Below are 90,409 nucleotides of genomic sequence, written 5' to 3' on the forward strand. Positions count from 1 at the left end.
GAGATATGTGGAAATAAGACATAAAAAACTAGAAAACAGATTTACCGATGATTTTTAGGATTTAAAAATCATCGGTTTTTCAGTGCCCTCGTTCAAGCACTATGGGTCTGTCCCTCCTACAAATATTTCCGGTGCATTGCTTTGCCATCATAGGTATAAAGAAGTTTTTTATCTTCTACTATTGTTTCGATATGAACGCCTCTTCCCCATAATTGATGAATATATGGAAGCACCTTTTCTAAGTATTTTAAGTCTAGTTCAATCCCTTCATAACCATGCTTTAAGTATAACTCCCCATTTTTGTTATAATCTCCATCATTGACTGTAATATATGGGAAGCCTCCATTTACCCGCATGCTTACCAATTGATCCCGCACCTGTTCCCAAGCTTTATCAACAATTTTATAATCTCTGCCCTGTTTTTGGAAAAGATACATATCTTCTCTCATCACAAGATCCTTTGTTAAATAGTTTCTTAAAAAGGAAATATCTGATTCTATTTCACGTACTTCAAACATTTTTTCCCGCCCTGATCCTGGTTTAACTCCCCGTTTCTTCATTTCTTCTGTTGGATTATTATAACGATCCTCAATATCTTCAAATATCTTTAATCCTAGATAATAGGGGTTAATGCCTGTTTTAGACGGCTGTACTACTCCTGCATTTAGCTTGGCAAATTCAATTGCTTCTGCACTTGTTAAATCTAATTCCCTTACAATTCGCTGATGCCAATAAGATGCCCAGCCTTCGTTCATAATCTTTGTTTCTAACTGTGGCCAGAAATAGAGCATTTCTTCTCGCATCATCGTTAAAATATCCCTTTGCCAATCAGAGAGCTCTCTACTAAAGTTTTCTATAAATAGCAGTAAATCCTTTTCTGGCTGTGGCGGAAATTTCTTTGCGACCTTTTTCTTTTGCTTTTTTGGCTTGTTTCGATCATCTAATCCCCATAGTTCATCATAAGGAGTACTGGTTATTTCCTCTTCCTCCACAAATTCCACATCATCCATCGACCATGCTAATTTTGGCCGCATCAAGCTTGGATCAATATGTTCATCAATCGCTAATACCGCATCCAAAAAGGTTTCTACTTCATGCTTTCCATATTTGATTTCGTACTGGCGAATCCGATCAGCCGTTGCCGCCATGCTTTCGACCATTTCACGCTTCGTATTTTGAAAACGAACATTATTTTTAAAGAAATCACAATGCGCCAAAACGTGGGCAACGATTAGTTTATTATTGATTAACGAGTTACTATCAAGCAAAAAGGCATAGCACGGATTTGAGTTAATGACTAATTCATATATCTTTGATAAACCTAAATCATAATGTAGCTTCATCTTATGAAATTGTTTTCCAAAACTCCAATGGGAAAATCGAGTAGGCATTCCGTACGCACCGAATGTATAAATGATATCCGCAGGACAAATTTCATATCTCATTGGATAAAAGTCTAGTCCAAATCCAGAAGCAATCTCAGTAATTTCGTCAATGGCATATTCTAATTCCTTTTGTTCTACCTCATTCATTCCGCTCTCTCCTTTCACCGTTTAAACTAATGTATGAAAGGAAGAAGTGAATCATGAGTAAATTAGATAGAAATTGCGCTAGAGGTTGGTTTTTATTAATCGGATAGACGGAGATTAGGCATTAGCGAGATGGATATTTTTAGGAGGTTTTGCTTTTCGTGGATTTTAGTCTATTTTGGGATATCCTAGTGTTGCGGTGCTTTTTTGTTTTACTTTTGTTTTCGTTTCGGCGTTCACTTGCTTATTGAACACCACTTTTCCTACCTGTCCAGCGGATTCTGGTTTTCAGCCCCCTTTATAAACACAACTTTTCCCCTTACTCCTAAACTTTTCGGGTTTTATCTCACTTAAGTTCCAACTTTCCTCAAAAATAAAAAAGGAGCATTCAATTCGAACACTCCTTTTCCCCTTATTCGATTATCTCTTTCACTTTTTTGACGACGTATCCGGAACTTCCTTTGTCTTGGACGCCTTCCATCATCATTGCAATTAAAAGGTCCTTATTGTCTTTATCATAGGTAACATACCAGCCATTTTCTGTTCCTTTTTCGCCTTGTTTCTCTTTTAATTCGGCTGTACCTGTTTTTCCAGCAAATGTTTTTCCACTTATTTTTCCAGCGCGTGCCGTACCATTGGGATTTTCAATTACTTGCTGGAGATCATCAGAAATCGTCTTAGCAACAGATTCGTCCATGATCTTTTCTTTCCAGACTTTGCTCTTCTCCTCGCTATCCAATAATACAGGGGTCATGAGGTTTCCACCTGTAACAAACGGAGTATACGCTGTAGCAAGATGAATGACACTCATTTCCACATGGCCCTGACCATAGCCTGAGTCTGCCAATAGCTGTTCCGTATCTAATGTTCCAAAAGTAGATGTTTCAATTGGATATGCATAAGGAAATGTCTCTTCAAAGCCAAATTTCTTTAGTTCACTCGCAAATTTTTCTTTCCCTAAATCGAGTGCCGTTTGGGCAAAGTAAATATTATCACTGTAAAGAAGAGCATCTGCTAGGTTTACGGGTGCTGAACTGCTATGCACTCTTGTTATATAATAGCCGCCCCATGATTTATCCTTTTGCCACTGTTTTGTGGTAATCTTTCTTTCCTGTTCTGGAGTAATTACACCTTCTGTTAAAGCAGCTGCAGCAACAAGAGGCTTCAGGACAGAACCAGGTGCATAGTTATTTTTAAAACGATTGGTAAAAGGGTCTAGCTTATTATTGTCATATGCTTCCTTCTCTGACGTTGTAAGGCCAACAATCATCTTATTTGGATCAAATGCTGGGCTGCTAACTAATGCAAGTGTTTCTCCTGTTGATGGATTAATTGCAGCTGCAGCACCTGCTTCTCCATCCATTTTTTCATATATTTCTTTTTGTAAATCTGCATTAATCGTCAATTTGATGTTTTCGCCATTTTGCACTTCTTTTTCCGCTAATGTAACTGTACTACCGTCTGCCTTTTGAATTAAAATTTGTTCGCCATTAGATCCCTTTAATCGATCTTCTAGTACTTGCTCTAAGCCTCTTTTTCCAATTACATCTGTGCTTGAATAGCCTTTTCCTTCATTTTCCTCTAGCTCTTCTGCTGTAATACTGCCAATATAGCCAATCAAATGGGCAGCACTTTCTCCAAATGGATAAATTCTGCCTTTTGTATCTTGTTTTTGAACACCAGGTAATGCAAATAGTTTTTCCAAATAAGCACTATCTCCTGTGGCAACCTTTTTAATTGGAACAAAAAAGCTCGGTTGGACCCAGTCTGCATCTAATGCCTTTTGAATGGTTTCTTTTTTTATGTCTAGGAGTTTTGCTAGTTCATTGATAACTGTATCTGGATTATCTCCCATTTGCTCTGGAACAAGTCCAATTTCATAGATGACACCATTCATTGCAAGTGGATTTTCATTGGTATCGACAATACTGCCGCGCTCTGCTTGAATTGTATTAACAGAGATTTTATCGTCAGGACCTAATTCTGAAAAAATATAAGTAGTATCCCAATTTATATACCAGTTCTCGTCTTTCTCTCTTTCTTCTTTAACCAATGTAGCATCATTGTCAAAGCTGATTTCGCCTGCCATGCTATTCATTTTTACTGAAAACGGAATTTCTGCTTGTTCTGCTTTATCAAACTTCTCGTCTTCCGATGGTTTTGTATAGGTTATCTCTAAATCATTGATGTCTAAATCCTTGTAGATTTTTTCGTATCTGGAAACAAAATCGTCTTCTGAGATGTTTTCTTTCGCCTTTGTGGAAAGAAAAGCATACATCTCCTTAAATTTCTGATCATTCCAAAGCTTTATATATTGTGATAGCCGCTCATCTGGGGTAGGCTCATTTTTATTGCATCCTGTTGCCACTGCTACCAGTATTAATATCAGTAAAAGCATCCATCTCTTTTTCATTCCTATCTCCCCTTCTAATCTACTACTACTAGCGTACCATTTTTTCATAAAAACGGAAAAAGAATTACCTGAAAAGTTTATTTTTTTATTCTCTGTCTACTACCTGTATATTATTATCCTCCCAAAAAAATAATAACTCTATTACGAAAAGAAATAGGGAAAGTTTCACATTTTATAGATACTTTTTCATCCTTATTTGCTACAATACATGCTAATGATAGCCACCTTTTTGTAGGAGGAATAATGTGATTATCTTATTTGACGGAGTTTGTAATTTATGCAATTGGAGTGTGCAATTTATTATTAAAAGAGATCTAAATAGCCAATTTTCCTTTGCTTCCTTGCAAAGCGATGTTGGAAAAAGCTTGCTTGAAAAACATCATCTTTCTGATGTGAATAGTGTTGTCCTTATTAAACAGGGGAAAAGCTATGTAGAATCTGATGCAGCATTAGAAATATGCCGGCATCTTTCAGATGGATGGAGACTTCTAACTATTTTAAAAATAATCCCTTCCTTCATAAGAAATCCTCTTTATCGCTATATTGCTAGAAATCGTTATAAATGGTTTGGCAAACAAGAATCTTGCATGCTTCCGACAGAAGATATGAAAAAGCGATTTTTATAAGAACCATTATTACGTATTATTAGATGCATTCTTTTTGGCTGATATTTCTTATTATAGAGATTGCCGGAAATAAAAAAAGACCGCTTTCACACAGAAAACGGCAGAAAATTGGAGATAAAAGGACTACTCGTAAAACAGATATTGGGGTTTAATAGAAATGACGATTTCTATTAAACATGCTCAATTAAGTTCAAATGATGCTAATAATTAGAAGGCGTAGGTGGGCACATCTAAAATAGCAAAAATATTCTTAATATATTGCGGTAAAATTAATTAAATCATATTATATAGATAGATGAATTCTTTATTTTAAAGGATATTTCGTCATTTTGCGGCATTTCACACCATTTTTCCCTAAAAATCACAACAAAATATAACTTTAGGAATATTCATAAAAAAAAGGTATGCTTTTCTAAGTAGGAGTGGATCAATTGGATTTTTCAGCGGTTGGAGAAAAAATCAAGGAATTACGAAAGCAAATGGGATTATCACAAAAAGATCTTTCTCATAATATATGTACACAGGCCCAGATAAGTAAGATTGAAAAAGGAGAAGTTCTTCCGTTGTCTTCTACTCTTTATCTCATTTCTAAACGATTGGGAGTAGATGTGAATTATTTCTTTGATATTGGCACGACACCAAGACTAGATTATGTGGATGAAACCCTTCGTCAATTAAAGGCGGCACGAAGAAATACTGATTACCATACGCTTAAACAAATTGTAAAAGCAGAAGAAAAAAATCCTTTATTTACCCACCATAAGAAAAACTATCAAATGCTACTTTGGCATAAGGCCATTTATACATATGAAATCGAACGAGATTTTAATCGAGCCTTAAAAATTATTAATGAAGCAATTGACCTTACCTTTGATACGGTTTATACCGAAAGAGAGTTAGAAATCTACATTAGCAAAGGGATTTTTTACTATGAGGAAGGCTTCATCGATAATTCCTTAACCATTTATGAACAAGCGTTTAAAGCAATCAATCAGCTTCCCTATTTACAAGATAATACGATTAAAAGTAGATTATATTTTAATATTGCTAAATCATTAACAGATCAGTCACGATATGATGCCTCCATTACTTATTGCAAGGAAGCGATCGATTGGGCTGTCCAGCAGGATAACCTTTATCTGTTGGCTCACTTTCACTATCATATCGGATATAATTACGAATTACAAAAGGATTTTGAACTAGCTACTCAATATATGAAAGATGCTCTAATGATTTTTCAACTAGTGAAAGATAACAGGTATACAGAATATATTCAAAACAAAATAAATAACTGGCAAAAGTTATAGTTCTACAAGGATTGTCTCATTCATCTTTTACACACATCACTTGTGAATAAAGGATGTCCGGGAGCAATCCTTTTTCAATTCCTCTCACTCACCCCAATATACCCGGTCCATTTCTATCAATACCTCGAAACAGTTCTTTCCAACGATAACTTACGACCCATCCTTAATTATCTATGATAATTTACCTATTTTCCTAAAACTCTATCTTTTTTCGCAAAATTAAAGGTCAATAGTCTGATAGGATATGGTAATATAGGTATACTATAGTATATTCATTAGGAGTGAGTGATAAAAAATGAAGAAGAAAGTCACAGTATTGGCCACTACCGCGATTCTGTCAACCACTTTTGCAGCGAACGCCTCAGCTAGTACTTATGTAGTAAAAAAAGGGGACACATTAGGACAGATTGCGAAGACCTACAATACGACTGTTAATGAGTTAAAGTCGATTAATAAACTTTCATCAGACTTAATATTAATTAATCAAAAATTAACAATTGCAGATAGTTCAAAGTCTACTAACAGCAGTAAAACGACTACTACAACGAGCCAATCTTCCACAAAGACCAGCTCTGCTGCAAAAACATATAAAGTTGTTTCTGGGGATTCCCTTATTAAAATAGCAAATAAGCACTCTATTTCTTTAGCCGAATTAAAGCAATGGAATAAGCTAACATCCACACTTATTTATCCAGGGGATGTTCTATATGTTTCTATGCCAGGAACTTCTTCTTCCAATACTTCTACACCTAGTTCATCTGGAAATTCTAGCAGCAACAGCAATACAACTGTTAAAGAAAATACAACTACTTCTACAGGCACCTATACAATTAAAAGTGGGGATACATTAAGTAAAATTGCGTCTTCTTATAAAATGTCTGTTAGTCAGCTTAAGCAACTAAATAATCTTAAATCTGATTTGATTTTCCCAGGACAAAAACTAAAGGTTACAGCCTCTGAAAAGGTTACGAATACAGGGAATACTGACTCCTCTTCTAGTACTCCAACCTTTATTAATAATGGCGATAATGAACAATCCTATGCTTCAAAGGTAGTTTCTGTTTCTAAAAGTCTTATTGGCCTTCCATATGTTTGGGGCGGTTCTACAACTGCCGGCTTTGACTGTAGCGGATTTGTTTACTATGTATTAAACCAAAGTGGGAAATCGATCGCTCGTTATTCTGCAGAAGGCTACTTTGATCGCAGTTATTATGTAGATGTGCCATCCATTGGAGATATTGTCTACTATAAAAACACTTATAAAGAAGGTATCTCTCATTTAGGAATTTACATTGGCAATAATGAATTTATCCATGCTGATTCAAGCGGTGTTCGAGTGACAAGCTTAGATAACTCTTATTACAAAGAGCATTTTGATAGTTTTAAACGTTTATATTAGTAGATTATGTGATTAATTGGGGCTGTCTAAATGGACAGCCTTTTTTGTTGGGAAGGGTGGGGCAGATTGAGGGGTTAGTGGTTGGGATCATATCCTCACCCCATTCGAGCATTTATTTCTCTTTCCAACTCCTATCCTCCTATTCCTCCCATCATCTTTACAAGCGAGCTAAATTCTCCTTATTTTGTTCCCCATTTCTGCTTCCTATAAACTTATTCCTCTTCTATCTCACTCCAAACGGATGGAACCTCCTCTTTCTTATGTCCCCTACCATCTCCTCACAAAAAGCGTTATAATTAATGAATGGACTTTTTTCGTGCGTCATATAAGAAAACACAAAAAGACAACAAAGAAATTACTAATACCAATAAATGTTCTTACGAATATGGGAGGGGTACATTATGCTTCTAGAAAAATATTTAGAGCCATTGAATTTTTGTGCAGAAAACTTAATGAATATATTGGATGCAAATGATCCCCGAATGAAAAACATTGTAGAAAAGGGACTTCTCTTGTACAGACAAAGCTTTGTCTATCAAGTGAAATTTTCCAATGAACTTGTTACCGGAATGATTCAAGACGTTACACCGGTAAAGGCAACATTGGATTTGGATTATATTCAATACAGTTCTTGTACTTGTCAGGCAGAAGGCTTTTGCCGCCATCAGCTTGCCCTTTTTTTCTATTTACTTGCTCAAGTTGGGAAAGTATCCACTTGGCTAGAAGCTTGGCGAAAACCAATTCAAAAGGCGGAAACGTTAAAGAATCTCGGCATTATGCGAGCAAGTGACTTATTGAAAGAAACAGAGGATAAAGAGCCAAATTACGAAGACTGGATTGAAACCTTTGAAAAGAGTTTCCAATCGCTTATCAAAACGAATGAAAACAAACCATATATGATTGCAGAAACGTATTATATTTATATGCGAAAGATAAAAGCTGCCGCCCCTCTTCAAACAGAGTGGAAGCTCCTTTATTTAGTCATCGCCCAAGTATTCACTTTTAAACAATTATTAACACTCAGCAAAAACCTTGATCATAATTCCCAAACAATTAATCGCTATTATCGTCATCTTTTTCAAGATTTAATGAACAGCATTGAGGATAACCTTTATAAGCTATCAAACTTCACCTTTCCCTTTGCGTTTGATAACTTTTTAATTCGTTTAAAGGACGACTTGCGTGCAGTCCTTACAATTCAACCCATTTTAACATTTGAGTGTATACAGCTTTATCGACTTATGTGGACAAATCTTTTTGCTACTAAGAGCTGGAGACAAGATGAATTGGAACAGCTCTTAGCTAATAAGAATCCGGCATTCTCTGAAAATGTCGCGATTATCCATCTGGAAATTCTGCTCGAAAAAGATGTAGATGCCCTTAAAGTGATTCAGTCTCTTGATTCTCAGATTACAACCTATATGCTTTATTGGATCGATTATTTGTCGAGCCGGAAATCGTGGAAGCGAATGGAATTATACGTTCCTGCGTTTATACAAGAATTGAAAAATTACCTATCTGCAGATGAGGATGACGAGTATTGCTATGAATTTACGCAAATGGCATTGCGAGCGATTCTCCCTTACTGCACAGCATTAAACAAAGAGGATTTATTGGAAAAGGCTTATATTCATACACTCCCATACAGCTATCGCAAATACGAGGATTTTCTGTATGAAAAAAAACAGTTTGATAAATGGATCGATTTATTTACAATGATGGGATATGGGCTAGATAATCTCTATAAAGAGCAAATAAAACTATTGCAGGAGTATGATCATTCTTTACTGCTTTCTTTATATCACCGTTCTATTCAAGAGCATATTGACGGGAAAAATAGAGAGCATTATCGAATCGCTGTCCGTCAATTAAAGAAGTTGCGCACCCTTTATAAAAAAATGAAGAAGCAAGCCGAATTCGAGCAATTCTTACTGGTTATCTTAGAGCGCACAAAACGATTAAGAGCCTTTCATGAAGAATGTAGAAAGGGAAAACTAATCCATGTTGAAAACTAATTATTTGAAAATAAATGTTCATTATTATGAAAATAGCGGATTTTTTTTAACAGGTGAAGTAGAGGAGTACTACCTTTATCCAAACTATTGGAAAAAGCTTCTTTTTCAGCAGCACCAAGAAAGCTATTATGGCACTATTTTAGATACCGTCAAGATAGATGGGGTAGAAGGAGTACTAGTCAGCGGCTGGCAGCTTGTTACCTTACTTGCTACGGAAGGATTTAATCGCTATATCGAATGGGATTGGAACGATACGGCACAAGTTTGCTTAGCTGCAGCTCCAAGTATACTCGAAGCTATCAAGCATAAGGAGTGGATTCCAGATTTCAGTCAATGGGAAACAGGGAATTTCCAATGGTCCCTTCCACATCGAGTGATTGATGAGTTTGATCCAAGTTTCTGGGACATGGGGCTTCGCGAGGAATTAGAAGGACAAACGAACAAAGATCTTATTCATAAATGGTTCCAACAGTCTCTTAATCACTATTTAGAAGACCGTGAAGAAACAAAACAAAGCTTCCATGAAAGAATCGACACATTAAAAAACGCAAATATTCCTTCTGAACAGCTTTCCGCTTATTTTACGGAAGATAAATGGCAGGAATGGATGGGGCTAAAAGAAAATGATTGTCCTTTTACATTAGGGATTCGTTTAGATGAGCCAACAGAAATCGATACACCATGGGATTTGGATTTATTCTTAAAATCCAAGGATAATCCAGAGCTTGTCGTAGATATTCATGATGAGGGCAACATGCCAAAGAAATGGCTTGATTACTCCTCTTATATAGAGGAAGAACAACAGCGCTGGCTCCTTCTTTTTCCATGGCTAAAAGGGAAGAAAGGCATAACCAACCAATTAACAGAGGATGAAGCATGGCTTTTCTTATCAGAAGCAAGTGAAACATTTCTGGCACTTGGTGTGGATATACTTCTTCCTTCCTGGTGGCAAGCAATGAAATCGGCAAATCTGAAAGTAAAAGCCAAGGTATCGAACGCAAGTCATCGTCCATCCTTCGTAGGACTTCAGGCGATGCTTGACTATAATTGGCGCTTTTCCATGAATGGCGTTACTCTTTCGGAAGATGAATTCAATAAGCTTGTAGAAGAAAAACGTCGCCTAGTCTTTATTAAAGGGCGTTGGATAAAATTAGACCCTGCCTTTATTCGTCAAATTCAGGATTTAATGAAAAAGGCAGAAAAAGAAGGTCTGCATGTCCGTGATATTATCGAACAGGAATTAATGCAAGCAGAGGAACAACAAAATGATGAGCTTGAAAATCCAAAGACATTTGCTAAAATCCAAATTGAGCTAAATAGACAATGGCGAACAATGATTCATCAATTAAAAGAGATTAAAAATCTTCCATTGGAGGAAGTTCCGCAAAGCTTCTTGGGAGATTTACGCGCCTACCAGGTACTTGGTATGAGCTGGCTCCTTTTTTTAAGAAAGTATGGATTTGGAGCAATTTTAGCAGATGATATGGGGCTTGGAAAAACGGTCCAACTCATCTCTTATTTATTAAAAGTGAAAGAAACGGAAAAGGAGCAGAAGACTCCTGCTCTTATCATTTGCCCAACCTCTGTACTTGGCAACTGGCAAAAGGAATTAGAACGGTTTGCACCTGATTTAAATGTCTATCTCCATTATGGAGCGAGTCGTTTAAAGGATGATGCTTTTATCAAAAAAGCAAATGAATCAGATGTTGTCTTAACCTCCTATGGCTTGACTCATATTGATTTACAAAACTTTGAAGAGCTTACATGGAGCACCATCGCGATTGATGAAGCGCAAAACATCAAAAATGCGCAGACAAAGCAATCAAGAGCCGTTAGAAAACTAAATGGCACCCATTATATTGCTCTTTCTGGAACACCGATGGAAAATCGCCTGAATGAGCTCTGGTCTATTTTTGATTTTACCAATCACGGTTATTTAGGAAGTCTTGGTCAATTTCAAAAACGCTTTGTGATTCCAATTGAAAAAGAAAATAAACCGGAACAGATTCAGCAATTGCAGACGCTTATCCGCCCATTTTTACTGAGAAGAACGAAAAAGGACGAAGATGTTGCATTAAATCTGCCTGATAAGCTGGAGCAAAAGGAATATTGTCCACTAACATCCGAGCAAGCTGCCTTATATGAACAATTAGTAACCGATACATTTGTGCAAATTGAGCAGCTTTCTGGTTTTGAGCGAAAAGGGCTTGTCTTGCAAATGTTAAGTAAGTTAAAACAGCTATGCAATCACCCTGCTCTTTATTTAAAGGAACCAACACCGACCAGCTTACTAGATCGGTCTGTGAAAATGGAGAAATTAGCTGAGCTGACAGATACAATTTTGGAAAGAGGAGAAAGCTGCCTTATTTTCACCCAATATATTGAAATGGGACATATGATTCAACAAATGATGAAGAAAAAATTCAAAGTGGATGTGCCATTCCTAAATGGCAGCATGTCCAAACAGCAGCGTGATCGCCTTATTGAACAGTTTCAGGATGGCGAATTCCCGATATTCCTTCTTTCTTTAAAGGCAGGAGGAACGGGATTAAATTTAACAGCAGCCAACCATGTTATCCATTATGACCGCTGGTGGAATCCAGCTGTTGAAAATCAGGCTACTGACCGTGCATATCGTATTGGCCAGACTCGTTTTGTGCATGTCCATAAGCTTATTTGTACGGGAACACTCGAAGAAAAAATCGATGCGATGCTGGAGAAAAAGCAATCGCTGAATGATCAAATCATCCAAAATGAAAATTGGATGACTGAATTAACAACCGATGAATTAAAGGATTTAGTATCATTAAATGAAAATCCGGCCGTGCTTTAAAAGCTCGACCGGATTTTTTCTTTGCTTATTTATCCCCAGGAATCTTAATATCCTTTCGTTTTTCTTCTTTGCTCATTTTATAGAAGTAAACAGTTTTGGTTGTTTTATGGCCAGCTAAATCTGTTGCTGTAAACGCAAACTCATTTAAGCCTTCTTCTAAATTTAATTCCACTTTTTTCACTGTTTTTTCTAGACTTCTCATTGCATAAGGCTGTTTAAATGTTTGATAATACAATTCACTTCCATTTAATGCTAGCTGAATTTCATCAAAGTTATCCTTTACTGTTACATGAACAGTTGGATTTTTCCCATTGCTGTTTACAATCCGATTTCCAGAAAGACCGTTGAATGAAATGCTAGGAGCTTCTGCGTCAACAATGAAGCTGCGCTTAAATACTGCTGTATTATCAGCATCATCTGTAGCTTTCATTTCAACAGAATGAACACCATTATCATAGGAAATCGATGTATTAAAGGTGTATACTTCCTTTTCTTCATCATAGAAGACGTCCACTTTTTGTCCATCAATCGTAAACTCTTTTATGCCTGACTCGTCCTTTATTGTTCCACTAAATGCTACTTCCTTTGCTCCGTACACCTCTAATGCTTCAGGTGTCTGTAAAGTGACTACTGGAATTGTTGTATCCTTCTTCCCTTCTTCTGCTGTCACACTTGTTTCTTGCTTATTGCCTGCATAGTCATATGCAACTACTGTTACAGCTGTGCCAATCTCTACTTCATTTGGCAATGTAAATTCTGTTGTATCTCCACTTAATGGCGTACCTAGAACAGACTTTCCATCTACTAAAATATCTAAATAAGAAACACCTGAGCCATTTTTATTATCTGATGCAGCAAATTCCAATGCTTTATTATCCTCTACTAAGGCTACTTCAACAGATGGACTCACTGTATCAACGATTACTGGTATATCTACAACTTGTGGTTTTGCACCTGGATAATCCAGGGTAGCACTAATACGATAGTAATATTGCCCCTCTGCTAATTTTCCATTTACTTTTCCATCCCACGCCCATTTAGAATCAAGCAAATAGCTTGTTCCTTTACCACTATCATAGTAATTTTTTCTGATTTCCTCTTGTGTCAGTAGTGTTCTAACTGTTTTTCCATTACTGTCCACAATAGAATACTGAACGGTTTTTGCATTTCTTAAGAAGGACAGAATCGGAATAATTTCTTCCTGTATCCCATCACTATTTGGTGAAATAGCAATCCCCTCTTTTGTGAATGCATTTTTTATCGGATCATAACCTAGGTATAGGAAATCTTCGCCTTCTTTTGTCACCGCTCCAGCCATGCCATAAAAAGATGTTTCATCATATTTCATGCCATCTAGAATCGGCGCTTTATTCCAATCCCCTTTAAATCCTACATAAGGAACGGTTAATGTTGCATTCGTTTCCGCAGGATCTGTTAAGGTTACAAACCCTTCAACGAAATAGCCGTTTTCAAACACACGATCAATCGCAACAGGTGTTTCCCAACTGCCTGTTAGAGAAGGATCTATTACTTTTGCATTTGTTAAATCAACAGAAACTTTGATTTTTTTACTTTTGTTTGCTGGAATAGTAATTGTTGTTTGTTCCTTATCATTTACTTTGATGGTTGCATCTAAGATTTTCTGGGCTTCTAATAGATTAGCAGAGTAACCTAGCTCCCCATAAGCAGCAAAGTCTGTTTGAATATTTGCAGCAACATCATATTTAACCTTTTTATCACTATAGTTTTTTGCCTCTAACGTAAAGGTGAAAGTATTTCCTACTTCTTTTAAGGCCACTTTCCCTTCTTGTGTCTTCTTCTCTGTTACAATCACTGGTGATTGTAATGCTGCGTGCAGTTGCATCAGACCTGCACCTTGTCGACGCGGAGAATATGGTACATCCCAATCAAAAGCACTATTTACTGTACCACTATCCGTTACTGGCTTCGCAGTGTTCATCAATAGATTTTTCGCCATGTTTACTCGCTCAAATCCAGATACGTCGAATTCATTATCTACCCGTTCTAATACGAGTGCTGAACCGCCAGAAACATGCGGTGCCGCCATTGATGTTCCACTCTTCATTCCATATTGATTATTCTCTAGTGTCGAGTAAATTTGCCCACCTGGAGCTGTAATTTCCGGCTTAAAATCTAAGTTTGAGGTTAATCCCCAAGAAGTAAAACTACTCATTTTTCCAGCCTCTGGGTTAGCTGAAGTTGTTTTCTTGCCTTCAAATGTAATGGAGATATTTTCTCCATCTTGAAGCACTTCTGCTAATTTATCCCCATCCGTTTTTAATAAGAAAAGCTGAGGAATTTTAATGCTTGTATCTGTTGCCATGCTCACAAATCCATCTGTGTTATTATAAATAATAACACCAGCTGCCCCTGCCTCTTGTGCATTGATCGCTTTATCAACGAAGCCAATTTCGCCTCTTTGAATTAATGCATAGTTATCCTCTACATTAACTGCTGCTAGTTCTTCTGGTGTTCCTAATCCTGCATAAACAATCTGGAATGTTTTTTCTTCTACTGTATTTGGATGGACACTGCTTGCAGATAAGAACCCAGCCTGTCCAGTCGTCTCGCTATATTGATAGGAAAAGGCATCAATATCTATAAAGCTATTTTCAACAGAGGCAACTTGTAAGCTGTCATATGCGACACCAGGTGATCCTGTAACACCGATATCCGGATTAGAGCTAGATGGATTTGCAAAGCCATTACCTAAATGTGCAGAGTTCCCTGCGGAAATGGACATCATGATACCATTTTCCACTGCACGCTCAATTGCCTGCTGTTCTGGTGCATCTTCGGCCACGAATCCTGCTGGAGATCCTAAACTCATGTTAAGGACATCTGCACCTAACACAATCGCATCATCTATTGCTTTAATATAAATATCTCCCCAAGTAGTAGAGACACTAGGGTCATTTCCGAAAACTTTCAATGCTAGAAGCTGTGCTTCAGGAGCAACCCCTTTTATGCCATTATTATCTTCATCTCCATTTGCTCCTACAGTACCAGCAACGTGCATCCCGTGCATGCTTGCACCTTCTGCAATATCTTGGATAATATCATTTTCATCCATATAGTTATAGCCATAAGGAACCTTTTCACTATAAAATTTCCCTTGAAGTCCATTTTCTTCTTTAAATTGAGCAATTTCTTCTTTTGTTAATTCCTCTTCTGTTTCATCAGAAAGAATCATATCTTTATGATTTGGATCAATGCCGGTATCAATAACACCAACGACCATTCCTTCCCCTTTAAATCCATAATCACGCCATGCGTCTTGTGCTTGGACAAGCTCTTTACTATAAATCATGTCTGTTTCTTCTTCTGGCCTTTCATAGGTGGTCGCAATATGTACTTTCGCTACCTCTGGAAGTTCTTCGATTTTTTCTATATCTCCATATTTCATTTCTCCACTAAAACCATTAAAAATGGTAGTGAAATTCTCGAACTCTTTAAATTTCACTTTTTTTGCTTTCACTTTATCTTTTACTTTTTTCTGTTCTGCTAATTTTTCACTCTTTAATTTTTCTTTCGTTGTTTTCGGCAATTCCTTAACTTGCTTTGCTTGCGCCTGTGCATATTGAACAGTCGGCTCTGTATTCATCTCAACAACGACACGGACCGTATCTGATTCTTTATAAACGGTCTCTAGCTCGTCCACCTTAATGGTCTGTACATTTTGCTGATTTTCTTTCCCTTTCGTGGTGATTACTTTGTCTGGCACTGTTGCTGCTGAAATACTATTTGAAAATAGCATAAAGAGCATAATGACTAGAACAAATAATTTACTTTGCTTCACGTTAAAACTCCCCTCTGAACCTTTTTTATTTTTTGAATATATCGAACTATATAAAAATATCATAATATTCTTTCTTTTTTTAAGTGAAAATAGTACCGTATCTTCTTTTTCATGCTAGTAATTTAGTCATTTAATATCGCAAAATTATTCATTTTTCGTCAAGGACAGACGAAAAAATAGTGAACAATAGCGAACAATCTTTTTTCAATATAATTTAAGGAAGATGTTATTAAAGATTGATTCTTACAGTCGAGTTCGCCGGGAAAGTTTTTGTAATATAAATGCTAGGTTCATTTCCTTAAGTATTTAGATGAAATGTTCAAGGTAAGGTATAATAAAAGAAAATCAAGCATTTGCCGGAGGAGGATTTAGCGTGAAAACATTTAAGTTGATTTCTTTACAAATTCTGACGAGGGAAAAGCTGATACCAATTAAATTATTGGATGGGTTGATTATCAATAAGGAAGATGATAATAATCATTGGCTAATTGAAGTCTATACAGATTGGTCCTCTATCGACTTTCTTGATGAAGCCTTTCAAAAGAAGGAAGATTTGCTTGTCCAAGCGGTAATCACCAAAAAAGAAAATGATCCCGCTCCTTTTGAAGTCACCATTTTGTCGATCCAAAATTTGGGGGACAAAACAAGTATCTTATTAGAAGGAACATTAAAACGAGATAGAAAAGACTATGCAGAACTATTGCTCCAATATTTAATTGGGGAAGGGTACGAAGGAAATAACTTATCGAATAAATTTACCGAACTGATGCAAAGCAAGCCTCAGACTTTTTTGGAGAAGAAATTGTAGCTGTGAAAGGTTCATCTAGCATTTTCTATAACGAAAATAGATTATTTTGCCAAAAAGAACTTTCCTGCAAAGTTCTTTTTGCTATTTTAATAATATTACTCATGCAATTATTGCTTTGAATAATATTTAGAACAAGATGGACTTGAACGAGCCTATAAGCCCACAAAAAAAATTCTACTAAAATACAAACGTTTCCATACGCGTTATTAAGCCTTTTCCCCTCCTATCTTGCATTTAGTCTAAAATAAACCTTGTTATAAAATCTGACAAGTTACTTGTTTATGCCTTTTTTAATAGATAGAATGCAGCTATGAGATATCAAATATGTGATCACAAATATCATTTGCTTGGAGGAGGTGTATATCGGGTTGAAGAATTCTGCAATTGTCGTCCCTACTGTAGCTCAAGAAGTGTATAAAGCTATTCGCAACCAGATCATTAGAGGAGAATTTGCACCTGGGCAAAAGCTGTCCATAAGAAAATTAGCTGAATTATATGGAGTTAGTACAATGCCTGTTAGAGAAGCTTTATCCAAGCTCGAAACAGAAGGCTTTGTTCAATTTGATAGAAGAAGCATCATCGTGAATCAGCTTTCTACCAAAGAATTAATCGAAATATTTGCCATTAGAAAATTACTGGAAAAACAAGCAATTGAATGGGCTACACCAAATATTTGTCCTCCAGATTTAGTATTGCTTGAAAACATCATCAAAGAAATGGACGAGAATATTCATTCTCCTTTTGAATGGAGACGATTAAATAAGAAGTTTCATTTTGAATTATATTCTCATGCTCATTCTAAACCGCTATGGGAATTACTACACCAGCTTTGGGGTAGAGTAGAATCTTATATGAATATCTATTCTTCGTCTGAACACCTTTCCTCTGCCCAAGCAGAACACTATAAAATGTTAGAATTAATAAAAGAAAAGAAATTGGATGAACTAACTGCTCTTATTTTAGAACATATCCAAATAACTTGCGATGCCATTATAGAGGAGATGGCTAAATTAGAGTAATATTAATTTTTTTACAGAAAATTTTCTGAAAACTCTTAATTTTAAGTTAGATCATACATTGAAATACCAAATAAAATAATTAGGGTTCTTTTAACAATAGGAGGAAACAAAGTGAAAAAATATTTAATTAGCATTATTTCTATTATTTTATTATTCAGTTTAGCAGCATGTAGTTCTTCTAGCAGCTCTTCATCAGAAGCAGAGGAATTCCCAACAAAGCCTGTAAAATTAGTAATTCCTTATCCTCCAGGTGGTGGAACAGATGTATTATTTCGTTTAGTTGCTCAATACGCGGAGAAACATTTAGGCCAGACTATTGTTCCTACAAATATGGCTGGTGCTACTTCTACTGTTGGTTCTCGTTTTGTAAAGGATGCTGAACCAGATGGTTATACGATATTAGGCACACACCAAGTTGTTGCAACAGCTCAACATACGGGAGTTGTAGATTATGGATTCTCTGCTTTTGATCCGGTTGTACTAATGACTTCTACTCCCCATATTCCATCTATAAGTAAAAAATTTAGTGAAGAACATAATATCAAAAATATGAATGATTTTATTGAATACGTAAAAGCAGGAAATAAAGTGAACTGGGCTTATACTGTTGCCTCAGAAGACCATTATTCTATAGCTGCCATTCTGGATGCCGCTGGTGTGGATCCTAAATCATTAAATTATATCCATTATGATGGAACTGGACCTCAATATGCTGCAATCCTAGCTAATCAAGCCGATGGGATGATTGCCGACTATGCATCAGGAAAAGGATATTATGATGATGGAACCCTTGTACCCCTTGGAATGGTTTTTGATGAACGTAATCCTTTCTTGCCAGATGTACCAACTTTAAAAGAACAAGGCATTGATTTCTCGGTTACAGTGGACAGAGGTATTCTTGCTCCTAAGGGAACAGATCCTGAACGAATCAAAGTTATTAATGAAGCATTTAAAAAAGCACTAGAGGATCCAGAATTGCAGAAAAAAATTGAGGAATTAGGAAGTTTCCCTCATTACATGACTTCTGAGGAGTACTCTAACCATGTTAATGAATTAGATAGTGAAATGGGTAAACTTGCTCCTAAAATGGAGTTTTAATAGAGGGGGCTGAATAAAATTGGTTAATCGATTATTCTCCATATTTATTTTAATTGTAGGCAGTATCTTTTTTATAAACTCCAATGAATTTTCCGAAAAATCAGGGGTGCAGACTTTTGCCCCCTCGTTTTTCCCTAGAGTTATCATTGGGTTAATGATGATTTTAGCTTTATGCTTACTGATAAAAAGTTTCCTAAATAAAGATAAGGATTCCTTCTCTTTAGAAACTATAAGGACCTATATTTCAAAGCATTTTCGTGTTTTATTGATACTGTTCTTATTCCTTCTTTATGTCATTTTCTTAAATATAGTAGGGTTTTTAATTTGTTCAATTGTTTTTTTATTCATTTCCACGATTATCTTACGCCCTTTCCAAAAAAAATACATGGCAACAAATATTATTTTGTCAGTGGCATTTCCTGTCATCGTACTTCTTGTGTTTGAACAAGTATTACATATTTATCTACCATAATGGAGCGTGATTAAGTTGGATATTTCAATGGTTTTAGCAGCTTTTCAAGAAGTATTACATCCTATGATGATTCTATCTATCGTTATTGGCGTTTTGGTTGGGATTATAGCTGGTGCAATCCCAGGATTCACCTTTACAATGGCCCTTATTTTAGCTTTTCCATTCACCTTTGGGATGGAACCAATTCAAGGTTTAGCCGTCATGATCGGCATTTATATTGGCGGACTTTCCGGAGGGTTGATTTCTTCCATACTTTTAGGAATTCCTGGTACTCCTTCCTCTGTCGTCACCACCTTTGATGGCTATCCAATGACAAAGAATGGAGAAGCACCACGAGCACTAGGAGTAGGCATCGTCTCTTCTGTTATTGGAACCATTATTGGTGCGATTATTTTATTTCTATTAGGACCAATCATTGCTAAGGGGAGTCTTCTTTTCGGACCATGGGAAATATTCTCTCTCGTTGTTTTCGCACTGACTCTTATTGCTGGCTTAAGTGGTAAATCTATGCTAAAAGGGTTAATCGCTGGCTGTCTTGGCCTTTTAATTGGAACGGTTGGTGTATCTCCAACTGGAACGGTTCGTTTTGATTTTGGAATCCCTGAGCTTTCTTCAGGATTTTCAACCTTACCTGTTCTGATTGGCCTATTCGCAATTTCCCAGCTACTGATTAATGTGGAAGAAATAAAAAGCACTGTTCCTACTAAACAAGCTGCTTCCAACATGAAGAAATTAATCCGTATTCCGTACGGGCAAGTATTTATTGATATATTCCAAGAAAAATGGAATGTGCTTCGCTCCGCAGTCATTGGTTGCTTTATTGGCTGCCTTCCTGCTGCTGGAGCTGAATCTGCTACATTTATTAGTTATGATCAAGCTAAAAAGTTCGGAAAAAACAAAGCTAAATATGGAAAAGGGCATCCAGGTGGGATTGTAGCTTCAGAAAGCTGTAATAATGCTGTTGCTGGCGGAGCCTTTATCCCAACCATCACTTTAGGGATTCCTGGAGATGTGGCACAGGCAGTAATGATTGGCGCATTAATATTGCATGGGATTAACCCAGGACCGGCATTGTTTACACAACAGCCTATTTTGGTCAATTCCATCTATGTTGTGATTATCCTTAGTGCCATTTCCATCTTTTTTATTCAAACATTACTATTACCCATCTTTACAAAAATAACGGCAATTCCTAAATCTTTAATGGTACCTTGTATTTTAGTTATCAGTACAGTTGGCGCCTTTGCTCTTAATAATCAGCTATTTGATATTATTCTTGTTTTCATTTTTGGATTAATCGGGTTTATTTTTCATAAAATAGATGTTCCTCTTTCACCAATTATTCTAGGACTAATTCTAGGGCCAACCTTGGAGAAAGAAATGACAAGAGCTTATCAAATGGATGCGAGCATATTACCGTTTTTTACAAGACCAATATCACTTGTTTTCTTAATCCTTGCTGTTGGTTCCATCTTTTTTACCATCATTCAATTAAGGAAAAATGGAAAGGAAAAAACTACTCCTTCTAATCAGGAAGAATCACAAACTCATCTTTGATTTATCATTGGTGAGTTTCCTTAATAGAAAGGAATTCTAATTAACTATTAAGTTCATTATTCATCCACTAATTATATAGACTTGAATCCACATAGGAGGTAACTACATGAAACAGTCAATAATTGGGACAAAATCCATGGTTGTAAGTCCTCATTATCTAGCAAGTTCTGCTGGAAATTCTATATTAGAAAAAGGAGGAAATGCCTTTGATGCAGCAGTGGCTGTTAGTGCTTGTTTAGCGGTTGTTTATCCACATATGACTGGATTAGGGGGAGATTCCTTTTGGCTAATGTATGAGTCTAAAGAGAAAAGGATAGATGCTTATAATGGAAGTGGCCGTTCAGGAGCAAACATTACTCGCAATAATTTTTCTGGCGAGGATGCTATTCCTTTTAGAGGGATAAGAAGTATTCTAACTGTTCCAGGAATGGTAGATAGCTGGGCTGCCGTATTGGAAAAATACGGTTCAATGGAATTATCTGAAGTTTTGGCTCCTGCGATTCATTATGCAGAATTTGGATTTCCTGCTTCCAATGACCAAATTAAGAATACAATAAAAAATAAGGAAATTCTCCAACTAGATGAGGATATTGCTGCTATTTTCCTCAAAGGAAATGAAGCACCAAAAATGAATGAGAAATTTATTCAGAAGGATCTTGCCCATACATTAAAAGAAATTGCCCAAAAAGGTCGTAATGAATTCTATGAAGGTAAACTAGCAGAAAAAATTGTCTCCAGCCTACAAAGCAAAGGCGGATTATTAACAAAAGAAGATTTTTCCAACCATTATGGTAATTGGGCCAATCCCATTTCTTCTACTTATCGAGAATATACCATGTACCAGGTTCCCCCTAATTCACAAGGATTTGTTGGATTAATGGCGTTAAATATTCTTGAAAACTTTGAACTACCTTCTATCCCACATAATTCGTACCAGTATTATCATTTACTTATTGAATCACTAAAACAAAGCTTTCAAGATAGAAATAAATATTTAACAGACCCTAATTTCAATGAAATTCCCCTGGACCACTTATTAAGTAAAACTTATGCAAAAGAACTAGCAGATAAAATTTATTTGGACCAAACAAATGCTATAACGACCCAAAGCGTTGGCAATGATACTGCCTATGCAGCTGTTGTTGATGAGAGTGGAAATGCCGTTTCTTTTATCCAAAGTATTTATTTTGAATTCGGATCGGGAATTGTAGCGAAAGATACTGGTATTATTTTGCAGAATAGAGGCTCTTTCTTTTCCTTAAACGAAAATAATGTTAATTGTTTAGAACCTAAAAAACGCACTTTTCATACGCTAATGCCAGCTATGGCCTTTAAAGGTGGTAAACCTATTGTTTTATACGGGACACAGGGTGGAGAAGGACAACCACAAACGCAAACAGCCATCATTACAAGAATGCTTGATTATGGAATAGACCCTCAAACAGCCATTAATGAGCCAAGATTTGTATGGGGAAGAACTTGGGGAGATACAACAGAAGAGTTAAAGATAGAAGGTCGAGTCTCACAGGAAGTAAGAGATAAACTGAAACATTCCGGTCACCTTGTGAATTGTGTAGAAGACTTTGATGATATTATGGGACACGCTAATGCCATTCTTATCGACAGCCAAGGTTTCTTACATGGTGGAGTCGATCCAAGAAGTGATGGAGCTGCTATTGGGCGTTAAAACTACCGCGAAAAATTAATTTCAAGTTCGTTCTTACCACAAGCTACATTCTAAAATAAGTAACTTATTCGGTAAGAACGAACCTTTAACATACACTATAGCCTTATTCGTCTATGTCGTCTTCATCATTTGCATCATCTTTATCTTCGATCATATCTTCACCAGGATCATTATCATCTGTAGTTGGATCTAGGTCATCATCTGTATTCTCATCTGGTACATCTGTTTCGTTGTCGTTATCTAAATCAGTATCTGGAACAACGTCATCCGTATCTAAATCAGTATCTTCAATTGTTGTATCATCATCTGGTGCTGGACTTTGATCATCATTGTCACCACAAGCTGTTAAAAGCATTGCGGATAGCGCTGAAATACCTAATAACTTAATCCATTTATTCATTCGTTATACCCCTTTTCTTGATAAGTATCATCATGACCTTTAATAGGTCAATAATTAGGTTATCCAAGAAAAGAAAATTATTGCGGCTTATCCCCTAATTCCAATAATAAGCAAAGTTGTAAAGAATCATTTGTAAAAAAAGAGAAGACCTCCCGTAAGTTTACAGAATCTTCTTCTCTTTCTCCTTTTATACTTCCTTTTTATCCCCAAGGGCAAACATGATTTCCGCTTCACAGGCAATTTCACCATCAACAGTAGCTACACATTTTCCCTTTCCGAAGTTTCCGCGCACTCTTGTCATTTCTACCTCAAGTCGCAGTTGATCTCCTGGATATACTTGTTTTTTAAAGCGACAGCTATCAACTCCAGCGAAGAATGCCAGTCTCCCTTTGTTTTCTTCTTTAATCAACATAGCAACAGCCCCAACCTGCGCTAACGCCTCTACAATCAGCACACCTGGCATTACTGGGTATTCCGGAAAATGTCCATTAAAGTACTCTTCATTGGCAGAAACATTTTTAATCCCAACTGCTTTTTTGCCTTCTTCCACTTCTAAAATTCTATCTACTAATAAAAAAGGATATCGGTGCGGAATAATTTCTTTAATTTGATTGATATCTAACATTTGTGACCTCCTACTAATATGTGGTTATATATTATTGTACTAAATAATCTTATAAAAAAGGAAGGGATATCCCTTCCTTTTTTATAAGATGTTTTTTAGAGAATGTGTTAATAGCCTGTCACTCTAAAAAGTTTTAAAGCGTATTTTAGGTAAGCCACAATCAAAGAATGGAAATATAATTGCTATTTTTTACAAATCCCACGCTTGTTTACTCTTCATTTATTAAATTGACAATATGTGTCCAAGTTTCCTTTTTAAAGGTATCGCTTGCTTTACCGTCTCCCATTACACTATACCCGACAAGCGCGCCTGCTAGAACACTGACAACCATTATTAAAACGATGGCAATTATGCGCAGCCATATAGGAAACAGACGAACTCTAACTTGTCGTTTAGGAGAAGCATTCTCTTCTGAATTCTTCTTCTCTTTCCGTAATTCTTTTACCTGTTCTCTTGTCTTAACCATTTCCTGACTACTGCTATTTAATGCCATCATTTTTCTCCTTTTTAACGTATTCCATTCACTAATCCCATCATCTGATCTGCTAAAGAGATGGATCTGGACTGAAATTGATAGGAGCGCTGTGTAGCAATCAGATTAACCATTTCTTTGCTTATATCTACATTCGATTGTTCCAAGGCATTTTGCTTCATCCCAATTTCATTTCTTCTAGCACCGTCTAGGTCTAAAATTGCTTGGTTTTCGTCCGCTGAGTCAGAAAGTCGGTATACATTATCCCCCGTTTTTTCAAGACTTTGCGGATTGTTGGCATAGGATATACCGAGATTCACCATTTCCTGTCCACCGTTATTCAACTGAACTGTTAGCGTTCCTGTTGATGAAAAAGAATATTCTTTACTATTATTATTTAATAAAATTGGGTTATTATTCTCATCAAGGATAGCATGGCCATCTTTTGTAACGAGCATATTTTCATTATCAGATACTGGAGATAAGTACATAGCTCCATCTCTTGTATAGCGAACTTCCGTTTCTCCACCGTCTTGCACTAGCACTCTGTATAATTGTCCTTCTTTTGTTAACGCCGTATCTAAAACACGATCGGATGCTTTTATGGTTCCCTGTGTCATCACTAACTGTGTTTGAGCAATTTTTGCCCCTACACCTTGTCTGATTCCGTTTGGAGTTTGACGATTGACTTCTTGCGTTTCATCAGCTTGGTTATTAAATTGCTGAAAAAGCATATCCGTAAAGGTTCCATTTTGTTTTTTATAGCCAGTTGTATCAACATTGGCCATATTATTACTAATGAGATCCATTTGCTTTTGTAGCTGTGTTAATGTATTACTAGCCGTTATCATCGTTCTATTCATAGCGATTCCCCTTTACTACCCTTTCTATCGAAAAGCTGCTTTCGGAAAGCTTTTGCATGTAGCTTACAATCAAAATGGTTTATATTCCCCTATTGAAAAAAGCATTTATTTTAGAGAAATTCCAAAATAATCTAATCTTATATTTTTCCAATTTCATTTGCAGCTTGGTCCATGCTTTTATCATATGCCTGCAGCATTTTCTGATTTGCTTCAAAAGCACGATATGCTGTCATCATATCTGTCATGGTTTGGGCTGTATCAACGTTGGAATTCTCTAAGAATCCTTGTTTTATCTGGAAATTCACTTCATTATTTGCGTATGCACTCGGAAGTTCTGCACCGTCTTGCGCTCGATATAAGCCATCGCCCTCTTTGGAAAGCTGTTCTGGTGTATCTGTGTAGCTTATTCCAAGACGATATGCTTCCCCGTTACTCCCAGTAATCACCCCATCAGATGTAACGGAGAAATCTGTGCTAGTTAGTTGAATGGGTTCATTATTTTCATTTAAAACACGTAATCCGCTAGCAGTGGTTAAATAGCCTTGTCCGTCTAAAGTGAAATTTCCATTCCGTGAATATGCTATTTCGCCATTTGCATTTTGGATAGTAAAGAATATGCCGCCACTAGGATTTGTACCATTCCCTGGTACATTGACATTTAATAATGCCAAATCCGTACTTAGTTCCGTTTGATTAAGGTCTCCCTGTGTAAATTTTGGTGTCGCTTCCTGCATATAGACTCCTGTTGCTAAATAGCCTACTTCTTCTTTGTCTACAACACCAACTGCATTCTTGCTAACACTTTGCTGTAATAATTCCGGGAAGGCTCTCATAGACGATTGATCTGTTTTAAAACCTGGTGTCGTACTATTTGCCATGTTATTGGAAAGCATTTCTGTCTTACGCTGTTGTGCAAGCATACCAGAGGCAGCTGTATAGAATCCTTTAAACATACTTGTCTCCAATCTATACAATATTTTCGATTCTCATATATATATTCTATTATAAAAAAAATATGGAAATATTACATTAAATTTTGTTGAAAAAAGTCTAAAAATGTTTGTATTCATCATTTATTATATCGGGTTTCCATCATAACAATCTACTGGTAGATATAGGGGGAGTTTTAAAGGACATTCACTTTCAACAATTCCTTCCTTAAAGCAAAAAAATCGGAACAAGAAAAAATTTTCTCATTTCCGATTTTTTAGGTTTAATGTTTCGTACAACGGGTATGAAATAACTAGATTTCATTTTCCTATGCATAAACAAGAACTTTTCGCTCTTGTTTATGCCCCCCCATATTTGTTAGCTTAATTTTCTTTTTGGGAGACGATCAATGTTATCTAACATAATCCCAGTACCTATTGCTACACAATCCATTGGATTTTCCGCCACTAATACAGGAACTTTAAGTTCATCCGCCAACAGTAAATCAATCCCATGAAGCAATGCTCCACCACCTGTTAAAATAACCCCACGATCAATAATATCTGCTGAAAGCTCAGGAGGTGTTCTTTCTAGGACACTTTTCGCAGCTTGAACAATTACAGACACCGATTCTCTTAATGCTTGTTCAATTTCATCTGAATAAACAGTAATCGTTCTAGGAAGTCCAGAAACCATATCGCGGCCACGAATATCCATTTCTTCTTTTCTAGATCCAGGGAAAACAGTTCCGATATTGATTTTTATATTTTCAGCAGTACGTTCTCCGATTAACAGCTTATATCTGCGTTTAATATATTGAAGGATTTCATTATCAAATTTATCTCCAGCCATTTTTATACTGGAAGATGTAACGATATCACCCATTGAAAGTACAGCTACATCCGTTGTACCGCCACCAATATCAACAACCATATTTCCGCTCGGTTGGAAAATATCCATTCCAGCACCAATCGCTGCAACTTTTGGTTCTTCTTCTAGATAGATTTTCTTTCCTCCGCTTTTCTCTGCTGCTTCTTTAATTGCCTTTTGTTCCACACTTGTAATATTTGTCGGACAGCAAATAAGAATTCTTGGCTTTGAAAGAAATCCTTTTACATTTAATTTATTGATAAAGTGCTTTAACATCGCTTCCGTTACGTCAAAATCAGCAATAACGCCGTCTTTTAATGGTCGGATAGCCACGATATTCCCAGGTGTACGTCCAACCATGCGACGTGCTTCTTCTCCAACTGCTAATACTTTGCCTGTATTGCGATCTAATGCCACAACAGAAGGCTCGTTTAATACAATACCTTTTCCTTTTACATGAATTAGAACATTCGCTGTTCCTAAATCTATACCAATATCTCTAGCAAACATTAAATACGCTCCTCCTTTGTCTTAGCTTATCCTTTTATTTGATTTAATCATTTCATTTTCCTTATAGAGACTAAGAGCTGGCTTTCACACTATATGTAACGATATCTTCATACTTAAGTTTCATTAAATGACACTACTGGCCAATAAATATTCATTTTTTCTTTATTCCTGTTTAAAATTGGTTTTATTCGCACAGCTTTCCGAAAAATGCCAGCCATTATTTTTATCGCTTAAATATGTCTTACTTATCGCTCTATATTAAATCAACCATTTTTTCTTTTTCAATAGACGAATTATGTATGTTTTTGGTTAAAATTTTGTATGTTTTTTCTCTATCTATTTATACCACTCTAATTTTTTATTCTATCACAAGGATGCAGAAATAAGTAACTTTTTGTCAAAAAAATGAGTTTTTTTTCACAAAAAGAATTTATAATTATGTTAGGCAGCTCTTAAACGACCACCACACCATTTTCAAGCTGGTTATGTTTTCTTTACAAAAGAAAAAGGACATTGATTTCAAAGTCCTTTAAAGCTATTATGTACCTTTTCTTAGCATTTCAATCAGCGTCTCTTTTTATACAAATCTTTTTTTCTATCGATGAAGTCACCTCCATCGATAGACTGTTGTAGCTGCATTTCACAAACTTTCCTTTCTGTTTTAAAAATCACTAGGGCATTTTTATCCTTATTTTTTTGCCATGCTAACAGTGCTGAAAAATTGCCCCATTTGCTTTTTACTGTACAGTTTCCCCTTCTAACTCTTCTTTTTTATACTTCATTTTAGTTGCTTCCCCACCACGCAAATGTCGAATTGATTTATGATAATCAAGTATCTCTTTTACTTCATTTGCTAAATCTGGGTTAATTTCAGGAAGTCTTTCTGTTAAATCTTTATGGACTGTACTTTTGGATACGCCAAACTCCTTCGCTATTACGCGAACCGTTTTTCTCGTCTCCACGATATACTTTCCAATCTTGATAGTTCTCTCTTTGATGTAATCGTGCACACCACTCGCCCTCCCTAAATTGGATGTGAGAAGTGTGAAATGAGACTCGCTTTTCGCTTCATCGAAATTCTTCATCCCGCACGTTTCCTTTCCTACAAAATACGATTCTTCATGCGGCAGAAAGTCAAAGGCTTTCTGTACTTATTATGATTAAACATGTCCTCGACTACATATCCATTGTCTTCAAACGACCCCTCACTCCAAACTTCCTCTTTGTAAGGTTTGTAACATTTTATTAGCTTGGATGATACTTTATGCAGAAAAATATGAATAGGGACAAGGTTTGTCTAATTTTTTTTATGATTTCTTTGATTTTAATGAGTTTTTCAACTAAAATTCTTTATTTTGCTGAATGAAAGGAAGGTTTATATGGAGAGCACATGAGGAATTTAAAATGTGGATCGATTATTTGAGAATGAAATACTACTACCCTTTAATAAGCTTATTTATCCAAAACTGATTGTTTCCTAAGGACAATTATTTCCCGAGAAATTTGTCAGTTTCCGCACCTAATTGGCAACTTTCATCAAACATTTCTTAAAACATGGAAATAAACCTATTACTTTTTACCTAATAAAGATTTGAATAGGTGAATTAATGGAACTAGCACCATCATGAAAGGAAGGAGGAATTTATCTAAAGCTTAGTTGTTTACATAAACGCGGCTTCTCATTTCGACATTTCCCATGCTAAAAATATTTTTTTCGCGTAGAGAGTTATATAGACATAAAAAGGAGTGCTATAAAGGACTTCTTACTTTGCAAAAGATGATATCTCATGCATGTAAGAGACCGATTTATAGCAACCCCTATTTTCACAGTTTTTCAATTATGCGTTTGGATCTGTAGTTCCTTCTGCATCTTCATCCTGATTAGAATTTATTCCATTTTCTAATGAGTTATCTGTTGGCATTTCTTCATCAGCAGATTCAGACTCTTCCACCTCTGAATCAGCTTCTGATGTAGCACCAGAAGTATCATCACTTTCCAAAGCACTTAATGGCTTACCAAAATAATCAATTGGGTTTACCGCAACATTGTCTTTTCTTACTTCAAAGTGAACATGAACACTTGCATCTTGATTTAACTTACTTTTTCCAGCAGTGGCTAATGGTTGACCTTTTTCCACTTCATCTCCAACTTCTACTTGGAAATCCTTCACAGACTGGTAATATGTTTTAATCCCATTTTCGTGATCAATTTCAATCGTGTTACCTAATAGAGAATCTTCCGCCACTTTCGTAACGGTTCCGCTTAAGGCAGCTACCACTTCGAATTCGCTATCATCTTCCATTTTTAAATCAATACCTGTGTTTGGCTGATATTGATTATTATAAAACACTAATGATTCAGCTTGTTTTTCCTTACTAGCCGTATTATCGTAGAATTCCTTTTGTGTAATAAATGACTCTTCATCTACTACTGGCCACGCAAAGTTTTCAAATTCTTTTGCTACTGGTTCTGCAGGTTCATCGATTTGCTTTGTTGGCATATCAGCATCATATTTATACTTATCTGTTTCTGATGCGCTATTTTGATACCAAAGAACACCTGTTAGAATAATAGCAGCACTTGCGATATAAACGGCTGGAAATGCCCAACGCTTTTTAAAAAAGCTTTTTACTTTTGACTTTTTTGGAGAAGTACGTTTGTTTTCTTCCTCTCTCATTTTATCATCACCTCAGCAATCATTCTGAACAGATAATGATAAATATATACCTATTAGCAAAAAAATTTTTTTAGACTTATTTTTCGACAAAGTTCTTTATTATATACATGGAAATTTATTTTTTATTTGTAGCGTAGAAAAAAGCAAGTCTCGGGATGGAGACTTGCTTAGTTTGGGTTTGGCTGATATTCTCGTTACTTTGGCTGATTTATTTTTTGTTTGGCTTTTCCTCTTTGCTTTGGCTGATTTATCATTATTTTGGCTAATACCCTCGCTACTTTCGCTGATTTCCTTATTTCTGAGCTGTATATTTCGTCAGCATATCATCTGAGGCAGTGACTTCAACCCCTTTATAATAGTATTTAACGATTTCATCATATGTTTTTCCGTTGGCTGCCATTCCGTTTGCTCCATATTGGCTCATTCCGACACCATGACCATATCCCTTTGTGGCAATATATACGGTCTCTCCTTTTCGTTCCATAGTAAAGTCAGTTGATTTAAGATTTAACTTTTCTCTAATATCTGTTCCTGACATCTCTTTTCCGTTGATTTTGGCACTTGCTATTCTTTTTCCCTTTGTATATTTAATATCTTCTAATACTTCACTACCAGTCCCTAAAGACACTCCTAGCATCTTCTCAAACTCCTTTACAGTCAATGTTACTTCCCCATTAAACTTAGGAGAATTAACATCCCACGGGCTTTCTACGCTTTGTAAATAGGAGATAGAATTTGGCCATATTGCATCTGAGTTTTCCGTGTAGCCATTGCTTGTGGAGAAGAAAGTGGCATCAATCGGATCACCTTTATAGGTTAAAATTTGTCCCTTTGTAGCAGCTACAGCTTCTTCGATTTTTTCCATATTCTTTTTCCAATCATAACCGGCATTTTCCCAAATTTTCTTTAACTCGTCTTGATTGTTGTATACTTGATAATCAATTGTGTCTCCAACAAGGGCACCGTCTGGTAAATCTGATTTTTCTTGATTCATCATTCTTTTTACAATATATGTTCTGGCTGTTAAGGCTTGTGCTTTCAATGCTTCCATTTCAAACTTTGCCGGCATTTCAGAAGCAACAACCCCAACTACATATTCTTCTAAATCTAATTTCTCAACTTCTTGCTTATTCTGCCTGTATACGGCTACTTCTATAGCTGGCTCTTTGGCTTCTGCAGATTCTACATTACTGTTTGGCTCATCCTTTTTTTCCTGAATAGAGGGTAAAACAAGGATTGTGGGAACAAGTAAAGTGATAGCAAACAGAATAACTCCTAGTACGATGAAAGGTTTGATTTTAATCATGAATGAAAAGCCTCCATAAAATAGAAATAAGACCTTCTAACTGTCTCTAAAACATTCTTATGGAGGTGGACAAGCTTTTATTCCTTCTTTTTCTGTTTAAATCGATAGCTTTTCACTAAAAAAATTGTTCTAAATATGTCGGTTTTGCATACTATTTTAGCAATCCTGTTATTTATGCACCTCTTGTTATTTCCCCATTACATAACACCTTTTCCATTAGCCATTTTTAAAGGAAGCTAATACCCATTTCGATTTGTTTTTAAAATATTTTTTACATGCTATGTATAATTTTGCCCACAAAAAAACAAACTTTATTTATCTGAACGTAAACGATAAATAAAGTTTGCCCTTTGTTTTATGCATTTAAATCCGCAACATAGCTTGCAGTTAATGTTAATTCACTTTCTTCCGTAATTCTTTCGATATCAGCACCTAAGGCAGCTAATTTCTGATGGAAATTTACATAGCCACGATCTAAATGCTTAAGCTCTGTAACGCGCGTGATACCATCAGCTACAAGTCCAGATAAAATCAGAGCAGCAGCGGCACGCAAATCTGTAGCAGCTACTTCTGCTCCTTGCAGATTAGTTGGTCCGTTCATTACAACTGAACGACCTTCAATTTTCACATCGCCATTCATGCGTCTGAATTCTTCTACATGCATAAAGCGATTTTCGAAAACTGTTTCCGTAATCATACTTGTTCCTTTTGCACGAAGAAGTAATGCCATCATTTGTGATTGCATATCTGTTGGGAATCCAGGATGAGGCATTGTTTTAATGTCTACAGCTTTTAAATTCTCAGCACTAACAACACGAATACCATCTTCTTCTTCTTTGAAGATAACACCCATCTCTTCCATTTTTGCAATTAAAGAAGATAAATGCTCAGGAACTGCACCCTGTACAAGTACATTTCCGCCAGTGATAGCAGCAGCAATTAAGAATGTACCAGCTTCGATTCTGTCAGGAATAATAGTATGTTCTGTACCATGTAGCACTTCCACACCTTCGATACGAATTGTTCCAGTACCTGCACCTCTTACTTTTGCTCCCATTTTATTTAGGAAGTTTGCTAAATCCACAATTTCTGGTTCTTTTGCTACATTTTCTAAAATTGTTGTACCTTCTGCTAAGGAAGCAGCCATCATAATATTTTCAGTAGCACCTACACTTGGAAAATCAAGATAGATTTTTGCTCCTTGTAAACGGCCTTCTACTGAAGCTTCGATAAATCCATTACCAACCTGAACCTTTGCTCCCATTGCTTCAAAGCCTTTAAGATGCTGATCAATTGGTCTTGAGCCAATTGCACAACCTCCAGGTAATGCTACTCTTGCATGGCCATTTCTAGCTAACAATGATCCCATAACTAAAACAGATGCACGCATTTTTCGTACATATTCAAATGGTGCTTCCACACTTAAGTCCCTTGATGCATCAACGGTTACTTCACCATTTTCAAAATGTACATCTGCATTCAAATATCTTAATACTTCATTAATCGTATATACATCTGAAAGAGTCGGAACTGATTTAATTATACTTTTTCCATCACTTGCTAATAATGTAGCGGCGATCACAGGCAAAACGGCATTTTTTGCGCCTTCCACTTTAACCGTTCCATTTAACCTTTTTCCGCCGCGGACGATGATTTTATCCAAAGTCTATTCCCCTCCGCGTCCAATATCTCTATATTAATATTCAATCGTTATGATGGGTGTGCCAACTACGAACGTAGTTTTTCCTCCCATATCTTGTGTTCTCAATCCTATTTGTACGTTCATTTCCTTTTCGCTATTATCAATTCGTTCTTCAAATAAGGGCGAATAAGCGGAGGTGGATATAAAATCATCCTCTTCCAACGCCTCTACTTCTTTTGCTTGAAATGCATTTAGCAATTGGTTAACTTTATAAGGCAAAGTCCCATTCATCTTATCACTGAATTCGCCTTTAATACAAGAGAAAATTGTCGGTTCCCCACGAAATATGTTAGAAATTTTTTCGTTAATTTCCATATCTAACCTTTTCATTTCTTTATCCTCTAACTTTTTCCCTCTCACCTCATAAATAATATATGATTGAACGGTATTAGTTGTTAAAGAAGTGGTTATAATAATACTTTCTTCCGTTTGGTTACTGGATGGAACGATCATTTTTGCTTGCCAGTTTTGATGTGTTTTCGTTTCTACCCAGTCACCATTTGGGAAAACTTTTTTCAATTTTGACTGATATGCTTTTGCATCTTCTATACTTGTAACATTATCCAGCCTTTCTCTTGCATGCAGAGACCATTCATTTATTGCTACGTTTTCTTGTTTTTGTAAAATTTCATTTATTGTTATTAAATCTGACTTTGTTCTCGCGATAGTGATGTTATTCCCAAATGTTAGGCAAGCCAAACCAATTATAATTATTATAATAATTAATGTTTTATTTATCTTCATTTCAATTCCTCCCCCATACTACCATTGTTTCCAGAGAGAAGAATTGCATACTAGTGATTAATCGTCACTTTTTGACATGAATAAAACATTAACCAAGGAACAAACTATTTAAGCACACAAAATGAATTTTACTGAAAAAACGAAGCAATGAAAACATGTATGAAGACCTATCTTTTCTTATTAATTGTTTCTATTTTTGGTAATTAATTCAATATTAATGGTAATTGTTGTGACCAACTTAAGTAGTCTAGTAAAAAGTTACTGACAATCGAACCCATAATAATGGCTAATAATACATACAATACTCTTGCCTGGAAAACTCGATTTTTACGAAGAAATTTCTCGAAGTTTAGTGACTGTAATGCCCACCACGAAAGAGCTATAAACACGATATGTATTAATATACTTAGTAATGCCTGTTGTCCAAAAGCATCAATCATTTTTTCCTCCAATCTATCCTTTCAGATTCAACTATTATTTGACGTATTTACCTATCAAAAGGTTTCACTTTTGATTCAGGTATTTTTTTGATTTTTTGTCTGTTTAACCACAGCTTGATATTCTCTTTTTCAAAGCACTCCACAGATTAAAAAAAGCCCCCTTAGGGACTTTTTAGTATTTTTTCTCAACAATGGATATACGATTCATTGCACGTTGAAGAGCAAGTTCTGCACGTCTAAAGTCTACATGCTCTGACTTCTGAGCATGTAATCTTTGTTCTGCGCGCTCCTTAGCACGTAAGGCACGATCATAATCAATTTCTTCCGCTAATTCAGCAGATTGAGCAAGTACTGTCACCTGATCCGGGCGAACTTCTAAAATTCCACCATTCACCGCTAGATATTCAGAATCTGAACCTTTTTTCAAATGAACAGCTCCTATTTTCAGTGGAGCAACCATCGGAATATGTCCTGCTAAAATTCCAAGCTCTCCACTTTCTGCTTTTGCGATCACCATATCTACATCTGATTCATGCACCGGGCCATCAGGAGTTACTACATTGACTTTAATCGTCTTCATTACTACCCCTCCTGATTAGTTTATACTTCCACACCCATAGATTTCGCTTTTTCAATTGCTTCTTCGATACGTCCAACTAAGCGGAACGCATCCTCTGGAAGATGATCATATTTTCCATCAAGAATATCTTTAAATCCTTTTACGGTTTCTTTTACAGGTACATAAGAACCTTTCTGACCTGTAAATTGCTCCGCTACATGGAAGTTTTGAGATAAGAAGAATTGGATTCTTCTTGCACGGTGAACGATTAATTTATCTTCGTCACTTAGCTCGTCCATACCTAGGATACTAATGATATCTTGAAGCTCTCTATATCGTTGTAGTGTAGATTGTACACTTCTTGCTACATTATAGTGCTCTTCGCCAACAATTTCAGGAGAAAGGGCACGAGAAGTAGAAGCAAGTGGATCTACTGCTGGGTAAATACCCATCTCTGTTAATTTACGCTCAAGGTTTGTTGTTGCATCCAAGTGAGCAAATGTTGTAGCTGGCGCTGGATCTGTATAGTCATCCGCTGGTACATAGATAGCTTGGATAGATGTTACAGAACCTACATTTGTTGAAGTAATACGTTCTTGTAATCTACCCATTTCTGTTGCTAACGTCGGCTGATAACCAACCGCTGATGGCATACGGCCAAGCAATGCAGAAACCTCAGAACCAGCTTGTGTAAAGCGGAAGATGTTATCAATGAAGAATAGAACGTCTTGTCCTTGTTCATCACGGAAATATTCTGCCATTGTTAATCCTGTTAAGGCAACACGCATACGAGCACCTGGTGGCTCGTTCATTTGTCCGAACACCATTGCTGTTTTCTTAATAACGCCAGAATCTGTCATTTCATGGTAAAGGTCGTTTCCTTCACGTGTCCGTTCTCCAACACCTGCGAATACAGAAATACCACCATGCTCTTGAGCGATGTTATTAATTAATTCCTGAATTAAAACGGTTTTACCTACACCGGCTCCACCAAATAGACCAATTTTACCACCTTTAATATAAGGTGCTAATAAGTCTACTACTTTAATACCTGTTTCTAAAATTTCTACTTGTGTTGATAATTGTTCAAACTTAGGAGCTTCTCTATGAATAGAATCACGTCTAGCACTCGCTGGAATTTCGGAATCTAAATCAATGGTTTCTCCTAAAACATTAAATACACGACCTAACGTAACATCACCAACAGGAACAGAAATAGATTTTCCAGTATCTATAACCTCTGAGCCTCTTGTAACGCCATCAGTAGAAGACATTGCAATAGCTCGAACTGTGTTATCACCTAAATGAAGGGCCACTTCAAGTGTTAATTCTACGTTAGAAGTACTATTTGGACCTGGAACAACTCTTAATGCGTTGTTAATGTCAGGCAGACTTCCTCCATCGAACTTCACGTCAACAACTGGTCCCATAACTTGAAGAATTCGTCCTGTGCTCATTATTTTCCCTCCTAAACTTTCTTAAAAGCAGGTTCTGCTAAACCTTACGTCAAGCAGAACTTATTAATCATCGTTATTCTAACGCTGCAGCTCCACCAACGATTTCTGTAATCTCTTGTGTAATCGCAGCTTGTCTTGCACGGTTGTACTGTAGACTTAATTCACCTATTAATTCTTTCGCATTATCAGTAGAATTCTTCATCGCAGTCATACGTGCAGAATGCTCACTTGCCTTACTATCTAGTAAAGCACCGTATAGAAGACTCTCTGCATACTGCGGTAATAGCACATCAAGAATCTCTTCTGCTGATGGCTCAAATTCATATGATGTCAATGTAGTATTCGTAGCATCCATATCCGTTAAAGGAAGAACCTTCTTCTCTACTACATCCTGTTGAATTGCACTTACATAATGACTGTAATAAACATTGAGCTCATCAAAAGTACCATCATCAAACATGCCTACTGCTTTACTTGTTACATCTTTAATATCTAGGAAATCTGGTAGGTCTGGTATTCCAACTACATCCAAGATGACATTATGTCCTTGTTTTAATAGGAAATCTCTACCGATTCTTCCAATGACAATAATGGCATACTCCTCTTTTGATTGATGTCGCTCATTAATTGTTTGATTCAATTTTCTAAGTACGTTACTGTTGTATGCCCCTGCCAGTCCGCGTTCGGAAGTGATGACAAGATAGCATGTTTTTTTAACAGGACGCGTTTGAAGCATTGGATGGCTAACGCCTGAGCTGCCGAGCGCTACTGAATGTGTCACTTCTTCCATTTTAGACATATACGGAATAAATGCTTTTACATTAATAACTGCTCTATTCATTTTAGCCGAATATACCATTTGCATGGCTTTCGTAATTTGGCTAGTCTTTTTAGTTGATTCAATACGAGCTTTTATATCACGTAAAGATGCCAAAGATTCTCACCACCAATCTTTAAGTTTGCCTTCTTATTCAGAAGCTACAAACGTTTTTTTGAAATCGTTAATTGCTGCTGTCATATCATCATCAGATGGAAGATCTTTTGTTGAAACAATCTGTTCTACCACATTTGTATGATTGTGATCTAGCCAATTTAAGAATTCTTCTTCGAAACGTCTAATATCAGTAACAGGAATATCATCTAAGTGACCACGTGTTAGGGCATATAGAATCGCAACCTGTTTTTCTACTTTTAACGGTTTATTAAGATCTTGCTTCAATACTTCTACTGTGCGAGCACCACGATTTAATTTATCTTGTGTCGCTTTATCTAAATCAGAGCCAAATTGAGCAAATGATTCTAGCTCACGGAATGATGCAAGGTCCAGACGCAATGTTCCTGCAACCTTTTTCATTGCTTTGATTTGTGCAGAACCACCAACACGGGAAACAGATAAACCTGCATTTATCGCTGGGCGTACACCAGAGAAGAATAAATCCGATTGTAAGAAAATTTGTCCATCTGTAATCGAAATTACGTTTGTTGGAATATAAGCAGAAACGTCCCCTGCTTGTGTTTCAATAAATGGAAGAGCCGTAATAGAACCTCCACCTTTTGCGTCGCTTAATTTAGCAGCACGCTCAAGAAGACGAGAATGCAAGTAGAATACATCCCCTGGATATGCTTCACGACCTGGAGGACGACGAAGTAATAGGGACAATTCACGATAAGCGGATGCTTGTTTTGTTAAATCATCATATACGATTAAAACATGCTTACCGTTATACATAAATTCTTCACCCATTGCTACACCAGCATATGGAGCTAAGTATAGTAGTGGTGCTGGTTGAGAAGCAGAAGCTGTGACAACGATTGTGTAATCTAATGCACCATTTTTACGTAGTGTTTCTACCGCGTTACGTACAGTTGATTCCTTTTGTCCAATCGCAACGTAGATACATACCATATCTTGGTCTGCTTGGTTAAGGATGGTATCAATCGCAACAGATGTTTTACCAGTTTGACGGTCACCGATAATTAATTCACGTTGTCCACGACCGATTGGCACTAATGCGTCAATCGCTTTAATACCTGTTTGAAGCGGCTCGCTTACAGATTTACGATCCATAACGCCAGGTGCTAAAAATTCGATTGGACGTGTTTTTGTTGAATTAATTGCTCCTAGTCCATCTACTGGTTGTCCTAAAGGATTAACTACGCGTCCGATTAACGCATCTCCTACTGGAACTTCCATGATTCTTCCTGTACGACGAACTTCATCGCCTTCGCGAATATCTGTGTAAGGACCAAGAATAATGATACCTACATTGCTTTCTTCTAAGTTTTGAGCTAAGCCCATTACTCCATTAGAAAATTCAACAAGCTCCCCAGCCATACAGTTATCCAGGCCATGTACACGAGCGATACCATCACCAATATTAATTACCGTACCAACTTCGCTTACTTGAACTTCTGATTGGTAACTTTCAATTTGCTTTTTTATAAGAGCACTGATTTCTTCCGCTTTGATGCTCATGCGTTTCACCCCTATCTAAAGAATTACTATCCTAATAATTGTCGTTGTAGACGGTTTAGCTTCCCTTGAAGACTACCATCAAATATTTGATTACCTATTCTTACTTTAATTCCACCTAATAGGTTAGAATCAATGATATTTTCAATATTTAGCGATATTTTCCCAACTTTTGCAGCGAAAGTAGCTGAAATAGCTCTTTTCTCATCCATAGTTAACGGTTTGATGGAATATACTTTTGCGTCTGCAACCCCTTTTGCTTCATTTACAAAAGCAATAAATTGATCACAAATACTAGTAATCATCTCTTCCCGATGGCGATCAATCAGTAGCATCAAAAGATTTTGTATATACTCACTTGCTGAAGCAAATGCTACTTTCACCATTTCTTTTTTCTTTTCTAATGAGATATTAGGAGATTGTAGAAATGTATGAATGTCTGGCGAAGAGGTTAAAAGTGATTTCACTATGCGAACTTCTTCATCCAATTGATCTATCTGTCCGTTTTCTTTGGCGATTTGGAAAAGGGCTAAAGCATAACGCTTAGCAACACCTGTATCCATCATCGTTTCTCGCCTACCTCTTGAATGTAATCATGAATTAATTTTTCTTGATCTTGCTCATTTAATTCTTTTTCGATCACTTTAGAAGCGATTAAAACAGAAAGAGAAGTAACCTGATCGCGAATTGTTGCAACAGCTTTTTCTTTTTGTTGCTCAATTTCTACTAAAGCAGCATTTTTTAATCGTTCAGCATCTTTTCTAGCATCGTCAATGATTGTTTCTCTTTGAGCATCTGCTTGTTGTTTAGCTCTATCGATTAATTCTTGTGCGTCAGTACGCGCTTCTTTCAATAACGCTCTTTGTTCTTCTAATAGTTTGGCAGCTTCTAGTCTGCTTTTCTCTGCATTATCTATTTCATTTGCAACAAATTCCTCGCGATCCTTCATTATTTTCATTAAAGGACCCCAAGCAAACTTTTTGATTGCCCACAATAATAATAAGAAAGATCCTAATTGAACAGCTACGTCGCCGCCCGCGAAATTCATTACGGCACCTAATACTAATCCATTTGTGAACACGCTTGATTCACTCCTTTCAGGTAATGTGTTTTATCACATACAGGAAACCTTTATTCGCTTATGGAAAAAAGGTGAATATGCTTATTTATAAAATAATAGGAACAATTTTTAGCTATCAATATACTCAAATTGAGTATTGTATTGTAGGCTGCTTTGTCTTCCCTAATAGTTAGTATTTCTATTGAAATAACAACCATCTTCAAGAAAACAGCCCTTTTTTGTGAATTGTTGGTTTTAAATAAAGGAATGGCGAAGGTTCTTATCGAATGATCTTCGCCATAACTAAGGAATAATTTATTCTAAATCTATTAAAGAACCATAAATGCGATAACAACCGCCATGATAGGAATCGCCTCTACGAACGCAACCCCGATAAACATTGTTGATTGAAGCATACCTCTTGCTTCTGGTTGACGAGCAATCCCTTCTACTGTACGAGAAACGATTAATCCGTTACCTAAACCTGCACCTAGTGCTGCTAAACCAATTGCAATTGCTGCTGCTAATGAACCCATTATTAAAATCCTCCCTAAATTGTAATTATTATAAAGTTTGTCCATTTTCTGAACTGGGTATATATATTAATGGTCCTGACTTACTTTATGAGCCATATAAACCATTGTTAATAAAGTGAAAATAAAAGCTTGGATACTTCCGATAAAAATAGAGAACCCTTGCCATACCATTGTTAATGGGAAGGCAGCTATTGTACCAATAATATTTGTCTTAGCTAAGCTATTCACTAGTAAGTCTAGTAGAACCTCACCCGCAAAAATGTTTCCGTATAAACGAAGACCAAGTGTGAGTGTATTAGAGAATTCTTCGACAATTTTTAATGGTAGTAAAAATCCTACTGGCTGTACATACTCCCTAAAGTATCCTTTTGTACCACGCATTTTGACACCGTAGTAATGAGTTAAACCCACTACCATAATTGCCAACGTTAAGGTTATACCAGGATCGGCAGTTGGGGATTTCCACCAAAGCGTATGATCCACTGTAATAGCGAAAGGCAGTCCTAACATGTTGGAAATAAAGATGTACATAAGAAGGGTGATCCCTAATACGTGAAATCTTCCACCATCTTTCCAATCCATGTTATTCTTAATAATATTTCGGACAAAGTCCATTATCCACTCCATCAAATTTTGTCTGCCAGTTGGCTTCATTTGAAGATTTCGAGTAAGGAAAAATGCGATTAAAAACACAATTAAACTTGATACAACAATCATTAAAACATTGGAATAGTTAAAATATAACCCAAAGTGTTCATGAATCGGTGCTTCATGATGCAATATTACTCACCTCTTTTCTCACCATTCTTATGTAAAATAAAATAACGCACTAAATAATCTGCCATAATGACAATATAAGCTGTCATCAATCCAATTACAACACTTATTAAGTGAACTTTTTGTGGATATTCTACGGCAATTAAGCAAACAATTACTGCTGTCGCCATTCGAGAAAGAGTTCCTAAACCATAAACCTTCCCTTCATCTTCAATGGCTTTATCAAATACCTTTGCTCTTCTAACCAATAAGGTGAGATTGAATACACTGGCACTCGTTCCGACGAAGAGACCAAGAAAAACAGATTGATAGGGGGTAAGCGCCCAAGCAAATGCACAAAATGATAAAAAGAAATAAAGATATTTTTTAACCCTTATGTATATCTCAAATAATTGTTCCAAATCTCTATCCTCCTTTATTTTCAGGGCATCACTCTAAACCCGCGAAAAATAAAGCGAAGCAGAGAAAAAGCACATTCCTTTTGTATCATTTTACGGGTGTCAATCCAGATAATTTATCTTCAATTTCCAAAGACAAACTAGTAAAATTCACTTTTGCCCGTTAACTCTATTAACACTATCTCTGTGTTAAAATCTTGATACTCCGCGGGTGAAAACCTATTCATACCCCTTGTAAGCATACAATAGGGTATTGTCAATGTCAATGCATTTAAATACAAAAAAAAAATTCATTGCTCACCTTTTAACAATCTCTAACTTATAGCTTATTTTATTTTCAACATTTTTTCAAGCATGTCCTCTTTTCCGGCTTTTTTCGCAAAAACTTTGATTCGATAGTTTCCTGTTTCGTCCAAATCTCCAACACTAAATACCCCTTTTAACCGTCCTCTTTTCACTTCTTTTTTCCAATCTAAAAACTGAATAAATTGTAATGTATCTTCCCGAAAAAGAGCTATTCCAAATTCTTCAGCGCCTGTCGGTAAATACGTCTCATATTCATAACTATTTTCTCCAGTCTTTTTAAGGAGATCAAATCCCATAATTCTAGGATAGTCGGGTTCCTCTAGTACATATAAATAAGGAAGTTTTATTAATTGCTCACCGGCCCTTACCTTAATTATACCATCTTGAAGTTTTTCATTAAAAAGATTACTGTCAATATTCATTATAATTGGGACATTTTTCTTCTGACCCGGTTTTAGTGTAAATGAAAGAGGCAATCGCCAGCTAATCCCCCTTTTTCCTTTTGGAAAATCAAAGGATATTTTCTCCATATTATCACCGACATTTTTAACCGTAATGTACGCCTTATATTGGTTTTGTTCTTTCACCAATTTGTATTTACCAAAACGAATACTTCCAGGCGTAATTAGAACATTAGCTTTTATCGCTTTATCAACTTGAATTCGACCTGCCCCTTGTTCATATACTTTATATGTCACATTTTGTCTATTTTTGACCGGCTTTGCTGTATTCATTAAAGATGCTTTCACTTCTTCTGGACCCCAGTCTGGATGTGCCTCTAATAACAATGCACAAGCTCCCGCAACAAAGGGCGCTGCCATACTTGTCCCTTGTAATGACATATAACCATTAGGGACTGTGCTATTTATCACTACTCCTGGCGCAAGCACATCTGGTTTAATTTCCCAAGTTCTTGTAACAGGGCCTCTAGAGCTAAAATCTGCCAATATATCTTTTTCCCATTTTTTTACTATTGTTAAATATGTTTCTTTTTTACGAATAGACTCCTTTATAAATTCTCCCTCTGCCTTCGTAATTCCTGCCACTGGTATAGCTACTTCTTTTTCTAGCATCCCTTGAAAAGGTCCTTCTATGTTGTTGTATATAAGTACACCAATCGCTCCCATTTCATATGCGTTTTGCACTTTTTCTGTAAAGGTTAGTTCGCCTCTTTCCATTAATACAAGTTTTCCTTTTACATCGGTTAATTGATTTTTCTTCCCTATTCCACCACTTACTAAGTGAACAGAGCCTGTATCTGCCCATTTTTCACTATTTTCCATATTGGTTAAAGGGATTTTATGATCATTTATAAGGATAAAAGGTGTATATATATTAGGAGTGGAGGCTCCAACTGAAATAGCTTTAGAGGCTGTACCTGGAGAACCAACCGTCCATTCTGCTGGACCTGCATTCCCAGCAGCCGCAACGGCAATAATCCCCTTCTTCACTACCTCATTTAAGGCAAGACTAATCGGCAAATCTGGACCATTTACATCACTGCCTAATGAGAGGTTAATAATATCTACTTTATCTCTTACAGCTCTATCAATCGCAGCCAATATTTGCTCTGTTGTTCCAGAGCCCCCCGGACCTAGTGCTCTATAGGCATAAATAGTCGCATTAGGAGCTACACCTTTCATCTTTCCATCTGCTGCAATAATCCCAGCGACATGTGTACCATGAAAAGTATCTCTCCTGCCTAATCCCTTTGTTTCCATCGGATCCTGGTCCTTATCTACAAAATCATAGCCTTCCTTATAGTTCTTCTGTAAATCGGAATGCTGATAGTCTATTCCTGTATCTATGACACCTACCTTTATTCCTTTGCCACTTAGATGCTCTAATGATTTTCCTAAGGAATTTCTTATTTCATCTGCTCCTATAATTTCAACAGGGTCATCTGCTTCTGCCATATATGTTTGAACCTTTGATACCTGATTTACGCTTTCGCTTTGTTTTAACTTTTCCAGTTCCCGTAGTGGGCCTTCTACCGAAAAACCATGGAATACTTCTGTAAATATAAATTTTCTTTCTAAATGAGGGTATTCCTTAAGGAGCTCATCTATTTCTTGTTCGGTATAATTAGTCTTCGTATGCACAATGGCAATTTGTAATTCGTTTGGATTTTGCGAGGGTAAGTCTGGAGTTTTTAAGGATGCAGCTAATGTTGTATAGGATATGAATAGTGGGAAAATGAGGAGTATTCCAAGTGTTCTTTTTATCATGCCAATCACCCCTTGCAAATCATTATGCTTTTTATTCTGACCGCAAGTTGTTATTTTATGTATTCAATGAAATCAGGTGTGACTTTTCTCACACAGACAAATGCCAATACTAATAATTTCTTTCAAGATGAATATAAATTAAAAAAGGAAATACTGCTTTTTTATAAAGTTTGATGGAAAAGTTCTGTATGGAAATGGGGTTTGTCCATCTATCAGCCATTATCGTAGCAATTTTTCAAGTATTACTTTCAGTTAGTTATCCATTAGGAGAGTATGTGATGGGTGGTTCTCATAAGGTTCTACCAAAAAAATTGCGGATTTTGAGTATATTAAATGCTATCATTCTCTTTTTTATTAGTTTGATTTTTCTAACACATACAAATGTGTTAACCACCTTTCATTTTTTACCAACAAACATATTAGTCTGTGTTATTACCTTATACCTTGGTTTAAATACAGTAATTAATCTACTGTCTCAAAGTAAGAAAGAAAGGTTTATCATGACGCCATTATCATTCATTGCTTTTCTCTTATGTTTATTTGTCTTTTTATCTACTTTAAAACCTTGAAGCCCACTAAGAAGCTTGCAAGTCTTTTCCCTTATTTATCGAGTGTTCGAGAGGACCCGAACTTATCGGTTGGGGTATAAGGCAAAGCATCTAAGTTGAAAAATAGACGGAAGAATTTCGCTTATTTAGTAATTATTATTAAAAAAGGCTTAAATAGACGGAAAGATTCCGCCTATTGACTCGAATAATGCGAAAAAGGGAGATTTTGCTTTGCCTAATCGGAAAAACTCCCCTTATTTACGCCGAAACAAGCACTATCATGCATTTATCCGAAAAATTCCGCTTATTTTCCTTTTGCCGGTTACTCGATTCAGGACAAAACATCTTAGTAAAAAGGGAGTGAGTCCAAAAGATTCTCATTTAATGCATTACGGTGAACCATACCAAAAGTAAGTGGTGAGGCTTTATATAAGGATTTTATATTCCAAATAAAGAAACTCGCCAATTCCAATGGCGAGTTTCCCATTTTATATACCAATAACGATGCCAAAGCTACTATCAAATCGCTACACATTTTAAGAAAAGCACCTCAAAACGGAATCCTTTGCTATTTTAGCCCGAGCATTTTTTGGCACGATTATTTTGTCCCAAATAATCTGTCACCAGCGTCTCCAAGACCTGGAACAATATAACCTTTTTCATTTAACTTCTCATCAAGTGCAGCAATGTAGATATCCACATCTGGATGAGCTTCTTTTAATGCTTCCACACCTTCAGGAGCAGCAATTAAGCACATAAATTTAATGTTTTTTCCGCCTCTGTTTTTTAAAGAGTGAATTGCTTCAATGGCAGAACCACCTGTCGCAAGCATTGGATCCACTACGATAAAGTCTCTTTCTTCTACATCGGAAGGTAACTTTACATAGTATTCGACTGGTTTTAATGTTTTAGGATCACGGTATAATCCAATATGTCCAACTTTAGCAGCAGGGATTAATTTTAAAACCCCGTCCACCATCCCGATACCAGCACGCAAGATAGGAACAATCCCTAGTTTTTTACCAGAAAGCACTTTAGATTTCATTTTGCTAACTGGTGTTTCGATATCAATTTCCTCTAATGGCATATCACGAGTAATTTCAAAAGCCATTAATGTTGCTACTTCATCTACTAGCTCTCTAAATTCCTTTGTACCTGTTTGGGTTTCTCTAATGTATGTAAGTTTATGCTGAATAAGTGGGTGATCAAATACATATACCTTTGCCACAACATTCACTCCGTTCCTTCATTATTAGTATAAATATCCTCTTTTTTCGACAGGATACTTCGTTAACACACTTCTATTCATTCTACAGAAAAAATTTTGGCGAATCAACTGAAATCCTTTTCTAAATTCAAAAATTTTATGATAGTTTTCCCTAAAATCCAAGAAAAAAACCGAGCTTAAGAAAAGAGGACAATCATTAGGTCGTATTCCCCCTTGATGATTGTCCTCTTCTAATTATAATTGTTTATACAATTCGAATTTGCTAGTTAATGTCGTTACTCTTTGAGCTGCCTCCGCTAACTTCTCACCATTTTCATGGTTTTTAAGTGTAAAACCGATAATAGATGCAATTTCATCCATATCTTCTAAACCAAAGCCACGAGATGTTACAGCTGCTGTTCCAATGCGGATTCCACTTGTTACAAATGGACTTGCAGGGTCGTATGGAATCGTATTTTTATTAACAGTGATCCCCACTTCGTCTAATACTTGCTCCGCCACTTTTCCAGATAATCCTAAAGATTGTAGGTCAACTAATAGTAAATGATTATCCGTTCCATTTGATACTAAGTTTAATCCCTCTTTTTGTAGACCACTTGCTAATCGTTTTGCATTTGCAATAATATTTTCTGCATACTCTTTAAAATCCGCTTGAAGCACTTCTCCAAAAGCAACTGCTTTCGCTGCGATTACATGCATTAATGGACCACCTTGAATTCCAGGAAAGATTGATTTATCGATTTTCTTCGCAAATTCTTCTTTACAAAGGATCATTCCACCACGAGGTCCACGCAATGTTTTATGTGTAGTTGTTGTTACAAAGTCAGCATAAGGAACAGGATTTTGATGTAGCCCTGCTGCGACTAAGCCAGCGATATGAGCCATATCCACCATTAAGTATGCTCCAACTTCATCAGCAATCTCACGGAATTTCGCAAAATCAATTTCACGAGGATATGCACTTGCTCCAGCAACGATTAATTTAGGCTTATGTGCTAATGCTTTTTCTCGAACATCTTCATAATTAATATAATGTGTCTCTTTATCTACTCCATACTCAATAAAATTATATTGAATACCGCTAAAGTTAACAGGGCTTCCATGTGTTAAATGTCCACCATGAGACAAGTTCATTCCCAACACAGTATCACCATGTTCTAAAATAGTAAAATAAACGGCCATATTTGCTTGTGCTCCTGAATGAGGCTGCACGTTCACATGTTCCGCACCGAAGATTTCTTTCGCACGGTCACGAGCAATATCTTCCACAATATCTACATATTCACATCCGCCGTAATAACGTTTGGCAGGATATCCCTCTGCATATTTATTTGTTAATACAGATCCTTGCGCTTCCATTACCGCTTCACTTACAAAGTTTTCTGACGCAATCAATTCAATTTTCGCTCTTTGGCGACCTAATTCTTGCTGTATTGCTTTAAAAACAAGTTCGTCTTGCTCCGCTAAATGCTTCATATGTAAATCCTCCCGACTATTCTCTCTATTCCACCGTAAATCTGCCTCTATTCTATCATGTATATATTTTAAAAAGAAAGAGTTAATTTACGAATTATTACGATAATATTTTTATTTTTGTTCGGTTTTTAGTGTTGTTTTTAAATGAATTATCTTATATTTATTAAAAACAACAGAAAAACATATATTCATCTACTATATTAGTAAAGTGAACCAGTAGAAAAAATAAATTTCTGAGTTACTAGAACTTATTTTATTCGCAAAAAATATTATTTAACAATAACACAGTCATCCGAGACCACTGAAAAACTGATAGCTATTGATGCTTGGTCGTAACCGCCTTTTAAACTTAGATGTGTAAATTATTTTCCGAGGTGACCACATGACTCATTGGGGCGAGCGCCGAGCCGCTTCACAGCTCACGCTCCTGCAGGGTCTCGGACTTTCTCGCTGCTCCCATAGGAGTCAAGCGGACACCTCTCCAAACCAACTTATTATTCGCTTTCAAATAAATAAAACCTCATTTTATTTGGAGAACTAGACTTTTTCAGTGCCCTCCAGTCATCCTCTGGGGGGTGTATAAGGACGACAATTTCGTTGAACTTTTTTAAAGAACTTTCCTTCTCGTTTGGTTTTATTTTATTGATAGAGGGGGATTTCTCGGTTACTTTTCTGACTATTTTTCTTCCTTATTTGTTACAGAGATGCTTTCTCTGTTACCTTCCTAGCTTCTTTTCTTCCTTTTGCGGCTCAGAGACAACTCCTTGTTCCCCTCCCCAGCATTCCTGTCTAAACAGCACAAACAAACCTGCTCAAACATCCTTTTCATCACGGCTTTTAGCAATCTAAAAGCTCTCAGCTGACAACCCATTAATATAAAAAAACCAATAAAATTCCTCCAATCAAACAAGGAATTTTATTGGTTTTTCCACGCTAATTAACAAGAAAGATTTTCTTTCGTTTTCTCATATACCGCTCTCGGACCGCCAATTAATTTCGGCCGTGACTTTGCAAGTGTAACATGTGCATTGCCAAGGTCTTTAAGGGACGTTCGTATTGGCACTGCAACATGCTTTACATGCATGCCAATAAATGTGTCGCCAATATCTATTCCGCCATCAGCCTGAATGAACTCAACTACAACCGGATCCTCCATGTGTCCGAATGCGAAGGTCGCCATTGCTCCACCTGCATGCCGAACTGGCACAACCGATACCTCTGGCAGATTTCTTGAATGCATTACTTTTCTCTCTACTACTAATGCTCGATTTAAATGTTCACAGCATTGAAAAGCAAGGGAGACTCCAGATTGCTGCTGATAATTCTGACATTCTTCGAAAATAAGTGAAGCAACATCCACAGTTCCTGCAGTTCCTATTTTTTGACCGATTACTTCACTTGTACTGCACCCAATCACAAATAAATGATGTTCTCCAAGCTGTGCCTGTTCTTGATATTCTTTTAGAATCGTTTGTAACTGTTCCTTTAGCTTAAGTGTTTCCTCATTCATATAAAACACTCCTTTTCAAGTTACCTACATTTCTTTTTACTATATCCATCATTGCACAAAGATATTTTGAGTACAAGTAATCTATTCTTTAATTTGGAATCGGCAGATTGTTTGCTGCAGCTCTTTTGCATGCTCTTGCAATTCTAATGCTAAGCTATCTACTTTGCGAATAAGTGCTGTTTGACTTTCTGTAATATTCGTTACCTGTTGTGCTCCTGCAGCTGTTTCTTCTGCAATTGCTGCCACTTCTTGCGATTGCTGTGTAGTATCATATATCTGCTCTTTCTGCTGATGAATCAACTCCGTAATATTAGCTGTAGCGTAGACCATATTATTTGTTGTCTCATTCATCTCACTGAAAATGAGGCTTGTCTTCTCTCCATTTTCCGCTTTCTCCTGAGCATCCTCTACTTGCTTTGTAATTTGCTCAACAACATTTTTAACCTCTGCTTGCATATTACTGATAATGTCTGCAATTCCATCTACTGCTTTAGCACTTTCATCAGCAAGTCTTCTTACTTCTTCTGCAACAACACTAAACCCTGCACCATGTTCACCTGCGCGCGCAGCTTCAATAGAAGCATTTAATGCTAATAAATTTGTCTGTGAGGCGATTTCTCCAACAAGCTTCAATACCTCTTCTATTTCCTTGGAATGTATTTCTAAGTTTTGCACTGACTTTAGGGAATTCGTATTCTCCACTGCCAAATCCTTCATTCCTTCCACTAAAGAATGAACGACCTTATTTGTCTGAACTAATTTTTCTGACATTTGTTCTGAAATCGTTTTGGACATATTCGCTTTTTCTTCTACTGTAAGAGCGATATTCATGGATTCTTCAATAGACTCCGCTGAAGCTTGTACACTTTGTGCTGATACTTCAGCACCGCCAGCAATTTCTCCAACCGAACTAGAAATAGCTAGTGTGTGCTCGAGCGCATTTTCAGATTCAGCAGAAATCATTTTTACGGTTTCATTTGTTTTATTAAAGTTATTTTCAATGCTTTGGACCATTTCTCGTAAATTTAAAAGCATATGATTAAAAGCTAAACCTAAAGATTTGATTTCGTCATCTGATTTTGATACTTCAACATCTTGGATAATATCCCCATGAGCTGCTTTTAACGCACCCTGTTCGAGTCTTTTTAAAGGTTTAATAATAAAACCAGCTGCTAAAAAGCCTAAAAAACCAGACCAAAATACCCCTAATAATAAGGTGACAATGTTAAAAAAAGCCGAACTAATAGCTATTTTACTTTCAATCGCCGGATAAATGATATACATACAAAAAGCACTTGTTGAATAGGTAATTATCGCTAAGATTGTAATAAATAATGCCAGCTTTTTTCTTAAACTAAACTTATAATGCACCTTGGTTCCCACTCTTTTTCCCCCTTGTAAATAAAAAGCACCTTACCACTCACTATTTCTTATTTTTTCCATTGTTTTATCAATCAGCTTTTCTAATTCCTGATAGGTTTCTCGATACATGGAAATAGATCCCCCAAATGGATCACTAACATCACCATTTGGATCATCCTCTGCAAATTCTTTTATCGTAAACGTTTTCTCAATAGAGGATGGATATGCAGACGTAAGCATATTTTTATGTCCATTCGTCATGGTAAAAATATATGTCGCCCAATCAATTAACTCTTTTGTTACCACAGCAGAAGAATGACTATGCTGGATTCCCTTTTCAGTCAAAACTTCTTGTGCTTGCAAAGAAGCAGCATTTCCATCTATTGCATAAACACCAGCTGATTTTACTTCCACATCAGAAGAGAATTTATGCCTTAAAATAGCCTCAGCCATCGGACTTCTACACGTGTTACCTGTACAAACAAACAATACACGAATCATCACTTATCCTCCTTTTATATGTCTTTATTATAGACCAATTTACCTAAAATTTCTATTTACTTATAGTGAAACACTGTTCTTTTATCGGAGAAAACTAGTACATTTTTAGCATTTGTCTCTTGTTAATATTTTGAAAGTTAAATGTAGTTTTCAGAAAGTTTGTTTATAACATCAAAAATTATTTAAAAAGCGGCTCCCATCATTTGATGAAAGCCACTTTTCCTATCAAAATACAGCTGTAAAACTAATTAATAGCTTAATTCCAAATACAAGAAGGATTGCCCCTCCAAGCATTTCTCCATAGGAACCTAACCAGCCCTTTACTTTCCTGCCGATTAGTAATCCTAGCCAGGTCAACACCATCGCACTAATTCCAAAGCAAAGCAGCACAACTACTGTTCTTGCCTGGTATATTCCTAGACTTAAACCAACAGAGAAGCTGTCCAAGCTCACACTGACTGCAAACAGAACTAACCCAAAGCCAACCGGTGTAATTCGGCTGGTCTCCACTTCTTTAAATCCAGTCCAGATCATTTGAATTCCTAATAAAACAAGCAAAGCTCCACCTATATATCCGGCTATTTCACTAAAGTTTTCCGAAAGAAGTTTCCCTGTAATCATACCAAGCAGCGGCATAAATACATGAAAGATTCCAATCACTAAGCCGATTTTTGCGATTTGCTTTAATCTTAGTTGAAACATCCCCATTCCGAGCCCAACAGAAAATGCATCCATACCTAAAGCAAATGCCATTAAAATAAGTGTAAATAGTTCTCCCACAATTGCAGACATTTTTTTGGCCCCCTTGGACTTGCTAATTAGAGATTATGCACGTCCAAGTTCATTTAGAAGTGGGATTCTGCAATATTTACAGATGAAAAAATTTTTTCGAAACTTTATTTAATTACTTGATGGGAAGCAGCTTTCATTAGTCTATTCATAATCGCTTGTCCAACACCCTCTGCTGGAAACATCTCCCCAAAAATGATATCTACTTGCTTATGATCAAAGCTCCGCAAACCGTCATAAAGCTCTGTAGCTACGGTGGATAAATCAGCCCGTTTTCCACAAGCATAAATAAAATCAGCTTGATAATACTCTCTATTTTCTGCCGTAGTAAGAACACCTACTTTATGTCCTTTTTGTTTTTCTTCTTCTACTAATAATTGAATTTTCTCCTTTGAACCGTCTACTAAAAACAATGGTGCATTCGGTGCATAATGGGTATATTTCATTCCAGGAGATTTCGGCTTAATTTCCTTATTAGTCAGCGCCTGATCCATTCTTACTTCTCCCACAATATTTTCCAGCTGTTGCTTCGTAATACCACCTGGACGGAGAATAACGACTGTTTCCTCCGTACAATCGACAACCGTTGATTCAACTCCTACTCCCGTTGGACCGCCATCGACTATTCCGGCGATATATGAATCTAAATCCTCTTTTACATGAGATGCTTTTGTCGGACTCGGTTTTCCAGAACGGTTAGCACTAGGAGCAGCAATTGGCAAACCAGATTCTTCAATAATTCGTAAAGCAACAGCGTGATCAGGCATCCGAACCCCTACTGTGGATAAACCAGCAGTGGCAATCTCTGAAAGCATCCCTTGCTTCTTTTCAAAAATAATAGTTAGTGGACCAGGCCAAAAAGCATCCATTAATTTTTCTGCTGTAACTGGCACCTTTTCTACTAATTCATTTAATTGCGCTCGTTTTGCAATATGTATGATAAGCGGATTATCGGACGGTCTTCCTTTAGCAGCAAATATTTTTGTAATAGCTGAATCTTCCTTTGCATTTCCGCCTAATCCATAAACTGTTTCTGTCGGAAACGCAACGACCTCATTTTTTTTCAAAAGATCAGCAGCTTGTTGTATTTGTGAATAACTTTCTTCCTTATCCACATTTTTATCCACCGACCAATAAATTGTCTTCATTTTTATCCACCTTTTTCAATTCTAATATTTCTTCTTCAAAATCGCTTTTAATTCCCCATTTTTCGACAATACCATCATTTGCTGAAAAGGACAAGCATCTCATTAAATGGGGATAAAAATTTGATTTGTCCACAAATTGTGAATAAATAGTATGAAAAAGTGGATAACTTATGCTATTTATCCACAATACTCATAGGAATATACATGAAATGGGACTTATCAACAGTAAAAACGCTTTTTACGCCATTCGACTCTTTCAATATCTGTGGAATATCATCCATGTCTATCCTCTGAAACCCTAATAGCTGGAATAATTGAATAGAATGCTGATTTGTAACACTGCAATAGATAGCATCCATCTCTTTTTCTTTTGCTAATTTTAGAGCTTGCTGAATTAAAAATAAAATATCTTCTACCTCTCCCTTGGAAAGTATCATCGAACGAAGCAAACCTACTTTTTCAAACGGCTCTATCCCGATTGTTCCAATAAGCGCTTGATTCCCTTCTGTTTCCATTAGCAAAAAGTAATCAAGCCATTCTTCTAATCCTTCTACTTTCACTTCTGCTTTATTTAAAAAATCAGCAATTTTTTCTATATCTGTTGTTTCAGCTTTTCTAATAATATGCATTTTACCCGCCACCTCTTCATCTAGTATTTATTCTATTACTATGAAAAGGGTACAAAAAAAATGCTAGATTTTCTTACTTTAAACCAAACTCTTTTATTTTGTTATATAAAGTTCCTCTGGAGATTCCTAACAATGTAGCTGCAGCACTCTTATTTCCATACGTTTTTTTGAGTGCCTCTTCTATGCGCTGTATTTCATCCTCTTCCTTTTTCCCTTTTTCTCCTCGAATTGAAACTTTATACTTTTCTACAATTTCAGCAGGGATATGTTCCAGCATTATTTCGTTTTTGTCTTCACTTACCAATACACTGTGCTCTATTACATTATTTAGTTCTTTTATATTGCCTGGCCAATCATATGCACACAGAATATGCAATGCTTGATCATTTATTTTGACTACTTTTTTATTGTGTTTTTCGCTATACATTTTCATGCAATCGCTAACTAAAACGGGTATATCCTCTTTCCGATTTCGGAGTGGTGGAATTTCAATATGAATAATACTAATTTGATAATAGAGCTTTTCATTAAACAGCCCTTTCCTTACTAACTCCCCTAAAGGCTGGGTAGAAGATAGGATTAATCTTGTTGCCGTTTTTTTCTGCTGTTCTCCTCCAACTCTAGCAAAAGATTGATTTGTCATATAATATAGAAGTTTTTCCTGAACAGGAAGTGGCATTTTATCTACTTCTTCAATAAATAATGTTCCGGATTCTGCCTGCTCCATTTTTCCTTCCATTTCTTCTATATCTCTAGAATCAAAGGTCATTTTCTGATTGCCAAACAGCTCCATTTCGATTATGTCCTTCGGAACTGTTGAACAATTTAAAGATACAAACGGATTACCCCTCTTAGATCCACCATAATGAATAGCTTGTGCTAGCTGTTCCTTACCTGTGCCTGCTTCTCCGTTAATCAGAACTGGTATCTCTGCCGAGGCTACTTTTTGAGCAATTTCAACTGCCCTTTTTACCTCCTTGCTTTCAGATTGAATGGAGGAAAATGGCTCTCCTTTGTGTACATATAAAGATGAATTCGAATCTAACTCCTGATTTAAACGAATGAGCTTGGTTATATCCCGTTCTGTTGAAATACCACCAATTATTTCATTTTCAACAAGAACAGGGGAAGCGTTAATTAATACATGGGTATGTTCATTTGGCCGATGATAAGTTCCTCTAATCGGATTGCCCTCTTTTAGAATCTTATGTAATTGAATGGATTCTGAATCAAAATGCTCTCCAATTTTTTTGCCTATAATTGCTTCTTTTTTTATATGATAGGTATCTTCTGCCGCACTATTCCAGTAGAAGACCGTTCCGTTCCTATCTACAGCTGTAACTGCGTCATTAACCGTTTCTGCCAATGTTTCAAAATAAGTCGTGACATGTCTATTTTCCCTTTGCAATGTCCGAATTCTCGCAGTAGCGGTCACAATCCCTCGATAATTCATTTCCTCCTTAATAATAACGGGTCTTATCCAATCGATCTCTTCTTTATTAATCTCCTCGCATGAAATAACAGCTGATGGCAATATTCCACTTGCCTGCAGCCATGTTTTAATTGTTTGACTTTTACCTCCTGCTGATAAAAGATACTGCTCTTCTTTGCCAATCGTATATAGCTGCTCACTTTCGATAACGGCATAGGAATAATCGAGTAGCACATCTGCTAGTCTGCTGATTTTTTCATTGTCTGAGAGGAAGATAAACGAAGTTTCTATCTCCAGTTGTGAATCGGTAAACATAGCTTAATCCTTTCTTTCCTTATTATTGATAATTTATCATTAAATAATCGTTTTTTCCAATGGCTCTTTTCGTATTCCTAATTAATTTATTTTGCCTTTTGAAAAATCAACCATTATATAGAAAACAGCCTTTCCAATAAGAGGGAAATGTATCAAAAAAAGCTGTCTCCTAAAGGGAGTCGCACGTGAATGATTCATACACAGAAGTTTTTTACTTCTTTCTAGTACTATTCTTGTGATTCTCTTTAAAGGAGACAGCTTGTTAAGCGCTTATTTAATTGTTCTTTATTATTACATTACTTTTCTCGTACTTAATTTTGCTTGAGTGAAGAGTAGAAGATAGTCGAATCCTCCTGCTTTAGAGTCTGTTCCGCTCATATTGAAACCACCGAATGGATGTACCCCTACTAGTGCTCCTGTACATTTTTTATTAATATACAGGTTGCCGCAATGTTGATTTTCTAATGCATATTGGATTCTGTCTTCTTTAGATGAAAAGAAGGAGCCTGTTAATCCATAATCGGTATCATTATATACATCGATACCTGTTTTCCAATCAGGAACTTTGCAAATAGCCAATACCGGTCCAAAAATTTCTTCTTTCATAATACGAGCATCGGCAGGAACGTCAGCGAAAATAGTCGGTTCCATAAAATAGCCATTTCCTTGTGCACGGGATCCGCCTGCTACTAATTTCCCTTCCCCTTTGCCAATTTCGATATAGCTTAATATTTTATTTAATGCTTTCTCATCAATAACTGGTCCTACTGATGCGTTTACCTCTGGAAGACCAATAGTTAAATTCTTTGTACGTGCCACTACCTTTTCCACTACTTGATCGTATACAGAATCAACAATGATAGCTCTAGAGCCTGCTGAACATTTCTGCCCTTGGAAACCGAATGCCGCTGCCACAATTGCTTCTGCTGCTGCGTCAATATCTGCTGTTTCATCAACAACGATGCCGTCTTTTCCACCCATTTCTGCAACAATACGTTTTAACCAAATTTGACCAGGCTGCACAACAGATGCACGTTCATAAATCCGACATCCTACTGCTCGGGAACCAGTGAAGGAAATAAATCGTGTTTTTGGGTGCTCTACTAAATATTCGCCCACTTCCAAGCTATCTCCTGGAAGGTAATTAATGACTCCCGTTGGTAATCCTACCTCTTCCATTAACTCAACAAATTTTGCCGCTATAACAGGCGTATTATCGGAAGGCTTTAAGATAACAGTGTTTCCTGAAACTACACCAGCAACTGTTGTTCCCGCCATAATAGCCAGCGGAAAGTTAAATGGAGAAATGACAATGCCAACACCAAGCGGAATATACGTAATTTTATTATCCACTTCCCCAGCTGTTGCGTATAGTGGCTGATTTTTCGATGTTTCACTTAGCCGAATCATTTCTCTTGCATAGAACTCAAGGAAGTCAATTGCTTCTGCTGTATCTGCATCTGCTTCTGCCCAATTCTTCCCTGACTCTAAGATTAAGTAAGCGGAAAATTCATGCTTTCTTTCTCTCATTAATTTCGCCGCTTTAAACAAATACTCAGCACGCTCTGACGCTTTTACTTTCTTCCATGTCTCAAATGTATGTAATGCCTCTCGCATTGCTTTTTCTGCATATTCTTTATTCCCTTTGCTAACTTCTCCAATTACTTCATCGACATTTGCTGGATTAATCGAGACTGTTTTTTCTTCTGTCCTAATTTTATCTTTCCCGATTACAAGTGGATATGTTTTTCCTAATTCTCCTTTTACTTTTTGAATTGCCGCTTCTAGTGCATGTTGGTTTTCAATCTTTGTAAAATCAGTAAATGGCTCATTTTTATAGGCTGGGATACTCGTAATGTTTGTCATGTTCATTTCTCCTTTTCGTTTATTGAGTTGATCTTCTTCCTTCATTCTCTCTATCTGTTAACATTTAAAAATAAAAGGGAGCACGCTTTACAGCATTGCTTATTTAAACAAATTTTTAAGAACAAACCATACATTTGCTGGTCTTTCGGCCAATCTTCTCATAAAATAGCCGAACCAATCTTTTCCGTATGGAACATATACTCTTACTTTGTAGCCTTCTTTCACTAGCTTATTTTGCAAATCCTCACATATGCCATACAGCATTTGGAATTCAAACTTGTCTTTATCTATTCTATGCTTATTAGCAAGCTCTTTTGTGAATTGAATAATTTTTTCATCATGGCTGGCAACCGCTGCATAATTTCCATTTAGCATATGCATTTCAATGATTTTTTTATAATTTTCATCTACGTCTTTTTTCTCTGGAAAGGCAACATCTGGCGACTCTTTATAAGCCCCTTTAACAAGGCGTAAATTTGCCTTTAATTCATTTAAATGTTTCATATCTTCTTCCGTACGATACAAATAAGCTTGAATGACTAAACCCACATTTTCAAATTCTCGACGGAGCTCTTCATAAATATCGATTGTTATTTGGCAATGAGCATAGTCTTCCATATCGATACGAACAAAATTTCCGTATTGCTTTGCACGGGAAACAATTTTCCGCATATTGTTCAAACATAGGTCTTTATCAATATCTAATCCTAGTGATGTCATTTTCACCGATAAATGAGATTGGACCCCTGATGCATGAATTTCATCTAACGTTTTTAAAGACATGCTGGTTGATTCATTTGCTTCTTCTTTCGTGTAGACGAATTCTCCCAGATGGTCAAGTGTAACTACTCTGCCGGATTTGTTTAATTCTGCGACCTTCGAAATCGCTTCCACAATAGATTCACCAGAAACGAATCGTCTGGCTCCAAAGCGTAAACCATATTTGCGAGCTAGTTTATTTGCGGATTTATTCTTTGCTAATGACTGAAACATATTTCTCCATGCAAGTTCCATTATCACGCGCCCCTTTTTTTGAACACTTTTGTTTAAAATTTACCCACTGTACATTTGTGTTTAATTTATGCTTTGATTATACAATAGGACTTCCTTTAAAATCTATAATTTTCTGATAAATTTTTATTATTTGATTAAACAAAATACTGGAAGCGTATTACAAAAAACTTATTCCGTCCATTCAAAAAGAGACTATCCTAAAAGTACGCTTCTCAAAAAGAATGCTTTATCTAAAGCCCATTTTTAAGAGAGTACTTCTAAGACAATCTCTTTAACTAATATTATATGTTCGCCGTCTTTTTTCTACCTATAAAGCCCCTTGCTAAAACTCCATATTTTGGGGAACAAAGAAAACTGATCATAAAAATAATTCCTGTAGAAAAGGCCATTGCCCCTGAAATGGAGGTATCTAACCATACCGCAAGATAATAGCCAATAAATGCGGACATAATTCCAAAGCTGCTACTTAATAGAAATAGAATGGATAGTCGATCTGTCCATAAATAAGCGGCAGCCGCAGGAGTAATCAGCATCGCTACTACCATAATTGCCCCAACTGCATCAAAAGCAGCAACCGTTGTTAATGACACTAAAGACATAAATAAATAGTGCATAAAGATAACAGGAATGCCCAAACTTGCTGCAAGTGCTGGGTCAAATGAAGTTATTTTCCATTCCTTATAGAAAGCTATTATAATAACGACAACCACTAATAAAACAATGCTTAGTAATACAACTGCTTCTGGTATCCTTCCAAGGAGCGGAATCTCCATTATCTCCCATGGGATAAACGTAATTTCTCCCATCAAGGTATGCTTCACATCTAAATGAGCATTTCCCACTTTGGTTGCTATTAAAATGACTCCTATCGCAAATAAAGTTGTAAAGACAATGCCAATCGAAGCCTCTTGCTGTACACCTCGTGTATGGAGCCATTGGATAACAATTGCCGTAATCAAGCCCGTAACAACCGCTCCAATCAACATATGGATCCCCGTTAATTCCCTAGTAACTAAATAGGCACATACAATTCCCAAAAGCACGGTATGGCTTATAGCATCTGCCATCATCGCCATCCTTCTTAAAATTAACAAGACACCAATAAGACCACAGCTCAATCCAACTAATGAGGCAGTTAACAATATCCAACCAGTATAGCTCATTATTGTTTTACCTCCTTCGTCATTTCTAATAGTGCCATACGTTTCCTCTGTCTTTTTTGTTGAAAAAATACAACTGCCAAGCCCTTCTTACTTCCTAAAAATAAGGACACAAGAAAAACAGAAGAGGCCGTTACTACAATGAAGGGTCCAGTCGGCCATCCTTTGCCAATTGTACTAAGCAATGTCCCAACCATTCCCGCACTTCCGCCAAACAAAGCGGAAAGAATCACCATCACTTTGAACGATTCCGTCCAATATCTCGCACTCACACTCGGAATTATTAGCAAAGCTGCCATTAATATAACACCAACTGCCTGAATCCCAACAACAATGACTAACACAAGGATCGCCATATATAGTGCATTCATCTTAGTAATCGATATGCCTAAGCCTTTAGCAAAGCTAGGATCAAATAAAAATATTTTCCATTCTTTGAACAAGAGAACTGTTATGAAAAGGACGATTAGAGCTACTATCATCATCGTCCAAACATCTTTGGATACCATGGAGGCCGCTTGCCCAAATATAAAACTATCTAAACCACTTTGATTGCCACCAGGCATCCGATTAGCAAATGTCAAAAGCATAATCCCTAAGCCAAAAAAGACGGATAAAACAATTCCCATTGCCGCGTCTTCCTTGACTCGGCTGGAGTTTCTTATCCACTGGATGAAAAAAGCACTTAATAAAGCAGTAACTGCTGCGCCAATAATCATCACAAAAAGATTTTTTTCTCCGATTATCATAAAGCCAAGTACCACTCCTGGAAGTGCTGCGTGAGAAAGCGCGTCACTCATTAAGCTTTGTCTTTTCCAGTAAGCGAAGCTGCCAATAGCACCAGCTGCCATTCCTAATAAGAATGTACTAAATAAAACCGATTGGGCATTATAAGAGAGAAAACTAAACATTATCGCTTCTCTCCCATCCAATGCAATGTACCTCCATACGCTTTCCTAATGTTTTCTCTTGTAAAAGTTAAATGGGTTGGTCCATGCGCAATTACTGTTTTATTTAGCAGAAGAACATGATCAAAATATTCTTCGACGGTTTGCAGGTCATGATGGACAACCATCACTGTTTTCCCACTCTCCTTTAACATTTTTAAAGTCTCCATGATTGCTTTTTCTGTCGTTGCATCAACACCTGCCAATGGTTCGTCTAAGAAATAAAGATCCGCATCTTGGGCAAGAGCTCTGGCGAGAAATACCCGTTGCTGTTGCCCACCTGATAACTGGCTAATTTGCCGATGTGCAAAACCTTCCATCTTCATTTCTCTTAACGCTGCCAATGCTTTTTGCTTATGCTCTTTCTGCGGCCACTTTAACCAGCCGATTTTTCCGTATTGCCCCATTGTTACGACATCTAAAGCATTTGTCGGAAAATCCCAGTCAACAGATCCCCGCTGAGGAACATAGCCAATTTTCGATTTTGCTGTTTTATACTTTTCGCCAAAAAATGTAACCTTACCAGTAATACTAGGGATGAGATCTAGCAGTACTTTTAGCAACGTAGATTTTCCAGCACCATTCGGACCAACAATACTCGTTAAGGTTCCTTGTTTAATTTGAAAGCTAACATCCGTTAACACTTCATTTTTCCGATAAGCTGCTGATACATTCTCCACAGTAAGAACTGACTTCATCTTACTCCACTCCTCTGCTCAATGCTTCATAGATGGTGGAAACATTATGTTCATACATCCCTATATAAGTTCCTTCTTCCGTATCCGCATCTCCCATCGCATCAGAGAATAATTCTCCACCAAGCTCTATATCGAGTTCCTCTTTTTTGGCTCCTTCAATGACTGCATTGATGGAAGCTGGATTAATGCTGCTTTCGATAAATACAGCAGGAACTTGATTCTCCACTAGTAATTGAATAGTCTCCTCTATATCTGATAATCCAATTTCCGCTTCCGTGCTTAAACCTTGTAATCCAACAACCTCAATATCTAGCATTCTTCCAAAGTAGCCAAATGCATCATGCGCTGTAACTAGTACACGTTTATCTGCTGGCAATGTTTTCAACTGAGCTTTTGCTTCTTCCTTCAATGTATCCAATTTTTCAAAATACGCTTGCTTATTATTTTCAAAATAATCACTATCTTCCGGTAAAGCTTTCTTTAACTCATTGGTTGCTGCATCAAGTGATTCCTTCCATAGATCAATATCAAACCATATATGTGGATCAATTGCACCTTCCTCCTCCTTTAAAAGTTTTTCCTCTGGGTTAACTTCTCCAATAGCAAGAACTGGTCTTGTTTTCCCAATCTCTTCAAAGACCTTTACCATATTCGCTTCTAGATGTAACCCACTATAAAAGATAATATCCGCACCCTCCATTTTCTGGATATCTCCTTGGGTAGCCGTATATAAATGCGGGTCTACACCAGGTCCCATTAGACTATTCACCTCTACTTTATCTCCGCCAATTACCGACATTGGTTCTGCAATTTGTGCAATTGTAGTAACAATCGCAAGCTTACCATCTTCCTTAGACCCGGTTGATTCAGCTGAACAACCCGTTAAAAAAAAGAATGTTATTACTAATCCTGTTAACACAAACTTCCACATTGTTATTCCCCCTTTTCATCATCACAAAAATCATAACCTATAGACAATTTGTTTCCTTAAGGAAACTTTTATGTTTATATACAAAATACTTAACTATCTGAAAAATATCAATGGTTTAAGATGAATTAGGTATATTTACTTAACTTTTTTGTTTGGGCAATATCTTCAACCAACAAAAAAAGATGCTCTCTAACAAGCATCTTCCCAATTCATTGTCTATTATCCAAAAATCTTTTCCCATAATTCTACTAAGAAAAATTTCACTTCTACTTCCTCTTCTTCCTCTTTAACAAATACAGGATCTTCTTTCTCTTCCACTTTCTTTTCTACCTTTGCTGGTTTTTCCTTTTCAGCTTTCTTGTCTTCGACTGTCTCTACTTTGGTATTTTTTTCTTTATCTGCTTTTTCTTCTTCCTCAAATCCATCACTTACTGCTACTCCGTTAGAAAAATCTAGGAAGCATAATGGCGGGAAAAGAACACACCACCAATTAGCACCTTCCCCTTCTCCTAAAGTAATAAGAATTGCATCATATTGACCTGCTGGATATAAGAACTCACCATACAGCTTCGTTGGAAAATCTACTTTATCAAACGTAACATCCACTGCTTGCTTAGCATTTTCTTCCGCTACTACGCTTTCTGCAATCTGCTGAATCTCTGGTAACTTTGCTTTTAATAAGTCTTTAGCAGCTTCCTTGGAAGTCAATTCAGAAACCCAGTTTGTAATTTCTTCATTTACAGCATCTCTTACTTTTCTTTTTAATGCCTGATCTTCTTCTAAATCACTATTTGCTAAGATTCTAAGACGAATCGCATCATTCGGAATGATTACCTCATTATTTGCTGCTACTTCAGTTTTTGGAATATATAAACTCATAATAGTTGTTAGAATAAGTACAAATAAATAAATAGTTGCCATCGGTTTGTTTTTCATCTTTAGCACCGCCCCTTCACTAACACAGTGTGGACAGATTAATAGAATCTTAAACTAGTAAAATTAATTTTTTCTGCATTGGGGGATACTCTATTTAGATACGTTGGATTTTAGTTGTGAGGTTGGCGTGTTTACTTGCAGGTTTGGCTTGTTTTCTTGCGACTTTCCCACTTTTACTTGCGAGTCCGGCTACTTTTCTTGCGCTTCCATACCATACTTGCAGGTTCGACAACTTTTCTTGCGACTTTCCCACTTTTACTTGCGAGTTCGGCTACTTTTCTTGCGACTTTCCCACTTTTACTTGCTAGTCCGGCAACTTTTCTTGCGACTTTCCCACTTTTACTTGCGAGTCCAGCAACTTCACTTACAACTCCTACACTCCCACCAACTAAAATAAGACACATCCCACACCTTAACATGTGTATGGAATATGTCTTTCTAAAAGTCAACCAAAAAGCAGAATGAAACAAAATCAAAATCCTACTTCTGCAAATACCATTCGATCTTTGCCATTAATATCAAATTGCACTTCTACTTTTGCTTGGGGAAATGCTGCTTGCAAGAGCTGCGCTACTGATTTGCTTTGTCCTGCACCTACTTCAAATCCAATAATAGCTTTATCCTTTAGAACATTAGGTAATTCTTCACAGAGTCTTTTATACAAAACAAGACCATCTTCTCCAGCAAATAGTGCTCTATGTGGCTCATGCTCGGTAACAACATCAGACATTGTCACGATGTCTCCTTTTGGAATGTATGGAGGATTGGAGAGGACAACATCAACCATTTGCCCCTTTGCAATAAATGGCTGCAAAAGATCTCCCTGTATGAATTCAATAGAATCCGCGCCTAAATTCTCAGCGTTTTGCTTTGCTACAGCTAACGAAACTTCATATAGATCTGTAGCTATTACCTGCAACGAAGGATTTTCAAGCTTCATTGTTACTGCAATCGCACCGCTTCCTGTTCCGACATCCACTAGTTTTAAGGCTGCTTTTTTCCCGAACAGCCTGTCTATCCGTGCAAGCGCAGATTGAACAAGCTCCTCAGTTTCTGGACGAGGAATAAGTACTTCTTTATTTACAGTAAAGGCTCGTCCATAAAATTCTTCCTGTCCAATAATATATTGAACTGGCAGTCCTTGGGCATGTAAATAAATCAGCTTTTTAAAGCTTTCCAGTTGTTCTTCTTCCATCTCTTCACGAAATTTAACGAGCATTTCTGATCTACTTACTTGCAATGAATGCCTAAGTAAGATTTCCGCTGCGTATTCTTCCCTGTCATGCTCCTTTAAATAAGAAGAAGCCCATTTTAGGGCTTCGAATACTTTACACATCGGAAGCACTTTCCAAACGACTAGATTGTTCTTCAAAAATAAGCGCATCAATAATATCGTCCATTTTTCCTTGAAGAATTTGATCTAGCTTTTGAATAGTCAATCCAATACGGTGGTCTGTTACACGATTTTGCGGGAAGTTATACGTCCGAATTCGCTCTGAACGATCCCCCGTTCCCACCGCTGATTTACGTTGTTGATCATATTCCGCTTGTGCTTCTTGCTGGAATTTATCATAAACACGTGCTCGTAATACTTTCATTGCTTTTTCTTTATTTTTAATCTGTGATTTTTCATCCTGACAGGAAACAACAGTGCCTGTTGGAAGATGGGTTAAACGGACTGCAGACATCGTTGTATTAACACTTTGTCCTCCAGGTCCACTAGATGCAAATGTGTCAACCCGAATATCTTTTTCATGTATTTCAATTTCTACTTCTTCTGCTTCAGGCAAGCACGCTACTGTAGCAGTAGATGTATGAATACGACCGCCAGATTCTGTTTCTGGGACACGCTGTACACGGTGGGCACCATTTTCAAATTTCAATTTGCTGTATGCCCCTTTTCCGTTAATCATAAAGATGATTTCTTTGTAGCCACCAACACCTGTTGAGCTTGCATCAATGACTTCCATTTTCCACCCTTGCGCCTCAGCAAAACGGCTATACATCCGGAAAAGATCCCCTGCAAATAAAGCAGCCTCATCTCCGCCAGCTGCTCCCCTTACTTCCATGATAACGTTTTTATCATCATTCGGATCTTTAGGGATCAACAAAATTTTTAAACGCGCTTCTAATTCTTCGATACGCGCAGCCGTTTCATCTAGCTCTTCCTTCACCATTTCGCGCATTTCTGGATCTAGCTTTTCTTCCAGCATCGTTTTAGCTTCCGTATGCTGTTCTTTTACTTCTTTATATTCACGATAAACTTCTACTGTTTCTTGAATATCCGATTGCTCTTTCGAATAGTCACGCAGTTTTTTTGTATCATTCACAATTTCAGGATCACTTAATAATTCATTAAGCTTTTCATAACGATCCTCTACAGCTTGAAGACGATCAAACACACTATTCACCTCGTTTTTATCCATAACGTATTCATTATATTATAGGCTATTTTCGCCGTCAAAACCAATTTCTTATGAAAAATGGCATTTATGGCTTATTTTCACTCCTCATAAAGCCCATTGCTTTCACAGCCCCTCTTCCTTCACACAGGAGTCGAGTGTCTCCTGTTTCAGAAGAACATAACCTCTTCTAACAATAAGACCTATGAATTTTCAAGAAAAAATAAACGCTCCCTTTTGCTCAATAACCACAAGAATTTTTACAGAGTCAATTTTCCATTTATCTATTATAATAGAGTTAACACTAAAAAGAGAGGATACAACAGAATGTCCCTTACCAATCAATCCGTTTATGAATATGTGATGGAGCAAGCTCCATCCATCACAAAGACTTGGTTTTCCATTAAAGACGGGGAAGCAGGATCTATTTATTCAAAGAATACTTCCTCATCTGTTGCAGAGCTATTAACCAAACAGCATACGTATACAATCCAAACTGTTATGAGCGCTTTTCTAGAAGATGAGAGCATTTTTGCTGAAAATCTAGAGCTTTGGGCAAATAAGGTAGCTAAAAGTAGAGTAGAACTAGGCACACCAGTTCACGAAGTTTTGCAGGCATTAAGTATCACTAGACAAGTTATATGGGACTCTATTGAACAGTTTATCCTTGAACAAAAAAATATACCAACTGAATTAATATTACAATGGAGTTCAAAATTTCACTTTACTTTTGATCGACTAACGAATCAATTCACAACCATGTATCACGCTTTCACAAAGCAAAAGCTTCATTCTCAACAGGAATTAATCCAACAATTAAGCGTCCCTGTTATTCCGATTACAGAATCAATTGGGGTCCTCCCATTAGTCGGAGACATCGATAGCTTACGAGCAAAATTTATTCTTGAAGTTGTTCCTGTTAAATGCAAAGAGGAAGGGATTAATCATCTGTTCATTGATTTATCTGGTATTTCTTCTATCGATACAAAGGTGGTGCATGAACTAATGAAACTAACTAAAATCCTTTCCTTCATTGGCATTGAAGCAACCATTTCTGGACTTAGTCCTGACACGGCCCAGCAGATTACTACGCTAGGAATTAGTTTAGGAAATGTCCCTACCTATAGTACACTGAAACAAGCGTTATCTTTTGAACAGACGCCCGTTCAAAAGGCTTTGAATGTAAAAGTAATATCGGTAGATTAACATTATTCTGTCATCCATATCGATCTACATAATAACAAATTCGTTAAAAAAACTCCGATAATTTCTACTTATTCACTCAATAGGAACTAGAGAAATAAGAGACTATCGGAGTTTTTATTACAATTATTTATCTATTAAACTAGTAAAATGGTTAAGCGAATTAATTCAGTAATTTTTCCCCTACAACAAACTCATCACGTATCTCGCCAACAATTTCTTCTAATATATCCTCCATTGTGACAAGACCAACAATTACCCCTCGTTCATTCTTTACTAATCCCATATGCACTCTTTCCTGCTGCATTTTAAGAAGAGCTGTTTTAATAGGTGCGCTTTGTAGAAAAATAGGCATCTCATGAATAAACTCTTCCATTTTTGTTTCTCTTCCTGCTACAACATTTGTTAGCATCTCTTTCGTATTTACATAGCCTACTAGCTTTGTTTGATCTTTGGTAACAGGATATCGCGTATATTCATGTTTATCCAACAGTGTCAAAACCTCTTCAAAAGACATTTCTAATTCCACATTCACAATCTGTTCTCGCGGAATCATAATTTCTTTCAAAATTCGATTATCGAAAGCAAAAATATTCTTTAAATACGCTAATTCAGTCTGGTTGATTTCGCCACTTTCATAGCTTTGATTCACTATAAGCTTTAATTCCTCTTCCGAGTGAGCTGTTTCATGCCCAATTGGTTTTATGCCAAACCATCCAAGGATTGCTTGTGATGAGCCATTTAATGCATGGATAATAGGCTTCGTAATTCTTCCAAACCAATATAATCCAGGAGCTAGCATTAAAGTCATTTTTTCAGCATATTGGATTGCTAGTGTCTTTGGAGCAAGTTCTCCAATTACTACATGCAAAAAGGAAACTACTGATAAAGCTATCGCATAAGAAAGAACGGTTGATAAAGCACCTGGTACATCAAACCTTTCAAACAAAGGATGGAGCATCTTTTCCACAGTCGGTTCTCCTAACGCTCCTAAAACCAATGCAGTAATGGTTATTCCCAGCTGACAGGCAGATAAATAATAATCCAACTCGTTGGCAACTTTCTTTGCTACTACCGCCTTTTTATTGCCTTCTGCAATTAACTGATCCAGTCTTGACATCCTTACTTTTAATATCGCAAATTCAGCACCTACAAAAAATGCTGTCAATAAAATAAATACTGCTACTAAAAACAAATTTAATAGAATAATACTGTCCAATTATTTCCCTCTAGCCTTGAGGGATTCACCTCCATGATTATAGATAAAGCATTTTTTCATCCTAGCTAGTTGTTCACAACGTTTTGAGTAAGACACACTTCTTTAATTTGGTAGTTATCCATGTCTGTTACCATCCATAAGCGGTCTCCTTGCTCTACTTGATCTCCAATCTTAGCAGTATCCAATAGCTTATATTGAATCCAGCCTGCTATTGTATCAAGCTCTTCGCTTTCCTCAAAAGGCATCCCAAAACGTTCTTCCAGTTCATCTAGCAATACACGGCCGTTAATAAAATACTTATTTCCCGACTCCCGGATATCCGCTACTTCATCTGCATCAAACTCATCACGGATTTCACCAACTAGTTCTTCTAAAATATCCTCCATCGCCAGAATACCAGACGTACCACCATATTCATCGATAACTAACAGCATATGCACTCTTTCTTGCTGCATTTTCAGAAGGGCATCCTGCAAGCTTGTTACTTCCAATACAACCGGAAGATCACGAACAAATTCTGTTAATTCTCGATTTCTTCCCCAAGCCATCTGTGTCAGCATTTTCTTTACATTAACAACACCTAGGATGTGATCCTTATCCCCATCTTCTGTTACTGGATAACGAGTATAATTGTGCTCATCCAAGATTTTCACTATATCGTCATATGACATATCTTTATTTAGCGTAACAAATTCTGTTCTTGGAACCATAATATCCTTTGCTACCCTTTCATCGAAGGAGAAGACATTTTCCATATAGGCAAGCTCTGTCTGGTCAATTTCTCCACCTTGATAGCTTTGTGCCATTACTATTTTTAATTCTTCTTCCGAATAAGCCTGTTCATGCTTAACAGATTTTACCCCCATTAAACGAAGCACTACTTGTGCAGATCCATTTAATGCCCATATAAATGGTTTCATCACTATTCCAAACCAATATAATGGCGGTGCTAACATTAAGGTTAGTTTCTCAGAAAATTGAATGGCAAGTGTTTTTGGAGCCATTTCTCCAACTACAACATGCAGAAACGTAACCAATGCAAAAGCAATAGCATACGAGGCAACAGATGCGACAGATGGTGAAGCATTCATTAAATTAAATACTGGATATAATAGTTGCTCAATTGCTGGTTTCCCTAAGGCACCAAGGCCCAGTGCTGTGACAGTAATACCTAGTTGACACGCCGATAGATAGTAGTCTAAATCACCCGCTACCTTCTTCGCGACAATTGCCTTTTTGTTTCCTTCTGCAATTAGCTGTTCTATTCGTGACATCCGAATTTTAACTACAGCAAATTCAGAACCAACAAAGAAAGCTGTCAGTACTAATAATAGTACCAGTAAAAATAAATTTGTTATCGTTATTATGTCCAATTATTTCCCTCTTTTGAGGGATTCACCTCCAGGAATAGTTACATTAAAGACAGTAATTTCATTACGTCTAATAATTTTTTTTCAAGTGTATGATACACTTTCTTTTTCTCTTCCTGCGGCGCATCTTTCAATCTTTCTTCCAATGATGCCAGCTTTTTATGCAAACATGCAATTTCATTCTGTACGTCATTCATAATTGGCTCTATTTCATCCTCTTCTCTTGATTGAATAACTTTACGAATTTCATCAATGGACATCCGTTGTTTTTTCAAAAGTTTGATTCGTTCCAATGTATGAAGAACATCTTCCGAATAAAGGCGATAATTGGAATCAGATCGCGTTACAGGAAGCAATTTGTTACTTGTATAATAATCAATCGTTCTTGTTGACAACCCGCTTAATTTCGCCACTTGGCCAATTCGCAATAACGCCTTCCCAATGAAAAAACCCCCTTTTAGTTTATAAGATATTTTTATCATAGCATAGAAAGGAAAATCCGTACAGTACAACGTTATAGTTTTAGGTTTTAGTTTTTCATACTAACTTGGACAGGATTATGGTGCTGGTATGGGGGCCTGTCACCTTTTCCATTTTCCCCCTGCAAAACTCCCTCCCTTGTCACATAAAAAAGCTCCTGCTAAGAGGGATAAAACCGTTCCTAACAAGAGCTCTTTTCTTATAAAGCTGTTGATGTATTATCTTTATTTGCTTTCTCTGTACTTCTAGGCACTTCATGATGATGGCGGCATCGAGGTTCATAAGACTCAGATGCTCCTACTAAAATGACCGGATCTTCGTAGCAAGCCGGTGAACCATTAATCAATCTTTGTGTTCTGCTTGCTGGTGATCCGCAGACTGCACAAACAGCTTGAAGCTTTGTCACTAATTCTGCGATTGCCATTAATTCCGGCATTTTTCCGAATGGCTCGCCTCTAAAATCTTGATCCAGACCTGCACAAATGACACGATGGCCACTATTTGCCAAATGCTGAATAACACCAATAATTTCATCATCAAAAAATTGTACTTCATCTATTGCAACTATCTCTATATCGGAAGTCACATATTCAAAAATGTCGGCTGATTTACTAATAGGAATCGCATTAGTCGTTGCTCCATTATGTGATACAACTGATTCATCACTATAGCGATTATCAATACTTGGTTTAAACACGATAAACTTCTGCTTAGCAAATTTCGCCCTTCTTACACGACGGATGAGTTCTTCTGATTTTCCTGAAAACATACTTCCACAAATAACTTCAACCCATCCATGATGTTTCATTACATACATGAAACCGCTCCTTCCTAATATAAACAACTTCTCTCTTTTCTTACTCTATTCTACTTTTTCTATTTCAATCGTCAGGGTGTGAATATATACATCCAACATTCTCTCTTACCTACTTTAACAGCTATTAAGGCTGATTGAAATAATATATTCGACTCAAACTTCATTTTTAACAGCATCTCCAATAGATAACTAATCAATAAATGCATTAAGATACTTAAGAATAAAAGCGATAATAATTACTTTCATTATTAAATATCCTACTATAAGTCAAAATAAAAAACAGGCAAGGAGAAAGTAACTTCTTGCCTGTTCTTGATATTCCATATTACTTAAGGCCGTATTTTTTGTTGAAGCGATCAACACGTCCGCCAGCTTCAGCAAATTTTTGACGTCCAGTATAGAACGGATGGCACTCAGAACAAGTTTCAACTTTGATTTCTTTTTTAACTGAACCAGTTGTGAACTCGTTACCACAAGCACATTTCACCGTAATTTCGTTATAAGTTGGATGAATTCCTGCTTTCATTTCTTTTCATCTCCTTCCGCCCTGCAACTTTCGAAACAGAGTTATAAAACAATGCCAGAAGCACTGTAATTTCAAAAACACATTGAGTATATTATATCAAGGACATTCTTGTTTTGCAACACTATTAACAATGCATTAATTACCAAATATTGAAAACTACTTAAAGCATTTCCTCCACTTGTATCCTTCAGGGCTTACGATCGCTTAGCAGTGCCAGCTTTCATTTGTTCTCCTAGGATGGCAAAGAAGTCTTCATTGCTTTTTGTTTGTCTTAATTTTCTTAGGAACTTTTCAGCAAAGTCTGGTGAATCAGACATTGATTTACGAATAGCCCATAGCTTGTCTAAATGTTCTTTCGGAATCAATAGTTCTTCTTTACGTGTTCCAGAGCGTCTAATATCAATAGCTGGGAATATTCTTCTTTCTGCTAGTGCGCGGTCTAAATGAAGTTCCATATTACCAGTACCTTTAAACTCTTCATAAATAACATCATCCATACGTGAACCAGTATCGACTAACGCTGTTGCCAATATGGTTAAGGAACCTCCTTCTTCTATATTACGAGCTGCACCGAAGAATCGTTTTGGGCGATGGAACGCACCAGGATCGATCCCCCCTGATAATGTTCTTCCACTTGGAGGAATAACCAGGTTATAAGCGCGGGCTAATCTTGTAATACTATCCATCAAAATAATAACATCACGCTTATGCTCCACAAGACGCATCGCTCTTTCTAGAACCAATTCAGCAACTTTAATATGGTTTTCTGGAACCTCATCAAAAGTAGAGCTTACAACATCTCCACTTACTGATCTTTCAATATCGGTAACTTCTTCTGGTCTTTCATCAATTAGTAAGACTATTAATTCTGCTTCCGGATGATTATTCGTAATACTATTTGCTATTTCCTTAATCAACATTGTTTTACCAGCTTTTGGAGGAGCCACAATTAACCCACGTTGTCCAAAACCAACAGGTGCTAATACATCCATAATTCTAGTAGAAACATTTCGCTGTGTTGTTTCTAAATGTATTTGTCGATTTGGGTACAGAGGAGTTAGAGCTGGAAAATGAACTCTTTCTTTCGCTGTCTCCGGATCATCTCCATTTACCGCTTCTACCTGTAGTAAACCGAAATATCTTTCGTTTTCTTTTGGTGGACGAACTTTTCCAGAAACTTTATCCCCATTTCTTAAATCAAATCTTCTAATTTGAGATGCAGATATATAAATATCCTGTGAGCTTGGAGAATAATTAATCGGTCTTAAGAAGCCAAACCCTTCTGACTGAATAATCTCAAGAACACCTTCCATGAAAAAATAGCCCTCTTGCTCTGCTCTTGCTTTCAGGATCGAGAAAATCAGTTCCTTTTTTGTCAACTTGCTATAGTAGGCAACTTTGTATTCTCGAGCTAACTCATACAACTCTTTTAATTTCATATTTTCTAAACTAGATATATTTAATCCCATTTTTACACCACTCTTTTGTATTTTCAGTTATCCCGACCATTTTTTATCGAAATGTGGGAAGGCTAATCTTCTGTTTGAGGCGAACGCTTTTTGTGAAGAGAAATTTTGATGCGAGAAATAATTAATGTGAAGGATGGAAAAGAAGATTCCTACTTCTTCTCCAACTATCGATAAATCGTACACTTCCGTTTTTTTAAGGCTCACTTCATAAGTAGTTTATTAATAAAGAAGAATAAGCCATTGTACGAATAAAAATTTATCTTAAGAGGAGTTTTTATTTTATCCTTCATGTTTCTAATGCTTCTTTCGAGAAATCTATCAAAAGCACTCTCTATTTTACCTCCATCTAGGAAAAATGTGCAACAAGAATTTTTTTACTATCTCCTTGTTTACTCATCAGCGGAAGCAAAATATGGATGAAGACTCTTATGATCCTTCTTTTTTTAGGATCGCTCGAAAAGGAAGGTAGGTGAGGATGCTTAGTGAATATTCTCGTTTTTTGAGAATATCGATTCTTTCGTCAACGCAAATGAAAAGGATGGTCCCGACATCCTTTATTGTGCAAGTATACTTTTTTATAAGTATCGGAATGTATGGATTAATTATACCTATTCCAGGTAAAATTCTCTTCTTGTTCCGCATTATTCTTTGGGCAAAGAGGGGTCTCCTGTTACCTTCCCCGTATGCTTTATGAAAAGGGCTTAGGAGGTTAATTTCTACTTATGACAGGGGGAGCATCATCCCCCACTTTTCTTTTTGCTCAAGAACAGATAATCCTTTTCAAATAAATAATCAACATACATTATCCATTATTTATTTGTTCATATTCTTCTTCAGTCATTTTTTCACGCCATATGGTAGCTCCTAAGCCTGTAAGCTTCTCGACAATATGACTATACCCTCTATCTATATGTTCTAGGCCTGTTATTTCCGTTACTCCATCAGCCATAAGTCCTGCTATCACTAGCGAAGCTCCTGCACGCAAATCGCTTGCTTTTACTTTCGCCCCTTGTAAATGAACAGGTCCATTTATAATCGCAGAACGCCCCTCCACTTTGATCGTGGCATTCATACGACGCAGTTCATCTATATGTTTAAATCTAGCACCATAGATTGTGTCTGTAACCATACTTGTACCAGTTGTTTTTGTTAATAGAGACGTGAATGGCTGCTGAAGATCTGTTGGAAAACCTGGATATACCAGTGTTTTGATGTCTACTGGTTTTAGGGAACGGTTAGAGCTCACAAACACTTGCTCATCACTTGACTCAATCGAAACTCCCATTTCCCTTAACTTTGCGATTAGGGACTCTAAGTGCTGTGGGATTACGTTATCGACAAGGACTCCATCTCCAACTGCAGCACCAATAATAATATACGTACCAGCTTCAATCCGATCAGGGATAATCGTATGACGACAACCATTTAAATGCTCTACCCCTTCAATTCGAATCACATCGGTGCCTGCACCTTTAATTTTTGCTCCCATATTGGTTAAAAGTGTTGCCACATCAATGATTTCCGGCTCTTTCGCTGCGTTTTCAATGATTGTCTTTCCTTTTGCTCTTACTGCTGCAAGCATAATATTGATTGTTGCTCCGACACTTACTACATCTAAATAAATTCTTGCTCCTCTTAACTCATCTGCCCGAAGATAAATGGCACCTTGTTCATTTGTAACCTGTGCCCCAAGTGCTTCAAACCCTTTAATATGCTGGTCTATAGGTCTTGGTCCAAGATGACAACCACCAGGTAATCCAATAACTGCCTTTTTGAATCGTCCTAACATTGCTCCCATCAGATAATAGGAGGCACGCAATTTTTTTACCTTTCCATTCGGCATAGGCATAGAAATCATGGAAGATGGATCTATTGTTATATCAGAGTCTGATATAGATACCGTTCCACCTAGTTCTTCCAAAATTTCTTTTAATATTTGAACATCTGAAATGTCAGGTAATCCTTCAATCGTTACTGGGGATTCAGCTAATATGGTCGCTGGTATAAGTGCAACAGCACTATTTTTCGCACCACTTACCCTTACTGTTCCTTTTAATGGAGATCCACCTGCAATCATAAGTTTTTCCATTTCTAGCTCCCTTCTAAGCCAATGCAAAAGTACAAGTTCTGCTATAAGTTAATCAAGATGAGGCTTGGATGTAGAATCTTGTTTGAATTACTGTTACTTATTATACCAAATATTAAGACTTAATGGAAAAGTATATATGTATGAACTTTTGTTCTTATTTATTGATAAAGTACAAACATTTTTAGTATTACCTATAAAGTACAACTTCAATCAGTTAGAGAGTGTTCAAAAGTAAGTTTTCTCCCTTTCTAATTTTTCAGCATTTATTTTATACTATTTTTCCCAAACCATTTGTAGGAAGCTGTTGTCTGTTCTTTGATTTAACCTTTTGCCTGAATCTAGAAAAAAAAGACATAGAAAAGAGGATATCTTTAAGGCTATTTCCCTTAAAGATATCCTCTTTCTATTCTTATCAATTAAGCTCTATTTGAAGAACCGAATTCTTTGATTTTGCCGATTACTGTTGCTTTAATCGCATCACGAGCTGGTCCTAAATATTTACGTGGATCGTATTCTTCTGGTTTAGCAGCTAATGTTTCGCGAACTGCTTTTGCAGAAGCAATTTGGTTTTCTGTATTAACGTTGATTTTAGCAGTTCCTAAAGAAATTGCTTTTGTGATATCTTTTGTTGGGATACCAGTACCACCGTGTAATACTAATGGTAAACCAGTTAAGTTACCGATTTCTTCCATTTCTTTGAAACCTAAGTTTGGCTCACCTTTGTAAGGACCATGAACAGATCCTAATGCAGGAGCTAATGTATCAATACCAGTACGTTTAACAAGTTCCACACATTCGTTAGCATCAGCATAAATTACGCCTTCAGCTACAACGTCGTCTTCTTGTCCACCAACAGTACCAAGTTCTGCTTCAACAGAAACACCTTTAGCATGTGCATACTCTACTACTTTAGAAGTAATTTCAACGTTTTCATCAAATGAATGGTGAGAAGCGTCGATCATTACAGATGTAAAACCAGCATCAATTGCGTCTTTACATTTTTCAAAGCTTGAACCGTGATCTAAGTGAATAGCAACTGGAACAGTGATGCTATAGTCTTCCATTAAACCTTCAACCATTTTCACAACAGTTTTGAAGCCACCCATATAACGGGCTGCACCTTCAGAAACCCCAAGAATTACTGGAGATTTTTCTTCTTCTGCAGCTTGAAGAATTGCTTGAGTGAACTCAAGGTTATTTAAGTTAAATTGACCAACAGCATAGCCTTCTGCTTTTGCTTTGTTTAACATGTCTTTCATTGAAACTAAAGGCATATTTCTTCCTCCTTATTTAATGATCGTTCTTTGTTACAAGAGAATCTTTATTAAATTTCCCAAAGGAAAGTTGAATATGTATATCATACCTCAAGTAATCAAAAACGAATCATTCCTTTTAAACTCAATTGTAATCATACCAAAATAAAACAAGAAATGCTATCGTTCAAGCTTTTTTTTCTATTTTGTCACAATTTAGTTTATCATTTTACAAATGAAGACGCTTTAAGTATGGACATCGTTGCTTGCTCAAACAATGCAACAGAAGAACCACCAATGTCTTCCATTCTAATTTGGTGGTTTTTTGTCTCTGTATATGGCTGTTTTCCGTAAGTTGCTAGGACCAACAGCCTTTAGAATTTATGTATAGATTTCGAATAATTACTCATTAATATATTTTTTCACAGCATCTCTGAGATCATCAATATCAAACGGTTTAGCAAAATGAGTGAGTGCTCCGAGATCTTTAGCTTCCTGAATCATATCTAATTCTCCATATGCTGTCATGATAATGACGCGAATATCTTGATTCAGCTTTTTCATACGTTTTAATATTTCAATACCATCCATCCCTGGAATTTTCATATCCAGTAGCACCAAGTCTGGAAATTCCCTTGTTACTATTTCTAACGCTTGAATGCCATTTGCAGCTTGAAAAGTTTTATATCCTTCCTTTTGAAAAACTTCATTCAAAAGGATTCTTATACCGAATTGATCATCAACAATCAGTATTTTCCCTTTCATCATTGACCCTTCCCTTCAAAGTTGAGTTTTTTATGTATTCTCTCGTTTTTAATCATAGTTATCTTTCTACTATTTGGTCAACATTTCCTGCTAATTCCCTTAAATTTTACCTTTTCTCCATATTTATTTATAATTAACTACTATAAATGTGAGTTACTGTTAATTTTTATAACAATGGAGGTTTTCCAAGTGCTTAAAATGTTCTCCACACAACTAAGTGGACTTTTTAAAAGATTGCATGAAAAAGAAGAGGAAGCAATTGAAGACAGTTCTAGATTATTAGCACAAGCCATCGTAAGTGATGGAAAAGTTTATTTCTATGCAACAAATGAAATGGCAGGTGTTATGAAAGAAGCTACTAAAGGGCTGGAGCCGATGTCAGGAGCTGAGGAGTGGACAAACTCCTCCCTTGAATCAATTACTTCCAATGATCGTTTCATTCTTTTCTCTCGTACAAATGAGGAGGAAGAGATTAACACTTTTGCCAAGAATTTATATGATTCCCAAATTCCTTTTGTTTCTGTCTGCTCGATTACTAATAGTGAAATCGAATCTGTGATTGACTTTGCAGATGTGGCGATTGATTTAAAAATAACGAAAGGTTTATTACCTGATGAGGAAGGAAATCGATATGGCTATCCTTCCTTAATTGCTGGCCTTTTTGTTTATCATGGCATTAAATTTACAACGGACGAGATTTTAAAGGAATATGATATTAAATAGGAAGAAACATAACATTATATGTTATAACAGCTAACAAAAAGAGGTTATTCCCATTAAAAGGAAGAACCTCTTTTTTTACTGCTTTTAACCAAATCTATCTTTATTATTTCTCCGCTAAGCGAATGGACGCACCAACAAATTCACGGAATAATGGCTGTGGACGAGTTGGTCTTGAAATAAACTCAGGATGGAATTGAGAAGCAACAAACCAAGGATGATCCTTAAGCTCTACTATTTCTACTAGACGACCATCTGGGCTAGTTCCTGAGAAAATAAATCCTGCGTTTTCCATCTCTTGACGATATTGGTTGTTAAACTCATAGCGATGACGATGTCTCTCATAAATTACTTCGTCTTGATACGCTTCATATGCTCTTGTTTCTTCTTTTAATTTACATGGATATAAACCTAAGCGAAGCGTTCCGCCTAAATCCTCTACATCCTTTTGTTCAGGTAAAAGATCGATTACTGGATGGGTTGTCTCTTCGTTAATTTCAGAAGAATGTGCATCATCCCAACCTAAAACATTACGAGCAAATTCAATAGATGCAACCTGCATTCCTAGACATATTCCGAAGAAAGGAACCTTTTGTTCACGTGCATATTGTGTTGCTAAAATCTTTCCTTCAATTCCACGATCTCCGAATCCACCAGGAACAAGAATTCCATCTGCATCTTGTAGCAATTCTTGTACATTTTCTTTTGTTACATGCTCTGCATTAATCCAATCGATATCAATATCAGCATCATATGCATAACCAGCATGCTTCAATGCTTCTACAACAGAAATATAAGCATCTTGTAGCTCTACATATTTACCAACAAGAGCAATTTTTGTTGTTTTAGAAAGATTACGCACCCGATCTACTAATTCAATCCATTCTGTCATATCTGCTTCTTGGCATTTTAGTTTTAGATGCTCGCATACAATTTGGTCAAGATTTTGTTCTTGTAATGCTAAAGGAATCGTATAAAGTGTATCCGCATCACGGCACTCAATAACCGATTTATTGTCGATATCACAGAATAACGCAATTTTGTCCTTCATATCTTCAGAAATAGGTTTTTCTGTTCTTACTACAATTACATTAGGCTGTATACCTAGGCTCCGTAATTCTTTTACACTATGTTGTGTTGGTTTTGTTTTCATTTCTCCTGCTGCTTTAATGTAAGGTACTAATGTACAGTGAATGTACATAACATTATCGCGGCCGATATCACTTTTAATTTGACGAATTGCTTCTAAGAAAGGTAATGATTCAATATCCCCAACCGTTCCACCAATTTCTGTAATAACAACATCTGCATTTGTTTCTCGGCCAGCTCTAAATACACGCTCTTTAATTTCATTTGTGATATGCGGAATTACTTGAACTGTCCCTCCAAGATAATCTCCTCTGCGTTCTTTTCTTAATACAGTAGAATAGATTTTCCCTGTTGTAACATTGTTATATTTTGTTAAATTGATATCAATAAAACGCTCATAATGACCTAAGTCTAAATCGGTTTCCGCACCGTCATCTGTTACGAATACTTCCCCATGTTGATAAGGACTCATTGTACCAGGATCCACATTGATATATGGGTCAAACTTTTGAATGGTTACACTAACACCACGATTTTTCAGCAAGCGTCCAAGAGATGCTGCTGTAATCCCTTTTCCTAGTGAAGATACTACTCCACCTGTCACAAAAATATATTTTGTCATTATATGATCCCCCTTGATTTAAGTTTGCTCCAATTCCTCTTTATTTAAGACGAATTGACTAATTTTTTTAGAGGGGTATGAAACGATTGTTGTTTTTACTTAAGGCCGTTTTCGTAAAGCTTGTTGCTATTACCCGCAGCTAGAATCTACTGGTGTGAGCAGTGAACCTCCAAGGTATCATCTTTCTCACTAATACCACAACAATCTTTTAGAAAACAGCATTACTAAAAAATAAAAAGCGCTCCTCTTACTTTTCCAAGTAAGGGAGCGCTATATTTAGCGAATTTAAGTTCGTTCCTCTTTTTAAGGAGCCCAAAAAAGATTTTACTAGCAAAGACCGTAAAAGTCAAGACTAGGGAGAATTATTTATTTTCATCCTCTTCATCTTCGAATTCGTCGTCCTCTTCTTCATCTTCTTCATCTAAATCATCATAATCTTCTTCGATTTCTTCATCGAAATCTTCATCTTCCGATAAATCATCGTCTAGTAAATCATCGTCTTCTTCATCCAAATCATCGTCATCCTCATCTAGAAGCTCTTCATCATCTAGATCAGCATCGAAGTCATCGAACTCGTCTTCGTCTTCATCTAAGCTATCAAAATCATCGAAGTCTTCCGCTACAGCTTTTTTCGACTTTTTCTTCTTCGGTTTTGTTACTGTTACTACATCTTCCTCTGATTTATCTACAGGATACCATAAACGAAGTCCCCAACGGTTGTCCCCTAATGATAAGAAACGACCATCAATATTAACATCTGTATAAAATTGTGCAATTCTTTCATTAACCTCTTCTTCACTTAACCCTACTAATTTTGCTACTTCATTCATTAGTTCATTAAATGCATAAGGTGTTTTGCCACCATTCATAATTTCATACGCTACATCAATTAGTGCCATTTCTTTAAGTTCTTCTTTTGTGTATTTATCAACACTCATTTTTTCGCACTTCCTTTCTTATCTACTCTTATCCCCTTCCTGAAAGCTTGGACCAATTCAGGTGGAAGTTTCACGTTTCGGGTGTTTATTATTTTTTATACATCTTATTGATCTTTTAAAAATCAATCCATTTAACCTAATTTATTTTAGAAGGTCTGTTAAGAAAAGAAACCTAACTAAAATAGTAAAAATACATATTCTCCATTATAAACAAATTTTAGGTGAATATGCTAGTTCTAGTTAAGGTTTATTTAACTTTTCTTTGAAATAGAAGTTTTTCTTCTCTTTTTCGACTTTATTTTGATCTGATTGCTTTTTCTTCGCTAGTTTAAAAAAGAGGAGGGATAAGAGAAAAAAGCCGATGGAGCCCAATTGAAGCTTATAAAGGAACGAAAACAAAACTGCATATAAAACTATCCCTATTGTAATCAATATTTTCCGCACTGCTAATCCACCCCAACTTAAATAAAGTTTATCCTTCCTTCTAGAATAACGATTATTAGAAGTGCTCTGCAAGTCTCTTATTAATTTATTGGCAATTTTCCAAACAAATAGTTGAGAATTCTTAAAATTCTCCTATTAATACGAAAGGTATGAAAGGAATAGAATATCGGCAATACTATCCTTTTAAGGAGGGAATTATCAATGAAGATATTCTTGGTTATCCTATGCATTATTGCCATACTTATTTTCCTTCTCTATATGGACTATCAGTTAGGAAAGAGAGCACAGCAAAAACGAATAGACCGAAAAAACCATCCTTTTAGATATACTGATTTCCACATATATTCTGACGGGACAGAACTATTCCCAGCCCTGTTTCAAGCAGTCAAAGAGGCAAAAAGCCATGTCCATATTCTTTTCTATACGATTAAAACAGATAGTATTTCCAATGAATTTCTACACCTTTTAAAAACCAAAGCACATGAAGGGGTGGAAGTACGCCTTATTTTAGATTGGTTAGGCAGTATCAATATAAGAAAAAGAATAAGAAGAAAATTAAAGCAAGCTGGTGTTCAATTTGCTTTTTGCCAGCTCCCAACGTTTCCTTTTCTCTTTTATTCCTTACAAGTAAGGAATCACAGAAAAATCGCTATCATTGATGGGAAAATTGGTTTTATGGGTGGTTTTAACATCGGAAAGGATTATATTCATGAGAACTTTAAATTAAGCCCTTGGCGTGACTACCATCTTCAATTAATAGGAGAAGGGGTCGATGACTTACAGCGAGAATTTTTAATAGACTGGTTAAAAGCCTCTAAAATAAACTTACTACAAAACCAAGTGTACTTTCCAGCGCAGACAAAAGGAGAAACAAGACATCAAATTATCCCTACACAAGGAGTTTATTTAGAAGAGCTACTATGCAATTTGATCAAAAACAGCAAAAGAAGTCTTTTAATTGCTACACCTTACTTCATTCCTAGCAAGCGAGTAACAGAAGAATTATTAAGAGCATTACATAGAAATGTGAGTCTCACCATCCTTATTCCAAATAAAGCGGATCATATGCTTGTTAAAGAAGCGGCATTTCCCTACTTACGGAAACTATTAAAGGACGGGGCAAGTGTTTATCAATATATGAATGGCTTTTTTCATGGTAAATTAATAAATACCGATAATGAAATTATGATTGTCGGTTCATCCAATTTCGATCGCCGCAGTATCTTTTTGAATCATGAGCTGAACTGTTGCATATATGATCCTGTTTTTATTGCAAAAATGAATAAAATTACTACGATGGATTTGGAACAAGCAAAGGAGTTATCTCTCGAGGATTTAAAAAGGATACATTTATGGAGTATGGTAAAAGAATGGCTTGCCCGTCTTTTTGCCCCATTTTTATAGGATGAACCTTTCTTTAATCAGTGGGATATGTCTCCCACTGATTATTTTACAAAGGTGTTTATCCACCCATTGTTTCAGGAGGAACTTATCTTTGAAAAAGGACAATAATCCATTCAAACGCACGGTATCCGGCATATATTCCAAAAATACCAACGATACCCGAAAAGGCACCTGGGGCTGGGATTGGCAGTTTCAAAAGACCAAAAATAAACCCAGTTAAAAATCCAGTTATTAAAGCAAATACCACTAATTTCACAAGCATCTTCCCTTCAAAAGTAGATGCTTTTATTATTCGAAAAGTTAGTTCGAAATATCCGATGATTCCTTAATCAGCTTTGCTGTTTTTTATAACAGGGATTTTTAGTTTCACCGTGAATGATTTTATCGATAGATTTTTCTCAAAGAGCGTAATTACATAAAAGTGGACAATAAAAAAAGGAAGAGGTTCTCTTCCTTTTTTTATTACATTTTTTCTGGCGCAGATACACCAATTAGGGCTAGGGCGTTTCTTAATGTTATCTGTGTCGCTTTGATTAATGCTAGGCGTGCTTTTGTTCTTTCTAGATTGTCTGTGTCTAATACTTTTTCTGCGTTATAGAAGCTATGGAAAGTAGAGGCTAAGTCGTAAATATAATTTGTAATTCGGTGCGGCATTCTCTTTAATGCTGCTTCCCCTACTGCTTGTGGGAATTCTCCTAGTTTTTTCAATAAGTCAAATTCCTTTTCTGCAGTAATTAACGATACGTTTAGTTCATCAGCCAGCTCGATTCCTTGTTCTTTTCCTTGTCTTAGGATACTTGAAATACGTGCATGTGCGTATTGAGCATAGTATACTGGGTTTTCATTGGATTGTGATACAGCAAGATCTAAATCAAAGTCTAAATGTGTATCTGCACTTCTCATTGCAAAGAAGTAACGTGTTGCATCTAAGCCTACTTCTTCCACTAAATCTCTCATTGTAACAGCTTTTCCAGTACGTTTACTCATCTTCATTTTTTCGCCATCTTTATAAAGATGAACAAGCTGAATAATTTCTACTTCTAATGCATCTTTGTTATAGCCTAATGCTTGAATAGCCGCTCTCATACGTGGAATATAACCATGATGGTCTGCGCCCCAAACGTTAATAAGCTTTTCAAAGCCTCTTTCTAACTTATCTTTGTGATAAGCAATGTCTGGTAATAGATACGTATAAGAACCATCATTTTTAATGAGTACTCGATCTTTATCATCACCGAAATCAGTGGAACGTAGCCAAGTAGCTCCATCTTGTTCAAAAATATAGCCATTTTCTTTTAAAGCGTTTAACGCTATATCAATTTTTCCATTTTGATAAAGGGATGTTTCAGAGAACCACACATCAAACTTCACGCGGAAATCTTCTAAATCTTGCTTTAATTTGGCCATCTCATACTTCAGGCCGTATTCACGGAAAAAGTCAAAACGTTCCTGTTCTGAAACATTTACATACTTATCGCCAAATTCCTCTGCTAATTTTTTTCCGATTCCAATAATGTCTGCACCATGATAGCCATCTTGAGGCATCTCTTTTTCTATACCTAACGCTTGGAAATAGCGTGCTTCAACCGATAATGCTAGGTTATTAATTTGGTTACCAGCGTCATTAATATAGTATTCTCTTGATACATCGTAACCCGCTTTATCTAAAATATTGGAAAGAGAATCTCCTACTGCTGCACCACGTGCATGTCCTAAATGAAGATCCCCCGTTGGATTTGCAGAAACAAACTCTACTTGTACCTTCTCTTTGTTTCCAACAGTAGTTTGTCCGTATTGATCTCCTGCTTTAAGAATAGTTGGAATTAAATCTGTTAAATAACTATTATCCATATAAAAATTGATGAAACCAGGTCCTGCGATTTCCACTTTTTTAATAGAAGCTTTCGTTTGATCAAAATTCTCAATAATAGTCTCTGCAATCATTCTAGGTGCTTTTTTCGCAACCCTTGCTAATTGCATCGCCATATTCGTTGAATAGTCACCATGCGCTTTGTCCTTTGGCAACTCTAGTACTACCTCTGGAATTTGTTCTTCTGTTGCTAGACCAGCTTTTATTACGCTTTGCTTAATTTCTTCCTTTAACTTATCCTTTATTTGATCTACAATATTCATTCTTCCTCTTTCTCCTCCTTAAATGAAATAGTCATATGATAGGTACCATTATTGCTACCCTGCATCTTTAAATCATATAAAATATCTAATGTGCCTGTTGTTGTTTGCTCCTGTACTTCCAACTCAAGCCTCTTTGTATCTGTAACTAGTTGAAATACGCCGTACGGACTTTCATAGCTGCCGACCTTCTGTTTATTAATAAGAAAAGGAAGACGCATTTTTACTGCCCCGCTTCGAAGGATTAACCCTTCCTTTTCGGTAACTTTAATAATTGTTTTAATGGTGCCTTCTTCTATGATTTCTTCATATTTTATATACTTATTAGTATCTTTTTCTAAGTATCGACCAAACCCAATCCACTCAATACTTTCTTTATTTTTCCCATTATATATATGTGTTGTAACTTGTAATTTCACAGGCACCTGTTGCGCTGATGGTTGAGACAACGACAACACTTCCTTTTCATTTACTGTGTAACTTTATAAGTATAAATTTTTTATAGGGGAAGTGCAAGATGGTTCGTCAAATGTTTAAGAACTACAACTAAAAAACCTACAGGGAGTCCTGTAGGTTTCTTCTTTTAATATTTGTTTAACTCTTGAATCGGTGTTTGAATTATCACTGGATTTTTTGAAGGATCTAACCATTTAAGAATCTTCACAACGTTCGCTTCGGAAGTTGCTGTGCATCCGAGGGTATAGCTATTTGCAATGTGGAAAAAGATTGCGCTGCCTTTATTCGGAATACGTTTGGTATTATAGTTTATAACAAATCCATATTTATAGGCTGGTACATTCATGTTTTCTGCGCTCTTCCACTGACCCTTTGTTTTCTTTTTTGATTGCCATGTATTATATAGCTTCGATTTTGGATCATCTACCCACACATCATCATTAGTAATTTTCCGATATGGTAATTTGGTTCCAGGGCTCTTTGCTGTTCCAAAGGCAGTTCCGATTGTAAATTTCCCTATAGGTGATTTTTTTCCGCCTTCCTTCATATCAGAGGTGATGCCAAGTTTACCAATATGTCCAGCCATAGTTAAAACTGGAACCCATTCCCCTTTAGCATTCTTTTCAAATGTACGAATTTCAGCAGTGGATGTATTATAGCCATTTGATGTGACAAGAATCAATTGCTTGTTTTTCCCTACTGTTTTTAAACCTGCAGCTAAATTTTTGGGAGCTGCTGGTTTTTTCGTTGTTAGGTATTTACTTGATACCCAACCGGTTTTCTTTCCAACCGGTACTTTGCTCCACGTTCCTTTTGTTTGGGTTACTTTTAATGATTGATTCTTTTTAACTGTCGTAACTATTTTGTACTTAGTACCTGCACCACTTCTCACATTTAATGTACTTGCTGTCACATACATTGTTTTCGTTGCAGTTGTTGCTTTTGCTACCGGCTTCTTTGTTGTTAAATATTTATTGGACGCCCATCCCGTTTTCTTTCCTACGGTCACCTTATCCCAAGAACCTTTTGTTTGTGTCACTGTCACTGCTTGATTTTTCTTTACCATCGTGACTACTTTGTGCGAGGTACTTGCTCCACTTCTTATATTAAGCGTGCTTGCTGTGACATATTTCGTTTTTTTGCTGGCAGCTTGGGCAGTATTTGCCGTGTGAAATCCTGTAAATAAAATCAATACTCCAATTAATAGAACAAAAATCTTCTTTCCCATTTTATTCCCTCGCTTTATCAAAATGATGCTATGTTCTAATCTATCTTTCCAGATTCATCCCCTCTAAAAATTGCTTAAACCTTTCAATTTTTCTATATCTTAACATATCAAATCTGATTTTACGTTGGAAATGTTTAGAGGGATATTGTTGTGATTTATATGGTAGAGGAGATAAAAAAGAGGCTGAAAAAAAACTAAATAGCCAATCTGTAAAGATGAAAAATCTCTAATTTAGCGCTTAAATAAAGGTTCCTTTTATACAATGGTTATTTATGTTTTAAATATAGTCAGGTGTATAAACTATTTTGTTCCATTGCGCTACAAACACTCGCTTTCCGCGGGGAGGAAGCTGAGCCTCCTCGGCTTCGCCTGTGGGGTCTCAGCCTTTCCTCTATTTCCCGCAGGAGTCGAGTGTTTTCCGCTCCATTCCACTCCGTTATTAAAGGCAATTTCCTAAAAAAATATTGTTTTTTTAATAAAAATAAATTAGTAGGAGATATGAAGCAGCCTGAATACACGTAGACTCCTGTGGGATTAGCGAGACAGCCTGAGACCCTGCAGGCCAAAGGCAGACCGCGGCTCAGCGTGAGCCCCACGGAAAGCGGAGTGTATTCAGGCTGCGGGTGATCCAACTGAAACAGCTTTTTAAAAAGCTAATTAAAAAGCCAAACAATCATACGAAATTTCGTGTAATTGTTTGGCTTTCACCTGGGCTGGAATACTTATGTCCCGGCCTCATTTTAAGCAGTTAGCTTTCCCTTGATTTAGGTTCGGCTACTGTGTAAGATTTCTTATTTTACAAATCCTAAAAGCATTTCACGGATTAATTTACTTGCTGTATTGGCTGTTTGCTCAGATGGATCATAGATTGGCGCTACTTCTACTAAATCTGCTCCAACTACTTGAACATTAGAACGAGCAATTTCATGAATAGACGCTAGTAATTCTTTAGAAGTGATTCCGCCTGCATCTACAGTCCCAGTACCTGGTGCATGTGCTGGATCTAAAACATCAATATCTATCGTTACATATACTGGTCTGCCAGCAAGTGTTGGCAGGATTTCTTTTAATGGCTCTAATACTTCAAACTTCGAAATATGCATTCCTACTTCTTTTGCCCATTGGAACTCTTCTTTCATTCCTGAACGAATACCAAAGGAATAAACGTTTTTTGGACCAATTAGATTGGCTACCTTTTTGATTGGTGTAGAGTGGGAAAGTGGCTCTCCTTCATATTCATCGCGAAGATCTGTATGAGCATCCATATGTATGATTGCTAAATCTGGATATTTTTTATACATCGCTTGGAATACACCCCAAGATACTAAATGCTCTCCACCCATTCCAAGTGGGAATTTATTATCTCCGATTACTTTGTCCACAAATTCTTCAATCATATCTAAGCTTCGTTGCGGATTTCCGAATGGAAGCGGGATATCACCTGCGTCAAAGTATTTTACTTCATCTAGCTCTCTATCTAAATAGGGGCTGTACTCTTCTAACCCAACAGACACCTCTCGAATTCTCGCAGGACCAAAACGTGAACCTGGACGGAAGCTAACAGTCCAATCCATTGGCATTCCGTATAATACTACTTGGCTTTCTTCATAATTTGGATAACTTTTAATAAATACATTTCCTGAATACGATTCATCAAAACGCATTAGTAATCACTCCTTTTTCTATTCCCAGACAACTCGAACAATAAGCTGCTGTCCCCTACTCACAAAGATCCTGAACGAATTTTGGCAAAATGAAGGCTGCTTTGTGTAGTTCTTTCGTATAATATTTTGTTTCTATAGAATGGAAACGACTCTCTGGTACCTGTAATGGATCATATTTCTTGGAACCAATCGTGAACGCCCACATGCCACTTGGATATGTTGGAATATTGGCGATATATAATCTGGTTATTGGAAAATTTTCTTTTACATCTCTTTGTACAGAACGAATTAAATCTCCTTTAAACCATGGGTTGTCGCTTTGAGCAACGAAAAGACCATCATCCTTTAATGCTTTCGCTATCCCTGCATAGAAACCTTTTGTAAAGAGGTTAACAGCTGGCCCTACTGGTTCGGTGGAATCGACCATAATCACATCATATTCCTTCTCACTTTTGGCAATATGCATAAATCCATCGCCTACTTGGACATCTACGCGCGGGTCATCCAACTTCCCTGCTATTTCTGGTAAAAACTTCTTACTATATTCAATTACTTTACCATCAATATCAACAAGCGTCGCCTTTTTGACACTTGGATGTTTTAAAACTTCTCGAATGACACCGCCATCACCGCCACCAACAACGAGAACTTTCTCAGGGTTTGGATGTGTAAATAACGGAATATGGGCTACCATTTCATGATAAACAAATTCATCTTTAACAGATGTCATTACCATATCATCTAATAGCAACATATTCCCCCACTCTTCTGTTTCTACCATATCTAGCTTTTGAAACGGTGTCTGTTCTGTATGTAATGTACGTTTGATTTTCATTGTGATACCAAAATGATCTGTCTGCTTCTCCGTAAACCAAATTCCCATTTTTCATATCCTCCATTCATTTGATTGGTTAAAGTACTTATAATCTAGATGATTCATTGTCTTTTGTGATTCATTCCAATTATTGCCCATACTGCTTTTTCACAGGAGTCAATAACCTCTGCTCCAACCAACTAAAGACTAGTAAGGCATACCTTTAAAAAACACTTTTTATGAAAACAACCTTCTTTTTATACTTCCCAATCAAACAAATAACAAACACGAAAAAAGTATAGTGGATATTTGCAAAAATGCAAAGAAATTTTTTTATATTCCATGATAAAAATGTTTAAAACACCAATCTTTACCACATACTAGTGCTATCTATTTATTGATTCGTGGAAAACGATAAAAAAGAAGGAAGATCAACCTAAGGAGGTGTCATGCACTTGGAAGTCATTGTAAATAAATTAAAGAACTCTGGTAAGTATTTACGCTTATTCATCATATTAGGGCTCCTTTTCATGATAACCGCAAGCATCATTTTTATTGGTATATATGTATATGCTCGTACATTAGGACCTCCTCCTCTAGCCGTTTCTCAATCTACCATTTATTACTCAGATAACGGCAGTATTATTGGAGAAACCAGTAATGGGCAAAAAAGATATTGGGTGTCCATTGATGATATTAGTCCCTATTTAGTGGATGCTACTGTTTCTATTGAAGATAAGAATTTTTATTCCCATCATGGTTTTGATTATAAACGGATTGGTGGAGCAATTTTAGCTGATATTAAGGCAATGGCAAAGGTACAAGGGGCAAGCACGATTACTCAGCAATATGCCCGAAACTTATTTTTAGAGCATGAAAAGACATGGACGCGAAAAATTGCGGAAGCTTTTTACACCCTCCGTCTAGAAATATTTTATACAAAGGATGAAATTCTTGAAGGATATCTAAATACAATCTACTATGGCCATGGAGCTTATGGAGCAGAGGCAGCAAGTCAATATTACTTTGGAAAAGAAGCATCAGAGCTTACGTTAGCTGAAGCAACCATGCTTGCTGGAATACCAAAGGGACCAAGTCTTTATTCCCCTTTTGCATCAATGGAAAATGCGAAGAAAAGACAAGGTATCATCCTAAATTCTTTAATTGAAAATGACTATATAACAGTAGAGGATAAAACAATCGCTTTTAATGAAGAGCTCTCTCTCGTAGGAAAGTTTCCAAATGCTAGTATGGAAACAGCTCCTTATTTTCAAGATGCCGTTAAAAACATTCTTAAAAACCAGCTTCACTTGGATGACAAAACGATTGAATTAGGTGGCTTAAGGGTGTATACAACCTTGAATACGGAACAGCAAAAAATTGCAGAGGAAACAATTAGCCACACGATAGATAAGGATAGCGATATACAAATAGGCTTTGTTGCCATGGATCCATCTACTGGGTTTGTTAAAGCAATGGTTGGTGGCAGAGATTATGAACAAAGCCCTTTTAATAGAGCCATTCAAGCGACTCGTCAACCTGGCTCTACGATAAAGCCTTTATTATATTATGCAGCACTTGAACACGGCTTTACTCCTGTTACGATGATGAGCAGCGAGAAAACAACCTTCCGTTTTGATGATGGAAGGGATCCGTATACTCCGCATAATTTTAATAATAAATATGCAGATGGCAATATAACAATGGCCCAAGCGCTAGCGGTTTCCGATAATGTTTATGCGGTTAAAACCCATCTATTTTTAGGTCAAGATACATTAGTAAAAACAGGAGAAAAATTCGGACTTACAACCGATTTACAGGAGGTACCGTCTCTCGCTCTTGGAACATCCAATGTTCGCGTAATCGATATGGCAAATGCTTATAGTATGTTTGCAAACGGAGGAAATAGTGTTTCTCCAGTTTTCATTACAAAAATCGAGACAAATGACGGGCAGATACTTTATGAACAGAAGGCGAAGAAGGAAAAGGTTTTAGACACGGACTTAACGTTCGTGATGAACCAAATGATGACAGGCATGTTTGATCCTAATCTGAATGGCTATGCATCTGTAACAGGAAGTACTGTTAAAAATGAGATAACAAGAATTTATGCCGGCAAATCTGGTTCTACTGAATCAGACAGCTGGATGATTGGTTATACCCCACAACTAGTGTCAGCTGTTTGGACTGGTTATGATCAAGGGGAACCAATTACGTTAACTGCTGATAAAACCTATGCCAAAAAAGTGTGGGTGCAATTTATGGAACAAAGCTTAAAAGAGGAACCAATCAAGGGCTTTATTCCTACAAAAGGTACTGTTGGAGTGTACATCGATCCTAAGAGCGGAAAACTTGCAACAGATGCCTGTGAAACAAAAAGAATGATGTATTTTACAAAAGAAACTGTTCCAACAGAATATTGCGCTGATTTACCAAAAGACGATTCTAGTGATAAACCAGCAAACAATGAAAAAACAAAAGAAAAAGTGCCCTGGTATAAACGGATTCTGCCTTGGTAGGAATAAAGTTTGAAAAGAGGCTGGGACATAAGTATTTCAATCAACAACAAACACGAACTATAATGTAATTTAATTATATTATAGTTCGTGTTTGTTTTTTAGAAAAAGGTTTAAAAACGAAGTGAAATGGAGCGGAGGACGCTCGACTCCTGCGGGAAATAGAGGAAAGGCTGAGACCCCGCAGCGCAGCGAGGAGACCACTGAAAAACTGATAGCTATTGATGATTGGTCGTAACCGCCTTTTAAACTTAGATGTGTAAATTGTTTTCCGAGGTGACCACATGACTCATTGGGGCGAGCGCCGAGCCGCTTCGTCGCTACGCTCCTGCAGGGTCTCGGACTTTCTCGCTGCTCCCATAGGAGTCAAGCGGTCACCTCTCC

78 protein-coding genes are annotated in these 90,409 nt (G+C 36.6%); 16 read left to right on the forward strand and 62 right to left on the reverse strand.

All coding sequences use genetic code 11. The annotated features are described in order from the left end of the window. Positions 1–116 precede the first annotated feature (116 nt). Positions 117–1,532 (reverse strand): SpoVR family protein, encoded by a 1,416-nt coding sequence (locus tag ACTNDN_RS07900; protein WP_031536685.1) that lies wholly within the window; start codon positions 1,530–1,532, stop codon positions 117–119. 409 nt (positions 1,533–1,941) lie between these two features. Next, positions 1,942–3,942: a penicillin-binding transpeptidase domain-containing protein gene (locus ACTNDN_RS07905; protein ID WP_251628636.1), complete on the reverse strand. Its 2,001-nt coding sequence runs from the start codon at positions 3,940–3,942 to the stop codon at positions 1,942–1,944. A 245-nt stretch (positions 3,943–4,187) separates the two neighbouring features. Here ACTNDN_RS07905 and ACTNDN_RS07910 point away from each other — a divergent pair, with 245 nt between their 5' ends. The 5 genes from ACTNDN_RS07910 to ACTNDN_RS07930 all read left to right on the forward strand — a co-directional run bounded on the left by ACTNDN_RS07910 (position 4,188) and on the right by ACTNDN_RS07930 (position 12,122). Continuing rightward, entirely contained in the window at positions 4,188–4,568 is a 381-nt protein-coding gene (locus tag ACTNDN_RS07910; protein ID WP_048717357.1) for a thiol-disulfide oxidoreductase DCC family protein, read from the forward strand. A gap of 431 nt (positions 4,569–4,999) precedes the next feature. Beyond that, positions 5,000–5,875: a helix-turn-helix domain-containing protein gene (locus tag ACTNDN_RS07915; RefSeq protein WP_441131050.1), complete on the forward strand. Its 876-nt coding sequence runs from the start codon at positions 5,000–5,002 to the stop codon at positions 5,873–5,875. 295 nt (positions 5,876–6,170) lie between these two features. After that, a complete protein-coding gene (locus tag ACTNDN_RS07920) occupies positions 6,171–7,274 on the forward strand; it encodes a LysM peptidoglycan-binding domain-containing protein (RefSeq protein ID WP_441131051.1) in 1,104 nt (367 codons plus the stop codon). 401 nt (positions 7,275–7,675) lie between these two features. After that, on the forward strand, positions 7,676–9,289 hold the full coding sequence (locus ACTNDN_RS07925) for an SWIM zinc finger family protein (protein WP_251628633.1): 1,614 nt from the start codon (positions 7,676–7,678) through the stop codon (positions 9,287–9,289). Next, the gene (locus ACTNDN_RS07930; protein WP_441131052.1) at positions 9,276–12,122 is read left to right on the forward strand and encodes a DEAD/DEAH box helicase; all 2,847 of its coding nucleotides are present in this window, start codon (positions 9,276–9,278) and stop codon (positions 12,120–12,122) included. The genes ACTNDN_RS07925 and ACTNDN_RS07930 overlap by 14 nt, the downstream gene beginning before the upstream one ends. A gap of 25 nt (positions 12,123–12,147) precedes the next feature. On the opposite strand, the gene ACTNDN_RS07935 is transcribed toward ACTNDN_RS07930, so the two are convergent. Next, entirely contained in the window at positions 12,148–15,942 is a 3,795-nt protein-coding gene (locus tag ACTNDN_RS07935) for a S8 family serine peptidase (RefSeq protein WP_048717368.1), read from the reverse strand. 373 nt (positions 15,943–16,315) lie between these two features. Here ACTNDN_RS07935 and ACTNDN_RS07940 point away from each other — a divergent pair, with 373 nt between their 5' ends. The 6 genes from ACTNDN_RS07940 to ggt all read left to right on the forward strand — a co-directional run bounded on the left by ACTNDN_RS07940 (position 16,316) and on the right by ggt (position 22,583). Continuing rightward, complete coding sequence (locus tag ACTNDN_RS07940) at positions 16,316–16,750, forward strand: YwpF family protein (protein WP_048717370.1); 435 nt, start codon at positions 16,316–16,318, stop codon at positions 16,748–16,750. A gap of 368 nt (positions 16,751–17,118) precedes the next feature. Next, positions 17,119–17,769, forward strand: a complete 651-nt coding sequence (locus ACTNDN_RS07945) for a GntR family transcriptional regulator (RefSeq protein ID WP_031536694.1) — start codon at positions 17,119–17,121, stop codon at positions 17,767–17,769. Positions 17,770–17,880: 111 nt separating this feature from the next. Beyond that, a complete protein-coding gene (locus ACTNDN_RS07950; RefSeq protein ID WP_048717372.1) occupies positions 17,881–18,867 on the forward strand; it encodes a Bug family tripartite tricarboxylate transporter substrate binding protein in 987 nt (328 codons plus the stop codon). A 19-nt stretch (positions 18,868–18,886) separates the two neighbouring features. Further along, positions 18,887–19,339: a tripartite tricarboxylate transporter TctB family protein gene (locus ACTNDN_RS07955; RefSeq protein ID WP_048717374.1), complete on the forward strand. Its 453-nt coding sequence runs from the start codon at positions 18,887–18,889 to the stop codon at positions 19,337–19,339. Positions 19,340–19,354: 15 nt separating this feature from the next. Next, positions 19,355–20,896 carry a tripartite tricarboxylate transporter permease gene (locus ACTNDN_RS07960; RefSeq protein WP_441131053.1) on the forward strand — a complete coding sequence of 514 codons (1,542 nt, stop codon included), beginning with the start codon at positions 19,355–19,357 and terminating at the stop codon, positions 20,894–20,896. Between the two features lie 106 nt (positions 20,897–21,002). Then, entirely contained in the window at positions 21,003–22,583 is a 1,581-nt protein-coding gene (gene ggt, locus ACTNDN_RS07965; RefSeq protein WP_031536698.1) for a gamma-glutamyltransferase, read from the forward strand. A gap of 103 nt (positions 22,584–22,686) precedes the next feature. On the opposite strand, the gene ACTNDN_RS07970 is transcribed toward ggt, so the two are convergent. From ACTNDN_RS07970 to ACTNDN_RS08075, 22 genes are all read right to left on the reverse strand, one after another. Beyond that, complete coding sequence (locus ACTNDN_RS07970) at positions 22,687–22,983, reverse strand: hypothetical protein (protein ID WP_031536699.1); 297 nt, start codon at positions 22,981–22,983, stop codon at positions 22,687–22,689. Between the two features lie 187 nt (positions 22,984–23,170). Beyond that, the gene (fabZ, locus tag ACTNDN_RS07975) at positions 23,171–23,608 is read right to left on the reverse strand and encodes a 3-hydroxyacyl-ACP dehydratase FabZ (RefSeq protein WP_048717379.1); all 438 of its coding nucleotides are present in this window, start codon (positions 23,606–23,608) and stop codon (positions 23,171–23,173) included. 208 nt (positions 23,609–23,816) lie between these two features. Beyond that, positions 23,817–24,101: a DNA-directed RNA polymerase subunit beta gene (locus ACTNDN_RS07980; RefSeq protein ID WP_031536701.1), complete on the reverse strand. Its 285-nt coding sequence runs from the start codon at positions 24,099–24,101 to the stop codon at positions 23,817–23,819. A gap of 14 nt (positions 24,102–24,115) precedes the next feature. Further along, positions 24,116–24,943: a flagellar hook-basal body protein gene (locus tag ACTNDN_RS07985; protein WP_031536702.1), complete on the reverse strand. Its 828-nt coding sequence runs from the start codon at positions 24,941–24,943 to the stop codon at positions 24,116–24,118. A gap of 137 nt (positions 24,944–25,080) precedes the next feature. Further along, positions 25,081–25,896: a flagellar hook-basal body protein gene (locus ACTNDN_RS07990; RefSeq protein ID WP_048718896.1), complete on the reverse strand. Its 816-nt coding sequence runs from the start codon at positions 25,894–25,896 to the stop codon at positions 25,081–25,083. Positions 25,897–26,251: 355 nt separating this feature from the next. Further along, on the reverse strand, positions 26,252–27,253 hold the full coding sequence (locus ACTNDN_RS07995; protein WP_031536704.1) for a rod shape-determining protein: 1,002 nt from the start codon (positions 27,251–27,253) through the stop codon (positions 26,252–26,254). 737 nt (positions 27,254–27,990) lie between these two features. After that, on the reverse strand, positions 27,991–28,263 hold the full coding sequence (gene spoIIID / locus ACTNDN_RS08000) for a sporulation transcriptional regulator SpoIIID (RefSeq protein ID WP_016204804.1): 273 nt from the start codon (positions 28,261–28,263) through the stop codon (positions 27,991–27,993). Between the two features lie 828 nt (positions 28,264–29,091). Then, the gene (locus tag ACTNDN_RS08005) at positions 29,092–29,931 is read right to left on the reverse strand and encodes a M23 family metallopeptidase (RefSeq protein ID WP_031536705.1); all 840 of its coding nucleotides are present in this window, start codon (positions 29,929–29,931) and stop codon (positions 29,092–29,094) included. A gap of 292 nt (positions 29,932–30,223) precedes the next feature. Further along, complete coding sequence (spoIID, locus tag ACTNDN_RS08010) at positions 30,224–31,237, reverse strand: stage II sporulation protein D (RefSeq protein ID WP_441131054.1); 1,014 nt, start codon at positions 31,235–31,237, stop codon at positions 30,224–30,226. Positions 31,238–31,592: 355 nt separating this feature from the next. Further along, positions 31,593–32,900, reverse strand: a complete 1,308-nt coding sequence (murA, locus tag ACTNDN_RS08015; protein ID WP_031536707.1) for a UDP-N-acetylglucosamine 1-carboxyvinyltransferase — start codon at positions 32,898–32,900, stop codon at positions 31,593–31,595. Positions 32,901–32,933: 33 nt separating this feature from the next. Beyond that, a complete protein-coding gene (locus tag ACTNDN_RS08020; RefSeq protein ID WP_154708603.1) occupies positions 32,934–33,683 on the reverse strand; it encodes a YwmB family TATA-box binding protein in 750 nt (249 codons plus the stop codon). A 203-nt stretch (positions 33,684–33,886) separates the two neighbouring features. Then, a complete protein-coding gene (locus ACTNDN_RS08025; RefSeq protein ID WP_031536709.1) occupies positions 33,887–34,123 on the reverse strand; it encodes a DUF1146 family protein in 237 nt (78 codons plus the stop codon). Between the two features lie 172 nt (positions 34,124–34,295). Beyond that, on the reverse strand, positions 34,296–34,703 hold the full coding sequence (locus ACTNDN_RS08030; RefSeq protein WP_031536710.1) for a F0F1 ATP synthase subunit epsilon: 408 nt from the start codon (positions 34,701–34,703) through the stop codon (positions 34,296–34,298). A gap of 20 nt (positions 34,704–34,723) precedes the next feature. Beyond that, on the reverse strand, positions 34,724–36,139 hold the full coding sequence (gene atpD, locus ACTNDN_RS08035; protein ID WP_031536711.1) for a F0F1 ATP synthase subunit beta: 1,416 nt from the start codon (positions 36,137–36,139) through the stop codon (positions 34,724–34,726). Between the two features lie 73 nt (positions 36,140–36,212). After that, positions 36,213–37,073 carry an ATP synthase F1 subunit gamma gene (gene atpG / locus ACTNDN_RS08040; protein WP_031536712.1) on the reverse strand — a complete coding sequence of 287 codons (861 nt, stop codon included), beginning with the start codon at positions 37,071–37,073 and terminating at the stop codon, positions 36,213–36,215. 33 nt (positions 37,074–37,106) lie between these two features. Continuing rightward, on the reverse strand, positions 37,107–38,615 hold the full coding sequence (gene atpA, locus ACTNDN_RS08045) for a F0F1 ATP synthase subunit alpha (RefSeq protein ID WP_031536713.1): 1,509 nt from the start codon (positions 38,613–38,615) through the stop codon (positions 37,107–37,109). A 26-nt stretch (positions 38,616–38,641) separates the two neighbouring features. After that, the gene (locus ACTNDN_RS08050) at positions 38,642–39,178 is read right to left on the reverse strand and encodes a F0F1 ATP synthase subunit delta (protein WP_154708605.1); all 537 of its coding nucleotides are present in this window, start codon (positions 39,176–39,178) and stop codon (positions 38,642–38,644) included. Beyond that, entirely contained in the window at positions 39,175–39,693 is a 519-nt protein-coding gene (gene atpF, locus ACTNDN_RS08055) for a F0F1 ATP synthase subunit B (RefSeq protein ID WP_048718912.1), read from the reverse strand. The genes ACTNDN_RS08050 and atpF overlap by 4 nt, the downstream gene beginning before the upstream one ends. A gap of 308 nt (positions 39,694–40,001) precedes the next feature. Beyond that, the gene (gene atpE / locus ACTNDN_RS08060; RefSeq protein WP_016204791.1) at positions 40,002–40,208 is read right to left on the reverse strand and encodes a F0F1 ATP synthase subunit C; all 207 of its coding nucleotides are present in this window, start codon (positions 40,206–40,208) and stop codon (positions 40,002–40,004) included. A gap of 66 nt (positions 40,209–40,274) precedes the next feature. Next, positions 40,275–40,988 (reverse strand): F0F1 ATP synthase subunit A, encoded by a 714-nt coding sequence (atpB, locus tag ACTNDN_RS08065; RefSeq protein ID WP_284561766.1) that lies wholly within the window; start codon positions 40,986–40,988, stop codon positions 40,275–40,277. A 2-nt stretch (positions 40,989–40,990) separates the two neighbouring features. Next, positions 40,991–41,386: an ATP synthase subunit I gene (locus ACTNDN_RS08070; RefSeq protein WP_031536717.1), complete on the reverse strand. Its 396-nt coding sequence runs from the start codon at positions 41,384–41,386 to the stop codon at positions 40,991–40,993. A gap of 323 nt (positions 41,387–41,709) precedes the next feature. Next, positions 41,710–43,917 carry a S8 family serine peptidase gene (locus ACTNDN_RS08075; RefSeq protein ID WP_441131055.1) on the reverse strand — a complete coding sequence of 736 codons (2,208 nt, stop codon included), beginning with the start codon at positions 43,915–43,917 and terminating at the stop codon, positions 41,710–41,712. 188 nt (positions 43,918–44,105) lie between these two features. Between ACTNDN_RS08075 and ACTNDN_RS08080 the strand changes: the two genes are divergently transcribed. After that, complete coding sequence (locus tag ACTNDN_RS08080) at positions 44,106–44,486, forward strand: hypothetical protein (protein ID WP_202908314.1); 381 nt, start codon at positions 44,106–44,108, stop codon at positions 44,484–44,486. 577 nt (positions 44,487–45,063) lie between these two features. Here ACTNDN_RS08080 and upp read toward each other — a convergent pair. From upp to prfA, 19 genes are all read right to left on the reverse strand, one after another. Next, positions 45,064–45,693, reverse strand: coding sequence for a uracil phosphoribosyltransferase (gene upp / locus ACTNDN_RS08085; RefSeq protein WP_031536719.1), 630 nt, complete (start codon positions 45,691–45,693; stop codon positions 45,064–45,066). Positions 45,694–45,927: 234 nt separating this feature from the next. Beyond that, the gene (gene glyA / locus ACTNDN_RS08090; RefSeq protein ID WP_109768640.1) at positions 45,928–47,169 is read right to left on the reverse strand and encodes a serine hydroxymethyltransferase; all 1,242 of its coding nucleotides are present in this window, start codon (positions 47,167–47,169) and stop codon (positions 45,928–45,930) included. A 937-nt stretch (positions 47,170–48,106) separates the two neighbouring features. Further along, entirely contained in the window at positions 48,107–48,679 is a 573-nt protein-coding gene (locus tag ACTNDN_RS08095) for a TIGR01440 family protein (RefSeq protein WP_031536721.1), read from the reverse strand. Between the two features lie 81 nt (positions 48,680–48,760). Beyond that, positions 48,761–50,062 carry a methyl-accepting chemotaxis protein gene (locus ACTNDN_RS08100; RefSeq protein ID WP_109768639.1) on the reverse strand — a complete coding sequence of 434 codons (1,302 nt, stop codon included), beginning with the start codon at positions 50,060–50,062 and terminating at the stop codon, positions 48,761–48,763. A gap of 30 nt (positions 50,063–50,092) precedes the next feature. Then, positions 50,093–50,542 (reverse strand): low molecular weight protein arginine phosphatase, encoded by a 450-nt coding sequence (locus tag ACTNDN_RS08105; RefSeq protein ID WP_235252149.1) that lies wholly within the window; start codon positions 50,540–50,542, stop codon positions 50,093–50,095. Between the two features lie 225 nt (positions 50,543–50,767). Next, positions 50,768–51,334, reverse strand: coding sequence for a manganese efflux pump (locus ACTNDN_RS08110; protein ID WP_109768637.1), 567 nt, complete (start codon positions 51,332–51,334; stop codon positions 50,768–50,770). 104 nt (positions 51,335–51,438) lie between these two features. Then, positions 51,439–52,479, reverse strand: coding sequence for an L-threonylcarbamoyladenylate synthase (locus ACTNDN_RS08115; RefSeq protein ID WP_048717521.1), 1,041 nt, complete (start codon positions 52,477–52,479; stop codon positions 51,439–51,441). A gap of 173 nt (positions 52,480–52,652) precedes the next feature. Next, on the reverse strand, positions 52,653–53,108 hold the full coding sequence (locus tag ACTNDN_RS08120; protein ID WP_048717523.1) for a GNAT family N-acetyltransferase: 456 nt from the start codon (positions 53,106–53,108) through the stop codon (positions 52,653–52,655). Positions 53,109–53,181: 73 nt separating this feature from the next. Next, positions 53,182–54,855, reverse strand: coding sequence for a sigma-54 interaction domain-containing protein (locus ACTNDN_RS08125; protein ID WP_441131056.1), 1,674 nt, complete (start codon positions 54,853–54,855; stop codon positions 53,182–53,184). A 291-nt stretch (positions 54,856–55,146) separates the two neighbouring features. Further along, positions 55,147–56,721: an L-glutamate gamma-semialdehyde dehydrogenase gene (gene pruA / locus ACTNDN_RS08130; RefSeq protein WP_441131057.1), complete on the reverse strand. Its 1,575-nt coding sequence runs from the start codon at positions 56,719–56,721 to the stop codon at positions 55,147–55,149. A gap of 99 nt (positions 56,722–56,820) precedes the next feature. Then, a complete protein-coding gene (locus ACTNDN_RS08135; RefSeq protein WP_031536729.1) occupies positions 56,821–57,735 on the reverse strand; it encodes a proline dehydrogenase family protein in 915 nt (304 codons plus the stop codon). A 281-nt stretch (positions 57,736–58,016) separates the two neighbouring features. Beyond that, positions 58,017–58,898, reverse strand: a complete 882-nt coding sequence (locus ACTNDN_RS08140) for a metal ABC transporter permease (protein ID WP_441131058.1) — start codon at positions 58,896–58,898, stop codon at positions 58,017–58,019. Beyond that, complete coding sequence (locus ACTNDN_RS08145) at positions 58,898–59,806, reverse strand: metal ABC transporter permease (RefSeq protein ID WP_251629633.1); 909 nt, start codon at positions 59,804–59,806, stop codon at positions 58,898–58,900. The genes ACTNDN_RS08140 and ACTNDN_RS08145 overlap by 1 nt, the downstream gene beginning before the upstream one ends. Then, positions 59,806–60,540 (reverse strand): metal ABC transporter ATP-binding protein, encoded by a 735-nt coding sequence (locus ACTNDN_RS08150; protein ID WP_031536732.1) that lies wholly within the window; start codon positions 60,538–60,540, stop codon positions 59,806–59,808. The genes ACTNDN_RS08145 and ACTNDN_RS08150 overlap by 1 nt, the downstream gene beginning before the upstream one ends. Position 60,541: 1 nt before the next feature. Continuing rightward, positions 60,542–61,471, reverse strand: coding sequence for a metal ABC transporter solute-binding protein, Zn/Mn family (locus ACTNDN_RS08155; protein WP_031536733.1), 930 nt, complete (start codon positions 61,469–61,471; stop codon positions 60,542–60,544). 219 nt (positions 61,472–61,690) lie between these two features. Next, positions 61,691–62,407 carry a stage II sporulation protein R gene (gene spoIIR / locus ACTNDN_RS08160; RefSeq protein WP_031536734.1) on the reverse strand — a complete coding sequence of 239 codons (717 nt, stop codon included), beginning with the start codon at positions 62,405–62,407 and terminating at the stop codon, positions 61,691–61,693. Positions 62,408–62,580: 173 nt separating this feature from the next. Further along, positions 62,581–62,811 carry a hypothetical protein gene (locus ACTNDN_RS08165; protein WP_441131060.1) on the reverse strand — a complete coding sequence of 77 codons (231 nt, stop codon included), beginning with the start codon at positions 62,809–62,811 and terminating at the stop codon, positions 62,581–62,583. Positions 62,812–62,879: 68 nt separating this feature from the next. After that, a complete protein-coding gene (gene prmC / locus ACTNDN_RS08170; protein ID WP_031538938.1) occupies positions 62,880–63,743 on the reverse strand; it encodes a peptide chain release factor N(5)-glutamine methyltransferase in 864 nt (287 codons plus the stop codon). Then, positions 63,736–64,809 carry a peptide chain release factor 1 gene (gene prfA / locus ACTNDN_RS08175; protein ID WP_031538940.1) on the reverse strand — a complete coding sequence of 358 codons (1,074 nt, stop codon included), beginning with the start codon at positions 64,807–64,809 and terminating at the stop codon, positions 63,736–63,738. The genes prmC and prfA overlap by 8 nt, the downstream gene beginning before the upstream one ends. Positions 64,810–65,136: 327 nt before the next feature. On the opposite strand from prfA, the gene ACTNDN_RS08180 reads away from it, so the two are divergent. After that, positions 65,137–66,015 (forward strand): STAS domain-containing protein, encoded by an 879-nt coding sequence (locus ACTNDN_RS08180; RefSeq protein ID WP_048718863.1) that lies wholly within the window; start codon positions 65,137–65,139, stop codon positions 66,013–66,015. Positions 66,016–66,175: 160 nt separating this feature from the next. Here ACTNDN_RS08180 and ACTNDN_RS08185 read toward each other — a convergent pair whose 3' ends face one another. The 9 genes from ACTNDN_RS08185 to ACTNDN_RS08225 all read right to left on the reverse strand — a co-directional run bounded on the left by ACTNDN_RS08185 (position 66,176) and on the right by ACTNDN_RS08225 (position 76,003). Beyond that, positions 66,176–67,231 (reverse strand): hemolysin family protein, encoded by a 1,056-nt coding sequence (locus ACTNDN_RS08185; RefSeq protein ID WP_441131061.1) that lies wholly within the window; start codon positions 67,229–67,231, stop codon positions 66,176–66,178. Positions 67,232–67,296: 65 nt separating this feature from the next. Further along, entirely contained in the window at positions 67,297–68,604 is a 1,308-nt protein-coding gene (locus ACTNDN_RS08190) for a hemolysin family protein (protein WP_031538945.1), read from the reverse strand. A 38-nt stretch (positions 68,605–68,642) separates the two neighbouring features. Further along, positions 68,643–69,029 carry a MerR family transcriptional regulator gene (locus ACTNDN_RS08195; protein WP_031538946.1) on the reverse strand — a complete coding sequence of 129 codons (387 nt, stop codon included), beginning with the start codon at positions 69,027–69,029 and terminating at the stop codon, positions 68,643–68,645. A 251-nt stretch (positions 69,030–69,280) separates the two neighbouring features. Further along, positions 69,281–69,898, reverse strand: coding sequence for a thymidine kinase (locus tag ACTNDN_RS08200; protein WP_031538947.1), 618 nt, complete (start codon positions 69,896–69,898; stop codon positions 69,281–69,283). Between the two features lie 325 nt (positions 69,899–70,223). After that, positions 70,224–70,424, reverse strand: a complete 201-nt coding sequence (rpmE, locus tag ACTNDN_RS08205) for a 50S ribosomal protein L31 (protein ID WP_031538948.1) — start codon at positions 70,422–70,424, stop codon at positions 70,224–70,226. A 194-nt stretch (positions 70,425–70,618) separates the two neighbouring features. Beyond that, a complete protein-coding gene (gene rho, locus ACTNDN_RS08210; RefSeq protein WP_031538949.1) occupies positions 70,619–71,893 on the reverse strand; it encodes a transcription termination factor Rho in 1,275 nt (424 codons plus the stop codon). 802 nt (positions 71,894–72,695) lie between these two features. Then, positions 72,696–73,982: a UDP-N-acetylglucosamine 1-carboxyvinyltransferase gene (locus tag ACTNDN_RS08215; RefSeq protein WP_031538950.1), complete on the reverse strand. Its 1,287-nt coding sequence runs from the start codon at positions 73,980–73,982 to the stop codon at positions 72,696–72,698. Between the two features lie 416 nt (positions 73,983–74,398). Beyond that, entirely contained in the window at positions 74,399–75,256 is an 858-nt protein-coding gene (locus ACTNDN_RS08220; protein WP_031538951.1) for a class II fructose-bisphosphate aldolase, read from the reverse strand. 381 nt (positions 75,257–75,637) lie between these two features. After that, positions 75,638–76,003, reverse strand: coding sequence for a response regulator (locus ACTNDN_RS08225; RefSeq protein WP_109769197.1), 366 nt, complete (start codon positions 76,001–76,003; stop codon positions 75,638–75,640). 186 nt (positions 76,004–76,189) lie between these two features. Between ACTNDN_RS08225 and ACTNDN_RS08230 the strand changes: the two genes are divergently transcribed. Continuing rightward, a complete protein-coding gene (locus ACTNDN_RS08230) occupies positions 76,190–76,723 on the forward strand; it encodes a DUF2529 domain-containing protein (RefSeq protein WP_031538953.1) in 534 nt (177 codons plus the stop codon). Between the two features lie 103 nt (positions 76,724–76,826). Here ACTNDN_RS08230 and ACTNDN_RS08235 read toward each other — a convergent pair whose 3' ends face one another. The 3 genes from ACTNDN_RS08235 to ACTNDN_RS08245 form a co-directional block, all read right to left on the reverse strand. Continuing rightward, positions 76,827–78,431 carry a CTP synthase gene (locus tag ACTNDN_RS08235; RefSeq protein ID WP_031538955.1) on the reverse strand — a complete coding sequence of 535 codons (1,605 nt, stop codon included), beginning with the start codon at positions 78,429–78,431 and terminating at the stop codon, positions 76,827–76,829. Positions 78,432–78,793: 362 nt separating this feature from the next. Then, positions 78,794–79,369 carry a DNA-directed RNA polymerase subunit delta gene (rpoE, locus tag ACTNDN_RS08240; protein WP_031538956.1) on the reverse strand — a complete coding sequence of 192 codons (576 nt, stop codon included), beginning with the start codon at positions 79,367–79,369 and terminating at the stop codon, positions 78,794–78,796. 240 nt (positions 79,370–79,609) lie between these two features. Beyond that, the gene (locus ACTNDN_RS08245) at positions 79,610–79,813 is read right to left on the reverse strand and encodes a hypothetical protein (protein WP_031538958.1); all 204 of its coding nucleotides are present in this window, start codon (positions 79,811–79,813) and stop codon (positions 79,610–79,612) included. Between the two features lie 201 nt (positions 79,814–80,014). Here ACTNDN_RS08245 and cls point away from each other — a divergent pair, with 201 nt between their 5' ends. Next, positions 80,015–81,217, forward strand: coding sequence for a cardiolipin synthase (gene cls / locus ACTNDN_RS08250; protein ID WP_031538960.1), 1,203 nt, complete (start codon positions 80,015–80,017; stop codon positions 81,215–81,217). An 85-nt stretch (positions 81,218–81,302) separates the two neighbouring features. Here the strand turns inward: cls and ACTNDN_RS08255 are convergent, their stop codons facing one another. From ACTNDN_RS08255 to speE, 6 genes are all read right to left on the reverse strand, one after another. Next, a complete protein-coding gene (locus tag ACTNDN_RS08255) occupies positions 81,303–81,473 on the reverse strand; it encodes a XapX domain-containing protein (protein ID WP_035416617.1) in 171 nt (56 codons plus the stop codon). 206 nt (positions 81,474–81,679) lie between these two features. Next, positions 81,680–83,350, reverse strand: a complete 1,671-nt coding sequence (gene argS / locus ACTNDN_RS08260) for an arginine--tRNA ligase (protein ID WP_031538962.1) — start codon at positions 83,348–83,350, stop codon at positions 81,680–81,682. Then, positions 83,347–83,796: a DUF1934 domain-containing protein gene (locus ACTNDN_RS08265; protein ID WP_031538964.1), complete on the reverse strand. Its 450-nt coding sequence runs from the start codon at positions 83,794–83,796 to the stop codon at positions 83,347–83,349. Before ACTNDN_RS08265 ends, argS begins: the two co-directional genes overlap by 4 nt. A 134-nt stretch (positions 83,797–83,930) precedes the next feature. Continuing rightward, positions 83,931–85,031, reverse strand: coding sequence for an SH3 domain-containing protein (locus ACTNDN_RS08270; RefSeq protein ID WP_048718855.1), 1,101 nt, complete (start codon positions 85,029–85,031; stop codon positions 83,931–83,933). A 791-nt stretch (positions 85,032–85,822) separates the two neighbouring features. Continuing rightward, on the reverse strand, positions 85,823–86,695 hold the full coding sequence (speB, locus tag ACTNDN_RS08275) for an agmatinase (RefSeq protein ID WP_031538966.1): 873 nt from the start codon (positions 86,693–86,695) through the stop codon (positions 85,823–85,825). 55 nt (positions 86,696–86,750) lie between these two features. Further along, the gene (gene speE / locus ACTNDN_RS08280) at positions 86,751–87,578 is read right to left on the reverse strand and encodes a spermidine synthase (protein WP_031538968.1); all 828 of its coding nucleotides are present in this window, start codon (positions 87,576–87,578) and stop codon (positions 86,751–86,753) included. 386 nt (positions 87,579–87,964) lie between these two features. On the opposite strand from speE, the gene ACTNDN_RS08285 reads away from it, so the two are divergent. Further along, positions 87,965–90,028: a transglycosylase domain-containing protein gene (locus ACTNDN_RS08285; protein ID WP_031538969.1), complete on the forward strand. Its 2,064-nt coding sequence runs from the start codon at positions 87,965–87,967 to the stop codon at positions 90,026–90,028. The last annotated feature ends 381 nt before the right edge of the window (positions 90,029–90,409 follow it).

Source organism: Niallia sp. HCP3S3_B10 (assembly GCF_052064465.1).
Taxonomy (GTDB): Bacteria; Bacillota; Bacilli; order Bacillales; family Cytobacillaceae; genus Niallia; species Niallia hominis.

Excerpts from the sequence above, each read along its gene's own strand:
- ACTNDN_RS07900 (WP_031536685.1), bottom strand. The coding sequence starts at position 1,532 with ATGAATGAGGTAGAACAAAAGGAATTAGAATATGCCATTGACGAAATT.
- ACTNDN_RS07905 (WP_251628636.1), bottom strand. The coding sequence starts at position 3,942 with ATGAAAAAGAGATGGATGCTTTTACTGATATTAATACTGGTAGCAGTG.
- ACTNDN_RS07920 (WP_441131051.1), top strand. The coding sequence starts at position 6,171 with ATGAAGAAGAAAGTCACAGTATTGGCCACTACCGCGATTCTGTCAACC.
- ACTNDN_RS07925 (WP_251628633.1), top strand. The coding sequence starts at position 7,676 with ATGCTTCTAGAAAAATATTTAGAGCCATTGAATTTTTGTGCAGAAAAC.
- ACTNDN_RS07930 (WP_441131052.1), top strand. The coding sequence starts at position 9,276 with ATGTTGAAAACTAATTATTTGAAAATAAATGTTCATTATTATGAAAAT.
- ggt (WP_031536698.1), top strand. The coding sequence starts at position 21,003 with ATGAAACAGTCAATAATTGGGACAAAATCCATGGTTGTAAGTCCTCAT.
- ACTNDN_RS07970 (WP_031536699.1), bottom strand. The coding sequence starts at position 22,983 with ATGAATAAATGGATTAAGTTATTAGGTATTTCAGCGCTATCCGCAATG.
- fabZ (WP_048717379.1), bottom strand. The coding sequence starts at position 23,608 with ATGTTAGATATCAATCAAATTAAAGAAATTATTCCGCACCGATATCCT.
- ACTNDN_RS07980 (WP_031536701.1), bottom strand. The coding sequence starts at position 24,101 with ATGGCATTAAATAGCAGTAGTCAGGAAATGGTTAAGACAAGAGAACAG.
- ACTNDN_RS07985 (WP_031536702.1), bottom strand. The coding sequence starts at position 24,943 with ATGAATAGAACGATGATAACGGCTAGTAATACATTAACACAGCTACAA.
- ACTNDN_RS07990 (WP_048718896.1), bottom strand. The coding sequence starts at position 25,896 with ATGTTTAAAGGATTCTATACAGCTGCCTCTGGTATGCTTGCACAACAG.
- ACTNDN_RS07995 (WP_031536704.1), bottom strand. The coding sequence starts at position 27,253 with ATGTTTGCTAGAGATATTGGTATAGATTTAGGAACAGCGAATGTTCTA.
- ACTNDN_RS08005 (WP_031536705.1), bottom strand. The coding sequence starts at position 29,931 with ATGAGAGAGGAAGAAAACAAACGTACTTCTCCAAAAAAGTCAAAAGTA.
- spoIID (WP_441131054.1), bottom strand. The coding sequence starts at position 31,237 with ATGATTAAAATCAAACCTTTCATCGTACTAGGAGTTATTCTGTTTGCT.
- ACTNDN_RS08020 (WP_154708603.1), bottom strand. The coding sequence starts at position 33,683 with ATGAAGATAAATAAAACATTAATTATTATAATAATTATAATTGGTTTG.
- ACTNDN_RS08025 (WP_031536709.1), bottom strand. The coding sequence starts at position 34,123 with ATGATTGATGCTTTTGGACAACAGGCATTACTAAGTATATTAATACAT.
- ACTNDN_RS08030 (WP_031536710.1), bottom strand. The coding sequence starts at position 34,703 with ATGAAGACGATTAAAGTCAATGTAGTAACTCCTGATGGCCCGGTGCAT.
- atpD (WP_031536711.1), bottom strand. The coding sequence starts at position 36,139 with ATGAGCACAGGACGAATTCTTCAAGTTATGGGACCAGTTGTTGACGTG.
- atpA (WP_031536713.1), bottom strand. The coding sequence starts at position 38,615 with ATGAGCATCAAAGCGGAAGAAATCAGTGCTCTTATAAAAAAGCAAATT.
- ACTNDN_RS08050 (WP_154708605.1), bottom strand. The coding sequence starts at position 39,178 with ATGATGGATACAGGTGTTGCTAAGCGTTATGCTTTAGCCCTTTTCCAA.
- atpE (WP_016204791.1), bottom strand. The coding sequence starts at position 40,208 with ATGGGTTCATTAGCAGCAGCAATTGCAATTGGTTTAGCAGCACTAGGT.
- ACTNDN_RS08075 (WP_441131055.1), bottom strand. The coding sequence starts at position 43,917 with ATGATAAAAAGAACACTTGGAATACTCCTCATTTTCCCACTATTCATA.
- ACTNDN_RS08080 (WP_202908314.1), top strand. The coding sequence starts at position 44,106 with ATGGAAATGGGGTTTGTCCATCTATCAGCCATTATCGTAGCAATTTTT.
- glyA (WP_109768640.1), bottom strand. The coding sequence starts at position 47,169 with ATGAAGCATTTAGCGGAGCAAGACGAACTTGTTTTTAAAGCAATACAG.
- ACTNDN_RS08095 (WP_031536721.1), bottom strand. The coding sequence starts at position 48,679 with ATGAATGAGGAAACACTTAAGCTAAAGGAACAGTTACAAACGATTCTA.
- ACTNDN_RS08105 (WP_235252149.1), bottom strand. The coding sequence starts at position 50,542 with ATGATTCGTGTATTGTTTGTTTGTACAGGTAACACGTGTAGAAGTCCG.
- ACTNDN_RS08110 (WP_109768637.1), bottom strand. The coding sequence starts at position 51,334 with ATGTCTGCAATTGTGGGAGAACTATTTACACTTATTTTAATGGCATTT.
- ACTNDN_RS08115 (WP_048717521.1), bottom strand. The coding sequence starts at position 52,479 with ATGAAGACAATTTATTGGTCGGTGGATAAAAATGTGGATAAGGAAGAA.
- ACTNDN_RS08120 (WP_048717523.1), bottom strand. The coding sequence starts at position 53,108 with ATGCATATTATTAGAAAAGCTGAAACAACAGATATAGAAAAAATTGCT.
- ACTNDN_RS08125 (WP_441131056.1), bottom strand. The coding sequence starts at position 54,855 with ATGTTTACCGATTCACAACTGGAGATAGAAACTTCGTTTATCTTCCTC.
- pruA (WP_441131057.1), bottom strand. The coding sequence starts at position 56,721 with ATGACAAACATTACGAGTATCCCAGCCTATAAAAATGAGCCATTTACT.
- ACTNDN_RS08135 (WP_031536729.1), bottom strand. The coding sequence starts at position 57,735 with ATGGAACTTGCATGGAGAAATATGTTTCAGTCATTAGCAAAGAATAAA.
- ACTNDN_RS08140 (WP_441131058.1), bottom strand. The coding sequence starts at position 58,898 with ATGAGCTATACTGGTTGGATATTGTTAACTGCCTCATTAGTTGGATTG.
- ACTNDN_RS08145 (WP_251629633.1), bottom strand. The coding sequence starts at position 59,806 with ATGTTTAGTTTTCTCTCTTATAATGCCCAATCGGTTTTATTTAGTACA.
- ACTNDN_RS08150 (WP_031536732.1), bottom strand. The coding sequence starts at position 60,540 with ATGAAGTCAGTTCTTACTGTGGAGAATGTATCAGCAGCTTATCGGAAA.
- ACTNDN_RS08155 (WP_031536733.1), bottom strand. The coding sequence starts at position 61,471 with ATGTGGAAGTTTGTGTTAACAGGATTAGTAATAACATTCTTTTTTTTA.
- spoIIR (WP_031536734.1), bottom strand. The coding sequence starts at position 62,407 with ATGAAAAACAAACCGATGGCAACTATTTATTTATTTGTACTTATTCTA.
- ACTNDN_RS08165 (WP_441131060.1), bottom strand. The coding sequence starts at position 62,811 with ATGTGTCTTATTTTAGTTGGTGGGAGTGTAGGAGTTGTAAGTGAAGTT.
- prmC (WP_031538938.1), bottom strand. The coding sequence starts at position 63,743 with ATGTGTAAAGTATTCGAAGCCCTAAAATGGGCTTCTTCTTATTTAAAG.
- ACTNDN_RS08180 (WP_048718863.1), top strand. The coding sequence starts at position 65,137 with ATGTCCCTTACCAATCAATCCGTTTATGAATATGTGATGGAGCAAGCT.
- ACTNDN_RS08200 (WP_031538947.1), bottom strand. The coding sequence starts at position 69,898 with ATGTATGTAATGAAACATCATGGATGGGTTGAAGTTATTTGTGGAAGT.
- rpmE (WP_031538948.1), bottom strand. The coding sequence starts at position 70,424 with ATGAAAGCAGGAATTCATCCAACTTATAACGAAATTACGGTGAAATGT.
- rho (WP_031538949.1), bottom strand. The coding sequence starts at position 71,893 with ATGGGATTAAATATATCTAGTTTAGAAAATATGAAATTAAAAGAGTTG.
- ACTNDN_RS08215 (WP_031538950.1), bottom strand. The coding sequence starts at position 73,982 with ATGGAAAAACTTATGATTGCAGGTGGATCTCCATTAAAAGGAACAGTA.
- ACTNDN_RS08220 (WP_031538951.1), bottom strand. The coding sequence starts at position 75,256 with ATGCCTTTAGTTTCAATGAAAGACATGTTAAACAAAGCAAAAGCAGAA.
- ACTNDN_RS08225 (WP_109769197.1), bottom strand. The coding sequence starts at position 76,003 with ATGATGAAAGGGAAAATACTGATTGTTGATGATCAATTCGGTATAAGA.
- ACTNDN_RS08235 (WP_031538955.1), bottom strand. The coding sequence starts at position 78,431 with ATGACAAAATATATTTTTGTGACAGGTGGAGTAGTATCTTCACTAGGA.
- rpoE (WP_031538956.1), bottom strand. The coding sequence starts at position 79,369 with ATGAGTGTTGATAAATACACAAAAGAAGAACTTAAAGAAATGGCACTA.
- cls (WP_031538960.1), top strand. The coding sequence starts at position 80,015 with ATGAAGATATTCTTGGTTATCCTATGCATTATTGCCATACTTATTTTC.
- argS (WP_031538962.1), bottom strand. The coding sequence starts at position 83,350 with ATGAATATTGTAGATCAAATAAAGGATAAGTTAAAGGAAGAAATTAAG.
- ACTNDN_RS08270 (WP_048718855.1), bottom strand. The coding sequence starts at position 85,031 with ATGGGAAAGAAGATTTTTGTTCTATTAATTGGAGTATTGATTTTATTT.
- speB (WP_031538966.1), bottom strand. The coding sequence starts at position 86,695 with ATGCGTTTTGATGAATCGTATTCAGGAAATGTATTTATTAAAAGTTAT.
- speE (WP_031538968.1), bottom strand. The coding sequence starts at position 87,578 with ATGGGAATTTGGTTTACGGAGAAGCAGACAGATCATTTTGGTATCACA.